Source organism: Haloferula helveola (assembly GCF_037076345.1).
Classification (GTDB): domain Bacteria; phylum Verrucomicrobiota; class Verrucomicrobiia; order Verrucomicrobiales; family Akkermansiaceae; genus Haloferula; species Haloferula helveola.
The window spans coordinates 5,526,626-5,641,968 of sequence record NZ_AP024702.1 but is presented as its reverse complement, the minus strand read 5'-3'; the positions used below and the strand labels follow the sequence as shown (position 1 = coordinate 5,641,968).

The following is a 115,343-nucleotide window of genomic DNA, read 5'->3' as shown; positions in this document are numbered from 1 at the left end:
ATGTCGAGGGCGCCGCCGCTGAGATTGACGATCTCGATGAATTCGTCGTCGGTATCAGCGGTGCCGTCACCGTTGGCATCATACATGTTGCCGTCGATGGCGTTGTAGACCTCATTGATCGCCAGCAGAAAACCGGTGTCGTCGTCGGTCACGGTGAACGTTTCGCTGTCGGGATCGTAGGTGACCGCTTCCACAGTTACGGTAACGATTTGATCGCCGTCCTGCCACTGATCGTCGACCGCATCGATGAAGAATGTGCCTTCGGTATCTCCATCAAAGATGGTGGTGTCGAAGCTCATCGCCTCGGTGGAGTCATCGATGATCACCGTCACCGTCACGTCACCATTGACGGCTGAAGGAGCCGTGACTGTGCCAGTGATAGAAGCCGAACCATCTTCAGGAATTGAACTGACATCTAGGGAAATTGCAAGGGCTCCAGAAGGAGTTGGGTTCGCCGCACCGGGGGTCGCGTCGACCGTGGAGATGCTGCTTCCTCCATCGGGCAGGCGAGAAATGGACTGGGAATCTTTCTGTCCATTCTCGTTCTCGTTATATTGCACCGACAGACCCAGCCCGGTTAACAAGGCAGCCGCGTCGCTGTCGTCCGTGTCATATGCGATCGCATCTACCAGATCGGCCGTCGTTGCGGCCGTGCCGTTCGGGAAAGATGCGGCCGTGCCCAGATAGAGCGCCACGGCATCGGCACCGTTCTGAAGGAAATTGCCGGAGAAGTTTAGAGTGGCTCCGTTTACTCCGGTGTTCCCCGCCACGAAGTATCCATTAGCGTCGGTCGATAGCCCATCAAGGTCGTAAGCCGCGTAGCTCACCGCACCGTTGCCGTTGAAGAAGACCAGAACGTAGTCATCGAGGGCGGTGTTGCCGGTGCCTCCATCGAATAGCTCGACGAACTCGGCGGCGTCGGTGCCGGGCGTGTCGGCGTCTACTTCGTTGATCACGAGTTGTGCGGAAGATGGGATCGCCGTCAGCAGAAGGGCTGCTGCGGTTCGAAGTCGGGGGACGGAGGGGGATGTTTGTCGGATCATCGTCTGGTTTTCTGATGGGGTGCTTTTCGGTCTGAGGGAGGTATGGCGGGACTGGATCCCGGGGCATTCCGGACAGCAGCTTAGCCCTCCGATCCGCGGAGACCAGCTATTCGGTCGGGCCGCGGAATGCAGGACTTGTTGCGTGTCTCGTTCGTAACAGTTGTTGGTGAAATGTTTGCTTTTCGGCTTGCGGGTTCTGTATTTTCAGAATTTACTGAAAATATGAGCAGGGAGCACGAGCAACTCAATCAGGCCCGGGAGCAGTTCGTGGGCCAGTGGGGCGCCTTGGGCACCCAATGGGGGATTCCACGTACGATGGCCCAGATTCATGCGCTGCTGATGTCGACGCCCGGCTCGATGAGCACCGACGATGTGATGGAGGCGCTCGAGATCAGCCGGGGGAATGCGCATACCAACCTCAAGGAGTTGGTGGCATGGGGGCTCATCAAGAGCGTCGTGAAGAAGGGCGAGCGCCGGGAATACTTCGAAGCGGAGAAGGATGTGTGGCAGATTTTCACGACCGTGGCTCGGGAACGGAAGCGCAGGGAGATCGAACCGGCGCTCGGAGTGCTTCACCAATGCGCCGAAGACAGCCGGGAGATGACCTCGCCGGAAGGGAAGCAGTTCCACGAGCAGATGCGCCAGCTTGAGGAGTTTGTCGGCTTCGCCTCGAAGGTGGCGGACAAGGTCGCCGGGATGAAGCACGGCTTCGCGGTCCAGCTTGCGGCCAAACTCCTCGGCTAATTCATTTGCCCATTAATTTCATTAGTTACTGAAACTACAGAACAAAAAGAACATGAATCCAACCGTCACTACCTACGCTCTCTATCTCACGCTTGCCCTGCCGCTGACGATTTGGGTGGCGCGAACGCTGCACCGCAACGGCCGCATTTTCCTGGTCGATTGCTTTCACGGGAACGAGCAGCTCGCCGACAGCGTCAATCACCTGCTGGTGGTCGGCTTCTATTTGATCAATATCGGCTTCGTCTCGCTTTACCTTAAGGTGGTCGACGAGGTTGTCGCCGTTCGCGGGATCTTTGAGGCTCTGAGCGCCAAGATGGGGGTGGTGCTGTTGGTGCTTGGTGCGATGCACTTCTTCAATCTGTTCGTGTTCACCCGATTGCGCCGTAGGGCGGAGTTGGAGAGAAGCGGTCCTCCGGCTCTGCCGCACGGTCGGAGCGGTGTGGGCCAAGCTTTCACACCCAACGCCTGATCCGATGAACGAAGAGCCGATCGATTGCCTGACGGTCTTCTACGACCCCAATTGTGGCCTTTGCCGGACGTTCCGCTCCTGGCTGGAAGAACAGCCGCTGTGGGTGGCCGTGCGTTTCGTCGGATACGACTCACCGGAAGCCCTGCGGTTAATGCCGGAGATCGGGTCACTTGGAGCCGATAAGGAATGCGTCGTGCTCGCCGGCGACGGGCATTGGTGGCAGGGGCCGGATGCCTGGCTGGTGTGTCTTTGGGCGACCAAAGCGCATCGGTTGCGGGCACACGATCTTGCATCGCCCCGGTTCCGGCCATTCCTCAGGCGCATCGTTCACGGGATATCGCAGCACCGCTTGAGTCTGTCCAAGCTGCTCGGACTGCGCTCCGAACGGCAGATCGAGGCGGAGGTGGCTGAATTCAATTGTCCGGAAGGGTCCTGTCGATTGCCAACCTTGCGGACTGCCAAGGAGGGGGTGGGGGCATGAAAGGAACCGTCGTCATTTTCGGAGCGAACGGATTCATCGGCCGCTATCTCTGTCGTCATTTCCTACAGCGGGGTCGGGAGGTAGTGGCAGTGGCCAGGCGGAAGGACGGAGTTCCCGAAGGAGCCATGTTTCTGCAGTGGGACGGGAGCTCCGAAGGTCCGTGGTCGCTGGCGCTGGAAGGTGCTGCTCTGGTCGTCAACCTCGCGGGTCGCAGCGTGGATTGCCGCTACAATGAGCCGAACCGCGCGGAGATCCTCGGGTCACGGACCGGGTCGACGCGGGCGATCGGACGCGCGATCGATGCCTGCTCGGTGCCGCCGCGGGTCTGGATGAACGCCAGCACCGCGACTTGGTACCGCCACGCCGAGGATCAGCCTCAGGACGAATGGAAGGGGGAGCCGGGCGAAGGTTTTTCGTTCGAAGTCGCCCGTGCGTGGGAGGAGTCGTTCTTCTCCGCACCGGTGCCGGCCGCCACCCGCAAGCTGGCATTGCGTTTGGGCATGGTGATGGCCAACGAGAGGGGATCGGTTTTCGACGTGCTCGGCAGGCTCACCCGAAGTGGTCTGGGAGGCACGATGGGCAAGGGATGCCAGCGGGTCAGTTGGATGCACATGGACGACGTGATTTCCGCGATCGAAACGCTCGAAGCCAATCCGCTGGCGGATGGCGTATTCAATCTGACCGCACCGTGTGCTCCCACCAATCGGGAACTGATGGCGGCCTTCCGTGAGGTACATGCGATGCCCATCGGGGTTCCGTCGCCGCGGTGGGTGCTGGAACTGGGTGCGCGTGCGCTCTCCACCGAGACCGAACTTGTGCTGAAAAGTCGCTGGGTGGAGCCGCATCGCTTGGCCGGGTTGGGTTTCCGTTGGAAATGGCCGGAGCCGGTGCCGGCACTTGCGGACCTGTTGGAGAGACCCGGTCTTGATGGGTTTTTCGACGTGCCACCGCGCCGCTCGGTCGGCGTTCGCGCTTGGACCGGCAGCCGCGGTCTCAGTACCGCGTGAAATGCGGGAAGGATTTCTTTGTCGCCGACGGTACGTAGGCTTATGCTGGCCGAGCGAAGATGAGCCGAGCCGTTTCGACCGCAAGACGACCCCGGGCAGCACAGGTGCTGTTGCTCCTGGCGTCGCTGGTCGTATTGATCGCCGGGCTTAAGGCGGCGCAGAGTTTCTTCGTGCCGGTCCTGCTGGCGTTCTTCATCGCGACCATCAGTTTTCCGATCACCAACTGGCTGAGGAATCATCGCGTGCCACGCGTGATCGCCGTGCTGCTGACCGTTCTCGTCGATTTCGCGTTCCTGACCGGCATCGTCTTTCTCGCGCTGTCGGTCGTCGGTGACCTGCAAACCAAATGGAACACCGACTACGGTCCGCTGATGATCAGCAAGCTGGAGGATGCGGTCGACTCGGTTGCCGGAGCGGAGGACAAGGTGCGGGCATGGTGGCAGTCGGGTCCGGTGGGCGAACCCGACCCGTCGGAGTTGGAGGATGCGCCCCGTGCGGTTCCGATCGAGCCTGCGCCCACGGAAGAGGAGATCAGCGAGGCGAGGGTTACCCAGGCGGCGGAGGTGCTCATCGGTCAGCTGCGGGAGCTGAAGTTCGCGCAGATCTGGAACCTCGGAACCGACGTCGTTGGTCGTGTAGTCACGTTTTTCGGGACGTCGTTGGTGGTGATTATCCTGACAATCTTCATGCTGACAGAAGCACGGATGTTCGGTCGCCGGATGGACGCGGTGTGTGAGGCCAGAGGCCCGAACATCCAGCGCATGCTCAGCGCGATCAAGGACACCCAGCGCTATCTCGGCATCAAGACCGCGGTGAGTCTCGCGACCGGTGTCCTTGCCGGCGCGTTGTGCTGGGCGGCGAATGTCGACTTCTGGCCGCTCTGGGGGATTCTTGCCTTTGCCCTGAACTATATTCCGGTTGTCGGTTCGTTCATCGCGGGAGTGCCCCCGACCTTGCTCGCACTGCTGGTGCTTGGCACTCCGGAAGCGGTGGCGGTTGGTGGCGGCTACTTCCTGATCAATACCTTCCTCGGCAATGTGATCGAGCCGATGCTCATGGGGCGTCGCTTCGGACTTTCGACACTGGTGGTGCTGGTTTCGGTGATCTTCTGGGGTTGGCTGTGGGGGCCGATCGGCATGCTCCTGGCGGTTCCGTTGACGATGATGGTCAAGGTGATCCTCGATAACAGCGAGGAGTTCCGGTGGATCGCGGTCGCGATTGGCAAGGAGTCGAATCGGCCGAAGGAAGAGCAGCGGATTCTTGCAGAATCCGGTAAAGAAGAACTGGTGGAGGAGGATCCGGGGCTGTCCAACGACACGGCCGATGCCGTCGGGCGCTCCTAGTCGGGGTTTTTCCGCTCGCGCCTGTGGCGGATCCGGACATCGTTCCGGCGCGCGATGAATCGCTTCCAGAAACTTGCCTTCGCCGCCCTTGTCTCGGTCCTGGTGCTCCTGTTTGTCGGAGCCATCGTGAGAGTGACCGGTGCCGGTCTGGGATGTCCCGACTGGCCGACCTGTTGGGGATGCCTGATCCCGCCGTGGAAGGTGGAGCAGGTGGATCTTTCGAAAATCGACTTCGAGAAGTTCCAAGCGAAGGCGGAGCGTCTGGGGCGGGATCCCTCGACCGTCACGCCCGAGCACATTCTCGAGTCCTTCAATCCCCGCCACGTCTGGACCGAGTTCATCAACCGTCTCTTCGCCTTGCCGGTCGGGCTTTTCTCGCTCGCCACCGTGATTGCCGCATTCGGCAGGCCGCCCGGTCAAAGGATCGTTTGGTGGACTGCGCTGGTGTCGCTGATCCTGGTGCTGGTCAACGCCGTGATGGGCGCCCGGGTGGTCTGGAGCGGTTTGGCTCCCGGTGTTCTGACCGTCCACATGGCGCTCGCGATGTTGCTGGTGGCGACGTTGACCTACACCTTTTGGCGCGGGAGTGAGCGTCCCCGTACCCTCCCGCTGCGCGATGGCGACCGAGGGAGGGTTCGGATCACGGTCGGCTTGCTTCTTATCCTGGTCGTCGCCGAGGGGATCATGGGCACCCAGATCCGGGAAATGACCGACGAAATGGCCAAGAACCACGTCGGCGAACCGCGGAGCGAGTGGATCCAGACTCTGGAGCAAAGCACGGTTTACCTCCTGCATCGGAGTTTTTCGTGGCTCATCGTGGGGGCGGCGATCGGGGGATATGTGGTCACCAAGCGGGCAACGGCCGGAGAGATCGGCTTCGCGGTGAAGCTGGTGCTGGGCTTGGTCCTTGCCCAGATGGTTCTCGGCGTCGTGATGTCGCAGATCCACATCTACGCCGCGGTTCAGGTCCTTCACGTCGGTTTGGCCGGGATTCTGCTGGCCGGAGTGGTTCACTGGCTGTGTTCGACCGCCAGGCCCGCGCCGGGGAATTCGTGACCCACGGGGGCATTGACGGCTGGGAAGGTCGGTGGATAATCCCGCCGCCGGCGGCCTGAACGCCGACATCGCCTACCGGGCCGCGTCCGATGATGCGGTCGACTCAATCGGCCGCGGCTGCGGCCCCAAACAGACCAACGCATCATGACCAACATCGCCATCAACGGATTCGGCCGGATCGGCCGCCTCGTCTTCCGCGCACTTGTGGAGCAGGGACACCTCGGAACCACCTTCAACGTCGTTGCGGTGGGTGACATCGTTCCAGCCGACAACCTCGCGTATCTCCTCAAGTACGACTCCACCCAGGGCAAGTTCAACGGCACCGTCGAGTCGAAGAAGTCTTCGCCCGATGTCGCCGAGGACGACGTGCTCGTCGTCAACGGCCACGAGATCAAGGTGGTGAGCGCCCGCACGCCGGAGGGTCTTCCGTGGAAGGAACTCGGTGTCGAGGTTGCGATCGAGTCCACCGGACTGTTCGTTGAGGACAAGATGGCCCAGGGTCACATCGACGCCGGCGCCAAGAAGGTGATCATTTCCGCACCCGGCAAGGGTGACGGTGTCGCGACCTTCGTGCAGGGCGTCAATGACGACCAGTATGACCCGGCGACCCACCACCTTATCTCGAACGCAAGCTGCACCACCAACTGCCTTGCTCCGCTGGTTCACGTCCTCCTCAAGGAAGGCTTCGGTATCGAAGAAGGTCTCATGACGACCGTTCACTCCTACACCGCGACCCAGAAGACCGTCGACGGTCCGTCGAAGAAGGACTGGAAGGGTGGCCGCAGTGCCGCGATCAACATCATCCCGTCGACCACCGGCGCCGCCAAGGCCGTCGCCTTGGTTTGCCCCGAAGTGAAGGGCAAGCTGACCGGCATGGCGTTCCGGGTTCCGACCCCGACCGTGTCGGCCGTCGACCTGACCGTGAAGACGACCAAGGACACCTCCCTCGCCGAAATCAACGCCGCGCTCAAGGCTGCTTCCGAAACCTACCTCAAGGGCATCCTCGACTACACCGATGAAGAAGTGGTTTCGACCGACTTCATCCATGACGCGCACTCGTCGATCTATGACGCAGGTTCGTCGATCGAACTCAACTCCCGCTTCTTCAAGCTGGTGAGCTGGTACGACAACGAATGGGGTTACTCGAACCGGGTGATCGACCTGCTCTTCGACGTGGTGAAGAAGGGGCTCTGATCCGCGCCTTCCGCAACGTTTTCGCAAAAACGCCCGTCTCCGTGAGAGGAGACGGGCGTTTCTCGTTTCGGGGGGAATCTGGGGGAAGAATCAGGCCGAGGGCTGTCGGCGTCTGCGGAGCAGGAAGAACGAACCCATCGCGGTCAGCAGTGCGACCGACGGCTCCGGAATGGTCGTCGTCGGAATTCCGGTAATGAAGGTGTCACTCTGCGATCCGATACCCCGGACGTGGACCGCCAGTTTCACTTCGCCATTGAACAGGGCCGTCTCCAGGTCGTCGTAGGTCCCGCTGTAGGTCGCCTTGAATCCGCCATACTCGAGATCTGCCTCAGGCTGGATTGCTTCGCTGTTGTGCGAGTCAAACGAGTAGCTGGTGATGAAGGTAGCCGGATCGGGAGGGTCGTTGGTATTGCTTGCCGGAGGGTCGGCCGGACTCGCGCCTGACGTGTAGACCACGTTGGCGGCCGAGAAGACCGGGTCGAACTCGACCCCGATGATATTGGTGCCCTCGGTCTGGAAGTAAACCTCACCGATGAGTCCTTCATAGGTGTCTCCTCGGCTGAGTTCGAAAAGCGCCATGCCTGAGCCCAGATCGGTGACTTCCAGGAAGATGTCATTGGAGACATCATCGGAAGCGTTGTCGGTGATCCGGTAGAAGCTCATGGTGAGAGCGGAGCACCAGCCGCACATGGCAAGCATCGATGCTGCGATGGTGACTCCGGTCAGTCGGGGCAGTCTTGCCCGGAGCGGTCCGTTAGACGGAAGAGATTTCATTGGCTCGGGGGGTGGGAGGTGGTCTTCCGAGCTGGATGCCCTAACAAATTCCGTAGGAAACCCTCTCGGCACGACCTAACAGTGCAGGAGTCGTGAAGACAGTTGAAGACAAACCCGGTCCCACGACTTGGCTGGTAATCAGGAAGAGCTGATTGTTCTTCCTCCATGGATTTCAAATGCATTTGAACACATGTGAATAACCCCAGCAGTCCCAATGGGAAATCCGTGCACCGAAGTTGCAATGTGCCACGTCAGTTTGGGAGCGGAGTCTCGCGATCTGCCTAGGAGCCTCGAAAGTTCAGTGATACCCTTACTGTCAGGAAATCTTAAGCAACGTGCAAATTGGTGGGGCGGGTGTCGCGGCTTTCGGGAAAGTTTCGCGGCGGGCTTCAATGGACGAGAGCGGCCGTCTTCGCTGCCAGCCTTCTTGACCGCATGGCAATCCGCTCGGAGCTTGACCGGTCAAATCCCGAAGCCTTTGCTTCCGCGCCCGTGGAACGAATCGACATCCCCAAGAAGGCGATCTACCGCCTCTCGATCTATCACCGCTGCCTGCAGCGGTTGGTGGAGAACGGGCAAGAGACCGTCAGTTCCTCGGCCTTGGCAAAAGCGGCGGGCGTCAAGCCTGCCCAGTTGCGGAAGGATCTGGCCTACTTCGGCCAGTTTGGAACCCGCGGCCTCGGGTATCCGGTGGAGACACTGGCGTCGATGATCCGGGATCTTCTCGGCCGGGAGCGGCTTCAGCCGGTCGTGCTCGTGGGGGGGGGAAACCTCGGATCGGCACTTCTCCGCTACCAGGGATTCCAGAAAGAAGGCTTCGAGGTGGTGGCGGCCTTCGACGCCGAGCCTGAGGCCGTTAAGGCGCGGGGAATCGGAGTTCCGGTGTTCTCGGAGAAGGAACTTGAGGAGCGCATCGAGGCGGATGGTGTCCGGCTGGCCATTCTCTGCGTCCCGGGAAGTATCGCCCAGTCCCTAGCCAATCGGCTGGTTTCGGCCGGAGTGTCCGGAATCCTCAATTTCTCGCCGGTGGTGCTGGATGTGCCCGAAGACGTGGTCGTCAACAATGTGGACCTCGCGTTGGAACTGGAGCATCTCAGCTTTTTCGTCCGCTGACGGATGCAGCCACCCCAAAATACTCCCCAAGAAATCCCGGACCCGGCCGTTTCTAGGCAAGAAGCGGCGTCACCCGCCGCCGGTCCGAACATGGTCGAAACCCGTGAGCAATTCATTGAGCGCGCCCTCGCCGAGTACGAGTCGCCCTTGATCGGCTACGCTTACACCTTCGTTCGTGATCTCGACCGGGCTCGTGACGTCGTTCAAGACACCTTCATCCGGCTCTGTAAGCAGGATGTCGAGAAGGTCCGCGACGGATTGAAGAACTGGCTTTTCACCGTCTGCCGCAACCGAGCCCTCGACATTCTGAGAAAGGAGTCGCGGATGTCGCCTCTCGATGAGGATGATCGCGGACGGGTGCCCACGGCGGCACAGGCACCGGACGAGGCATTCGACCAAGAGGAGCGCATCGCGGAGGTGATGAAGTATCTCGAACGCCTTTCCGACAACCAACAGACGGTCATCCTGATGAAATTCCGGGATGGTCTGAGCTATCAGGAGATTTGCGAGGCCACCGGGCTTTCCAGTGGCAACGTCGGTTTCCTGATCCACACGGGCCTGAAACGGCTCCGAACCCTTTTGCCCGCCGACCTGATGGACGGCATGACATGATGAAGATGACTCCAGACGATCTCCGCCTGAGCGCCTATGTGCTCGGCGAACTATCTGCTGATGAAGCGGCCATGGTCGAGCGCGCGGCGGCAGCGGATCCCGCGATCCGGTTGAGCTTGCGTGAAATCGACGGCATGGCGGGTTTTCTCGACGGCACGTTCGGAACCAAGGCGGCGAGTCTCAAGCCATCCCAGCGGGAGGCGGTAATGAGGGCGGGACGGGAGGCGGACCTGGATGGAAAAGTGGTCGAGCTGGCATCGGCACGCCGCCGGTGGCGGCCGTGGCTGACGGGAATTGGCGCCGCGGCGGCGGTCGCATTCGCTGCCGTGTTGTTAAGTCGGCTGGGAACCGAGACCGGCGGTGGCGGAGGCTTCTCCGTCTCGCGTGAGGTGGCGTTATTGCCGCTTCCGGGGCCGTCGGTCGGCGACGGTGAGGTTGGAGTGGCTGCTGGAGGTGGTGGCATGAGAACCCAAGCGACTCAACTGGAGTCCCATGCCGGGGAGTTCTTGGTCGAGGTCGCCAAGGAGATCGACCGTTCGCCTCTGCCAGATGCTTCCGAGTTGGCGGCTGGCAGCGAGCTGTCGGGTTTCAGCAACGAGCCGAACCTCCGGTTGCCGGTGGTGTTGGGAACCTCAAGCGCGACTTGGGTGAGGCGTTGGATTACGGAGAAAGAGGGTCTGCCTCCGAAGCGTGCGGTCCGGGTCGAGGAGTTGGTCAATACGGCGCGACTGCCCTCACCGATCGAACTCAATGGGTTCCGTTTCGGTGCCGAGGTGATCGAATGGCAGGGCTCCAAGTGGCTCGGTCTTCAGTGGGTCGCCGGCGAGGAGGATCTTGCCGACTTCCAAATCCGCTCAGCTTCAAAAGCCCCGAGACGGGTGATCGGTTCGTTCGCGAGCCGCGACGATGCATTGCTGCCCTCAACTCTCCCGGCCGGTCGCTCGACTCTCGTGCTTGTCGAATTCGAGAATCCGAATTCGGCGATGGGGGAGATCCGGTTTCGCAGAGGGAGTGATTCCTCGACAATGAATCTCGACGAGGTCGCGGAGCCTGCCGGTGCGGAAATGAAACATGCCGTGGCCATGGCAGCTTTCGGTCTCTGGCTTAGGGACGAGGTCGACCTCGCGGTGTTGACTGAAGCCTTGGGCGCAGCGGAGAGCGCCAATGCCGATCCGGTTCGGCAACAGACTCACCAGTTGATCCGCAAAGCGATGTTGTTGGCATCAGCGGGCGATTGACGCTTGGCGAAGGGCGCGGTTGAGTCGCGGGCGTGGACCGGATCTCGATTCCAGAATACGCGATGGCGTTGGCGCACGTCGCCTCCCTGCGCTCCGAAGACCCGTATCGGAAAGTGGGTGCGGCGGCGCTCGACTTCGATAACCGGGTGGTCGGGACGGCATACAACGGACTGGCGCCCGGGTATGACGCGCCAATCGGCTTCTGGGACGATCGCGACGGGCGTCAGAAGTTCATGCTGCACGCCGAGATCAACCTTTGCAGCCTGTTCCGAAGAGGCGAGGTCAAACTGGTGGCAAGTACTACCATGCCGTGCACCGCATGTATGCAGACGCTCTGCGCCTACGGGATACGCGAAATCTACTATCGCGATGTGTATCACGCTTCAGAGGCGCCGGAGATCGCGGCGCTTTACGGCATCCGGCTTGAGCGGATCGCCGAGCACCCGTTGTCGGGCGCCGAGGTTTGATGCCCGTCAGGGCTCCTCGATGTCTCCGCCGTAGAAGCTCTTGATGTAGCCGAACTCCATCAGGGTGTCTTTCCACGGGGCTAGAATCGCCTCCTGCCGGAAAATCCGCGCCGCTCGAGCCAGTGCTGCTTCAGCCTTGAGCTCGTCGCCGTCGTGGTAGGCCATCGCGGCCTCAGCGTAATATGGGTAGGGTGAGTCATCTAGGATGTCATACTTGTCCACCAGTTTGCGTGCCTCGTCGGGTTTGCCGAGCTTGATCATGCACAAGAGGATCTTGAACTGGGTGAGCCGTGTCATTGCAAACTGGTCGTCGGCGTCGAGCAGGAGCAGGACACGTTCGAAAGCTTTTTGGGCATCATCCCAGCGTTTCTGCACGAAGTAGACTTCACCGATGTTGAAGAGCACGCTGCCGTTCCCGGGGGTCAGTGCGTTCGCGCGCTCGAAGTGCTCCATGGCCTTGTCGAAGGCGCGGAATTCAACCTGACAGGCGCCGTAGAGGGTTTCGACCTCGGGAGAGTCGTCAAAGATGTTTTCCGCAGCATTCAGTTCATCAATGGTCTCGAAGATTCGCTTCTGCTTGAACAATTCGGAAGCCTTCGAGAGATGCTTTTTGAACTCTTCCCTTCGGTCTTGGGGAAGATTCAGATAGTCCTGCTGCCAAGGGGCGAGTTTGGCGTTCCTGTCGTCTTGGGCCGATGCGGGCATCAGACTTGAACAGGTGATGACGAGCAGGGGAGCGAGGAGGAATTTCATGAGTCTGGATCTTGTAAGCCTAGGAATGTAACGCTGGTGTCCGGTTCGGCAAGCTGGCGTTCATCTGGGATACAGCCCGTTTTTGAGGATGTAGTCCAGCACTCCGTGCGGAAGCCACTTCGCGCTGTCTCCTCCTTTAGGGAGCTCCCGACGAATGGTCGTCGCCGAGGCCGGGTGGGTGCCTTTGAGGGGAATCATCTTCCACCCGGCACGTGGCTCCGGAGCGCCGTCGCGGGAAAACACGAGAAAGGTCAGGGTCTCCGCCAGCTCTCGAGATTCCTTCCAAGTTGGCAAGGCATCCCACTGGTCCTTGCCCATCAGCCAGTGGAGCAATACGCCGGGGAACCGTTCCTTCATTTCCCGGAGGGTGAGATAGGAGTAGGACGGTGGTGGCGACCGGAGCTCAAAATCATCGACCGTGGCCCATGGCAGTCCATCGGTGGCAATGCGAAGCATCTCGAGGCGGTCTTTGCCGGATGCGGGCGGAGTAAGCTCCTGCTTGTGGGGCGAGAGCCTGCAGGGGATGAAGATCACGCGATCAAGCTCCGCCTGTTCGACCGCCAGACGGGCTATTTCGAGATGCCCGAGGTGAACCGGGTCGAAGCTGCCACCGAACAGCGCGATTTTCTTCGGCTGCTTCATCGAGATGGCTCGCTGGATCTCTCGCGGAAGGCCGCCGGCGGCATGCCGACCGTCGCGCGGAACTGACGGGTGAATGCGGTCTGGTCACCGTAACCGCACTCGAGGGCGATGTCCGCGATGCCGCGGCGGGTCCGGCTCAGCTGGTCGACCGCATGCTGGATGCGTGTCTTGCGGACGAACTGGGCGGTGCTCAGGTGGTAGACCTTCTTCATACGGCGATCCAGCTGGGTGGGACTGAACCCGGAGATCTCCGCCAGACCGGCCGTGCGGAGCTCGTCATCGAGGTGGTGCCTAACGTGGTCCACCACACGCGCGATTCCCTCAATCTCGGCCTCACCTGCCTCCGGCGACCGGAGATCCCGTGATATGGAGGCAAGTCCGATGACCTCACCGCCCGCGTCGTGGAGAGGGACCTTGGTTGCAAGATACCAGCCGACGCTGCCGTCGCGATTCGTCACCAGCTCAAGTTCATCGGTAAGCGGCTTGCCGTCGTTCAGGACCTGCAGATCCTGCTCGCGGTATGCCACGGCAAGATCGGGGGGAAAGAACTCTTCCGCCATTCTGCCGATCAGCCGCTGCGGGTTCTTCAGACCGAGGCGTTCGGCAAATGCCCGGTTGGCCGCACGATAGCGCCGCTCGCGGTCCTTGAGGCAGAACAGCACATCCGGCAGCACCGCGAACAGTCGCTCGCAGAAGCTGGGCGAGTCCACCCGCTGCAGGAATTCCATATCGACGGCCATCGTGGGCCGAAGGAAAGCAGGCCCTTGGCCGTCCCGCAACGACACAGGGAACCGGGCTGTTTCTGACCGCATCGGGCGGAGTGGGCGTCGATTTCGGTCAAGACCCCGCATGCGATACTGGGGGCTATGAGTTCCATCACGGATCGACTTGAACGCATGCGGACCAACCCGGTTGACAATGCCTCGCTGGCACGGGAGGCGGTCGAGCTTGCCAGGGAGTTGCTGGAGGAGGCGAAACGGACCCGCCGCATCGGCGAACGTCTGCAATCCAGGCAGCTCGCGGCGATGATGGATGACGCTCCGGGCAAGGCGTTCACCTTCGCGATGGCTGATCAGGTCTTCCGGCCGCCGAGTGAAGCGCGGAAGGCGAGGCGCTTCCGCGATCTGATCGAGGATTACGGAGCGCCGGTCTATCTGCCGACCCCGGCGCGTGTCGCGATGTGTGTGGGGGGAGCGGCTTCGGCGGTCGCCCCGGAAATCGTGATGCCACAGGTCGCGGAGCAGCTGAGACGCGAGAGCGCCTCGGTGATCCTCCCGGCGGAGTCGGAGCGGCTTTCCAAACACATTGCGCGACGCCGCAAGGCGGGCATGCGGCTGAACCTCAACCAGCTGGGCGAGGCCGTGCTCGGTGAGGGCGAGGCGCAGCAGCGGCTGCAGGCGAATCTCGATCGTCTCGCCGATCCGGATTGCGACTACATCTCGGTCAAGTTCTCCGCGATCTTCAGCCAGATCCACGCGGTCGGGTTTCCGGAGACCCTTCAGGAGATCAAGGAGCGTCTGCGGCTTCTCTATCGCAACGCCATGGCCTACCGCAGAACGGACGGCTCGCCGAAGTTCGTGAACCTCGATATGGAGGAATACCGCGACCTCCGGCTGACCTGTGCCGCGTTTCGGGAAGTGCTCATGGAAGACGAGTTTCTCGGGCTCGAAGCGGGAATTGTGCTGCAGGCCTACCTGCCGGACGCATGGCCGGTTCAGATCGAGTTGAACGAATGGGCAAGGCGGCGTGTCGCGGCGGGAGGTGCCGGGATCAAGATCCGCATCGTCAAGGGGGCCAACCTCGCAATGGAGACGGTCGAATCGGAGATCCATCACTGGCCGCTGGCACCCTACGGAAGCAAGGCCGAGGTGGATGCGAACTTCAAACGGATGCTGCACGAAGGCTGCAAGCCGGAGAACGTAGGGGCTGTGCGGCTCGGGGTGGCCAGCCACAACCTGTTCGACGTTGCCTATGGCCTACTCCTCCGCGCGAGGGAGGGAGTCGAGGGCAGGGTGGAGTTCGAGATGCTCGAAGGCATGGCCAACCATCAGGCGAGGGTGGTTCGCGATGTGGCCGGCGACCTGCTGCTGTATGCGCCTGTCGTGAAACGCGAGGACTTTCATAGCGCGATCGCTTACCTCGTCAGGAGGCTGGACGAGAATACGTCGCCAGAGAATTTCCTGCACGACCTGTTCGGTATGAAACCGGGGGACGGGGCGTGGGAGAGGCAGGAGCAGCGCTTTCTCAATGCGTGCCGAATGATCGACTCCACCGCCAGCGGACCTCGCCGGAGTCAGGACCGGGCGACCGAAACGGTCGCCGAGTTGCCGTTGTCGGACCCCTTCGTGAACTCGGTCGACACCGACTGGGCGCTGGAAGGCAATGTGGTGTGGATTCGGTCGAAGGTCGACGCGATGCGGGATCGAACACCCGACCGGGTTCCGCTGCAGATCGGTGGGGAGTTCATCGAGGGTGATGACGAAGCGACCGCGACCGACCCTTCGCGCCCCGGGCACACCGCATATCGCTACGGGCTTGCCGGCCACCATCAGGTCGGGCGCGCGCTCGATGCCTCGGTGGCCGCTCGCAAGGACTGGAATTCAGCCGGCGTGGAATCCCGCGCCGATATTCTTGCGCAGGTTGCGGTGCGCCTCGCCGAGGTGCGGGGCGACGCGACCGCGGCCATGGTTCTGGATGCCGGCAAGTCGGTGATGGAGGCGGACGTGGAGGTCAGCGAGGCTATCGATTTCGCCAACTACTACGCCCGTAGTCTCCGGGACGGGGGATGGCTCGATGGTTCGGGCTTCGAGCCGTTGGGAACCGTCGTGGTGACTCCGCCTTGGAACTTTCCCTTCGCGATTCCATGCGGGAGCGTGCTCGCCCCCCTCGCGGCAGGCAACACGGTGATCCTGAAGCCGGCACCGGAGACGGTGCTCTCCGCTTGGGTGATGGTGAACGCGCTTTGGGATGCGGGAGTCCCGAAAGACGTGCTCCAGTTCGTGCCGTGTCCGGACAACGAGATCGGGCGCTCGCTGGTCTCCGATGACCGGGTCGGAGCTGTCGTCCTCACCGGTGCCTATGAGACGGCCCGGATGTTCCTGTCGTGGAAGCCCGAGATGCGCCTGCTTGCCGAGACCTCGGGCAAGAATGCCCTCGTCATCACCGCGGCGGCCGATCCGGATCTTGCGGTGAAGGATCTCGTTCGCAGCGCTTTCGGCCATGCCGGGCAGAAGTGCTCGGCGGCCTCGCTGGCGATTCTCGAGGCCGAGGTTTACGACAATCCCGGTTTCCTCAGGCAACTCAAGGATGCCGCTGAGTCGCTCCGGGTGGGGCCCTCTTGGTCGTATCCGTCGATGGTCACGCCGGTCGTTCGCGAGCCGGGGGAAGCGCTGCACCGGGCTCTCACTACCCTGGACCCCGGCGAGTCATGGTTGCTGGAACCCAGGATGATCGACGGCAACCCGTGCCTTTGGTCGCCGGGGATCAAGTTGGGAGTCACTCCGGACAGCTGGTATCGGCGCACCGAGTGCTTCGGTCCGGTGCTCGGCTTGGTGAGAGCCCGAGACCTCGACCATGCGATCCGGATTCAGAACGACTCCGACTTCGGGCTCACCGGGGGCATCCATTCGCTCGACCCCTCGGAAGTGGAACGCTGGAAAGAGCTCGTCGAGGTCGGGAATGCCTACGTCAACCGTCCGATTACCGGAGCGATCGTGCAGCGTCAGCCATTCGGCGGATGGAAGCGCTCGTGTTTCGGGCCGGGCGCGAAAGCCGGAGGACCGAATTATGTCGCCCAGTTCGCGACTTGGCACGACGCCGGCGAGCTCTCGTTCCGCGCACCGGTTGGTCGGAAAGTCGGGGAGTTGCTTGAAGCCACCGGCGATGACTCCCTGGTTGCAGCCGCGGAAAGCGATGCGTTCTGGATGCGGCGGGAATTCGGAGTTGAGCACGACCCGAGCGGGCTTCGTAGCGAGGCGAATGTCTTCCGCTACCGCCCCCTCGGCCCGGTGCTGCTGCGGGCGGAGAACCCGAACGCGCTCGCCCGACTGACCCTTGCCGCAGTCGCCGCCGGTTTGAACTTCGAGTGGTCCGTTCCGTCTCAGTCGGAGGTGCCGGAGTGGGGGCACGCATTCCCGTGCTGGCGTGAGGACGAGGCGCAGCTGGCCCGCCGAATCGAACCCGGGCGATACGGAGTGATCCGGGCCGTCGGGGCGGGTGCTGGCCTGAAAGCGGCGTCAATCGAGGCTGGAATCCGCCTCGTGGACGCTGTGCCGGTGAACAACGGCCGCATCGAATTGACGCCGTTTTTCAGGGAACAGGCGGTTTCGGAGACCCGACATCGCCACGGATCGGTGTTGCCGACTCCCGATCAGCTGCCATAGTCGCCTTGCCTCGTTCCGTTGGGGCATCGGGTGATCTGGGGGGAGAGCCCGGTCGCTCCGCGGGGCGGGGTCCCTTTGTGTTCAGAGGGCTCGACCGTCGCTTAGACATCGCCGAATTGGCGCGCGGCGTTCTCCGAGCAGACATCGCGGACCAGGTTCGCGAGAGTCTCGAAGTCGTCCGGTAGCTCGCCCCGGTCGGCGTCATTGCCGATCAGGTTGCAGAGGATTCTTCGGAAGTACTCGTGCCTCGGGAACGACAGGAAGGACCTGGAGTCGGTCAGCATTCCGACAAAACGGGAGAGGAGGCCGGTCGATGACAGGGCGTTGATCTGCATCTCCATGCCCTCCTTCTGGTCGAGGAACCACCATCCTGAGCCGAACTGGATCTTCCCGGCGACGGTGCCGTCCTGGAAGGCGCCGGTCATGGCGGCAAACAGGTAGTTGTCGGTCGGGTTGATGTTGTAGAGCACGATCTTCGGAAGGGTGTTCTCCGCCGCGAGAGCACCGAGATAGTTGACGAGCCCCGGGCCTTGGCGGAAGTCGCCGATGGTGTCGAATCCGCTATCCGGTCCGAGCCGTTCGAACATGCCCGGGTTGACATTTCGGAACGGGCCGAGGTGGAGCTGTTTCGTCCATTCGCGGGCCGCGTCCAGTCGGCCGAGGAACAGGAGGAGGTAAAAGGTGAACTGTTCCCGCTCTTCGGCGGTGGCGGCCTGTCCGGTCCGAGCCTTCTCGAAAATGATCGCCGCCTCGGCGTCGTCGCACCGCAGGGCGGGGCAGTGGTCGAGGCCGTGGTCGGAGAGGCGGCAGCCCGCTTCATGGAAGGCGTCGTGACGCTTGTGGAGCGCGGTCAGGAGGTCGCCCAGCTGGGAGATGTCGGTGTCGGAAATCGCCTCAAGCTTGTCGATCCAGGCATTGAAATTCTCCGGTTGATCGACGGCGAAGGCCTTGTCGGGCCGGAACGTCGGCCGGACTTTCGTCGACAGTGCGGAATCGGCAATCGCGTGGTGGGTGTCGAGCGGGTCCACCGGATCATCGGTGGTGCCGACCATCCGGACGTCGAACTTCTCGAGGATCCCGTGGACGCAGAAACTCTCGTCGCTCAGCTTCTCGTTGGCTTCTTCCCAGATTAGGTCGGCGGTGTCCGGGCTCAGCAGCAGGTTGATGCCGAAGTAGCGCTGCAGTTCGAGGTGGGTCCAGTGGTGGATCGGGTTGCGCAGGGTCTTGGGCACCGTCGCCGCCCATGCCTGGAATTTCTCCTCGGGGGCTGCGTCTCCGGTAATGAATCGCTCGTCGATGCCGTTGGCCCGCAAGAGGCGCCACTTGTAGTGGTCACCACCCAGCCACAGTTCGGTCAGGTTCGACCACCGGTGGTTGCGCGCGATTTCATCGGGCGGGAGATGGCAGTGATAGTCGTAGATCGGCAGTCCGTCCGCCACTTCGTGGAAAAGGCGCTTGGCGGAGGGGGAGTGGAGAAGGAAGTCGCGGTCGGGGTATGCCATGACGCCGTGAGCATGGGCCAAGGGCGGAGCCGCCCGCAAGCCCGGTTGTCTGACAGCTTTTGTCTGCGCTTGTCGGCCGGTCGGAAGCGGAAGATGGTGCCGCGGTGGAAAGCACCTTGGAGCTACTTCGGCAGGTTCTGCCCGTCTACCTGCTGATCTTTGTCGGCGCGGTGCTGAGGCGGGTCGGGCTGACCAAGAGGGAGCACGACGACGGGATCCTGCATCTGGTGTTCCACGTCATGTATCCCTGCTTCATCGTCGATAAGATCCTCGGCAGTGACAGTGTCCGGAATGTTTCATCGATCGCATGGGGGATCGGTATCGGGTTCGCGTTGACGGTGACCGGCTTTCTTATCGTCTGGCTCGGCGCCGGACTGCTGCGCTACGAGAAAGGTTCCGGCAAGCGGACCTTCACCCTCACCGCCGGGGTTCAGAACTTCGGTTACACCGCGATCCCGGTCGTCGAGCAGCTGTGGGTGGGTGGCGGCGCCATCGCGATGCTGTTCGTCCACAATCTCGGAGTCGAACTGGCGATCTGGTCGGTCGGCGTGATGCTCATTTCCGGGCAGCGCGAGATTCCGTGGAAACGTCTGATCAACGGGCCGATGTGTGCGGTGGCGATCGGCTTGATTCTGGTTGCGCTTGATTGGGACGGCATGCGGACGGTTCCGGCGACAGGCCTGGAAGAGCCGGGAGTGCTACGCCGGACGATGAGTTGGCTTGGCGCCGGGGCTTTTCCGGTGGCGATCTTCGTGACGGGCGCGGTGGTGATGGACCTGATCGGCCGAGAGCGACCGTCGTGGCGGGCGACTGTGGGCGGTGTTGTGTTCCGGCTCGCCCTGCTGCCCGCGGTGATCCTGAGCGCCGCGAAGTTCCTGCCGGCCCCGATCGAGCTCAAGCAGGTGCTGATCGTCCAGGCGGCGATGCCGGCGGCGATGACTCCGATCCTTCTGGCGAAGCTCTACGGAGGACGTCCGGCGGTGGCGGTCGAGGTCGTCGTCGCCACCACGATCGTCAGCCTGATCACCTTGCCGGTGGTGCTGCTGATCGGCCGCAGCTGGCTGGGATTCGTCGATTAGGGGATCGAGTCGATCAAGGCTCCGGCGAGCCGACGGCGTCGGTCATCGGAAGTGCCTCAGCGTCCTTCAGCAGTTTGAACAGCTCGCTGTCGGTCGAAAGTACCAGAGTGGTGCCCGAATCGAGAACCTCCTCGTAGACTTCGAGGGTCCGCACGAAATTGTAGAGTTCGGCTGCCTCGGGCGTTTGATTGTAGGCCTCGGCATAGATCCGGGTCGCCTTCGCGTCGGCATCGCCCTGGATGCTCTGGACCTTGCGGTAGGCTTCCGACTTGATCTCGCGCAGGTCCCTTTCCATGCCGCCGATGATCTTGGCCGCCTCGCCTTGGCCTTCGGAACGGAAGCGTTCCGCAATCTGAAGTCGCTCCGAAATCATCCGGTCGAAAATCCGTTGCTGGACCGAGCGGTTGTAGTTGATGCGCTTGAAGCGCACGTCGAGCAGTTCGATGCCGAACTCCAGGAGCTTCGGTGCTGCCGCCCCTAGGATCTCCTTCTCCATCGTAGAGCGACCCTTGCTGATCGGCTTGAGAACCCCGACGTTTCCGCTGAGATCCGCTTCCGCAAGGGCTTCGTCGATCTCGACCTCGCGGTTCTTGGTGGTGCGGACGACTTCGATCAGTTCGTTGCGCGCGATCGTGTTGCGGGTTTCGGATCCGAGAATGTCATCGAGGCGCGACTGGGCCGATCTCTCGTCGCGGAGACGCTGAAAGTACTTGAGAGGGTCCGAAATGCGCCACCGCCCGAAGGTGTCGACCAGGATGTAGGTCTTGTCCTTGGTCGGCATCTCGGTGGGGGTGCCGTCCCACTCCAGCACCCGCTTGTCGATGCGGTTGACCTTCTGGACAAAGGGCATCTTGAAATTCAGTCCGGCGCTGGTGACCGGCTCGCCGACCGGCTTGCCGAACTGGGTGATGATGGCCTGCTCGGTTTCCGCGACGCGGTAGAGCGCGGACGGAAGCACGATCACCGCGACCGCGAGGATCAGAATGGCGAGGAAGCCCTTGAGAGCGTTTTTGGGAATCTGGCTCATCGTGGGGTGGGGGTTCGGTCGAGATTCAGAAGTGGCAGGAGTTGTTTGGCGTCCTCGTCCAGAATGATCTTGTTGCCAAGGGCAGGCACGACCTTCGCCATGGTCTCGAGATAGAGGCGCTGGCGGGTGATGGTCGGGGCTTTCGTAAACTCGGCATAGAGCGCGTTGAACCGGGCCGCGTCACCTTCGGCTTCATTGACCCGCTGGATCGCGTAGCCTTCCGCGTCACTGATGCTCCGGTCCGCCTCGCCGCGGGCCTTGGGGACCTCCCGGTTGTACTCACCGTTCGCCTTGTTGATCAGTTCCTCCCGCTGCTGCTGGGCGTTGTTGACCTCGTTGAACGAAGATTGGACGTCACGGGGTGGATCGACGTTCTTCAACTGGACCTGGTTGATGCGCAGTCCCATCTCGTAGCGGTTCACGAGTTCCTGGAGTTTCAGCAGCACTTCGGCCTCGATCGCCTGACGTCCGACTGTCAGCACTTCGTCAACGGTGCGGTCACCCACGGCTTCGCGCATGATCGACTCGGATGCGTCGCGCAGCGTTTCGTCGGGATTGCGGACATTGAACAGATACTCGGTCGGGTTCTGGATGCGATACTGGACGACCCATTCGATCAACGCCGCGTTCAGGTCGCCTGTGACCATCTGCTTTTCCGCCTGTTGTTCCGGAGCCGACTTGCGGAATTGGCTCGGGTTGCTCGCGCCCTGGGTGCCGAATCCGAACTCCTGCTTTTGCTGGCGCTCGACCGCCACCTTTTGCACCCGGTCGATGCCGAACGGCAGTTTGAAGCGGAGACCCGGATCATGCGTGGACTGGAATTTCCCGAAACGGGTCACCACTCCGACTTCCTCGGCCTCCACCGTGTAGAATGAACTCCAGACTCCGATCAGCAGCACGAGGACAAGCGGGACGAAGAGCAGCAGCTTCGGCGAAAACGGCAGCTTGGGCAGTTCCGGAAACTGGGGCATTTGGGGTTGCCGCTGCGGCGGCAGGTCGGGCGGGCCGAAGGAGTCGTTCATCAGATCGTAGGGAAACTGGCGGAGAAACGTGGGGTAGGGTTGGGGGTCCGGCCAGTAGAATCCGGGTTAGATTTTCCGATCGCGCCGGCCGGTACGGAAAAGCGGCACTCCCGATTGGAAGTGCCGCTTGAAAAGTCGGAGTGAATCGCGCTGTGGGCGGGATCAGTTGCGATAGCCGCCACGTCCGCCGCCACCGCCGCCGCGATCTTCGCGGGGCCGGGCTTCGTTGACCCGGAGGTCACGGCCGAGGAACTCGGTGCCGTCGAGAGCCTTGATGGCGTCGACCATGGCCGACTTCGATCCCATCGTGACGAAGGCGAAGCCGCGCGGGCGGCCGCTGTCACGGTCGGTCGGGAGATGGACGTCGGTCACTTCTCCGTATTGGGCGAAGAGTTCGGTGATGTCCTGGGAAGTCGCGTCCCAGGACAGATTGCCTACATACATTTTCATATCATTGGTCGGATTCCGCGAGACGCTGTCGTCTTGGCTGTTCCCGAGAACCGGGTTTCAGATCACCACCGAATATGAAAAGACGCCTGGCAATGCTCCATACCTTGAACATGCCAAAGCGCGGACCGGAGGCCGCTTTACGGGGTAATGAGGCACGCTGGCAAGAAGAACCGGAAAATACGTCAGGCCGGACGCCCCGGGATCGGTGGCGGCCATTCACTGTGCCGGGAGTGTGGTTTCGGTCTCGGTGATTCAGTGCGCGCTTGGTAAGTTCCTGTCATGCGGGCTCTGCTTTCCATGCTTTCAATGCTCTCGGTCGGCCTCCATGCGGACGATCTCTGGGTTCTGAGCGATGAGTTCGACAACGCCGCAACTCTGGCCAACTGGCAGGACCTCGGGGTGCTCGAAGGGTGGGAAACCCCGTCCTTCGAACTGGCGGACATCGATGCGACCGAGCCCGGGCGCTTCCATGTCGTTCCCGGTCCGCTGACGTGGTTCGCGAACTTTCGCGGTCTGCTGCTCTTCAAGGAAGTGACCGGCGACTTTGTCGTGACCACGCGGGTTCGCGTATTGAGCCGGCACAATCCTGGCGATCCGACCGAAGTGCCGAACCGTTCGTTTTCGCTGACCGGCATCTTCGCGCACGCGCCGCGTGCCATCAGCCAGGCGGCGCCTGATCCCTACACGGTGACGCCCGTCTGGCCGCCCGGGGATTTTGGCAGCGACTATGTGCCGAATACCGAGAACTACATTTTCCTGAGCTACGGCTCCGCGGGGAACCCGGGCACCCGGCAGTTCGAAATCAAGGCGACGCGGAACAGCGACTCGCGCCTCTACTACAACTCGACCGGAATCGACCAGAGCGAGACCGAGGCTTGGCTGCAGATGGTGCGGGTGGGCGACACGGTGGTTTGTCTTCGAAAGCATGCAGAAGCAGGACCTTGGTATGTCGAGAACCGCTATCCCAATCCCGACCATCCGTTTCCGGAATTCGGCGAGACCCTTCAGGTGGGCATCACCGCCTACACGGACTGGGAGACGGCGAATCCCTACCTGGGAACCATCCAGAGCCAGTATCACTTCAACTACGCGCCTCCCGGTACCGGCATGCCGGACCTGATTTCGCAGGCGGACTACTATCGCTTCCGTCGTCCGGATCCCTTGCTGACGGAGGCGGTGCTCCAGGGGATGAGCGTAAGCTACGACCCGGCGACGAACCTGACGGCCGATCCGCCGGTATTGCTTTCGGCCTCCGCCGCCGCGGCGCCCTATCTCGGCGATCAGGCCAACCTCGCCTACGACCCGTTCGGCGAGTGGCAGGTCGCGGAGTTCGGGCCCGATGCGGACCAGCCATTCGCCGGACCGGAGGTCGATGTGGAAGGAGACGGCCTCGCCAATCTCCTGGAGTTCATTCTCGGAGGCGATGCGGACGAGTCGTCCGTCGAGCTGCTCCCGTCGGCCCAGTGGCTTGCTGACGAGATCGTGTTCTCCTTCGTCCCGGCGATCGATCACGGCGCGCGCCTGGAGGTCGAGTTCTCCGAGACGCTCGGCCTCTGGCAAACGGTCGCGTCCCGGCCGCTGCGGGGAGGGGCCTGGGAGGTGGCGATGCCCGGAGCATCCGTCCAACTGGTGGATGACGAGGTCAGGGTCACGATTCCATCGGCATCGGCGAGCGGCTTCGTCCGGCTCGAAGGGGACCTTATGGAGCCCTGAACCGGGACCCGACAAAGGGGCGGCAATATCCTTTTCGTCCGTCGGAGGGGCTGCTAGGACGTCCCTCAACCCATGGATAAAACTGATTTGCCCTCGGAAGAGGCGAAGCGTCGATATTGGAGAGCGAACCTGAGCTGGCTGGCCGGGTTGCTCGTGGTCTGGTTCGCGGTGTCATACGGATGTGGGATTTTGTTCCGCGAGAAGCTTGATGAGGTTCCTCTTCCCGGGACGGGCTTCAAACTGGGATTCTGGTTCGCCCAGCAGGGAAGCATCTACGTCTTCCTTGTGCTGATCGGCGTCTACGTCGTGGTGATGAACCGGCTGGATCGACAGCTTCTCGGAGGAAACGCGGACTAAAGGACCGATGGACGTCAGGCTCTGGACCTACCTGCTGGTGGGGGCGACCTTCGCCCTCTATATCGGAATCGCGATCTGGTCGCGCGCGGGATCGACCAAGGATTTCTACGTCGCCGGTGGCGGAGTCCCGAGTGTTGCGAACGGCATGGCCACGGCGGCCGACTGGATGAGCGCCGCTTCGTTCATCTCGATGGCCGGGATCATCTCGTTCGCCGGTTACGACGGGTCGGTCTACCTGATGGGCTGGACCGGTGGCTACGTGTTGCTGGCGCTACTGTTGGCGCCGTACTTGAGACGTTTCGGCAAATTTACGGTACCGGACTTCATTGGAGACCGTTACTACTCGAAATTCGCGCGCTTCGTTGCCGTCGTCTGTGCGATCTTCGTTTCCTTCACCTACGTCGCCGGACAGATGCGCGGTGTCGGTGTGGTGTTTTCCCGGTTCCTCGAGGTCGAGGTGAATACGGGGGTGATCATCGGGATGGTCATCGTGCTCTTCTACGCCGTTCTCGGAGGCATGAAGGGGATCACCTACACGCAGGTGGCCCAATACTGCGTGCTGATCTTCGCCTTCATGGTTCCGGCGATCTTCCTCTCGTTCCAGATCAGTGGGAATCCCGTCCCGCAGATCGGGATGGGTGGCGAGTACCAAGGTGAGGGAGTGAGTGTGCTCGACAAGCTCGACGGCCTGAGTCGCGAGCTGGGCTTCGACGCCTACACCGATGGCAAGAAGAGCGTGCTCGACGTCTTTTGCATCACCGCCGCCCTGATGTGCGGCACCGCGGGCCTTCCGCACGTGATCGTCCGCTTCTACACCGTGAAGAAGGCCTCTGCCGCGCGGACCTCCGCGCTCTGGGCGCTTCTTTTCATCGCGATTCTCTACACCACCGCGCCCGCGGTTGCGGTCTTCGCCCGGATCAACCTGCTCAAGACCGTCAGCGAGACATCCTACTCGGAGATCCCCGACTGGTTCAGGAACTGGGAGGACTCGGGATTGATCGCATGGGTCGACAAGAACGGCGACGGCAAGATCCAGTATCTGGGTGACGGCGCCGCCCTCGGCAGCATGCCCGGTGATCCGAAGTTCAATCCGACGTTTCGCAGCGATGACTCCGGGGAGCCTATACGCGGAACATCCGGTGAGCGGCTGCTGGACAATCCACCGACATCGGCAGCGAACGAGCTCTACATCGACCGGGACATCATGGTCCTCGCGAACCCTGAGATCGGCCAGTTGCCGGACTGGGTCATCGCGCTGGTGGCCGCCGGTGGACTGGCGGCGGCCCTGTCGACCGCTGCCGGCCTGTTGCTCGTGATTTCGACTTCGGTCGCCCACGACTTGGTGAAAAAGACCTTCGTTCCCGATTTGACCGAGAAATCGGAGCTGATCCTTGCCCGCGTGGCGGCAGGCGCCGCCGTGGTGGTGGCCGGCTACTTCGGGGTGAATCCTCCGGGATTCGTCGCGCAGGTGGTGGCCTTCGCCTTCGGCTTGGCCGCTTCCTCGTTCTTCCCGGCGATCATTCTCGGGATCTTCACGAAGCGGACGAGCATGCAAGGGGTGATCGCCGGCATGCTCGCAGGCATCGGATTCACCGGGAGCTACATCATCTACTTCAAGTTCATCAATTCGTCGGCAGAGCTCTGGTGGGGGATCACCCCGGAAGGCATCGGCACGGTCGGAATGCTGCTGAACTTCGTCGTCACCATCGTCGTTTCCCGGTTCACTCCGGCACCTCCGGCAGAAATCCGTGACCTGGTCGACCGCGTGCGCCTGCCGCGCGCCGCGTTTGGCGAGGAGGATGCCGGACCGGTGGACCACTGAATCGGCCCGAGAATCCGCTGGTGCATCTGGCACGGCTCATGCCGTAGTCCCGCCGTGCCCGATGACACCCTGCCAACCGACAGCCCCGAAGACTCGCGCGCTCCGGCGCGTGTGGCCACTTTTGCCGAGCCCGACGTCGTCCTGATCGGCGGAGGGATCATGAGCGCGACGCTCGGGCTGATCCTCCACCAGCTCGATCCGACGCTGGAGATCCAGATTGTCGAGGCCCTGGCCGAGGTAGCCCGGGAGAGTTCGAATCCTTGGAACAACGCGGGCACCGGGCACGCCGCCCTGTGTGAGCTGAACTACACCAAGGAGAGGGCGGACGGATCGATCGATATCTCGAAGGCGCTGGAGATCAACGAGGCCTTCGAGCTCTCGAAACAGTTCTGGGCCTTTCTGGGGAAACGGGGGATCCTGCCCGATCCGGCTGACTTCATCACCTCCGTGCCCCACATGAGTTTCGTCCGCGGGGAGGCTGATCGTGCGTTCCTGAAGCGCCGGCATCAGACGATGTCCGCCCACCATTTCTTTTCCGAAATGGAGTATACGGAAGACCGGGAGACCATTGCCGAGTGGGCGCCGTTGCTTCTCTCGGGCCGCGGCGACGGGGAGCCGGTGGCCGCGACGTTTGCCAAGGGCGGTACGGATGTGAACTTCGGCTCGTTGACGCAGGCGCTGGTCGATCACCTGCAGTCCCGGGACAAAGTGAAGCTCGCGACCCATCACCAGGTGCGCGACATCAAGCGCTCCAAGGACGGGCGCTGGCACCTCACGGTACGGAATCTCGACCTGAAGCTGAACCGCTCGATCAAGTCGCCCTTCGTGTTCGTCGGGGCGGGCGGGGCATCCTTGCCGCTGCTGCAGAAGTCCGGCATTCCCGAGGGCAAGGGGTTCGGCGGGTTTCCGGTCAGCGGACAGTTTCTGGTCTGCAGCGACCCGGAGATCGCCGACCGGCATCAGGCGAAGGTGTATGGCAAGGCTGCCGTGGGTGCGCCCCCGATGTCGGTGCCCCACCTCGATACCCGGATGATCGACGGCCACCGCTCGTTGCTGTTCGGGCCGTTTGCCGGCTTTTCGCCCAAGTTCCTCAAGTCGGGCTCGCTCTTCGACCTTCCCGGGTCGGTGCGACTCAACAATCTCGTTCCGCTGCTGGCGGTGGGAAAAGACAACCTCGACCTGACCCGCTACCTGATCGAGCAGGTCATGCAGTCGCCGGAAGACCGGCTCGAAGCCCTGCGGGAGTTTTTCCCGGATGCTTCGCTCGACGACTGGCAGCTCTCGACTGCGGGCCAGCGGGTCCAGATCATCAAGCAGGACCCGAAAAAGGGCGGTGTTCTCCAGTTCGGGACCGAAATCGTGGCGGCCGGCGACGGCTCGCTGGCGGCCCTGCTCGGCGCGTCTCCCGGGGCCTCGACGGCGGTCGACGTGATGGTGAAAATCATCGAGAAATGCTTTGCTTCCCGGCTCGACGAGTGGCGCCCCGCCTTGCAGGAAATGCTGCCATCCTACGGGCACAGCTTGGCCGACGATCCGAACGTCTACCGGCAGGTCCGGGGCGAGGCCGACGAGGTGCTCGGGCTGGCGTAGCTCGGTCCCCGCACCGGACAAGTTCGCGGCAGCCCCGAATTTCGTTGGGCAAGCCACGGGGCCTGTGATTGCGTAGCGGTGACCCCCGATGCGCTGCTTCTATTCCACCGAACTTGAGCTCGAGCTTCCCAAGGACCATCCGTTCCCGATGGAGAAGTTCCGCGTGTCGAAGGACATGCTGCTCGATGGCGGAATCCTGAAGCCCGAGGATATTGTCGAGGTTCCGGAAGTCGCTCCGCAGCTGCTCCGGAATGTACACGACATCCATTATCTCGACCGGATCTACCGCGGGCAACTCGACCCGAAGGAAGCCCTGCGGATCGGTCTTCCGGTGACTCCCAAGCTCTACCAACGCAGCGCGATCGAGGTGGAGGCGACCCGGCAGGCGTGTTACGCCGCGCTTGAGGAAGGCGTGGCCGTTTGCCTCGCCGGCGGCACCCACCACGCGTTCCATGAGCATGGCGAGGGCTACTGCGTTTTCAATGACGTGGCGGTTGCCATCCGCGACCTGCAGGCGAAGCGTCCGGGAATCCGGGTGATGGTGGTCGATACCGATGCCCACCAGGGCAACGGCACCGCCTCGATTCTTGCCGACGACCCGCGCGTCTTCACCTATTCGATCCACGTCGGTCGCAATTACCCGACGCTTAAGGTGAAGGGTTCCATGGACGTCGAAACCGTTCGCTACGTCGAAGGTGAGATGTATCTGAAACAGCTCTTCAGCACCTTGGCGGCGGCCTTGGATACGTTTTCGCCGGATCTGGTGATCTGGATTGCCGGTGCCGACAATCACAGCAACGACCGCTTCGGGCAGATGCACCTTTCGGTGAAGGATCTCCAGCGTCGCGATGAAGTGTTGCTCGGCGCATTCCTCCGCAACCGGGTGCCGGTCACGGTGCTCTACGGCGGAGGCTACAACCGTCAGACCGAGTTCACGGCCAAACTCCACCGCAACACGGTGGCGACCGCGAAGCGCCTGGCGACGGAGTATCGGGGAAGCTGAAGATGGCGGGTGTGTTGAACGGATCGGTGGCTCTGGTCGGGGCCGGGGCGGTGGGGTTGCATTACGGCGCGCGCCTGGCGCTGAATGGGGAGGACGTACGGTTCATGCTGCGTTCGGACTACGAGGTGGTGATGAAGGAGGGGATCCGGTTGGAAAGCGTCGACGGCAATGCGACGCTTCATCCGGCGCAGGGCTTCTCGGACGCATCTGAAATCGGACCGGTCGACTGGGTGATCGTGGCTTGGAAAGCGACGGCGAACGAACGCCTCGCGGAGGTTCTCAAGCCGATGCTTCATGAGCGAACCCAGGTGCTGACGTTGCAGAACGGGCTCGGGAATTGTGAGGCTCTGGCGGAGATCATCGGCCCGGAACGGGTGCTCGGGGGGCTTTGCTTCGTTTGTCTCAACCGGCTTTCCGAAGGCTACGTGCGGCACACCGCGGGCGGTAGGGTCACGATTGGCGAATGGCGACCCGAACCGGGGATCCCGAGGGCGACGCGGTTGGCTGCGGCTTTTGAGGCGGCGGGCGTGAAATGCGAGGCGGTCGAGGATCTCGAGCGGGCGCAGTGGCGCAAGCTGGTCTGGAACATTCCTTTCAATGGCCTGGCGATCGCGGAGGGAGGGGTCACCACCGATGTCCTGCTTGCCGATCCGGAGATTGAGCGGGAGGTAGAGGCTCTCATGCGGGAGGTGATCTCGGCAGCGAATGCCAAGGGCCTCTCGATCGACGAAGGCGTTGTGGATTTCGAGATTGGGCGGACCCGGCCGATGGGGCCATATCGGCCGTCGAGCATGATTGACTACGTCGAAGGGCGTGCCGTTGAGTATGAGGCGATCTGGGGTGAGCCACTGCGACAGGCGAAGGCTGCGGGGGTGCCGGTTCCGCGTTTGGAACACCTTGCCGGCCGAATTCGCGAAAAGATCGGGTCACGTTAGCCACTACTCGTAATGCACGTGACTCCGTGCTATCTTCAACTGCCATGAAGCCTTTGGGAATGGTGCTCGGATCCGGGCTCGGATCGCTGGTCGACCGGATGGAGGTCGACTCGTCGGTTCCGTTTGCGAAAGCGGGTCTGCCGGCGTCCGGAGTGCCCGGACACCAGGGCGAGTTCGTTCTCGGCTCGTTTGCCGGGCGGGAGGTGATCGTGATGCGGGGCAGGGTGCATCTTTACGAAGGTCACGATGCGAAGGCGGTGACGGCCGGGATTCGCTGGATGGCCGAGAACGGCATCGAGGGTGTGGTGCTAACCAACGCGGCAGGGAGCCTTGCTCCCGATCTGCCGCCGGGCTCGTGGATGAGGATCGACGACCAGCTGAACCTCACCGGGACGTCGCCCTTGGAAGGCGGGCCGAACTTCGTCGACATGAGCGAGATCTACGACGCGTGCTGGCGGCAGCAGATCACGGATGTGGCGGCTGCGAGGAAGCTCGAGCTCGGGGCGGGAGTCTATGCCGGACTACGGGGACCGCAGTACGAAACCCCGGCGGAAATCCGGATGCTCCGGTCGCTCGGCGCGACCGCGGTCGGCATGAGCACGGTGCTTGAGGCGATCCAGGCAAAGGCACTCGGCTTGCGGGTGGTCGGGCTGTCGTGTCTCACGAATTTCGCCGCGGGCATGCCCCAAGCCGTGCTGGACCATGGCGACGTGGTGGAGACGGGACGCGCCGCCGCGGCAGGAATGCTCGAAGTGCTGTCGGACTGGCTCGGTGGCCAAGGCGGCTGAGCCGGACTCAGTTCCGGTCGCTGGTTTCCAGCCGGCTCTTCGGAGTGAAGGGCAGGGTGAAGGCCTCGTGGAAGTCGTAGATGTCCTCGAAGTCTTCCAGCGTGTCCGAGTCCTGCTTGCCGAACATCTGCTCATCGATCAGCAGGAAAACCATCTCGCCGACGTTGCGGGTGTCCTGAAGCCCCCACTCGCTCATCAGGGTGCCGGCCATCGGGCCGAATTCCTGGAGGGCGAGATCGCGGAAGCCGATGAGGAGTTCCTTGCCGCTGACGTGGCGGGGTTGGCCGCCATTGCCTTCGGAGGCCCGCTTGAGCGTGAAATCGAGCGAGTCCTTGAGAAACAAGTAGGCCTGGGGATCGAAACGACGGTCCCGGCGCAGGATGTTCTCGATCGCGTGCTCGAATTGCGCGGTCTGCATGCGCCGACTTTGCCGTCGATCCCGTCGCCCGTCAAAGCTTGTTGGATCGCTGATTTACGTAGGTTAGTCGTCGGAATCCTCCTCCAGCCGACTCATCGACCAGCGGATTTCCTGCTCGCGTTCCGGGAACTTCGCAAGGATCCGTTTGAGGAGTTTGCGGGCCTTTTCCGTCTCGAAGCGCCCGCTTCCGAGCACGTAGATCGCCTGCTTCTGGAGGTCGCTGATGTGGTCCATCTCGTTCTTCAGTTCGAGCTCGCCGAGCGCGACCTTGGTGACAAACTTGAAGCTGCCCTCCTTGATGGCCATGGCGTCGCGGGACGCCAGGTCGATGTCACGCTCCGAAGCCCTTCCGGTTCCGGTCTGGGTGACCAGTTGGATCTCCTGCTCGTGGAGAGCGAAGCGGATCTTGTGCTCCTCGCCATCCTTCGGCTGGAAGCCGGGCACCCGGTAGAACGTTCCGGGCGCGATCGTCGGCGAGGCCATGTAGCTGTTGCCGCACCAGCTGTAGGCGTGCGGTTGGGCCCGGACCCACGTGCCGTCGGGTCGCATGATCTCAAGCTTGAGATAGATGTCGCCGTCTTGGGCGCCCAAGGGCAGCGGATCGTCGGTCCGGTTCACGAGGTATACCGGGATGCTGCCATCCTCACCGGGATGCTCGTAGTCGGCGTGGAGCGACACCGTCTTCTCAGCCGGTTTGATGCTGGGAGGAAGCTTGTCGAGAGGCTCTCCCACCTCGGCCGCCCGGAGTTGCAGGATGGCGAAACCGAGGGAGAGGAGCAGAGGCTTCATCACGAGGATCAACGATCCACCCCCGTGCCTTCTTGGGCATCTTGCAACAATTGGAGCGCTCGCTCGACGGGTGGGGGGGTATCCGGTTCCCAGCGCACCGGACGAAGCCACTGTTCACGGCGGAACCAGGTCTCCTGCCGCTTCGCATACTGGCGCGTGGCGGCTTCGATCAGATCAGCACACGTGTTCTTGTCGGTCCGGCCGGCGAGATGGTCCCGGATCTGGGGAATCCCGATCGCTTTCCCGAGCCCAGCGGCGTCTTCGGTCAGACTCGCGACCTCTTCGACCGCGCCGCCCTCCATCATCTGACGGGTCCGGAGTTCGATCCGACGGTGCAGATCCGGACGTTCCCGCTGAATGAAGATTCCGAGCAGGGATCGGTCGATCTCAGAGGTCCTTCGCTCCCAGCCGTCCCGTAGTTCGGAGCAGGGCCTCCCCGCGAGCAGGCAGATCTCGAGAGCACGGCTGACGTAGCGACGGTTCGTCAGGTTGGTGCGGGCGGCTTCGACGGGATCGAGTTCGGTCAGACGCGAGACCAGGACGTCGAGCGGTTCGGCATCGAGTTGGCCCCTCAGCTCGGTGTCGCCGGGTGGGAGGGGTGAGGGCCCGTGGGTGAGGAACTTCAGATAAAGGCCGGACCCTCCCGTCACGATCGGCGTGCGCCCTCGCGAGAGCACGTCTTCCAAAACCGGAAGAGCGAGATCCCGGTAGCGCATCGCGTCGCAGGTCTCCGCCGGATTGAGGACCGCATAAAGGTGGTGAGGAACTTCCGCCATTTCGGCGGGGCTTGGTGCGGCGGTGATCACCGGTGCGCCCCGGTAGAGCTGGAACGCATCGCCATTGATAACCTCACCATCGATGCGGCGCGCGAGTTCGATCGCGAGACTGCTTTTCCCCGACGCGGTCGGGCCGCAGAGGAAGACGGGACGATCGATGCGCATCGCGGGTCAGGAAATGAAAAACGCCCCGCTCGGGCAAGCCGGGCGGGGCGCGGGAATTATGGAAGCTCGGGGTTACTCAGCCTTCGGCTTTTCTTCCTCAGCCGATTCCTCGGCTGCGGGCGCTTCGGGCTCGGGTGCCGGCTCCGGAGTGGTTTCGGCAGCCGGTTCCGGTGCGGCTTCGGCGACCGGCTCTGGGGTCGTCTCGGCGACCGGTTCCGGAGTTTCCTCGACGGCTGCCGGTTCCGGGGCGGGAGCCTCGTCGACGATCTGCTGAACCGTCTTCTCCTCAGCCTTCGGCTCTTCGGTCTCGACCGGGCCTTCCGACTTGGCGCCGCTCACATCGAGCTTGCGGCCCATGAAGAACTGTTCGTGGAGCACTTCGACGGCGCGCTTGGCTTCATCGACATTGAGCATGTCCACAAATCCGTAGCCTTTCGAGCGATGGGTCTTGCGGTTGTAGACGATCTCGACGCGGCGGACCGTGCCGACGCCGCGGAACAGTTCCTCGAGGTCGCTCTCGGTGGCCTCGTAGGAGAGGTTGCCAAGATACAGGCGTTTGGTTTCGACATTGTCGGTCGAGATCGGCCCGCGGGTGTCCTCGGACTTCCGTTCTCTCTTCTGCTTCGGCTTGGAGGACTTCTTCGGGCCGTCGCTCTTCGGACCGTCCTCGGTCCGTGCATTGCGCGTGTTGGATTTCGGAGTGCGCGCTGGGGGCGTCGGCTCCTTGTAGAGTCCGATCGCCTTCAGCAGCTTCTGCCACCAGGTGAGCGGCTTTGGCTTGGGAGCGCGCCGGCGTTGGCGGTTACCTCCCTGACGGTTCCGACCACCGCCCTGGCGGTTGCCTCCCTGTTGGTTTCCGCCCTGCTTGGGGGCGTTTCCTTCGCGGTTTCCGCCTTGGCGGTTACGGTTGCGGTTTCTCCCTCCGCGGGAACGGCGGCGTCGCTGGCCTTCGCCGTTGCCCCGGTTTTCGGATGTTGCGTTCGACATGTTGTTGTTGTGTTGGTCGGGCCCTGCATCTGAGGTCGGCGGCGTGAAGTCTTGCGATCGTTTCGCGCCGGCTACCGGCCGGTTCTCCGTCGGGGCCCGCCGGCTTTTTGGTGCCGGGGAAAACCATCCTCTGCGTAGCGGGACGGATGATTCTCCAAAGGGCCGGGCGGCGGTTTGCAAGGAGGCCCGGTCTGGGTGGCGGCTTCCGACCCGGTGGGCCGGACAGCCGTTCGGGCGGCAGGCTACGGCAAGCCTTGGGCATGGCAAGGCGCGATTTGGTCCCCGCGGTGATTGGGATTGAGCGGAATGGGGGCGGCGGTAGAGTGTCGCCGTGACGAGGAAAATCGCGTGGATCCGAAGGGCTGTGGCGGCAATTTTTACGTTTTCGGCGGGTTTGGCGCCGGGAAATGAGGCCCTGATGGTGGTGGAAGCCCACTCGGGGAAGGTGCTCATTGCGACGAATTCGACGGTCAAGCGCCCGGTGGCGAGTCTGACAAAGGTCGCCACGGCGGTGCTGGTCGTGGATTGGGCCGAGGCGGCCGGGGTGGATGTCGCAACCCGTGAGGTCGTGGTGCCCGCGTCCGTCGCGCAACTTCCGGGAGCGAATCCCATGAAGTTGGTGCCTGGGGAGCGGATGAGCATGCTCGACGCCCTGAGTTCGGCGGTGATGGGTTCCGACAACGCGGCCGCGCTCACGCTGGCCGACCATGTGGGGCGTGAGTTCCTCGCCCGCAAGGGGCGCAGCGGGGATCCGGTGCAGGCATTCGTGGTGGAGATGAATCATCTCGCCGAAGCGTTGGAGATGGGGAAAACCAAGTTTACCAACCCTCACGGTCTGGAACTCCCGAGTAGTGTGGGTCTTTCGACGGCGGCCGACATCGCCAAGCTCTCGATCTATGCGATGCGCCGGCCCGGCTTCACTTTCATCAGTCGCCAGAAGGTGCGAGAGGTGACTGTCAACGGTGCCGAGGGGGCGCGGACCTTCAAGGTCAACAACACCAATGAACTCGTCTCGGAGACGATCATCGGTCTGAAAACCGGCACGACGCGGGCGGCGGGTGAGTGCTTGTCCGTCGCGGTTGAACGAGCCCCGCTTATCCGCCCGAAAGCCGATGGCAGCAAGGGAGTTACGCCCCGTCGCTTGATCGTGGTGCTTCTCAATTCCCCGGATCGCTTCGGCCGTGCCAAGGCACTGATTCCCCGGGGCTGGGCGATCTACGACGAATGGGTCCGCGGAGGAGCTGTGGTGGAGAATCGCAAGCGCGAGATCCTGAGTGTCCCGGATCCAAGGTAGGCCCGGCCTCCGGTAAAGTGGCACATATGCCGCTTTTTTGACTTACGCCCGGCGGTCGTTTCAGCCTAAGCCGGATTCATGCGGATCGGAATTCTCAACAGCGGCGGCGATTGCCCGGGACTCAACGCGGTCATTCACGGAGTCGTCGGAGCGGCGGACAATCTCGGCTGGGAGTGCATCGGCTTCAAGGACGGCTTCGAAGGCCTGCTTCCTCCGGGCGACTACAAGGTGCTCAACCCGAAGGACACGATCGGGATTCTCAAACTTGGCGGGACGATCCTCGGAACGACCAACAAGGGTCACTTTGCCGCGAAGGTCGGCAAAGGTGACATCGCCGAAGTTCCGGCCGAAATCGTTGCCAAGGCCAAGCGCACGCTCGACCAGCTCGAGATCCGGGCGCTGGTGGTCGTCGGTGGCGACGGCTCGCTTACGACTGCGCTGCAGCTTTACCGCGAAGGATGGCCGGTCATCGGGGTGCCGAAGACGATCGACAACGACCTCCGCGCGACCGCGATGACTTTCGGATTCGACAGTGCCGTGAGCACGGTCGTCGATGCCCTCGACCGCCTCCACACCACGGCGGAAAGCCACAAGCGCGTGATGGTCCTCGAGGTGATGGGCCGCCACGCCGGATGGATCGCCCTCTGGGGCGGTATCGCCGGTGGTGCGAACGTGATCCTGCTTCCCGAGATTCCGTTCAACCTCGAGAAGGTGGCCGATGTCATCAAACAACGCGATGCGCTCGGCGCGCACAGCACTTTGGTGGTGGTTGCCGAAGGCGCGACCATGCCCGATGGCGAGCTGGTCACCATTGCGGAGAACGCCGGCGGGGAGGTCCGCCTCGGCGGGGTCGGCGATGTGGTTGCGCACCGGTTGGAACAACTCACCGGCAAGGACACGCGTGCGTGCACGCTCGGTCACCTCCAGCGCGGTGGCGCTCCGACGGCGCTCGACCGGATTCTCGGCACGCGTTTCGGCGTGATGGCGGTGAAACTTGCGGAAGAGGGCCGCTTCGGCCGCATGGTCAGCTACCAGGCCTACCACGTGGACTCGGTTCCGATCGAGGAAGCGGTGAACCAACTGCGGGTGGTCGAGCCGGACGGCGAAATGGTCCAGGCGGCCAAGGCGGTCGGGATCTCGCTCGGCGAGTGATTCGATTTCGCCTCCCGGCCTTGCCCGGGACCGCGATTCAGGATATCCGGACTTTCCCATGTCGATCGACCCATTGCTCGCGCTGCTCCGCAGCAAGGCCCGCCACACCCACAAGGAACTCGGCGAGATCCTCTCGCTGACCGAAGATGAGGTCCGGGCGCGCATCGCGGATTGGGAGAACGACGGCACGATCGTCGGCTACCAGGCGGTGATCGATCCCGAGCGTGCCGGCGACCAGGACGTTTCGGCTTTCATCGAGGTGAAGCTCACACCTGAGCGGGGCGGGGGATTCGACCGTCTTGCGCTTCGCATCGCCCGTTTCGAGCAGGTCTCGAGCTGCTATCTGGCTAGCGGTGGATACGACCTCATGGTCGTCGTCGAGGGAACCGACCTGCGGGAGGTCGCGCGCTTTGTTTCCGAGCGACTGAGCACGATGGATGGCGTACTTTCCACGGCTACCCATTTCCGTCTGAAGACCTACAAGGAAAACGGTTTCCTCATCGAAGGGAATGACGAGCCGGAGCGGCTTGCGGTGACGCCCTGAACCGGTTCAGTGAGCCGCCAGCCAGTCGGGTCCGGAACCGTGCTCGACGAGAATCGGGACGCTGCCCGGAAGCGGTAGGGCCGACTCCATCAGGCCGATGATTTCGGGGACGAGTGTCGATTCCTCGTCGGGATCGAGGTCGAAGATCAGTTCGTCGTGAACCTGCAGCAGCATGCGGCTGCGGTAGTCTTTTTTCCGCAGCAGCGCATCGATCCGCACCATCGCGAGTTTGATCATGTCGGCAGCCGTGCCTTGGATCGGGGTATTGATGGCGGCGCGCTCGGCATTGCCGCGGATCGTCTGATTCGATGATCGGAGATCGGGAAAGCTGCGTCTTCGACCACCGAGCGTCGAGACGTGTCCGCTTTCCCTCGCTTCCTCGATCGTCCGGTCCATGAACTCGCGGATCGCCGGATACTGCGTGAAGTAGTTGTCGATGATTTCGGCCGCCTCGCCGCGGGGAATGCCGAGTCGTTGCGAGAGTCCGAAAGCGGAGATGCCGTAGATGATCCCGAAGTTCACCATCTTGGCTCCTCGTCGCTGGTCCTTGGTCACTTCGGCTTCGCTCACACCCCACACCTTCGCCGCGGTGGCCGTGTGAATGTCCTTCTGGTGACGGAACGCGTCGATCATCGACTCGTCGCCGGCGAGCGCGGCCATGATCCGCAGTTCGATCTGGGAATAGTCGCAGCTCAGCAGCGTGAATCCATCGCGCGGGACGAACGCCCGCCGAATCTCGCGTCCGTTGGCGGAGCGGACCGGGATGTTCTGCAGGTTCGGATCGGTCGATGCGAGCCGTCCGGTCGCCGCGACGAGCTGGTGGAAATGGGTGTGCACCCGACTGGTCTCCTGCTGGACGTGTCCGGGCAGCGCGTCGATGTAGGTCGACTTCAGTTTGGTCGCCTCGCGGTATTCGAGGATCGCGTCGATGATCGGGTGCAGGCCGGCGAGTGCCGAAAGTGTCTGCTCATCGGTCTTGTACTGACCCGTGCGGGTTTTCTTCGGCTTCTCGACCAAATTCAGTTCATCGAAGAGGATCTCGCCGAGCTGCTTCGGGGAGTTGAGGTTGAAGGGACGTCCGGCCTGGTCGGAGATGGACTTGGCGAGTTCGTCGATCCGGGCCTGGAGCTTGTTGCGGATCGAGTCGAGCGCCTCGGGGTCGAGGCGGATGCCTTCCATTTCCATCCGCACCAGCACGGGGAGCAGCGGAGCTTCCATGGTCTCGAAGACCTTCTCCAGGTCGTGGTCGGCCAGCGCCTTGCTCATCTTGCCGTAGAGCTGCCACGTCACGTCCGCATCCTCCGCGGCGTATTCCGCGAGCGCTTCGAGAGGGATCGATTCGATGTCGAGGTCCTTGCCGGGTTTCTTCTTCGCCGCGTGGCTGAACAGGTCGTCCTCGCCGCCGTTCTCGGGTTCAGGCACGATGTCGGCCAGTTTGACCGGCCGGTAGCCGAGCAGGGACTCGCTGAGATAGTCCATGCTGTGCTTCAGCTCGGGGCTCACGAGAGCATGGGCCAGCATCGTGTCGAAGAAGGGCCCTTCCACCGGAAGCCCGAGATGATGAAGTACGGAAAGGTCGTACTTCAGGTTGTGGCCGACCTTCAGCGCGCTGCCCGAAAAGACTTCGCGGAGCCGCTCATCAAGCGACGGATCATAGGGAAGATACCAACCCTCGTGGTCTTTCCACGAGAAAGCGATGCCGAGCAAGCGTGCCTCGAAGCGGTCGAGCGAGGTCGTTTCGATGTCGAAGCAAAACCGCTTGCCGGAGCCGAGTTTCTCGAAGAGTTCGTCGCGGTCCTTGTCGTCGCGAACCAGACGGTAGTCGTGGGCGACGTCGCTCAAGGTCCGGAACGTTTCCTGAAGCAAAGGCACCGAAGAGTCGTCGCCGGTGCCGCCCGATGGCGCGGCGTCTCCGTAAAGCCGTTTCGACAGGGATCGGAACTCGAACTCATTGAACAGCTCGCGCACTGCGTCGTCGTTACGATTGTCGAGGGAAAGGTCGTTCCAACCCACTTCGATCGGGACATCGGTGATGATGGTTGCGAGATCCTTGGAGAGCCGGGCCTGGTCGACGTTCGCTTCGACCTTTTCCTTCTGTTTGCCCTTCAGCTCGCCCGTCCGTGAAAGCAACCCTTCGAGCGAGCCGAACTGGGTGATCAGCTTCTGCGCGGTCTTCAGGCCGATGCCGGGGATGCCGGGAATGTTGTCGACCGCGTCGCCCATCATTCCGAGCAGATCGACGATCTTGGAAGGTTCGTCGACCCCCCAAATCTCCTCGAGTTTGTCGGGGCCGATGACTTCATGTTCGGACCCCTTCTTGCCGGGGCGCCACATGAAGGTGCTGGCCGAGATCAATTGGGCAAAATCCTTGTCCGGGGTGACCATGTAGGTCTCGAATCCGTCCTCCCGTTCGGCCCGCTTGGCGATCGTGCCGATGATGTCGTCGGCCTCGTAGCCGTCCAGTTCGAGCACCGGAAGATGGAAGGCGCGGCAGAGGCGCTTCACGTTCGGAATGGCGGCAGCGAGCTCCTCGGGCATGTCCTCGCGCTGTGCCTTGTATTCGGGGAACTTCTCGTGCCGTGGCGTGGGAGCCGAGGTGTCGAAGGCCACGCCAAGGTGAGTCGGCTTCTCGTTTTCGAGGATCGTCAGCAGGGTGTTGGTGAAGCCGTAGAGCGCCGACGTGTTGATTCCCTTGGAGTTCCGGATGGGATTCCGGATCAGGGCGAAGTGGGCGCGATAGACCAACGCCATTCCGTCGAGGAGATACAGCCGGGGCATGCGCCAAAGCTGAGCGGACCGGCCGGAGGGCGTCCAGAGGCATCCGCGGATTCTTGTCAGCCGCCGCAAAACTCTGGCAAAGATGAGAGTCAACTCTTACGTATCGGGCAGCATGAAACCCGTTCTCGCCTTCATTGGAATCGCCATCGCAGGAGCCGCCGGATACTGGCTCGAGCCGTCGATCCGCCCCACGTGGATTTCGGAGGCGAAGCCTGCGGAGCAAGGCAAGGCAGATGAAGGGCTTGCTGGCGGCGGTGGCGGCGGAGACACGGCACCTCCGGTGGAACCTCCCACACCTCCCGTCCCTCCGGTAAAGCCTCCGGTTGCCGCGGCGCCGGCGTGGGTGGCGGACCTCAAGCCGGACCAACTTCCGGAGAAGGTCACGCTCAAGCAGAAGGTTGAGTTTGCGGTCGCGGGATCCCCGGACCCGATGGTGATGCCCGCTGGCGCTCCTGTCACGCCGGTGCGGATCGAGCAGGGTGAACTGGTGGTCAGCCCTTTCGGCGGACCGATCGAAGGTCGCGTCGCCGTGATGGCAACCGATTTGGTCGAGCGATTGGGCAACAAGCCTCCAGCGGCCGAGCCGACGGTGGCCGTGACGGATCCGGAAATGACCCCGGAGCCGACCCCGACGCCCGATCCTGTGCCCACTCCCGAGCCGACCCCGGAACCCACACCGGCATCAACCGGCGGAGCCAAACTCGATGCCGAGCAAATCGTCAGCCTCATGCAGGAGAGCATCAAGGGTGGCCAGATCAAGGAGTTCACCTTCGATCAGGTGCTCGGCTGGAAGGCAGGCGAGGACGAGGAGCGCGACGGCAAGACTTACCAGACCGGTCTGGTGGCCTACAAGGCGGAGACCATCTTCGGCGTGAAGAACATCCAGGCGCAGGCGCTGATCGAGGACGGCAAGATCGTCCGCTGGATCTGGCCGAAAAGCGGGATGGAGATCCGCTGAGGTCCGCCCGGTTCAGCCGACGTAGCGTTTCCGAAGGTGCCGAAGGTGCGCTTCCGGACTCGGCTCGTTGCCGGTCGCGTCGCGGATGATTTCGTCCGGATCAAGAGTGCCTCCGTGGCAGTGAACCTTCTCACGTAGCCACGCGAGCAGGGGAGCGTAGTCGGAGCGGTCGATGCCGGTGGCAATATCCGGAACCGCCCGGGCCGCTTCGAAGAGCTGAGCGGCATTGAGATTGCCGAGGGAGTAGGTCGGGAAATAGCCCAGCCCGCCCATGGCCCAATGAATGTCCTGAAGGCATCCTTCGCGGTCATTCGGCGGTGTGATGCCGAAGCCGGCTTCGAAGCGCTCGTTCCATGCGGCGGGAACATCCTTCACCTGCAGGTCGCCTTGGACCAAACGGCGCTCCAGATCGAAGCGGAGCAGGATGTGCAGGTCGTAGGTCGCTTCGTCCGCTTCGACTCGGATGAAGGACTTTTCGGAGCGCTGGACGAAGCCCATGAAGGCATCGAGGCCGAATGCTTCAAGTTGGGGGAAGTGCTTGCAGGCGACCGGAAACCAGCGATCCCAGAAGGCACGGGAGCGCCCGATGTGGTTTTCCCACAGCCGTGACTGCGACTCGTGGATTCCAAGTGAAACGGCATCGCCCGCCGGTGTGCCGTAGTCCTCGGCTCTGAGTCCCTGCTCGTAGAGACCGTGTCCGGCTTCGTGCATCACCCCGAATAATGAGGAGGTGAAATCGTCGAGATCGTAGCGGGTGGTCAGCCGCACGTCGGCCGGTCCCAAGGTGGTGCAAAAGGGATGAGTGGTCGTGTCGATCCTCCCCATGGAGAAGTCGAATCCGAGCGCCTCGGCCACTTCGCGGTTGAATCGGGCCTGCGCCTCCTCCGGGTAGGGGCCGGCAGGCAACTCGACCGGATTGGCCGCAAACCGGTCGACCGCGGCTTGGCTGATCTCGCGCAGTTCGGATCCCATTCCTTCGAAGATCGAGGCGACCTTCGCAGTCGTGGCTCCGCGTTCGTAGGTCTCAAGGAGGGCGTCGTAGGGCTCGTCCGCGTAGCCCCAGAGCTCGGCCTTCTCCCGGGCAATGCCGACCAACTCCTCAAGTAGGGGAGCGAAACGCAAAAAATCGTCATGTTTCCGGGCGTCCGACCACACCTGTTTTGCCCTGGACGAGAGGCTTGAAGCCCTTTCGACGAGCTCGGTCGGGAGTCGTTGCTTCCGCTCGAACTGGCGGCGCATCTCCGTGAGATTGCGGGAGGCGCGGGAGTCCTCCTCGTCGCAATTGGCAAGCGCCTCTTCGATTGCCGACTTCCAAGCTTCCGAGGTCACCATCTCGTGATGGCGGCCAGAAAGCCACGAAAGCTGCTTTGCCCGCCACGGGCCTCCGTCGGGAGGCAGGTTGGTCTCCTGATCCCATCCGAGCACCGATGCTGCGGAGGAAACGGTCTCGGCCTCGCTGGCAAGGGCTTTCAGGCGCTCCATTGACGTCATGCCCCTTGGATAGGGGGCGCTGGCGCCGGCTGGCAAGGTCCGTGTCCTGCCGAATCCTGACAATTTTGGCTAACATTCCCCGGGTTTGGAACGTTTACGCCAATAGGGAGATGGCTTATTGTCGCCATACCACCGGGCTGTGGGCATTCGTGCACGCCGCCGGGTGACATTCCAAAGAACCCCATCGCCATGTCACGAGTATCCTTCCAATTCCTGGACGCCCAAGAAGCCAGAGTCCGCCACCAGCGGCGGGTGAGCACGATCACGAGCGTGCTGATCTCCCTTTTGGTTCTGGCACTCATGCTTCTGATTCTCGCCTTCATCTTCCTGCCGTCGCTGATGAAGGAGGATGTGACGATCGTCTCCTACGCCGCTTCGCAAGACCAGCAGGAGGAGATCAAGCAGAAGACGATGTCCCAGGTTCAGCGGAAGCCTTCCTCACCGTCCTCATCCGCAGCCAAGGTGATCGCGGCCAATGTGGTCTCGCCGACGGCGATTCCGGTGCCGGATCTCGAGGTCACCGAGCCTTCGATCGACTTCGGGAACGGAGATGACTTCGGCGAGGGATGGGGCAATGGCAGTGGCGACGGTATGGGCGGTGGCGGTACCACTTTCTTCCGCCAGCAGGTCTCGGCCCAGCGGATCTGTTACGTCATCGACTACTCCGCGTCGATGAGCGGTCAGCGGGACAAGCTGATGCGGCAGGAACTTGAGAAGTCGGTCGCGCAACTGAGCGTCGGAATGCAGTTCCAAATGATCTTCTTCGCGGGTCCGGCATGGGTCGCCGGCAGCGAAGTGAAGCTGAACGCCAAGAAGACCGGTGTCGTGAAGTTCGACGGCGACGAGTACAAATGGAAATCGCCGGGCAACGCCCATGTTTGGGATCCGGTCGGAAAACGTCTCAAGCCCGAGTGGATCTCGGGCGGTCCGAGTTCCCGGAACAAGGCGCTCGATCACGTTCGCGACACCCCTCTCGTTTGGGGTACCAACTGGGAGAACCCGCTCGATATGGCACTGGGAATGGATCCGGCGCCTCAGATCATCTTCTTCATGACCGATGGATCCGCAGGACCGGACTCGATGAAGACAGCGAAGTCGATCGGTGCGAAGGCCAAGTCCAAGGGGATCATCATCAATACCGTGGCGATGATGGACCCGAAGGCCGAAGCAGGCATGAAGGAGATGGCGAAGCGAACCGGCGGTCAGTTCTCCATCGTCCGGCCGGGCGGCAAGGTGGACATTATCCCCCTGAAGTGATCAGGCCGGCTGCTGCTGCGACAGGCAGTGCAGGGTTCCGCCTTCCTCCACCAGATCGAGACAGTCGATTCCATGGACTTCGCGGTCCGGGAAAAGCTCGCGGAGCAGTCCCAGCGCGTGGTCGTCGTTCCGCATTTGACGGAATGTGGGAACGAGCACGCCTCCATTCACGATCAGGAAATTGACGTAGGAAGCCGGTAAGACCGGAAGCCTCCAACCCGGGATTTCACATGGGTCGGGAAGGGGGATCTCGACGATGTCGAAAGGTCTGCCGTGCGGAGTTCTGAATTCGCGTAGCCGTGCCAGATTGTCTTCGAGGACGGTTCGGTTCGGACCTTCGGGCGCCGTGCAGGCCACGAGCGTGGTGGGTTCCACAAAGCGGGCGAGATCATCGATGTGGCCGTCGGTATCGTCGCCTTCGATCCCTTGCGAGAGCCACAGGACTTCGTTCACGCCGAGGATATCCCTCAAGCGTTCCTCAATCTGTTCCCGAGACAGATGCGGATTTCGGTTGGGATTCAGAAGCACGGCTTCGGTGGTGAGTAGCTGTCCGAGGCCGTTGATCTCAATCGCGCCACCTTCGAGAATCATACCTGCCTCGAAGCGGCGCAGGTCCAATGAGCGGGCGATCTGCGCCGGAATCGAGTTGTCCTTGTCCCACGGGGCGAACTTGCCGCCCCAAGCATTGAATTCCCAATCCGTGACGGCCACTTCACCAGTGGATTCGTTTCGCACGAACAGCGGCCCGTGGTCCCGGCACCAGACGTCGTCGTGGAGGTGATCGAAAAGCTCCACCCGCTCCGGAATCGCCTTGGCCTGATTGCAGGCCACCCGGATGGCGTCGTGTTCGGCTGCCGGCGCATTGACTCTGACGGGCTCGAAACGGGTGATCGCCGCAGCATACTCAGCGAACTTCGCCACGATGAGTGCGCGTTTGTTGCCACCCCAATGGCGGGGGTCCTCGACCGGCCACGAGAGCCAGACGGCGCACTGGGGCGACCATTCGGGAGGCATCGAGAATCCGAGGGAAGCGGGCGTCATCGGCGCGACTTTCTTCACTGGGACTCGGATTGTCGAATCGGGAGCATGAAATCATGGAAATGACGGGAAACCTCTCGAATTTGCTCAGAACACGACGGATTCGGGCGTATGGCTCTGCCATGAAGCGAAGGGGATTCTTGGGTATGGTGGCTGGCAGCGGAGTCGCGAGTGCCGCTGAAGCAGGGGCTGCGGCGAACGTTGATCGCTTGGCGAGAACCGCGGCGACGATCATGGCTCCGAGGGCGGATGGCGTTGAGGTCGTGTGGGCGGTAAACGGTTCATGCCTCGGACGGATCGAGTGGACGGGGCCTGAAGGCATCAAGGGATCGGCAGCCGCCGACGCGTTCGGCATGACGCCGCAGGGGAATGAGGTCCTGCGGGTCAGAATCGACGGCTGGAAACCGGGTTCGGAGTATCGGCTCCGCGCCGTGACCGAGTCCGCAGACCGGAAACGCGCGGAGGAAAGCGAATGGAAGGACTTTCGCACGCTCGACCCTGCCGCGGATTCGACATCGTTCGTGGTCTGGAACGATACCCACGAGAACCACGAGACGCTGAAAGCCCTGCACGAGGGGAGTCCCGGCGGAGACTTCATGATCTGGAACGGCGATACCTGCAACGACTGGCACAAGGAGGAGTGGCTGGTGCCGACACTGTTGGATCCGGCAGGTCAGGACTTCACCGCAGGTCGTCCGCTGATGCTGGTCTGGGGGAACCACGATGTCCGGGGACGGTGGGCCTATCGGGTTCCCGAGTTTGTCGCCACGCCCGCGAACAAGCCCTACTATGCCTTTCGTAGTGGTCCAGTAGCCGCCGTCTGTCTGCACACCGGTGAGGACAAGCCGGATGCGCACCCGAGTTTTGGCGGGCGAGTGGCCTTCGAGAGGCTTCGGGAGGAGCAGGCCGCCTGGCTCGAGGAGGTGACCGCCAGCCCCGGGTTCAGGGAGGCTCCCTATCGGGTGGTGTTCTGCCACATTCCGCTTCGATGGACGACCGAACGTGTGATTGAGCGTTCTGCCTACGGAAACGGAAGCTACGATTACTATAGTAAATTCAGCCGCGATCTTTGGCACGATGCATTGGTGAAGTGGGGTGCCCAGGTCGTGGTGTCGGGGCACACCCACCAGGTAGCGTGGATGCCCGGGAACGATGACTTTCCCTATGCCCAGCTCACCGGTGGAGGTCCGCAGCCGGACCGGGCCACTTGGATCGAGGGGAAGGCCGACGGCAAGTCCCTCAGTCTAGTGGTCAAAGGGCTTAACGGCGAAGAACTGCAGAACGCTTCGTTCAAACCGCTTCGGTGAAGTCGATGGGCTAAGGGGCAGGAGCGACCGCTGGCTTGTGCGGACGCGCTTTCCACTGCATCAGGACGTTGGCGATCACGATTAATCCGCCGCCGGTCAGCATTTGGAGGGTGATCGTTTCATTGCCGTATTCAATGCCAGCCATGGCGGCGAGCGGAGCGGGCAGGAAGATGGCGTAGGCTGCTGCAAAGACCGGCTCGGTCGTGTAGATGAGCCCTGCTTCGGTCGCGCTCACGCGTCGCTGCCAGGTGTTCATCAGCAGGAAGGCTCCGATCGAACAAAATACGGCCAGAGCCACCACCATGGTTGCGGCAGGCCATGAGGCGCCCGCGGTAATGATGGCTCCCGGGGTGGGCGCCGTGAACCAGACGACCGGGAGAAAGATCACCGCGATGGCAAGGCACATGACGAGAGTGACCGGTCGGCCACGATTCGTCGCGAATCGTGGATGGTCGAGTGTCAGGATCTGGAAGGTGAAGGCGAATGCCGCCAGCAGAGTCGCGGTTTCACCCGGGCCCAGCTTCAGTTGGTCGGGCTTCAGTCCCGCCAGAATCGCACCTCCGGCGACTACGAGTAGGGTGGCGAGAAGGGTTCTTCCTGCCGGCGTACGCCTGAACTTCAGGCAGGCGATCAGTGGCAGGATCACGCAGTAGGCTTGCGTCAGGAAGGCCGAAGTCGATGCGTCGGTCCGGGTCAGTCCCCAAGCTTGGAGCACCATTCCGAGGCCGCCCCAGAACCCCAGTAGGATGCCTTGCCGAAGTTCGGCGGAGGAGACTTTCGGCATCCGCAGGACGAAAGGCAGGAGCAGGAGTCCCGCGACGAGGAAACGTGCGACCTGTAGCCAAGCGGCGAGAAAGGCCGAGCCGGCATCGTCCATCCGCGTCGCCTGCTCAAACTGGATGGCCTTGATGACCGGAAAGCTGAGGCCCCAGAGGGCGCACGCCAGAATGAGAAAGAAGGCGGGCACGAGCAATTGGATGGAAGCGGGCTCCGGGACGAGGGGTGGGCCGAAACTCGGCTCAGTGCCTCCAGCGTTTCGTCAGATCGCCGTAAGCATCGATCCGGCGGTCCCTGAAGAACGGCCAGATGCGGCGAAAGTCCTCCACCTGTCCGAGATCGAGGTCGTGAATCAGAATCTCCTCCTGATCGGAGGACGCCTTGGCGACGAGTTCTCCGTAAGGGTTGGCGACAAACGATTGTCCCCAGAACTCGGTTTCGCCCTCGGTCCCGACACGATTTACCGCAGCGAGGAAGCAGCCGTTGGCCACCGCGTGACCGCGTTGCACGGTTTCCCATGCAGAGTGCTGGGCGGCTCCGAGCGCTTCCTTTTCGGATGGCAGCCAACCGATCGCAGTGGGGTAGAGAAGAATCTCGGCTCCACCAAGAGCCATCAGTCTGGCCGCTTCCGGATACCATTGGTCCCAACAGATGAGCACACCGATCTTGCCGAACCGGGTTTCCCAAACCGGCCAGTCGGTGTCGCCCGGCGTGAAGTAGAACTTTTCCTCGAATCCCGGATCCTGCGGGATGTGGCTCTTGCGGTATTGGCCGAGCATACGGCCGTCGGCGTCGTGAACGACGGCGGTGTTGTGGAACAGCCCCGGACCCCGCTGCTCGAACAGAGACGAGACGATGACGACTCCGAGTTCGCCGGCGAGCTTCCCGAGCTGGTCCGTGGTCTCGCATGGGATCGGATCGGCGAGATCGAACAGGGACGGATCCTCTGTGATGCAGAAGTAGGGCGTCAGGAAGAGCTCCTGGGTCACAATGATCTGGGCTCCTTGCGCAGCGGCATCACGGATCAGTGTTTCGTGATGCGAAAAGGCTTCCCGTTTGCTCGGGAAGCCTTTCGATTGAAGCAGGGCGAGTCGCGGCATGCACCGAATTTGCACGGCGTCTTGCCTGAGGTCCAACGCGGATTCGCGGCTGAATCAGAGGTGTAGCACGGCCTCGCTGATCGCGTCCGCGAGCATGGCCAGCGATTCGGGAATCGTGTCGGAATAGACGACTTCTCCGTTCTCGCTGTGGCTGCGGATGATGGAGTGCTTGAAGTCGAGAATCACCTTCGGGCCTTCGAGGCTCATGGCCGCACCGTAGTCGCCAACGGAGATCAGCGAGCCGGGCTCGATGTCGGTCGAGCTTTTCAGGAAGTTGGGAAGTTCCGCCGGTCCGTCGATGAGGACGATCCGAACAGGGGCTTCAACTGAACCCGGAGTGCCCCGGAAGGAGTGGGAGTCACCGCCGCCCATCTGACGCAAAGTCGGGCCGGCGATGGCAAGGACAAGAATGATGGCGGCCGCCATGCCGAAAGCAGGCGTTTCGAGCATGCTCCGCAGACGGCGGAACAGCGTGAACTGGCGGGGGGCTTCGATCACGATCTTGCGGGTGGAAAATCGCTGATTCAGATCGTCGAGGAGTCCGGAGGGGACAGCGGGGGCGGGTTCGGAGGCCCTAAGGCGCAAACTGCCGGCAAGCATTTGCCGCGTTTTCTCCAAGTGGGGTGGAACTTCAATTTCCATGGCTATCTTCCCAATCGTAATGATCAGGCCTCGTTTTCAATTAATCAGAGTTTTCCGAATTTTTTCCAAAGCGGCCTGGAGCTGCTCATTGAGGACCCGACGCTTGGTCGAGGCTGAGGCCTTGGACTTGAGGCCGTGGCGGGCGCAGAAGCTGGCGTCGCCAATCAGCTCCTGAATCGTCGCGGTTTGAGCAACGTAGACCGTGTAGATGAGCTCCCATTCGGTCGGGGAGAGAGCCTCGCGGCATTCGGCGTAGATGTTCTCAAAAGTCGGGTTGTCCGGATCTGCGGACGGATCGCGAAACTGAACCGGCCGATCCTCGTCCTCGGTCAGGGCGTCGATGCTGGCCCCTTCATTGGGACGATTCTTCAGGGTACCGCGCTTCCGCTGCCAGTCGATCGCCCGGAATCCGACGATTCTCATGTGGAGGGGGATCAACTCCTCGAATACCGTCGGATCAAGGATGGGTGCCCGCTGGTCGCCCTTTCGCTCACGGGCAAGTTCCATCAGGGAGTCGTTGAAGACCTCCTCGGCATCGTGGCCGCTGATGCCCTTTCGCTGCAGGGTTCTGAGCGCTAAAGGCTTCAGAAGGCTCGGAAGGTGATTCCATTCGCGGTCCTGAAATCCCCGGGCCTCGTCGCACCTTTGGAGCCGGTCGAGGTCCAAGTTCCGGTCATAGCGACGGTCTTCGGGGTCATGGTGGAGCTGGGGGTCGGCGTCCTTGCGGCGCTTTTGTGCCACAAGTTCCCGGGTGGCCTGACCCGCCTCCTCAAGAGCACGGGCGGTAAAATCCGCCTCATTGGTGAAGCTGGACATATCCAGCGAAACATTCCGAATGGCCTGCTCGGCGATTCGGGATGCTTCTTCCTCGGTAATCAGAACACCTTCGACAGGCCGGCGGGCTCGGGACCAACAGGCCTGCCAGCAGCGTTCCAACTGCTTGGGGTGGACAGCGGGGGACATGGCTGGGACGCGGCCATGAAAATCTAAAAATTATGAGAAATCAAGTATTCAATTTAGACTAAACACTCGGACTTTCGTTCAAATTTCGGCGACGTTTTCCAGAAAGCACCAAAATTCAGCCTAATCTGGCCTGCGGTCAGGGCTTTGGGATCCCGGGGATTCCGAGCGTTTGCCAAGCATGCGTGCCGCCGCAAACAGTAGAAGCGGGAGAGCTGCGGCCAGAATCCACCAGTTGGGGCCGTCATCCGCCCGCTCGATGGCTGATCCGGTTCGAAGGGGGTGATTTTGGGTCAAAACAAACGGGGCGTAACGCAAAACCGAGAGCTCGAAGTTGTCGGAGTCAACGGGTTCCAGCATCTCGCTCTGCGCTTGCCAGAGCGACTGTCCGGGGCGGTCCGATCGACTCGCCAGTTGATAGAAGCGTTCCATGAACTCAGGCGTCGACTGGTCGGAGATGGGCCACAGGGCAACCGCGACTTCCCTCGCTCCGGCAATCGCGAAGGCCCTCTTGAGTCCGAGAATGCCTTCTCCGTTGATCGGGGTTCCGGATCCCGAGTCACACGACGAAAGGGTGACCAACCGTGTTCCATGGAGAGGTAGGGCGGCGATCTCTGTGGGAAAGAGCAGGTCGTCGCCGGGGTTCGAGCGGCGGCCGTCGGCTTGGTGTAGGGCGCCCCGGTGCAGAACCAGCCCGCTGGACTGGAAGAGTTGGGAATTCTCGTCGAAGTCGAGAGGGGCTTCGGAGTCTGCGGCGCCGTTGCCCAGGTAGAAGGCGTGGCACCCGAGGTGCAGTACGCCTGGCGGGCTTGGCAGTTTTGCGATGGCCATCTCGGTCGCCTCCGAGTCGCTGAGGAAGATGGACTCGCCGGGAGCTTCCTTTTTGAGGGCCCGCGCTTCCTGCTTGGTGCCCGGCATGGGTTCGAGACTCGCGAGGAGTTGCATCAGGAGGTCGGGCTGCTTGGAAGGGGTAGGGCGTGGGAAATCGGAAATGGTGAGGACGGCCCAAGGTGATTCGGACAGGGGTTCCAGTTTGTCACCCGGGAGAAGATCACGGCCGCTGGTGACCTGCGTCAGCTGGAGATACTTCCGGCACAGGAGTCGATTGTCCTCATCGACCAATGCCGAGAATGGAATGAAGTGGACCGCTCCATCAGGTGAGATTGCCAGGTGTTCGGTCCCGGCCGGGAGTGCCTGCTCGATCGGAGCCCAGAACCTCCGGTGCATGGATTTCAGAACGCCGGCCATCTTGAGTGGCGGGGGCGGGGGGCTTTCGCCGGCAAGGATGGCGGAGTTCCAGTTGATTCGCCTTCGGAAGGCGTCAAGCCAGCGGTGCAGGTCATCCGCTGTGCCGAGTTCGATCCACCGCGGAGACTGATGGGGTGTCAGGAGGATCGCTCCGTAGCGGGTTGTGGCATCTTCTCCGAAGTCACTGTAGCGGCAAAAGTCGACAAAAGCAGTGTCGGGCGGAAGTTGGTCGCGAATATCGGTCCAAGTCGGAGTCGTCGTTTGCTCGACGGTTGAGATCATCGCGTCAAGGAGCCTGGCTTTACTAGCGAGCAGGAGATTCGCGATCGCTTCGGGGTCTCCGATCGCACACGGCAGGGAGACGAGGTCGAATCGCTCAAGGAAGTTGAGGCGCTCCCGTTCGCTTCCGGATTCAATCAGCCGGTTCAGAATCGCGAGGCCGGTTTTTGTGGCGGCCCGGGCAAGTTCCGGGGCGTCCGGTGAACCTTCGAGCAGCGCGTTGATGGCGAGGTTCCTTTCGATCTCCGCCGCTCTCAGGTGAGTGGGCGGAAGGTATCTGTGCTGCAGTTCGGCGGCGATCTCGAGTTCGGCCCGCGCTTCTTCGAACTGGCCGGTCTTCTGGAATGCAACTCCGAGATTGTTGTGAACGCCGATCAGGCCGGGATGGTCCGTGCCGAGGCTCGCTTGCAGCATCTCCTTGGCATGGGTGAAGGAAGCGATCGCGGCTTCCGGAAAGCCGAGGGCGAGGGACAAGGCTCCGAAGTTGTTCTGATAGGGAGCGGCGAGTAATGGCCGGTCTTCCAGCAGCTCTCGCGCTTCCTTGGCGATCGCCTCGCTCTCCGCAATCGCTTCGTCGACCCGCCCGAGGCGGAACTTGGCGAGCGCTTGCTGGCTGCGCAGGGAGAACCTCAGTTCGGGGTCGGAGAATTCAAGATCAAGGGCGCTGCGGAATGTCGACACCGCCTTCGCGTGGCTGCCAAGATTGTGTTGGAGGCGGCCGAGGTGGCCGAGCAACCTGGCTCGTCCGGCGAGGTCGGATTTGGGAAGTAGCTCAAGCGCTTCTTCAAGGAGCGCTCCCCCCTCCGGATATTCGCCCTGTACCAGAAGATTGAGGGCCAGGTGGTCGAGGGTCGCGGCGAGTGAGGCCCGATTGTCGGGGTGTCTGCGCCGCTCGGCGAGCACCTCGCGAAGGACGGCTTCGGAGCGGATCACCTCACCCTCGTCCTGAAGGGCGATGGCAAGCGCTTCGCGAGCGTCGGCCAACAGCTCCGGCCCATGAATTTCCAGGAGCGCACATGCCTCTTCCAAGTGGGCCACGGCATCCGCGGGCATCCCCAGTTGGCGCTCGACGATTCCGAGCGCGTGAAGGGTGGAGCCGAGCGCCTGCCCGGTTTCGGCGTCGGGATTGGTGGCCCAGGCGTCGCGCCACTCCTCCACGAGGTCCTCCAGTTCCGCCTCCGCAGCGACCGGATCCGAGAGATCCAGAGCGGCCAACGGGCCCGCAAGCAGGAGAATCAGGATAAGGAACCGCATGTCGACAGCGCCGGAAGCTCGGGAGAACGCCGAATTCCCGAATAAGATGAAGTTTTTCAGGAATTTTGGAAATCAGTAAATTCAGGCGCGATTGGAAGGGTGATGATCGGAACAATCGCAAACTGCGAAAAGTCAATCACCAGCACTTCGGGGGGAGTGCGGGGGATCGGCGCCCGGTTCCGGACATTCCACTGCAGATCGCTCGGTTTTCCTGGGGGGAACCGCGTCGGATTCCGTGCGTATCGGGTCGGGGGGCCTGAAACGTCCGGTGGCCGCCGCCATGCCGAGTCGATCGCTGCCGGAGAGGTCGAAGCCCGTCGGGGGACGGGCCGACCCGACCGGACTCTTTCCTGTTTTCAACATCGGTTGCCGTCCACTGGAGGCTATCGTGTTCAGTGAATCGGCCGATGCCCGCAAAATTCTGGGGGGAACCAGCGGGCATCGGCCGAATTTCATCAAAGAAACTTCATATTTCTAAAAATTTCTTCCCATTTGGCTAGTTTTACTTAAATTTTAGCACTGCTGTCCCACCTCTCCCTCACCCATGAAACCCGCCGCTGTCCCACTAGGCGTGGTATCATTCGGTCTCTGTGCCGCATGGTTGCCCGCGCAAGGTCCCGTCTTGTCCACGCCCGGCACCGCCACGTGGGAAACCTTTGATACTCCGACCGGGACGAAGACCGTCTTCACGATCAGCGACGATACCGTCTTCAACTGGGACACGCTGAATCTGGATACCGGCAGCGAGCTGGTCTTCGACTTCGTCGGTGGCGAGTCGGTCACCAACTACCTCGGCGGTAGCTCGACCAATTTCATCAACGGCGACGTGACCTCCAACGGTATCGTCGGTTTCTTCTCGCCCCATTCCGACCTGATCGTGAACGGGAACATCACCGCCAAAGGGGTGACGCTTTCCTCGCTAGGTGCGGATGCGATCGATTTCATCGACGGCGGCAGCCTGAGCCTGCTCGCCGCTTCGGCCACGGCTGACGTGCGCATCGGTGGCAACATCCGTGCGACCGATGGCGATGTGCTGATCGCCGGCAATCTGGTCTCGGTGAAATCCGGCGCCACGATCGAGGCGACCAACCGCGTGATGGTGGCCGGCGGCCAGGAAGCGGTGGTGGCCGGGTCGGGTGACCGCCGCCTTTCGGTGATCGGGGATAGTGGTTTTGTGCTGCTTCTCGGCGAAACCCGCGCGAGCCGCATCGAGGTCTCGGCCGGATCGGAGATCATCAATCGCGGCGTCCTCGGCGAGGGCAACAATCGTGTCTTTCTCGAGGTTAACAGTGACACTGGGACAATTACTAATGAATCGAGCGGCCTGATTGTCAACGACGCGGTCTTCGACGGTCTGTTCGAAAATGGGGGAATCCTTTTTGGCCTCCACACCGACAACGCGCCGTCCGCGGTCAGCGATGCGACCCTCAAGATCCCGACCCTCAAGCGTCCCGACGGCAGCCGCGTCAGCGACTCACGCACCGTCAGCTACAGCGCCCCGATGAACGCCACCGGCGACGCCGCCCGCGATCGCAAAAAGCCCGCCAAGACCGTCGCCCGCCGCGATACCAGCAACTCCATCCTGAGTCGTGCCTCGTTCTTCGGTTTCCGAGGAGGTTCGGCGAAGGGGAAGAAGGATTGAACTCCACTACTGCGATCCCTTCGAGATGGCTGTAGGGGGTATCCTGAGATTGAAAAAGCGTGCGTAGGTATTGACCTTGCTCCGGCTTCTTATTGAGAACGGCACATCAAAACCTTCGGCAAGAAAGGCCTGAGCCGGCATCGGGCTAGGAGATTGTTGCTGAAAATCCGCGTTCCGCCAAGAATGCAAGGATGGCGGTTATGGCAGCATCGATTCTGTCCTCCGATGCGGCAGCGCCCTCAAGTCGCTGGAAATTGGAGGCCAGAGGGTTCGGGTTCACAATAACATGTTTCGGGGTGCCGTGCTTGAAGTCGTAGGTGAACACCATGGCCCCCTCGTCATCAGTTGCCCCGAGGCAATTCGCGAGCTCGAGGAATTCAATCTTCATGATAGTTGAATCGTAGGTGGGAGTCTGCAGCGTGCTAAAACACAATCTCGATAAGGTCGACTTTTCCGTCAGTCATCCGAGAGAGTAGTTCTTCTAGCTCTGCCGCAAACCCATCTCGAATGTGGCCGTCTACGTAAGCTTCGACGTCTCCTTCCGCGCTGCGAGCGGAAGCTCGAGATTCAGCGATCGCACGGCGAGGGTCGCCAGCCTCCAGTTCGGCTTTCGCTTTTGGTGATAGTTTCACAAGCTTACGACCAGTCTCAGCCGCGCGTTGCATTGCGGTTCGAAGCCCTTCCGGGCCACTCCAGTAGATCGTATCGTTCGCAATGCGCTGTGTGAGCTTTGCTGATTGTGCCGAAATGAGTTTCTGAATCGATCTGGTCAATAGTCTAGTTCCGACTGCTAGAAGCTTGGGCAGCAACGCGATTGCCGGAGCGGCGCCGGCAACGACGTCCGGGTAGGGGACGCCTAGGGCGGCGAGGAGGTGGGCGAAATTGGAGCGTTGCCTGACTCCAGTGACGAGTTGGACCCAGCCGGCGTACATCTCGTCAAGGCCCCATGTGAACAGCGCGGTGGCGGCTATCGGGTGCGCCGGGGAGATGGCGACGGCGGTGAACATGGCCGATGCGCCGAAAAGCATTCGGCTCAGGCCGTCGACCCGGACGGTGATCCACTCGGGCGCTCCCAGGCCGGCGAGGCTGAGGTTCACAAGGGAGAGCCCAAGGCCGGCTTGGCCAGTGATTCGGCCAAGAACGGCAGCTTGCTCCGTCAGGGTGATATTGCCCGACGGGTCGGTATTGCTCACGGGGTTTCCGTGGGCGTAGGCGTACTTGTGGAGACTTAGAGGCTCCCCGTTGCGTCCTTCGTAGGTGTCTTGGGTGTGGAGGCGTCCCGTGGCGGGATTGAGATAGCGGGCCCTCAGGAAATACATGCCAAGGTCGGCGTCCCACTGCTCGCCCGTGAAGAGGAGGGGGGAGTGTGGCGTGGAGCTTGGATCGGCGGCGACGAAGAGGCCGGATGTTCCATCCAGTCTGAGCAGGCCGATCAATTGGCCGTAAGCCTCGTAGGTATAGCTCTCCGTGATTTCTCCCGCGTCATTCGTAAGGGCGCGGACGCTGCCAAGGCCATCGTAAGTGATCCACTGCCGCTCCAGTTCGGCGGACTGCGGATTACTTGCCGGGTTGGTGTGGAAGGCGAGAACGTCCAGCCCGATGTCATAGACGGTGACGAGTTCTCCAGTGTCATTTCGCTCTTCGGCGATCTGCGAATAGCCCGTGGGATTGAGTCGGTCGATGAGGTAGCGGTGCGATCCCTCGTTGATGCCGTTGCGCTCGACCCATTTGCCGACGCGATCGCCATTGGCGTTGTAGGTGAGGTCGATAACGACCCCGTCGGCACGAGTGCGCCGGATCAGGCGATTGGTGAACGAGTAGACGTCTTCGAGTGCGGATCCGGGTGGAACTCCGTCCTCTATGGAGGCGTAGTCGTCCGCCGGCGAGGAAGTGGTGTTTCCATTGGAGTCGTAGCTGTGGTGGGTCAGCCGGTCGTTCCCATCGTAGAGGTGCGTTTGGTTGGGGAGGACCTCGGACAGCGTGCGGGAAGCGCCGAGGCCTCCCGCATTCGCAACGGTTCGCGTCTTTCGGTTGCCAACGGAGTCGTAGCTGTAGGTCACCGATCCTCCGATGATTCCAAGTTGGACGGGTTCAGCAGTTGCCGGGGTAATCGTCTCTGTCGTCAGCCGGTTGAGTCGATCGTAGAGGTGATGGACCGTTCGAGTGTCTCCATTGGATGCAGGATTGACCGTGGCGGCTCCCGTTTCATCAATCCGCGTGCGGTGGCCTGTGCGGTTCAGGGTGTAAGCGAAGCCTTGCAGGGGAGTGGCGGATCCGCCGCTCCCAAGGGGCTGTCGTTCGACTTCGACTCCAGTGAGACGGTTCAGAAGATCGTAGGCGTAGGCATGCGTGACTTGGTTGGCGTAGCCGACCCCTGCGAGATTCCCGTTGGGCGTGTAGCTGTAGGTGGCTCCGTGTTGGGCCGTCGGGTCAATGCCCTCTTGCCCGTGCCAAACGTCGGACATCCGATTGGCAGCGTCGTAGGCATACGAGAGATCGTAGCCATCGGGCGTGTCGGACTGAACAGCTGAGAGGTTGTCGGCGGCATCCCACGCGTAGAAAAGTGTGCCGTTCGTCGAAGCGTGGGATATGGTCCTTGATCGGGAGTCGTAGGACCAATGGTCCGTGTGCAGCACTGCTCCGGCGGCATTCCGAATGGTGGCGGCCGTAGGGCGCCCGAGGGTGTCATGCTCAAACTCGAATCCTGCCGGGGCGTGGGGCAGCGCCAGCGATGGATGAGATGGATCGGCGCGGGTCGCGATCAGCCGGTCGTTCAGCGGATCATATTCGTAGGCTGTTGTGTAGCCGTTGAAGTCGGTGTGGCGCACCAAGCGACCAAGTGGGTCGTATTCGAGGGATTCTCTTTGCCCAAGAGGCAGGGTGCGGCCGGTCCGCCTGCCCAAGGCATCGTAGTCGTAGTAGGTCTCCCTACCGAGAGCGTCGCGCTGGATTCTCTGAAGACCGCGAGCATCGTAATCATATTCGGTTCGTCCGCCTTCAGCGTCAGTTGCGGCGACCAGATGATTGAGGGCGCCGTATTCGTAGGTTGTGGTGTTTCCTTCCTGATCAATCGAAGCCGTCCTTCGCCCGAGAGCATCGTAGGTCGTCAGGCTGGAAGTCCCGTCTGGAAAGATCGTGCCGGTGAGCCGTCCTGACGCATCGTATTCGTAGCGGGTTGTTCGACCGAGGGCATCGGTGGAGGAAACTTGGCGGTTCGCCGCATCGTAGGTCGCCTCGAAACGATTGCCGAGCGGGTCGATCGTGGCGGTCCGACGTCCAGCGGCGTCGTATTCGAAGCGGGTGGTGTTGCCGCGCGGGTCGGTCGTGGCGATGACTCTGCCGTCGGCGTCGTAGTCGGTGGTGATCCGGGGATTGTCCTGAAGCTCTGCTGCCGAAGCGATGTCGGCGATCTCACTCAAGACGGTTGGCGGCATGGTGTCGTCCGGAAGGATGACTGTGGTCACTCGATCCAGCGGATCATAGAGCGTGTAGGTCGTGACCCCGGCGGCGTTGGTTTCGGCGGTCTTTCGTCCTTCGACATCAAAGGCTGACGTGGTGGATGATCCGTCGGGGAGGTCTGTCCGCGCCAGATGCCCACGAGAATCGTAGGTCATCACCGTCTCCCGTCCACCGGCATCGATTCGCTTCGCGATCTTGCCGATGGAGTTGTAGACGATCTCGATAGACGAGTTGTCCGGGTGGATCGTGCGGGTGGCACGGTCCGACTCGTCGAACTCGAAGCGGGTTGTGAAACTCTGCGATCCAGTGTGGATCGTCTCAGAGACCCGGTTGCCGTTGGCGTTGTAGGTGCTTTCGGCGGAACGAAGGAGATTGCCTTCAGAGTCCCTGTTCGTGGTCGACAGCCGGTTTCCACGGGCGTCGTGAGTATGGCGGGTGGTGGTGCCGAATGCGTCAACGATCCCGCCGAGATTGCCACTGGCGTCAGTTTCGAATTGAACCGTCGCCCCTCCGGCATCGGTCATGGACGTGACGTTGCCGCCCACGCCGTAGCTGAGCGAACTGCCTTGTCCCAAGCCATCGGCGAAGGTAGTGGGACGGCCCGCTTCGTCGTAGGAGAATCGTTGCGTGTTGCCGAGCGGATCGGTCTCACTGATTAGGTTGTCCGATGCATCGTAAGACCGCGTGGTCGTGTGGCCGAGCGGAGTCGTGACGGAGATTTCGTTGTCCCTCGAGTCGTAAGTGTAGTGGGTGGTCTGGCCGAGTGCGTTGGTGGTGCGAACAACGTTCCCTCGCTCGTCGTATTCGTGAACCGTCGTGTGTCCCAGACGATCGCGAATGACCTCGCGATTGTCGTCCAGATGGTGTTCGAACTCCGTCCTGTTTCCCGCTCCGTCGGTCTGAGCGATGAGCCGTCCGTCCGCATCATACTCCGATCGAATGGCATGGATGCCCCGAGGGTCGATGACGGTCGTCAGGTAGTGAGGGAAACGGGGGTTCTCGTAGAGAAAGGTGGTGGTGTTGCCGGTGCGGTCGGTAACCGACGACAGCATGCCGTCATCGTCGTAGCCGTAGCGGATGGCGTTACCTGCTGGATCGGTAATCTCGCGGATCCGTCCCAGCGGATCGCGGGTGAAGAGGATGTGCTCCCCGTTGGAATGGGAAAGTCCTCCCGGGTTGATGGTCAGGGTGTTGCCGTTCGGTTCGCTGAGCTCCAGGAGTCCTGAGCTCTCGTCGATCACGTAGGAGGTTCCATCCCGGTCGGTGTAGCGAAAACGGGTCGGATCTGCCGGTTGGAAGCTCAGGTCGATGACGGTTCCCCGGCCCGGGATGGGTCCGTTCCAGATGACGTCGCTGGCACCATCGATTTCGAGGGTGCCGACCGAGTTCCCAACCGGACGAAACTCCAATGTGCCTTCCGATATCTCGACGAACTTCTGGACATTGAGCTGGGTTGTCGAAGCCGGGTTGCTAGCGCGGAAGAACGGTTCGAAGGTTTCCGTGCGCCCGTCCGGGAAAGTGACGATGACCCGCTTCCGCGTGGTCGTGTTGACCGCGTAGATGGGAAGGATCCCCGAGATCACCTGATCCTGTTCCCACCCCTCACCGAGCAAACCTGCCTTACGAATGCGAATTGATCGGAGACCCACTCCCCAGGCGGGGCCGAAATCTCCGAGTTGTGGAGATCTACTGTCGTAGGTTCGAGTGACCGTGAGGGGGAGTCCGCTCATCGGGATCGAGAGGTCTTCGAAATCGAGGGCGAAGTGGCCGATCTTGAGATTCCCGTCGATGAGGATTGGGACAGAATACTCTGAGAACGAGCCAGCGGTGGTGGTTCCGCTGAGAATGAGTTGATAAGCGCCGTTGAGGGAGAGGCTGGGATCGAGCGTTCCGAGGAGCGCGTCGACGACAGGCGCGCTACCGGAAGCGATCATTTCTCGCGGGGCTATTGCTCCGGAGGGGACAATCGGTGCGAGCTCAAGTCGCCATGATTCGAGTCGGCTCGAATAGGCCGTCCCGCGGATCTCTACATGTCCCGTGACGGTGTCGCCGTCCGACGGGCTCTCGATCTCAAGGGTCAGAGCTTGTTCATCGAAGTCGACGATTTCGAAGGTTACAGGAGCGGAAGCCGCAGTCTGCCCATCTGCGGAGTGCGCAACCGCAGTGATCGTGTGAAAGCCGGCCGGCAACGGAGGCAGGCGCAGGATCCAGTCGTTCGATGAGCTCAGCCGGGTCGCGTTTCCAATGGAGCTTCCTTCTTTCTCAAAGTGGAGGGACGTGATCCGTCCGCCCTCGATGCTGGCACGGGCCTGAAGGTCGATCAGAGAACGGTCGGTGACCTCGGAGCCCGGGGTTGGAAATACGATCCTGGTGGAAGGTGCGCCGAGTGCGTACCACGTGACCGTGTCTCGTACAGTCCTATCGCCATCGCTCACGGCGAGTTCGAAGACGTAGGCACCACCGGCGCCCAAAATGACCGGGCTGTCGGCGGATGCAGGATCAGAGATATCGGCAAGCTCGGGCCCCGATACCTGCCGCCAGAGATAGCTCAGCTCGCCAGCAGGGAGGCCATCGTCGACAGCGGTCGCGGTCAGGCTGGCCGAGTCGTAGGGCCTGACAGTTCCTCCTGGGCCCATAGAAATAAGCGGAGCGGTATTTCCCGGTGGGAGGACGTCCACCGTGACAATCGCGTTAGCCGCGAACTCCCCGTCAGAGACTCTGAAGCCGATTCGATACAGCCCCGCAGCCGGAAACGTCACTCCCGTGCTGGCTTGATCGGCGGTGGAGAACGCTGCGGGAGCCGGACCATCGACAGTGGTCCACGAGTAAGAGAGTGGTGAGTCGGTGCGGTCGTCATCAGAGATAACCGGATTGAACGACAGCGTAGCGGCAGGGAGTTGGGCTGTTGCTGTTCGGGGCAGCGAGACCGTCGGGGGGAGATTGGGCAAACCAGGAGCGTCGCCGGGAACGGTTACGGTAACTTCATCGAGCGCGTAGAGTTCTCCGTCGGAGGCGACCAGTTGGAAGCGGTAGGTTCCGGGCGCAGTCACTGAAGCCGAGGTCGAAACCGAGAGCGGAGTGAGGAGGCTCGCTGGTGAGGGTCCGCTGATTTGGCGCCATTGGTAGGCAATCGGAGTGGTGCCGGGTTTGCCGTCGTCGGTTGCTGAGCCGTTCAGCCAGAAAGTCGCGTCGGCCTCCACAAGATCCGCTCCGGCCTCGACCTCCGGCGCTTGGTTGGGGAGGGGTGCTGGCAATACCTGGATCGCAACCTCCCGGGTGACGGTGTGAAGTCCGTCCGCGACCTCGAAGACGAGCGCATAGTCTCCGGGGTGCTGGAAATTCACACTGACTCCGAAAGTTCCAAGTGAGATGAGTCCGACGGGCGCAGGGCCGGAAAGTTGAAGCCATCGTGCGCTCAGATTTCCCGATGGTAGCCCGTCATCGGTAACGTCCGGTTGGATCTCGATTCGCGATTCCGGGAGCTGGATGGACAGGGAGTCAGGTATCGTGACCACCGGAGCTTCAATGACAGGCTCAATCACATCGACTCGAACGGTATCCGAGAGAGTAAGAGAACCATCCGAAACGGTCAGACCTAGGGTGTATCGACCCGGAGTTCCAAAGGTCGCGATCGTGTCACTGCTAGCTGCATCGCTGAAGAAGACTTCCTCAGGGCCGGAGAGCAGTTTCCATCGGTAATCGGGATTTCCAGATGGGAAGGCAGACGGGTCCAGGGTCGGTGAGAACCCGTGGGAGTCGCCGCGGTAGAGGGTCAGGTCGGATCCGGCATTGAGGCGAGAATCGGTTGCTGCAGGCGAAGGATCCTTGCCGGCCTCTACTGCGGTGAAGACCTCTGCCACCTCGGTAGGGGTGAGCGCCCGGTCGTAGAACGAGAGCTCATCAATCTTTCCGGGAAAGACTCGGGCGTCGCCGGGATATCCACCGATGTAGAACTCCGAATCGAAGTGGTGGTGGTAGCTGCCGGAAACCCCTTGGGTGAAGTTCAGGGAACCGTCGATGTATTGCCTCAGCGAGGAGGTCGTCGGATCGAAGACAAGGGCGAGGTGAAACGGGCGGTTCAACGGAATTCCTACAAGCGTCGTGGCGAGGGCTCCCGTACCGGTGTTGTTCGACAGCGTCCATGCAAGGGCCGGTGTCCATCCGGTGCTGCGATAGGCTCTGGTGAGATCGAGGCGTTGGACCCGGGCTCCGGCGGTGTTCTGGAAGGAGAGGATCGGCGACGAGTAAAGGCCGTCGCTTGCCTCGGGGATCTCCATCCAGGTCTCGATGGTATATCCTTCTTGCGAAAGGGGTGGGGCGTTGATGGGGGGAAGGAAACGAACCCACGAGACGGATCCTCCGAACTGGAAGCCGTCGGCGACCTTGACCGGGGAGTACGCTTCATTGCCGCTCCAGATTCCTGCGCGGTCCTGAACCAGATCGTTCGGGTGTTGGTTGCCCGGCATCCATGCGACGAGCCCGTCTGGCGCTGTGGCGCTATTGGGGAAGCCGAGGTGAACTTGGGTTGTATCCGCTACACTCGTGAACCCATCCGAGGCATTGAGCTGGAGCGTGTAGATGCCGGGCTGGTCAAACGAGACGGCCGGCCTGAGCGATTGGCGGTCAGAAAACACAGCCGTTCCCGGCCCTGCGACTTGAACCCATTCGACGAGCGGTTGTCCCGCGTCGTCCGTTGCGAAACCCTCCAGCCTCCCTGCGCCCGAAACATCCGAAATCGAAATTGCGGCTCCTGCGTCAACGACCGGGGGGCTGTTGTGTAAGGGAGGGCATTTTCCACCCGGCTCATCACGCAGAGCAATGACTTCGCTGGATTCGAGCACTCGCGAGTAGAACGCCAGATCGTCGATCTCGCCATCGAATCGGCGGGCGGGATCGGCGGTGACGATTGTATTGAGTCCGGTGTAAGTCGGGATCAGCCCTCCAACGACAAGCTGGTGATCGACGGGAAAGTCCGCGGCGATGGGGCTTGTCGAGATCCGCTTTCCTTCGCCGTTGATGTAAGCCCATGTCTCATGGGTCAAACGGTTGTGGGTCATGACCACGTGATGCCATGCATCCAACGGGAGCACCGTGGTGTTGAGTCTCAGATTGGAGCCGAAGTGAATCAGGCCGTTCGCGTTGAGATTCGGGTGGCCCCAAGTGAGGCTCTTGACCGGTGAACCAGTGTCGGGATTGACCAGTCCGAAGAGATAGCTTGGCGCATTACTTCGCGGCCGAATCCGGCATTCGATGCTGAAGCCCGCGTCGGAATTGAATCCGAGTTCGCCGGTTTCGTTGGCGGCCAACACATCACCGACGTCATCGAGGCTCACCGCCTGTCCAGTGACGGCTTCTGTGAAAGTGGGGCTTTCCCAATAGCCGTAGCGGGTCAGGTCAAGCGATCCGCCGGCGTCGCGAAGGTTGCCATCGAACGGCCACCACGCGGTGAGACCGGTCGGCGCGGGAAAGTCGCAGGGTTGCGCGACGCGGATCGTCACGTGATCGGTCGCGACCGCGGCGCCGTCGTCAACGCTGAGTCGCAACCGATACTCCCCGTCGCTCTCGAAAGCCATGCGAGGCGTCAACGAGTTCGGGTTGCTGATGGAGACGCCGGGTGGACCGGAAACGACCTCCCAAAGAATGCTGGGTGAGGTTCCGGCAGGGTAGCTGTCGTCCGTGTAGGAACCTCTAAGGATCGTGGTGTCCGTGGCGCGCGGAAGCCAGATGGGTGGTCCTGCGTTCACGATCGGAGGACGGTTTACTCCGAGCAAAAGGGTCCGTTGGAGCGTGGCGAACAAGGCGGTTGTATCGTCGATGGACTCCGCCGCGAGGAAGTCGGCCGGCACGCTTGCCTGGATCCGCATGTTCTCCGTGTCGATAGGGTCGATCCCGTTGGCGAATGAGACGACGATGACTCGGACGCCTGAATCACGAGCGGCGCGAGCGGCTCCGTCGGCATAGGGCCCGGCGCCGTCATTGAAGACAACGATCGCCCTGTCTGCCGGCTCGCTACGGGGATGAGAATCCAGATGGTCGAGAGCGCCTTGGATTCCGAGATCGATGTTGGATGGCTGGAAGGTGCCGAAGGTTCCCAGCTCGCCTCTTTGCTGGGTGATCTGATCTCTGGCTGCCGCGAAATCAGCAGTCAGATCGTGGAAGCCCGCATGGAACCTGCGGATCGCCACCCGGTCCGTGGCAGGATCGAGGGAGTCGATCAATCGAGCTGCCGCGAAACGTGCCTTGTAGATTGGCGTGCTCGGGTCGGTTTCCGCTTTGAGCCCCCACATCGAGGGCGAGTGATCCGTGACAATCACGAGATCCAGCGGTGCTCTTACTTGCGGTGCGCTGACCTCGATGGCGATCTGGTCCGTGGCGGTCCATTCCTCGTCGAATGCCCCTAGTTCGAACAGGTAGCTGCCGGGTCCCGGGAACGAGATGGCTGTGGCCACGCTGCGCGGGTCAGTGAATGAGGCCTTTCCGGGGCCTGACAACTGACGCCACTCGATTTGGAAGTCCGGGCTGTCGTCGGTGACTGTGGGTGACAGCGCGAGCGGCAAGGAAGAGAACTCAGTGGCGATGTCAGGTCCGCAGTCGACACGCGGCATCTCGTTCCCGCTGCCCGCGAGCAACTCGACTTCGACGGTGTCGGAGGCGGAGAGTGTGCCATCCGAAGCGGTGAGTTCGAATCGATACGGGCCAGGCTCGACGAGGCGCACGGGAGTGGCTGCCGCTGAAGAGTCTTCGATGGCGGCGACGGGGCCCGCAAGCTGTCGCCAGTTGATGGTCAGAGAGCGGGGCTCGGGTAGGCCGTCGTCGACAACTGTGCCATGCAAGAAGTCGCTGCCCGGGCTCGAAAGACGCAGCGAGACGGCGTCGAACATCGCGTCGTTCTTCTCTTGAGGGTCGGCGGTGGAAAGGTCGAGCCGGGTGGCGAGGAGTCGAACGCGCACGCGTGTGGTATCGGGCGGCACGATCGCCGATCCGCTGAGCTGCTGCCAGTGATCATGTGCTGGCAGTCGCTGGATGGGCAGCGTCTGAAGAAGGCTTCCAGTATCGTCGTTCCAGAACTCGAGAATGACCGAAGGCTCGTCCAATTCACCTGTCGGGAACCAGTCACTGTCACGGCCCGTGTAGGTGCGATCAAGGTAAGTGGTCCGCTGATAGCTCCGGACAAGGGCTTCGAAATGAATCCGCGCGGACCCTTCCTTGATATCCGATCGGCTTTCGCTGAGATCGACATCCTGCCAAAGTTCTCCATCGAGATTCGAGATCACGTGGAAGAATGCATTGCCTTCCGGTGCGTCTGGATAGGCCGGAGCTGTCGAGGATGGCAGCAGTCGTGAGACCGCGCTGCCTTGGCCCCACTGTCCATCACCTGCCTGGGTCCAGCCGGCAATCGCCCCATCGACCAACGCCGACTCGTTGCCGGGATTGAGGATCAGGTTCGGGCCGGGTGCGCCGGAAGTCACGACCCGGTCCGATCCCGCAGAGACGACCGGTCCGGTGTTCTCCGCGATCACTGTGAACTGGATCGGGTTCGAGATCCGTTCGAGACCGGAGTCGTCGACGGCTTTGATGACGAGCGAATGGGTGCCTGCCTCCAGTTCGCTGAGGGCTGCCTCGAGTGGTGATCCGCTGCCTGTCGCGACCGGACTGCCGTCGATCTCCGCGACAATGACGGCGATTTCTCCGTCGACGTCGGTTGCCGCGACACGGATCGGGATCTCGTCGCCTGAACCGAACTCGGCTCCGTCCGCGGGAGAAAGGATCGTGATCCGTGGGCGCGATGCGATCACCACAACGATTTCGGCAGGCAGAGATTCGAGTGTGCCATCGGTGGCGACGACGCTGAATCGGTCCACGCCTGACGCGCCGTCGTCCGATCGGTAAATGACTCCGTCGCCGTCGATTTCAACGGTCCCCAATTCAGGCTCGCGGAAAATCGTTAGCTCCAGTTCTTCGCCGTCCGGGTCGGCGGCATCCAGTGCGATCATCTTCGCTTCGCCGTCGGTAGCACTCACACGCTTCGCTGAAACCCTTGGCGGATCATTCACCGGAGTCACTTCGATGGAGACAGTCGCCACATCGGAATCGGTCGTGCCGTCGGAAGCCTGCCATGTGAAGATGTCCGGTCCGTGGTAATCTAGCTCCGGCGTGTAGGTGAGCTCCGGCGGGTCGCCCGATAGCGTTCCGTGGAGCGGGGGTGCCAGGATGCGGAATTGGAGGGCGTCACCATCAGGATCCGCTGCCGACAGCGCGACAGCCGCGGGTGTGTCCTCCTCCGTTCCGATGATCTGGTCGGCGGTCGACGGGGGATCGTTGATCGGGAGGACTACGAGATCGACTGCCGTCTCCAAGGATGGCAGTTGTCCATCTGAAGCTGCAAAGGTGAACCGATCGGGCCCCGAGTAGTCGGGGGCGGGGAGGTATGTCAGATTTGGCGGGGTTCCTGTGAGAGTGCCGTGGGTGGGATCCGAAGTGATGGTGAAACTCAACGCATCACCATCTACATCGATCGCGGCCAAGGGGACTTCGACCGACGTGTCCTCGGGAGTTTCGATCGTCAACGGGAGCGCGGACGGCGGGTCGTTGACCGGGGTGATCTCAATTGCCACCACGGTTGACTCCGAGGCCAATGCGCCGTCCGAAACGGTAACGGAGAACTCGACAGTTCCATGGAAATCGAGATCCGGAACGAAAACGAAGTCAGGGCCATCGGAGATGACAGGCTGTTCGGCGAAGGTGCCGAATGGGCTCCCGTCAGGGTGGACCAGTTTTCCGGGCAGTTCATCGGATAGAAGGAGATCGAAAGTAAGGGAGTCACCGTCGGGATCGGAAGCTGCCAGATCGATCGCATGGGGTTGGTCCTCGCGGCCGGATTCTGCATACGGCGCGACAGCAGGTGGCCGATTGACTGGGAGCAGGCTGATTTGAACCGTTGCTATGGGCGATTCGTAGCCGTCGGGGTCGGTGGCAATGTAGGTGAGGGAGTCCAGATAAGGAGTCGTCGTCCTGTCGCCCGTATGGGTGTAGGAGAGGGCAGGCGGTGTCCCGGAAAGCGTGCCGTGGGCAGGCGGGGTGACGACCGTGAATGTCAGCTCGTCGTCGTCGGGGTCGACGGCGGTGAGGAGGATCGGGCTCTCGGCGGTTCCTTGATTGATCTCGATGGTGATGTCCGACGCAATCGGAGGTCGATTGGTTTGCCGGACTGTTAGCCGCACGGTCGCGGACTCCGATTCGTGGACGCCATCAGAGACCTTGAACCTAAACGAATCCTCGCCTGCGAACCCCGGCTCGGGTGTGTAGGTCGTCAGTCCGTTCTGAATCTGACCTTCGCTCAATGCGCTGAGCGCCCCGTGCGAGGGTGGCTCGAGGAGAAAGAACGTGAGTGGCCGGGACTCCGGGTCGGTTGCGTTGAGGGTGATCCCGACAGGTTCATCACGGTTGGTCTCGATCTCGGAGTCGATTGCGACGGGAGGCAGGTTTGCCTCCGTGGACGCGGCGATGATTCTCGAGCTGTCGTTCAAAGTGAGCCGGCCGGTGGAGACGGTCCCTTTGAGCAAGGATCCGCCATTGAGTGTGGTGTTGCCGCTCGGCACGACCGCCGCTCCGTGGAGAGTGCTCTTCGGGCTGAGGATCAGGCTGCCGTCCGAGATCGTGACAAGGAACCACTCCGGGTGATCCGTGGAACCTAGGGTTCCGTGAAGCGTGAGGGAATGTTTGAGCCTCAGTTCGATCGGGCCCAGCACTTCGATCCTGCAGCCTTTCGAAGTGCTGAGAGCTCCGATCTGATAGAGCTGAGGTTCCGCGGATCCCGCCTCTCCCAGTTGCAGGACGCTCTCCGGAGCAAGGTCAATTCGATCGTAAACGCCGGTAGGCAGGATGAGTGGTCCGTAGCGTGCATGAAGCCCGATGCGCGACACTTCTGAGAATGAGTTTGGGACGTCTTCAGGTCGCTTGAGAACCAACGAACCCTTTCCCTCCGCCGAGGCGGGCGGAGTCGCGACAGGCGTCTCGCTGGGAACGATTCGAGTAAGCAGGGTCCCGATCGCGGAAGTGGAATTCAGCGTGACCTTGTGCTTGTCCGGCTGAGCAGTACCGGAACCGGTCCGCTGCTCCTCGATTAAGGCGTCGTCACCAACCACGACCCGGGGAGATCCCGGCATCGCGAGCGTCTCCGAGATCGAACTGTCGCCATTCAGGTGGGCGTCGTTGGGCTCCGAAAGTTCGACGGATCCCTCAATGCTTGAGTGATTCAGGTGAAGCGCTGTCGCCTGGACCTTGGGTGTTTCGCTGGCGTTGAGGATCCACGGGCACAGAGCCACGAAAAGGGTGAGGGGAAGCCTTTTCATTTGCCTGCAGGGTCTAACAGGAATGTGTTAGGCTGAGCCAAGTCCTTTCGCTGACATGGATCCCAGCCAAAGCCCTTGTTCCTTGGCCCTGAGTGCATTCCGGCTTCGGCCAAGTCCTGTCAGCCCGCCCGTGACTAGTTCAAGATCCCGAAATGAATGCGCATCCAGGCCCTTGATGAGAGCCCGGAAGGTCCCGGAACATCGCAAACCGAGGATTCAGTCGCGGGACCCTTGCAAGGCGTGGGTCCAGCGGCGTAGAAATCCCCGCCCTCCCGAGGGTTCATTCGGGGCTGTAGCTCAGCGGTTAGAGCAGGGGACTCATAATCCCTTGGTCGCGGGTTCGAATCCCGCCGGCCCTACTTGTTCCGATTAGCCGTGCGCATGGCGTGAGGGCTACAGAGGGCGGACTGGACAACTGGCAGGCCGATCATAAGGTCGCCCTGAACTGGGTCGCGGTCAGGTGGCAGCTTTTCTGGACGGAGCCGGGGAGCGTGAAAAGGCGAGGTGCCCGGCTGAGGCTGTAGACGCGGTAGAGGGAGTAATTCCGTGCGTGTCGCTCGGCGAACTGAACTTCGTTCGATGAAATGAAAAACGGTGACTCCTTCCTGAATCGGGTGGTTTTGACTTCGATGAAGAGATCACGGCCCGATTCATCAAACGACCGTATGTCGTATCCGGTGCCGTCTCCTTGTTCTTCCGACACATGTTCGATTCGATCCGCCAAATGCTCGCGATTTAGGGAAATGAGGCGCGATCTCTCGAACTCCACTACCAAACTCTCCCCGGCTAGGCCGATTGAGCGATTGCGTGTTTCGAGTTCCAGGTAGTTGCGCTTTATGGGGGCGCACGGTTGGCGGTTGCCTTCCTGAACGCCGTGGTAGATCTCGCTACGTTCCGGGCACTCCGGATCAAGCATGGCCAGTAGATCGGATACCTCCGGCTTCTCAATTTGCTCGTTTACGGCAAGCTCGACCGTCTTGAACAAATCGGGTTGAGCCCGAAGTACCTCGCTGATCACGGCATGCAGGAGGTCCTTCTGGTAGTTCCAGCGGGGCTTGTAGCCGTCCAGAGGCGGCAGCCCAAGAGTAAGGAGTGCTGCGCTGATGTTGCAGTTCTTGAACTCAAGAGCTCCGTTTGAGCGGTTGTCCAGCCGCGGCAAGAGCTCTCGCCTCACGGCGGTCTTGTTGATCGGCCGCCCTGCGAGTTCATCGTTGAGCATTCGGAAGTAGGCTTCGACCGTGAGCCTGACCTCGGAATGAGTCCAATCAGCGGGCATGACTGGTCTTGTAGGTGTTATTCAAGAAGGTGCTCGATCTCCAGGGAGTAGTTCCTCAACCGAGACTACCAGCGCTCCGTTCACCCGATCAACTCCTCGATCACGCTGCCGCCGAACTGGCTGAGTTGTTTGAAGCGGCCGCCGTGGAAGTAGGTGAGCTTGTTGTCGTCGAGGCCGAGGAGGCGGAGGAGGGTGACGTGGAGGTCGCGGACGTGGTGGACGCATTCGACGGCTTCGGCGCCGGTCTCGTCGGTGGCGCCGATGGTGTGGCCAGCCTTAACGCCGCCGCCGGCCATCCAGATGGTCATGGCCTTCGGATTGTGGTCGCGCCCGTAGGCGGTGCCGTTGCGCACGCCGTTGTCGGGAGAACGCCCGAACTCGCCGCACCAGACGACCAGTGTGCTGTCGAGCAGGCCGCGCTGCTTCAGATCCTCGATCAGGGCGGCGATCGGTCGGTCGACCTGGGTGACGAGATTGCCGTGGGCTCGCTCGATGTAATCATGGCTGTCCCAGGTGCCGGCGTAGAGTTGGACGAAGCGCACGCCCTTTTCGACCAGCTTGCGGGCGAGCAGGCACTTGCGGCCGAAGGCATCGGTCGGATCGCGTCCTACGCCGTAGGCTTCCTTCACGGCGTCGCACTCCTTTTCGATGTCGAGGATGCCGGGCACCGACATCTGCATGCGGAAGGCGAGTTCGTAGGCCTCGATGCGCGCGGCGAGTTCGTCGTGCTGCGGGTGCTCGGCGTGGTGGATGCCGTTGAGCTTGGCGAGGAGGTCGAGATTCTGCCGCTGGTGCTCGCGGGTGATGCCGTGGGGAGGCTTGAGATCGAGAATCGGTGAGCCTTTGGGACGGAGCGGAGTCCCTTGGAAGTGGGCGGGGAGGAAGCCGTTGCCCCAGTTCGGCGCGCCTCCTTGGGGAAAAGAGACATCGGGTAGGACAATGAAGCCGGGAAGGTCTTCGTTCTCGCTGCCGAGGCCGTAGGTCATCCATGAGCCGATCGCCGGATCGCCGCCGAAGCGGTTACCGGTGTTCATCTGGAACATCGCGGTCGGGTGGTTGACCGAGTCGACCTGACAGCCGCGGTAGAAGCAGAGGTCGTCGGCGACCCGCGCGAGGTGCTCCCAGTTCTCCGCCATGTCGGCGCCGCTCTGGCCGCGCTTGGCGAACTTGAATGGACTACGGACGTAGTAGCGCTTCCCGCTCTCCATCGCCGACTTTTCCTTGCCGCCGCGGCTGAACTCCTGGAGGTGGATCTTCTCAAGCTTTGGCTTGGGGTCGAAGGTGTCGATGTGGGACGGGCCGCCTTCCATCATCAGGAAGATCACGTTCTTGGCCTTGGCGGGAAGGTGCCCGGCCTTCGGCGAGAGCGGGCCGAGGTCGGGGAGCTCGGACCCCCGGGCATTCATCGAGCTGAGCGCGACGCTGCCGACGCTGGCGCCGAGCGAGTAGAGGAAGCTGCGGCGGGTGGGCGCGTGGAAAGCGCGGGCACCGGGCGTGCAGGGGAAGTAGGCTCGCGATCGCTTCATGGCGGGTCAGTAGAGGTAGATGAATTCGTTGGCGTTGAGCAGCACAAGACAGAGCTCGGCGAGGCCGCGCGTTTCGGGATCGAGATCGCTGATCTTCTTGTCGGAAACGAAGCGTTCGTGGCTCGGCAGCTGCTCGACGAAGTCGAAGCGGACGCCGGTGTTCTCTTCCACGGCCTCACGGACGACTTCGGTGGGAAGCGGAGGAAAGTCGATGTCGGCTTGCCGGTGCGTTTCGATCATCCGGTCCCAATGCTCGAGGCAGGCCTTGGTCTCGGCATTCGTGGGCTGGCGGCTGTTGACTAGCAGGAAGGCGCGCTCGACCGCGTCTTGGCGCGAGGAGGATTCGGCTTTCACCCGGGCGGCGAGAGCGGTCGCGCGGTCGTAGGAGTTACGGCTGTTGAAGAGGCTGAAGACCTGCGGGGTCACGGTGGAGGCCTCGCGGAACTCGCAGGAAAGGTCAGGCGAGGGCGCGTTGAAGACCTCCATCTTGGGGTCGAGCTGGCCACGGATGCGTAGCACATAGATTGACCTGCGGTGCCGGTCCTTCGGGTGGATGTTCGGTTGCCATGCTTCGGCAAAGCTGCCCATCACCTGACGCGGTTGCAGGGCGGCCTCGAGATTCATCTCGGGACGGGCGGGAAGGCCGCCGATACGCGGGTTAAGTTCGCCGGAGACGGCAAGCATCGAGTCGCGGAGCTCCTCGGCGGTCAGCCGTCGGGGGGTGAAGACAGCGTAGCTCATTCCATCGGGATCCTTGTCTTCGACGGCTTTCGGGTCCGGATGCACGCAGCTTCGGCGGTAGGCCTCGCTGGTGAGAATGAGGCGGTGCATCTCCTTCACCGACCAGTCCTTCTCGACGAAGGTCGCGGCGAGCCAATCGAGAAGTTCCGGGTGCGTCGGCTTGCGGCCGGTCGCTCCGAAGTTGTTCGGGTTGCCGGCAATCGCGCGGCCGAAATGGCCCTGCCAGATACGGTTGACCATCACCCGCGGTGTAAGCGGGTTCGCCGGATGGGTGACCCACTCGGCAAGCGCGGCGCGACGGCCGCCAATGGACTCGGGGATCTCGGCACTCAGACCCGGATTGAGGTGATTGACGACCCGAAGCACGGAGGGTTTCACGGGAAGTGTGGGAGAGAACGGATCGCCGCCCGCCAGAATGGCCGTGGCCTCGAGTTCGCCGTCCTTTTCTGGGTTCTTGGGAACGCGACGTGGGTTCAATACGGCTTTGAGGGACGGAGTTCGTCCGCTGTAAACGGAGAGCGCATAGGGTTGTGTCGCGTCCGTTTCCCAGCTCAGGCGTTGGTTGCTTTTCTTGATGATGCGTTCGATCCCGAAGTCACGGGGTGTGTATCCGGGCTTGGGGGGCGGGATCAGGTCGGGGTGAACCTTCTGTTGCGCCATCTGGCGGCGAACCTCATCGAGCTTGGGGTCGCGTTTTGTCTCCTTCGTCAACTGCGCGACGACCGAGTCGAAGGCCCTGGCTTCGCGACCCTTGTCGATGAGCCATTCTCGAGCTGCCTTCAACGACGTTTTGTCCTTTCCTCCACCCCCGCCGAGGGTCTGCAGTCCCTTGCGCCGCGCGCCGAGCCACCACTCGTGCTCCTCGAATCCTTCCCGGCTTTCCTCCGGAAGAAACGCCGCCTTGCGCTCGGCGAGTTGGGTCGTCGCGAAGATCGCCTGCATCGAGTAGTAGTCGCGCGTCGGGATGGGATCGAACTTGTGATCGTGGCAGCGGGCGCATTGGAGCATGTGCCCGAGGAAGGTCTGGCCGACGATGTCGGTGGCGTCGTCGAGGAACCGCTGTCGCGCGACCTTCGGAACCTCCATCGCGGTGAGCTCCCAAGGTCCCATGCGGAGGAATCCGGATGCGATGAGCAACTCGGGATTCTTCGGGTCGATCTCGTCGCCGGCGATCTGCTCACGCACGAACTGATCGTAGGGTTTGTCGTCGTTGAACGAGCGGATGACGTAGTCGCGGTAGCGCCAGGCATTGCCGCGGACGAAGTCGTTGGCGAAGCCGCTGGAGTCGGCGTAGCGGACGACGTCGAGCCAGTGCTGTGCCCACTTTTCACCGTAGTGGGGTGAATCGAGAAGTCGGTCGACGAGCGCGGTGAAGGCGTCGCTGTCGTTCCGTGTATCGTTCAGGAATGCATCGACATCCTCGGGTGAGGGCGGCAGTCCGGTGAGGCTGTAGGTCACCCGCCGGATCAGCGTGCGCCGGTCGGCGATCGGAGCAGGGGTGACACCGAGGTCGGCTTGCGCGTCCTTCAGGAAGGCATCGATTGGATGGGAATCTGTGTGATCGGGCTGCTGCTTGCGAATGGGTTGGTAGGCCCAAAGGTCCTCCGGTTTGTAGGGTCGCTCGGTCCACTCGGGTGAGAGACCTCCAACCTCCGGCAAGGTCACCATGCCGGCCTGCCGGTGGCTTTCGCTGACCGCCCTGCGGAGTTCGGCACGGCGGCCTTCGTCGGGCCACGCGGCACCGGCCGCGATCCAACGCTTCAGCGAGTCGATCTGTTCGGCCGTCAGCGCGTCGTTGTCCTTCGGCGGCATCGGCTCCCAGAAGTCATGTGTGCGCAGGCTGGCGAGGTAGATCGCGCTGGCGTCCGGCTTACCCGCGACAAGGACCGGTTCCTCGCTGTCGCCACCGGCCTGAACCGACTCGGGCGTGCGAAGATCGAGGCCTCCTTTGATCTTTTCGCCGCCATGGCAGGCGATGCATTTCTCCGAGAGCAGGGGCCAGACATCCCGTGCAAAAAGCACTTCGCCGGAATCCGGAGTCTCGGCACCCGGCAGACACGACTGCAGGGCCGCGAAGGCGGCGAGCGAGGCGATTGAGGACCGATAGCTCAAGGGAAACACCTTACCAGTAACGCGCCGATCGCGTCGAAGCTATCTTGGAGCCGGCTCATCCCTATGTGGACGTTGCCAGAGGACGATCCGCGTCAGCCGAGCTCAAGCGTAACCGGGCAGTGATCGGAGCCGGTGATGTCCGGAAGGATTGAGGCGGATTTCATGCCGTCTTTCAGGTCTTCCGACACGCCGAAGTAGTCGATTCTCCAGCCGACGTTCCTGGCGCGGGCGCCACCGCGGAAGCTCCACCAGGAGTAGGCCTCCGGCGTGTCCGGATGGAAATGCCGGAAGGTGTCGACGAAGCCACTGTCGAGCAGCTTGGTGAATCCATTGCGCTCCTCGTCCGAGAAGCCGGCGCTGAAGCGGTTGGCGGCGGGGCGGGCGAGGTCGATCTCGTTGTGGGCGACATTCAGGTCGCCGCAGAAGATCACCGGCTTGCCGAGCTTGCGCAGCTTGGCGAGGTAGAGCCGGAACGTCTCGTCCCATTCCATGCGGTACGGAAGTCGCCGTAGTTCGTTCTGCGCGTTCGGTGTGTAGACGTTCACCAGCCGGAAGTCGTCGAACTCGACCGTGAGCACGCGTCCTTCGCGGTCGTGCTCGTCGACTCCCATGCCCGCCGTGACCTCGATCGGCTTGTGGCGGGTGAAGACCGCGACGCCCGAGTAGCCCGGCTTTTCCGCCGAGTTCCAGAACGGATGGTAGCCGCCGAACTCGAGCGGCAGTTCGACCTGCTCCGGGCGTGCCTTGGTTTCCTGGAGGCAGAGGACGTCGGCGTCGCTGCTTTGGAGGAATTCACCGAGTCCCTTGCCGAGGCAGGCGCGGATGCCGTTGACGTTCCAAGAGATGAGTTTCACGGGCGCGAGCATGGGGCATGAAAAAAGCCGCGCAACCCGGGGCTGCGCGGCTTTTCGAAAAAGGCGGGAAGCTTAGCGCTTCGAGAACTGGAAGCGCTTGCGGGCGCCGGGGCGGCCGGCCTTCTTGCGTTCCTTCATCCGCGGGTCGCGGCGGAGGAAACCTTCAGGCTTGAGTTCCTTGCGGAGTTCCGGATCGAAGCCGGTCAGCGCGCGGGCGACCGCGTGGCGGATCGCACCTGCCTGCGAGTGCAGGCCACCGCCCTTGACGGTGACATTGAGGTCGAAGCGGTTGAGGAGATTCGCGGTCTGGAACGGCGCGAGCACCGCACTTTGCAGCGGCAGGGTCGGGAGGTAGTCCTCGAAGGGCCGGCCGTTGATGGTGATGGTGCCGGAGCCTTCGCTCATGCGGACGTGGGCGACCGAGGTCTTGCGACGGCCGGTGGCGGCGGTGGGCTGGGTAGCTGCTGCTGCGCTCATGTTCAAAAAAGTCGAATTGGGGATCAGGCGATTTCGTAGGCCTCGGGCGACTGTGCCTCGTGCGGATGTTCGGCACCGGCGTAGACCTTCAGCTTGCCCATCTGGGCGCGGCCGAGGCGGGTCTTGGGAACCATGCCGTGGACGGCGCGCTCGACGAGGAGGACCGGACGGCGCTTGCGGACCATACGCGGGGTCTCGACCTTCTGGCCGCCGACGTATCCGCTGAAGCTGGTGTAGATCTTCTCGCGCTCCTTGTTGCCGGAAAGGCGCACCTTGTCGGCATTGATCACGATGACGAAGTCGCCGGTGTCGATGTGCGGCGTGAAGATCGGCTTGTGCTTGCCGCGCAGAAGGCGGGCGGCCTCGACGGCAACCTGGCCGAGAATCTTGTCGGCGGCGTCGATCACATACCACTTGCGTTCGACGTCAGCGGGCTTGGCGGAAAAAGTCTTCATGATGGTTCGAGCTGGGCTTCGGCGCGATCCGGACCCCGAAAGCTGGTCCCCTGCGCGGAAGGGCGGGCAAACTAGGGAGCGCCCCCCGGGGTGTCAATCGGAAATCCGTGGAGAAATCGGGGGTTTCCGGCCAGGTTTTCCGACGGCAGGCGGGGTGCCCCGCGGGCGGGCTGCCGGGACGATCCCGGAAGCGGGTTCCCGGCGGAATCAAGGAATTTTTGCCATTGATCCTCAGGTTTCGATCCGCAACTCTCCGCCCGGCAGCATGCGCCAGTCGCGCCGGCTCGCCGATTTGATATGAGTAGCAGACGACCGAGAGGCAGAGGACGCAGACCCGGCGGACGCGGGCGCGGCCGCAGGAGGGACGATGACCGGCGGAACAAGTCAACCGATCCGAATGATGAGGAGAAGGCGGTTGAGGTCGAGGGCACCATCACATCCGTTCTGGCGGGAACCCAATTCCGGGTGGAACTGCAGAGCGGCCACGAGGTGCTCGCCCATATTTCGGGCAAGATGCGCAAACGCTTCATTCGTCTGGTCATCGGTGACCGCGTGAAGATGGAGATGTCGCCCTACGACGTCACCAAGGCGCGGATCACTTACCGCTTGGGCTGAAGCGGGCGGGGTGCTGCTCAGGCTTGGGCCTCGGTAAATGCCTCCAGCGCTTCTGCAGCGGTGGTCGCGCCGGATGCGCGGCGTTCGATGTCGATTTCGCCGAAGACTCCGGTCTGGCGGATCACGAACTGGTTCATCTTCATCAGTTCGAGCACCGCGAGGAAGGTGACGATGACTTCCGCCTTGGTGACGGCGTCCTCGAAGAGGCTGTCGAAGCGGGCTGCCTGCCCCGGGCCGAAGCGTCCGAGAAGCATCTCGATCTTGTCGGAAACCGTGTAGCGGTCGTCGACGATGTCACCGAGGTCGTGCGACTCCTCGAAGCGCTTCAGGACGTTCTGGAACGCGCGGATCAGATCAAAGATCGAGACTTCCGCAAGGGGTGGTGGCTCCGGATCGGTTTCCGGCTTCTCCGGCTTGAGCGCGAAACGGTCGGCCTGCTCGAGTTCCCGGCGGCTGAGTAGGCTGGCGGCGTCCTTGAACTTCTTGTACTCGATCAGCTGCCGGATCAATTCCCAGCGCGGATCGTCCTCGTCCTCCATTTCCTCCGGCGGCTGCTCCTGACGGGGCAGGAGGGTGCGGCTCTTCAGATACATCAGATTCGCCGCCATCACGATGAACTCGGCCGCGAGGTCGATATTCAGCATCCGGAACGTCTCGATGTACTTCAGATACTGGCTGGTGATCCGGGCGATTGAGATTTCCTGAATGTCGACCTCATCCTTCTTGATCAGGTAAAGCAGGAGATCGAGGGGGCCCTCGAAGATCTCCAGCCTGACTTTGTAGTCCTCGCCTTCCACGCCCGTTTGCTACGGAATCCCGTCCGGCTGCGCTAGGGAAATTTGGCCTCGCGTGGTCTCGAAGGCAGGGCTTTATTTCGGGGCGTCCCGCAGATCCTCAATGGAAGCCGAAAAGAGCCAAGAATTCAACCAGCGCCTGAGCCAGTGGATTGCCAGCCAGGGCTTCTGGTTCCAGCTTCGCCACTCGATGTCGAGCGGCGGCGGCTGGTCGATCACGCTGTTCCACCTGCTGCGGATGGCCTTCCGGGTACTGATCGTCGTCGCCCTTATCGGCCTGCTGTTTTTCTATTATCTGGTCAAGCGGGTGAACACGGGCGCCTTCCAGACCCAGATCCGCAGCGGGTTCGAGAAGGCGGTGGAGGCATCAGATGCCAAGCTTCTGGGGTTCCGCCGGATCCAAGGTCAGGCGATGGTCCGAAGGGTTGGCGCGACCGGCACGCCGGAGAGTTTCTTCCAATCGATGGAGGCCGGGAATCTGGTGTTCAATATGGGGATGCTCGACGGCCTGACCCAGAAGTGGGAGGCCGGTGTGATCCAGATGAACTGGCTCGATATGGAGCTGAGGGCCGGTGCGAATTCCGAAGAGGAGGCTTCCGCTGCGGCCGGTGCGTTTTTCGCAAATCATCCGGGATTCGAACTGCGTGGTCTCGATGTCAACAACGCCAGATTGAGCTGGGGCTATTTCGAAAGGGCTTATGGCGGGATCACGGGAAGCAAGCTGCTGGCGAACCGGACCGCCAACGGCTGGCGGCTGAGCTTTACCGGTGGAACGTTTTCCCAGAACTGGATCCGTCGTTTCGAGATTCAGGAATTGGTCATGTTCTGCAGCCGCGACGGGCTGGTGGTCGAAAAGGGCGTCCTCAAAGCCGGGAAGGGCACGGTGACGTTCGATGGCGTAAAGGTGAGCGGGGGTGAATTGCCCGAGCTCTCAGGAGATCTGGTTTTCGAGCATATTCCGCTTTCCGCACTTTTGCCGAATAACGCGCAGGAAGTCGTTTCCGGGACGATCTCCGGTCGCTTCGCTCTTGGCGGATCGACCAACTCGGCGGGTGGTGTGACCCTCAATGGAAAGGTGGACCTCGACGGCGAGGACATGATCTCCGTGCGAAGCGGGCTCCATCTTCTTGAGGCACTCGATGTTGTCGACGTATTCAACAGCTACAAGCGGGTCGACTTCGATCAGGGTGACTTCGAAGTCGATACGCAGTCAGGGACGATGACGATCTCTCAACTGAATCTCGAGGCACGCGGTCTGATGACGGTTCAGGGTCGGATTACCGTAAGGCGGCCGGATGCGGAGGAGCTTGAGAAGCAGTTCGGCATCACGGATGGATTGCCGGGCGTGGATAGCGGACTGGATGCGAAGCAGGAGAGCGAACTGCAGATCAGTCTGAAAAACGCCGGCGAGGCGTCGAAGGCGAGCGAGCCCGAGGAGGGTGCCGATCCCGAAACCTCGCGGTTCTTCTCCGATATGGCGGATACCCGTCGGCTTCGGCGGGAGGCGATGGACCGTGCGCGTAACCTCTATCTCTTCGATGGAGGTGTGCGCATGATGATTCCGGGAGATGCCTTCGAGCGGTCGCGGATTTTGCGCGAGCGCTTTCCAGTGGATCAGAGCACCGGGAAAATCGGTATCGACGTTCCGCTTGAGGGAACCCTCGCCAACCTGACTCTGAAACAGGCCGAGGAGATCCTGCGCTTGAGCAGTGACGAGTGAGCGGGGTGGTCCGGCCTGTCAGCCTTGGCTGGATTCCGCCGGAGCAAGGCCGAGGCTGGCGTAAATCTCGCGCGTCGCTCCGCTCTTGTTGAGCGTGTAGAAATGGATGCCGTCGACGTTCTGGTCGAGTAGCTCGACAATTTGTTGGGCGGCGTAGTGGACGCCGACCCGCTCGACAGCGGCGGGATCGCCTCCCGCCCGGTCCAGCGCGCGGAGAAGCTTTGCAGGGAAGCGGGCGCCGGCGGCGAGGTCGGCCATGCGGGCCATGCTCTTGAGACTCGTGACCGGCATGATTCCGGCGATGATCGGCACCTCGATTCCGCTGTGCCGGCAGCGGTCCCTGAAGTCGAGGAAGTCGTGGTTGTCGAAAAACAGCTGGGTGCAGATGTAGTCCGCGCCTGCGTCGACTTTTGCCTTAAGATGATCGAGCTCGATGAGCCGGTTGGGGGTCCCCGGATGTCCTTCCGGAAAGCCCGCGACACCGATGCCGAAGCCCCGTAGGTCCGGATGGCGACCGCTCTCGTTGAACCGGCGAATGAACGCGACCAGATCGGCAGCCTGCCGGAATTCCGAGTCGGACCAGTCGTAGTCAGGCCGGTCGCGTGGCGGATCGCCGCGAAGGGCGAGGATGTTCGAGACGCCCGCCTCGGCGTAGCGGGTCAGGATTTCGTCGATCTCCACTTCGCTGTGGCCGACACACGTCAAGTGGGGAACGGGAGGGATGCCAGTGGTTTCCTTGATCCGCACCACCAGATCGTGGGTTGCCTCCCGGGTCGTGCCGCCGGCGCCGTAGGTCACCGAGACGAAGGATGGCTGGTAGACCTCCAGATCGACAATCGTCTGGTAGAGTTCGTCCCAGGCCGCGTCGCTACGGGGCGGGAAGAACTCGAAGGAAAATGAGGGTCGCCTTTCGGCAAGAATGTCCTGAATGTGCATGGGCGGTGCGGGTCTGAGAATCCATGGCGGGTCCCGTTTCGGCCAACAAAAAAGCCCGACAGCGGGCGCAACCATTGGCGGCTCGGACGGTTTCCCTCTTGCGGTGCCTGAAGCCGCACCAACCATCACGTCCATGAGAACCGTTTGCTTTGGAGTTTGCGCGCTGATCCTCGGTCTACCTGCTTTCGCGGAGGGCCCGGATGGAGATCGGCCAGACAAGCGCGAGCGCCGGCCGGGAGGCCCCGGAGGATTCGGTGAGTTCATCCGGAATGCCGACAAGGACGGAGATGGTGCCGTGTCCCGCAGCGAGTTCGGGCAGCTGGAGAGGATTTCAAGTCTGCCGGAGGAGAAGCAGGACCAACTCTTCCAGCGTCTCGACAAAAACGGCGACGGGCAGATTCAGAAGAACGAGGTAGGCGGTCCGCCAAACGATCGCGGGAAGCGCCCCGGCATCGACTTTCCGAAGCTGGACACCGACGGCAACAAGTCGGTCTCGTTTGAGGAGTTTCTCAAGAGTCCTTTCGTCCAGCGCCTGCCTGAAGAGCGTCGGCGCGCCTTTTTCGACCGCCTTGACCAAAACGGCGACGGTGTCCTTTCGCCGGCAGATCATACCCGTGGCAAGGGGCGGTCGCCGGATGGTCGAGGGCCTAGGCCTGGTGAGCGGGGCGACCGCGGAGACGGAGGTCGTGGCCTTTCCGCTCTTGATGCTGACGGCGACGGCGCCGTGAGCTTCGAAGAGTTCCGCAAGTCCCCATGGCTGAAGAATCTGGGTGAGGATGCGCAGGAAGACCGCTTCGAAGCGCTGGACAAAGACGGCAATCAGAAGCTTGAGGGCGACGAACTCAAGCCGAAGCCGCCGCAGGAGCGCGGCGAACGCGATGGTGCGCCAAAGCGACGCCCGGCCCCGGATGGTGGCGGAGAAGCCTGATCCGGCGCTGCCTTCCGATTACTTGTAGGACCGGACGGAAGGTTTGACCGTCTCCCAGTCGAGTTCCTCTTTGTGGAGCGTCGGTGCTTCGCCGACCCCTTTGAACTCCCAGGCGGAGACGTGGCAGAACTGGTCGTCGTGGCGCTTCGCCTCACCGGGTGAAAGGTAGCCGGACTTCACCTCCTCGTCGGACTCGCTGTACTGGTGCTCCTCGCGGAAGTGGCCGCCGCAGGACTCTTCGCGCTCGCGGGCGTCAAGGCACATGACTTCGGCAAATTCGAGGAAGTCGGCGACACGACCGGCTTTCTCCAATTCCATGTTGAGGCCGCCTTCGGCGCCGGTGACCCGGACGTTCTCCCAGAATTCCTCGCGGATCGACGGGATTTTCGCCAGCGCCTCGTCGAGTCCCTGGCGATTGCGCGCCATGCCACACTTGTCCCACATCAGCAGGCCGAGCTCGCGGTGGAAGGAGTCAACCGAGCGCTTGCCGTTGATCCCGACCAGCGTCTTGGTGCGCGCCGTGGTTTCCTCGACCGCCTTCTTGAACTCCGGGTGGTCGGTGGTGACCGCGCCGGGAGTCTGCGTCGCGAGATACACCGCGATGGTCGATGGGATCACGAAGTAGCCGTCGGCCAAACCCTGCATGAGTGCGGAAGCACCGAGACGGTTGGCTCCGTGATCGGAGAAGTTCGCCTCTCCGAGTACGTGTAGTCCGGGGAGATTCGACATCAGGTTGTAGTCCACCCAGAGGCCACCCATCGTGTAGTGAACGGCAGGATAGATCTGCATCGGTGTCTGGTAGGGATTCTCGCCGGCGATCTTCTCATACATCTGGAAGAGGTTGCCGTAGCGGGCGCGGATCGTGTCCTCGCCGAGGCGCTCGATCGCATCGCGGAAGTCGAGGTAGACGCCGAGACCGGTCGAGGCCACACCGCGGCCCTCGTCGCAGACCTCCTTGGCCGAGCGTGAGGAGATGTCGCGTGGGGAAAGGTTGCCGAAGGACGGGTACTTGCGCTCGAGGTAGTAGTCGCGCTCCGAGTCCGGGACGTCCGACGGACGGATCTCGCGCTTGCGGAGTTTCTCGGAGGTCTCCTTCGACTTGGGCACCCAGATGCGGCCGTCATTTCGCAGCGACTCGGACATCAGCGTGAGCTTCGACTGGTAGTCGCCGCTGACCGGGATGCAGGTCGGGTGGATCTGCGTGTAGCACGGGTTCGCGAAAAACGCGCCCTTTTTGGCCGCGCGCCACGCGCCGGTGACATTGCAGCCCATCGCATTGGTCGAGAGGAAGAAGACGTTGCCGTAGCCGCCGGTGGCGAGCACGACGGTGTCGCCCGCGTGGGTCGAGATTTCTCCGGTAACCAGATCGCGGACAACAATGCCCTTGGCGTGGCCATCGACGGTCACCAGTTCGAGCATTTCGGTTCGCGGGAACATTTCCACGCCACCTTTGGCGATCTCCTTGTTGAGCGCTTGGTAGCAGCCGATCAGCAGCTGTTGCCCGGTCTGGCCCGCGGCGTAGAACGTCCGCTTCACCTGGGCTCCACCAAACGAGCGGTTGTCGAGCAGTCCACCGTATTCGCGGGCGAAGGGAACGCCTTGGGCGACGCATTGGTCGATGATGTTTCCCGAGACCTCGGCGAGGCGGTAGACGTTCGCCTCGCGCGAGCGGAAGTCACCTCCCTTGATGGTGTCGTAGAACAATCGGTAAACCGAGTCGCCATCGTTCTGGTAGTTCTTCGCGGCATTGATCCCGCCCTGGGCGGCGATCGAGTGGGCGCGGCGGGCGCTGTCCTGGTAGCAGAAGCACTTCACCTTGTAGCCGAGCTCCGAGAGGGTCGCGGCGGCAGCGCCTCCGGCCAGACCCGAGCCCACGACGATCACCGTGAACTTCCGCTTGTTGGCCGGGTTGATCAGCTTCGAGTCCTGCTTGTGCTTCGACCACTTCTGATCGATCGGGCCGGACGGTGCTTTGCTGTCGAGAATCGTGGACATGGGAGTTTAGCGGCCGAATTGGAAAACGAGGATGGCGATCGGGATGGAAACGAATCCGATCCAGATCAGGGCGGCGTAGCCGATGCTCAGCACGTTGAGAGCAGGGGCGGTCTTCTTGGAGCGAAGCCCGAGGGTCTGAAGCATCGCCTGCACCCCGTGGCTGAGGTGGGAACAAAGGAGGCTCATCGCGATCACGTAGAAGATCACCACCAGCGGGTTGCTGAAACCGGTGATGACCATCTGCCACGCGTCGAAGCGTTCCTCGCCGGTGGCGAGGAGGTAGTCGGGATCGACGAACGCCTCCGCCGGATAGCTGACCCTCACCGTGAAGTGGAGGAGGTGGAAAATCACGAACGCCAGAATCGTGAAGCCGCTCCAGATCATAATCAGCGACGATTTCGATGCCTGGATGGTTCCGGGGCACTCGTAGCTCTGGCGGGCCGCCTTATTCTGCCGGGTCAGCGAAACGGTGGCCGCGACGTGGACCGTCAGGCAGGTGAGCAGCACGATCCGGGCGATCCAGACGCCGGCTCCGTGCAGCATGTGGTGCAGGAAATCCGCGTAGTCATTGAAGGCTTCCCGTCCGACGTAGACCAGCAGGTTGCCGGCGAGGTGCCCGGCGAGAAAGAGGACGAGAACGAGGCCGGTGAGCGCGACCAGAAACTTGCGGCCGATCGTGGATTGCCAGACTCGCGTGACGATCGGGAAGCTGAATGCGGGTGAGTTCATGGGCGGGAGCGACGGGACACGGTGGCGCGTCTGCAGGAAGGTCTAGGAACGCCCCCCGAAACGCGCAAGCGGAGAGTCCCCACTTGACCGGAAATGCGAGGAAAAGGGGCGGGAATGCGGACTAGAACGGCTTCGCGAGACCGAGGAAGGCCGCGATGGCGCCAAGCACGAGGCAAATGCCCAGCAGCGCGCCGCCAGGAAGAGCCTTGCGACGGGCGATCGCGGGGGCCGCCCCGAGGACGAGCCAGATCACGATCTTGGCATGCCACCAGCCGCCGGTGCCGACCAATTTCTGGGAAAACAGCAGGTGGAGACCGAACAGCAGCAGGACGAGAAGGGAGACGCCGTGGAGGATCGCGGCCGCTTTGCGGTGGGTGTCGGATCCGGCGAGGCAGACCGCGCCGATGGCGGCAAAGACGCCGAAGGCGGCGAAAACGTGGAGAGCTTGGCTGATGAAAACGAACATGCGCGCAGAGTGGATCGGTTGAGGCGTCAGGCAAGGCAAACCAACCGCGGAGGCACCGTGGAATGATCGGAGTGGCTCGCCCGAAATTTCTGCAAAAATGGTATTGCACCGGTCCGGGGTGCCTCCTAGCGTCCGCGCACGCCGCAAGGCGGACTACCTTGGAGCGGTAGTTCAGTTGGTTAGAACGCTGCCCTGTCACGGCAGAGGTCGCGGGTTCGAGTCCCGTCCGCTCCGCCACTTTATCAGGCACCATCCTTTCGGGTGGTGCCTTTTTCGTTGGTGGTTGCGAGCCGTTTTGCGGCGGATCTCGAAGGGTTTTCGGTCTCAACGGGGCAGCCGGACTCCGGGGTGCATTTCTGCGTGCCTGCAGGAGAAAGCGACGTTTGCGTGGTCTGAGGCTGTGAGATTCCCTGTTGGCTTGGGCGAACCCAAACGCCACACTTGAGGAGAGTGGGAATTCTCCAGTTCCGTCCAACATGAAAAGAACCCTCGGTCCGGTCGCCGGCATCTCCTTGCTGCTGGGTGGCATCACCTGCGCGTCTCCTCGCCCGAACATCATCCTGGCCATGGCCGATGACATGGGTTGGGGCGATCCCTACTACAACAGCACCACGGTCACTTACGCCAACGGAACACCGCACCCCGACCAAGGCTGGATCAGCACTCCGACCTTGGACGCGATGGCCGCCAACGGCCTGCGTTTCGACCGCTTCTACTCGGCCTCGGCCGTATGTTCGCCGACACGGGCAAGTTGTCTGACCGGCCGCAGTCCGATCCGTGTCGGGGTGCCCAATGCCAACTCCGGCCGTCTCGGCTTCGACGAAACGCCGCTTTCGGAAGTGCTCTCGGCGGCGGGATACCGGTGCGGGCACTTCGGAAAGTGGCACCTTGGCTCGCTGACCACCCTCCGCAGCGATTCGAACCGGGGTGGCAACGCTGCCGTTTACTCCGGCCCTTGGCACCACGGCTACGACTTCTGCTTCGTCACCGAGTCGAAAGTCCCGACATACCATCCCTACCGGATCGCCAACAACAGCGCGAGTTTGCCCACCAGCTTCACCGACTCCAATTTCTACGGAACCCGCTATTGGCGGATGCCCACGACTTGGAACGAAAGCTCGGGAGAGGGGAAGGCCGTACCCGTTGGCGAAATCAACAACGCCGTGGACGGCGATGATTCGAAGCTTCTCGTCGATCAGGTGATCCCCTTCGTGCAGGATTCAGTCTCGGAGGGAGAACCCTTCTTCGTGGTCCTCTGGTTTCACACGCCCCACAAGCCCATGGTCGATCCCCAGGGTTCGAGCGGGATCGATTCGAGCGATGCCTTGCGCGATTCTATCGAAGACATGGACACCGCGCTTGGGCGTCTGCGCGATGAGCTCACGACCCTCGGGGTCCGCGACAACACGATGTTCTGGGTCACCAGTGACAACGGTCCCGAGGACAATGACGATTCGTTCAACGAGACGAGCACCGTCCGCTCGATCCGGTCGGGGCGCCGCCTCGAGCGTAAGCGGAGCCTCTTCGAAGGTGGAGTGCGGGTGCCTGGAATCCTCGAGTGGCCTGCCGCGATCAGCTCAGGGAGGGCAACGGGCTTCCCTGCGGTAACCAGTGACTACTACCCGACCATCCTCGACTATCTGGAGCTGAGCGTCCCGAATCAGAAACCCCTCGACGGAGTGTCCCTGCGCCCTCTCATCGAGAGCGGCTCGCAGACCCGCACGAAGCCGATCGGTTTCGAATACGCCGGCGCCAGATCGTGGGTGAACGAGCAATACAAGCTCATCGACAACGGAGGAGGTTGGGAACTCTACGACCTGATCAATATCGCCCCGGGAGAAGAGATCGAGCAAACCGCGACCGCCACAGCCACCAACATCGGTTCAAAGTCCCAGGCCGTTCAGGACATCTACAACACGATGCTTGCGGAGTACGCCGAGTGGACCGCGGACGCGAGCGCTGACACGCCCTACGTTCATAGCTCCCAGCCGACCGCTGCTCTGAGCACTCCCTCGGGGAGCGTCCCCGGGCCTTTCGCCGTAACCGCGACCTTCAGCGAGCCGGTGAGCCAGTTGAACGCAAACGAGTTTGTCGTGACGGGTGGCTCCGCCTCAGGACTCTCCGGTGGCGGAACCACGTGGTCGGTCACGGTTTCACCCGCGATCAATGGTGTCGTGACCATCGACCTGCCCGAAGGCTGTGCAATCGATGCGGACGGAAACCCGAATGCCGCGGCGGACCAACTCAGCGTCACGGTTTCCAATCCCGATGCACCCGACGTTGCCCTGTCCACTCCGGACGATCCGGTTGTGGGAAGTTTCACGGTGACGGCGACCTTCACCGAGGATGTCGTCGGACTCGATGAGGCCGACTTTGGGGTGACCAACGGCACCGCAACGAATCTCTCGGGAGGGCCAGCGGTCTATACGGTAACCATCGTTCCGGAGTATCCCGGAACCATCGCGCTTCAATTGCCAAGCGACGCGGCGCAGACCGTTGGAGGTTTCGGGAGCAACCCCTCCAACAGTCTTAGCGTCACCTATGATCCGCCGGTTGATCCTCCGGTGAGCTACGGTCTCGTCGAATTCCAGACGGTCGATGTCAATGGTGACTTCCCGGCCGACGGTTCGAATAACATCGACAAGTTTGATGTCGCCGGAAGCAGCAGCGGCACGGTGGCCCCTTTCGACACCACCACGTATGTCCGGGCAAGCGCTTCCGGAACGACCGCAAACTTCCCGCGTCGCGCCCAGCTGCTGCTCCAGTTCGACCTCGCCGCTCTGGCTGCCAATTCGACCATTGCCGACGCCCAACTCGAGTTCAGCGCTTACTCGCTCAACGATCTCACCAACTCGGGTAACGATCCGGATCTCTTCGTCTCACAGGTCGCGGATGATTGGTCACCCGCCGGAGGAGGAGCGCTCGATCCGGACTACAATCCCGCAGTCGTCGGCTCGCCCGTGAACGCAGGAAAGGTCACCAGCGGAACCGGAACCGACCTCTACACCGGTGGGGGATTCGTGCCCGGAACCTACCGCAACAGCACTCCCTACTCGATCGATGTGACCGACATCGTTCGGAGCTGGCAAGGCGGCGCAGCGAATCATGGATTCCATCTGGAACTGGGCAACACGATCTCTCATGACCAAGGGTTGGGCATCGACCCCGCGACGCTTGCGCTGAAGGTGACCGTCGTCAGCAAGGCGACCGTCCTTCTCTCGACGCCTGCCTCACCCGTATCCGGACCCTACACGGTGGATGTGACGTTCAGCGAATCGGTTGCCGGCTTGGAGGTATCGGATTTCTCGATCACCAACGGGGCTGCTTCTGGCCTGACCGGTGCGAGTGGCAACTATTCGATTCTCGTCACGCCAGAAGCCGATGGAGAGGTGACGGTCGTCTTGCCCGTCGATTCGGTCACAACCCTCGCGGATGGCATCGGAAACGCGGAGTCCAACACGCTGATCACGGACTATGTCGATCCGGTGGCCAACGCTTTGCTCAACTTCAGGAATGGCGACCTGAACCTGCCAGTCGGAGTCGTCGGAGGCACTGGTGATGGCGCTGCAGCGTTCTCGTTCGATCCGCTAAGCAACGAGGTGCTCTACAACGGAACCGGGACCGGCCGCGGTAGCAATGAATGGATTGAGGCCGGATCGACCCGGGGTTTCACCTACAGCCCGGACGGCGGAGCGGGTGGGTCGGGGGACGGGGCGTTCATCGAGGACACGGCGCTCTCTTTCAATCAGAAGCCTCGGGCGGTCTTCTATTTTGTCGATGATGACAAGCAGTCGACCGGCCTTCTCGAGTTCGGCATCGATGTCTTCTTCGAGGACAACAGTCCTGCGAATCCACTTCAGTTCCTGATCGAACTCTATGGATGGGATGACGGGCAAGCAGGGCCTGCACTGAGCTGGGGAGGGCCGAATGCCAACGATCCCACCTACAACGTGACCGCCCTTGGCGATGCAGTCACGATTCTGAGTAACCCGGTCCTTGCCTCCTCCATCGCTGCGGGAACCTGGCAGACGGTTTCGCTGGGCTCTGCCGATGTCGGGTCCGGCTACGACAACTACGCCTGGAGAATCGGGGTGCTCGGTGCCACGGATGGCGATACGTTTGGCTTCGACAATCTCACGGTGTCGACGGGGGCGGCACCGGAGGCCATCAGAGTCACGTCGATCACCCGGGCCCAAAACGGCGATGTCACGATCGCGTTTGTTGCGGAATCGGGCAACGTCGATGTCTACCGGTCGCCGGATCTCATGAACTGGGGTGTCCCGATCGCCACCAACGTTCCTTCGGGTGACTTCTCTGACACTACGGCTTCCGCGTTGGTCAGGGCGTTCTATGTACTCGTTCCGGCCGGGGCTGCGTTTCCCTGAGACTCCGTCAGGGTGACGGCATTCTGGGAGGGACCGAGCGACAAGCCCACACGTATCGTGGGAAGCGCGCAAGGGGTGCGCTACGGCCCGCTCTGGCAACAAACTTTCAATTCCTCGGATAAGATTCGAGCAGGCGCAAAAGAGGGATTTGTTGGCGCTATTTGAAGCTTGAATCGAATTGACCGTTGGCTGGCGATCCGGTGAGCGTGAGAGCCATGTGCACGGGTTCCAATGGTCGGCCGTCGTGGCTCCGATAGGATCTCCGGTGCGCATCCCCAACAACTCAACACACCGTAATTCGCATGAAAAGACACGTAGGCAAACTTGCCCAGCTTGCGCCAACGGCGCTGCTCGCCACCGGGATCGGGAATGCAGCAACATGGCAGGGCGATGCCTTGCCGGATCCCGCCCACATCGACTGGTTCAATGCCGACAACTGGGGCGGCGCGCTCCCGGCCATCGGTGAAGATGTGACCTTCGACATCTTTCCGATCGAGAAGGTTGTGGACATCGGAGCGGGCAATCCCGACGTGGGTCTGTTCCAGCTTATCGGGAGCAACAGCAACGTCGTGTTCGATGGCACCGGAACGATCACCGCGACCGACCTGAATCTCGGAACGGGTGGTGGAAACAACCAGCCGACGGGCACGGTCTTCAATGCCAATCTGGTTATCGCCAACGACATCCTGGTTCAGCGCAAGAGCTTCGGACATGTCTTCAACGGCACAGTCACCGCCGGGGCACTCGATTTCGGTCAGGCCACAGTCAACTTCAACAACACGGTAACGATCACGGCGGTCGATGGCCTGCAGGCGTTTTACAAGAACATCGCGGTCGCGGGTGGTCCCACCTACAACTTCTTCGATGTGCTGAACTCCGCAGGGGGCTCGATATTCTCGAGCGACGCCGGCTTTCCTACCCGGGTAAACCTCTGGGCGGACGACACTCTGAGCGGTCTGACGGATGTGCTCGAAGTCAACGAAAGCGGCCAGCTGATGTTCCAGGTGACACCGGCATCCCCGGCGGACTTCGGCACGGGCAGCGTCGCGGTGAACGCCTTCGGGCTCTTGCTGGGTGACCCCGGTGACGCCACGTGGGGGCCTGCCGGCGACATCGCGGTGAACGATGACGCCATCCTCGCGCTGGACGCTCTGGCCACGGAGCCGACCGTCGGTGAAGTGGGATCAGGTGTTGCTTGGAAAGGAGTGGTGGCCACCGGAACCGTCTCCGCAGGTGCCAGCGGTTCAAGTATCTACAAGGGCATGGCTGTCGGTGGGTTCCTGCCGAATCTCTCGGGCTCGGTTCTCGAAGCGCCAGCGGGGACGGGCGACGTGGAGATCGTGGTTCTGTCGGGGATCGGTACCAACGCCCAGAACGTCGATATCGTATCCCAAGACGGCACCGGGGTGGCCAATCTCTACTGCAGGGGCAGGTTTCAATCGAATGGCGGACGCCTGAACCCGAACGACCTGGCGAATGCGGTCTCCTCCTACAACTTCGTCGGCAGCTCAGGAATCCCGGCCAACCAGATGGTGGATCTCTACAACAACTTCACGGTCGAGGCGCCCGAGACCTACAACTTCTCCGGCGACGGTTGGGTGGAGGTGGACCCGAGCAACATGAAGGGTGAGCTGACTTTCTCGGGCTCCACGATGCTGGTCGGATCCACCGAGCAGTTCCAAAACAAGGCGACCGCGGGATACGAGAATACGAAGCTGAATTTCGGCGAAGGTGCGGCACTTGAGATGGCGAGCAACGAGATCGACCTGCTCGAGTTGCTGGATGCCGACCAGATCGTGACGACCGGCACGCCGATTCTTGCCCTGAGCAGCAACAACGGCTCGATCTATGAATTCACCACGGCGACGACTCCGAGGGCTATCGAGTTCATGAAGAGCGCGACGATCACCATGACGGAGAACAATCGGAACACGGCCAGTCTGATGGGCGAAGGGCTGTATATCGGTGATGGCAAGTATCTCTTGTCCAACCACACCAAAGGCAATTTCACCCTGGCTGCCGACGGTGGCAGCCCGGATGCGAAGCTCAACGGATCCAGTGGTGGCGGAACCACCATGGGTATCGGGAATACCGGCGGCGGCACCCTGATCATCCAGATTCCCATCGATGGCAACGGCTCGACCATCGCCGTGAACAACACGGCGGTGATGGAGTCCGCGCTGACGGTCGGCAACACCCTCAACGTCCGGCGGACGACCGCGCCGAGCACCCGAGTGGAGTTCAGCGGTCCGGTCGAGGACACACCGGCGATCGAGGTGAGGAACGGGACGCTTGGACTGGAAGATGGATTGGTTCTCCCGGCCACGGTTGATATCGCGGTGGTGGCGGGTGCGACGCTCGATGTGAATCTTACGACGCCTGCGACCATCGATGCACTTGGAGGCAACGGAAGTGTGCAAGGCGCAGACAGTTTGGCTTTTTCCACGATTGCTCCCGGTGCCAGCGTTGGAGCGATCAATATGGGCAACTTCACCATGCCGAACGGTGCGGCATATGATTGCGAAATCAGCGCCAGTGGTGCGGTCCCGGGTGTCGACAACGACGTGATCAACGGTGGGACGGTCGGGTTCGACACGGCCTGGACGCTGAATCTGGTCAACAGCGGGCTCAGCCCGGGCGATCTCGATGGCAGTGAGATCTTCACCATCATCGACGCGGGCAGCATCTCGGGATTCGTGGTACCAACCATCACCGGCACGGGCTTCGATACCAGTGGGGCCGTGGTCTCACAGAATGGCGGCAACATCGAAGTGACCGGCCTTCTGGTCGATGCGGGAGGTGCCAGCGATTACGAAACATGGGCAGGCGGGCCGTTCTCGGGCGTGCTCGGTGACGACACGCCCGAAGTCGACTTCGATGGCGGCGGTCTGGAGACCGGGATCGAATACGTCGTGGGCGGGGATCCTACCGATCCCGGCGATGACGTCTCCCTCGCGCCGACTTTCGACAACACGACCGACCCGGATTTCTTCATCTACACTTACCGCCGGACCGATCTCGCGCTGGGAGATCCTGACACCACGATTGTCGTGGAGTACGGGTCGAGCCTGACGGGTTGGACCGACGCCGTGCACGATGGGACCGACATCATCGTGAGCGAGACCGACGAGGGTGGAGGCGCCGGTGTCGATCTGGTGGAAGTGAAGATTCGTCGCACCTTGGCAACGGACGACCGGTTGTTCGCCCGGTTGTCGGTGACCATTGCTCCATAAATTACGGCGCCTGGCAGCGCGCAATGGAATTAGCGACTCCGGCAGGGCCTGGCCTTGCCGGAGTCGTCCCGTTTTGGAGGGCGGTGTCGAAGGGTGCTCTTATTGCGAAATCCGCAAAATCAGGGGGCGTTGGCGCAAGTTGGTGATCTGGCGCGAGATGCCGGGCCGTAGTTTCCGGTGATGAATCCAAAGATGAAAAGGTGGTCCTTCCTTCTCGTGGTACTGCTGTTTCCGGTCGGATCGGTATCCGGGGCAGAAGAAGGTGCGGAGTTTCGGTTCTCCAAGATCATCGGCGACCACATGGTGCTGCAGCAGGGCAAGCCGGTAAGGATTCGAGGGTGGGCAAAGCCGGGTGCTGAAGTCGAGGTGACGATCACGCGCGACGGTGAGGTCGGTGCCGCGGCGATCGGCGAAGCGACGGAGGAGGGGAGCCGGGACGAAGCTCGGATCAGGAAAGACGACGGCTCCTACTCGATGACGATTCGATACGAGGAGCGCAATGCTCCGGAGATGGCGTCACAGACGGTCGTCGCCAAGGCTGCGGAAGATGGTTCCTGGGTTGCATTGTTCGAGCCGGTGAAAGGAAGCTTCCAGCGGTCCTGGATCATTGCCCGGAGCGATGGGCGAACCGTGGCGGTCCGGGATGTGCTGTTTGGCGAGGTGTGGCTCTGCGCCGGACAGAGCAACATGGAGTGGAAGGACTTTAACCGGAAGCGGCGTGAGGTCTCCTCGGCAAACTTTCCCGGAGTGCGCTACGTCGCGTGGAACGACTCGTCCTACAAGCCGCTCGACGACATCAGGCCGCGGGTGAGTTGGCGGGAGTGCACGCCGGAGAATGCGGAGAACTTCTCGGCGGTGCCGTACCTGTATGGCGTGTTCCTGCACCGCTATTTGAAAGTCCCCGTGGGGATCATCAATGTGGCACGTGGTGGCACTACGGGCGATACGTGGTGCCTGCGCGACGAGCTCGACGGCATTGATCACGTGACCGTCACGGAGACGCTCCGAGCCTACGACGCGGAGACCGCGATGTGGGACGATCCCGAAGGCAGGAAGAAGGTGATGGATGAATGGGAGCGGGCGAAGGATGCGGCTAGGGCGGCTCACGAGGAGCGGGTCGCCGAAGCGAAGGCGGCAGGAAAGCCGGAGCCCAGGTTGCGTTTGCCAAAGGAGCCTCAGGATCCGCGAAACGGCTGGAGTCCGCCGGCGGGTCTGTTCAACGCGACCGTGATGCCGATCCGTTGGCTCGGTCTGGCCGGAGTGTTGTACTACCAGGGAGAGAACAACGTCTTCATGCGCTGGACACGCTACGAGCATACGTTTCCGAAGGTCCCGCTCTCATTCCGCAAGGCGTTCGGCGACGACGATCTTCCATTCGGTTGCATCAGCCAGCCGGGATGGGGGAGGTTCGGCACCGATCCGGAAGTCGAAGCTGTCACGGGTGGCTATGCGATCATCCGTGATATCCAGCGGCGTGCTCTGAAGAACGATTCGAACGCCGGGATGATCGCGACGTATCCTACGGGGAACTCGTACATCCACCCGGGTGAGAAGTTTCCGGTCGCGGAGTATGCGTCGCTCTGGGCTCTCGCCCGGGTTTACGGGGAGCCGGTGATCCATCGGGCCAACGAGTTCAAGGAGATGGAGGTTTCCGAGGGCAAGGCGCATCTGTATTTCGATGCCGATCCGGTCGTCTATGAGCGATGGAAACACATCGAGAACAACGCGTCGTGGCAAGTACTGCCCCAGCCGTATCAGGGGAACGCTCCGATCGAAGGTTTCATCATCGCGGGCGAGGACCGGCGCTGGTATCCGGCGGAGGCGAAGGAAAAGCGGGTCGATGGGACGTGGACGATCGAGGTCTCGAGCGATCTCGTTCCGGAGCCCGTCGCGGTTCGCTACGGTTGGGCCAGTTGGCCGACCGGCAACCTCGTCGGTAGAGACAATCTCCCACTCGCGACCTTCCGCACCGACGACTGGCCGATCATCGAGGGCGTGTCCTACTCGGCGGAAGCCCGCAAGGCTGCGGATGACCGGATCAAGGCGTTGCAGGAACGGGGAGAGCGGCTCGCGCTCGACCGCAAGATCCGCCAGATGGAGATCGATTTGCCGGAGCTGGAGCGCGAACTTCACCAAGGGGACGCCGACGCCCAGTTGCGAAGCAAACTGGAGCGGATCGGTAGGATCCTCGAAGGGCTCGGCGAAGATCCATGGCTTTCGAACGCCTTGGAAAAGGGGAGGCCTGAACTGGTGAAGAATCTGGAGATTCTCGCTCAGGAGGTCGAAGCGTTGCGAGCTGGTCTTGAAGACGGTGAACCGAAGGCTTCCTCCGCCGATTGAGAGCCTGCCAGCCCGGGCCCTGCCTCAATTCGCGTATCGAGGTGGCGCAAATTCCAGAGTGATCTGCGCAACATGGAGTTGTCCGCGTGCGGCCATGTTGGCACCTTCATCGGCGATCGCCCGAAGCTCTCGATCGACTTCGGGCGACCTGTTCATCCCGGTAACATGACACGAGCCAATTTCGAGTTCCTCCGCCCGCTGAAACCCAGCCCCCGGTGTTCGTGGGGCAGACGACTCGGGTTTCTTTTCCTCGCAAGCCTGGGTGGGTTGGCTGCGCCGGTCGCGGCGACCGAGCCAGTGAAAATCTATCTGATGGCCGGCCAGTCCAACATGGAGGGTTGGGGCACATGGTTCGAGTCGGACGATGTCACGCAGAATCCGAATCTGGTGGATCCGACGGACCCGTTCCCGCTCACACAAACCGACGTCGATGGCTACAGCCCGCCGCTCAGCCAGGTGTGGGTTTCGCATCCGGCTGGCGAAAGAGCAACAGGCCCGCTGGTTCCCGGATTTGGTGCGTCGAGTGGCAACAGCGGGACGATCGGAATCGAATTGAGCATGGGTCACCAGCTGGCCGGTGCGAATACCAACCCGTTCTTCTTCCATAAGAGCGACAAGGGAGGCACGACGCTTGGCGGCGACTGGCGCCCGCCGAGTGCGGTTGCGGCACGCGGTGGTCAAGTGGGTCCGCTGTATCTCAACGCGATCAAGCAGTGGCACAAATTGCTGTCCGATCTCGAGCGAACCTACGGTGACTACGAGGGCCAGGGTTTCGAGGTCGCGGGTTTCATCTGGTTGCAAGGGTGGAACGACTATGGGAACGCGGCATTCCTTGCGGAGTACCACGACAATGTGGTCGATCTCGCCCACGATGTCCGGACCGATATGGGTATTCCGGATCTTCCGGTGATCATCTCCGATTGCCCCAGCTATCCGGGTGTCACAGCGCACGAAGAGATGGTGCTCGCAAAGCAGCAGGCGGTGGCTGATCTGAATGCGGAACTTCCCGGGAGTGCTGCTTACGTGAGTTCAGCCGGGGTGGGCGACAGCGGGGAAGGTGGTGCTTACCATTGGAACTTCACCGCATCCAACTACATCGAAATGGGCAAACGCAACGCGACCGCGGCCCAGTCGCTGATGCGGGCGGCTCCGGTTGATCACGACGGCAGTACCGCCATTGCCGCCGCATGGGCGGTCTACCGCGACACCTACAGTCAGGTGGTGCGTTACGAAATGGAGGAACTTGGCGGCACGGTCGTCGACAACACCGCCGGAAGCGGATCGGTCGCGGATGCCGAAATCACGGATTCGGCGGCCCGTGTCCTGACGCCGCTCGGACCGGGAAGCACGAAGTCGATCAATGCCAACACCGGCATCATCCGTGCCACCCACGACCTCGGCAATCTGGGCAATACGCACACCATCGGGGCGTGGATCCAGCTCGACGCGAGCCTTCCCGATGCGGCCGGCCGCTACGCCATCCTGTCCGGTGAGGACAGTCCGAGCACCGGGACGAACTCCGGGTTCGACTTCGGCGTCCAGCGGTTGCAGATCGGCGGGGTTTGGGAGAACACGCTCTATGTCGAGACTCCCAAGTTCAACGGCAATGCGACCAATGACTCGCTGAGCCGCAGCGATCTGCTGTTGCAGGAAGGGCAGCCGTATTTCGTCGCCTACGTCCGCAATCACGACGTGACTCCGGCGGGCGATGCCGAGTCGGCCGACAACACGATGTTCTATCTGTATGACCCGGTCAGCGAGACCGTGTTCGCCAATGATGGCGGATCGGGCAGCCGGCAGGCAGTGCTTTCACTCATCAACACCCGGGTGGGCATCGGCTTCACCGCTGACAATCTGAGCGAGGATCCCGCGACCGGATTCCACGGCTTGATCGACGATGCCCAAGTCTGGGACGTGGCGCTTTCGGCCGATGAGATCCTGACGCTCGCCCAAACCGGTCAGCTGAGCTCGGGAGCGAGCGGACCGCTCGGAACGCCCTCGGTGACCGCGACCTTCGATGACGGGGCCTCGGTCGAGTGTGAGCTGATCGAAGCACCTGCCGACGTAACTCTGGTGTGGGCGCACAGTGACCAAGGTGAAAGCAGCTTGGGAGCTTGGACCGGAGCGTCCGGGGGTGGCTCGCATGTATTCGGGGCAACGGGTGCTGCCGGTGTGTTGTCGCACACGATCATGGGGCTCGCCGGGGATACGGGCTTCGTCTGCCGTTTCCTCGCGACCACCACCGAGGGTGATGTCTGGTCGAGCCCTGTCGGTTTTCCGACGGGTCTCGGTTCAAGTCCGGCCCCGACCGGGCTGACGGTGGTAAGTGCCACCGCGTTCGCGGTCGAGTTGTCGTGGGTCGGCAGCTATAGCACCGAGTCCAATTTCGTTCTCCGGCGTGCCAGTGATGCCGGCTTCACCAGCGATGTCGTGGATCTCTTCCCGCCTGCAGATGCGACAGGCTACGTGGACAGTACGGTGGTGGACGGTGCCACCTACTTCTACAAGGTCGCGCCCCAGAATGGTGCTGGCATCGGGGTCTTCTCTGGATCGGTCAGTGCGGTGACACCGGTCACGACGATCGTGACAAGCGTGGTTGAAGGCGGGTTGTGGTTCGACACGACGACCTGGGACACCAACTCGCTGCCGGGGGCGGGCGACACGGCCGTGCTCAATCACAAGGTGCGGATCGACCTGAATGAAGGGGTGAACGGCGATGAAGTCACGGAAGCGGACGTGGTGATCAATGCCGGAGGCGACCTGAGCGCGGATCGCAGCCGGGCGACGGTTGCCGATCTCACGCTAAACGGTGGCACGGTCTCGGCGGCGCAGCGGACGCACCAGCTCGTGGCGGACAACATCACCATCAACGATGTCCCCGGGAACCTATGGGTCCAGAACAAGACCCAATCAAGCAAGCCGGCCAACATGACCGCGAACACCATGAGTGGTTCCGGTGACCTTCGTGTCGAGAGCGCGAACCGGGACGGGGGCGATCAGTACTTTGCCATCCATATCCCGGACATGACCGGCTACACCGGGACGATTGTCTTTGATCACAAGGCGGGGCAGATCAACACCACCATCGCGACCCAGCTCAATACGCTGCGCTTTTCCAACAGCATCCCGAAGGCTGACGCCTCCTTCGATGTCGTTCTCACCAAGACCGATCACACGGGGGGCACTTACTACCATGGCATCAGCATGACCGACGGGAGCGTCGAACTCTGGTTAACCGGTTTGACGATCGGCGGGTTCGAGGTACCCGCGAGGGAGACGGCCTACACGTATGCCGAACTGGCGGCCATGGACGGTGGGGCGGTCGCGAACTATCTAAAGACCGACGGCAGCGACGGATTGATCGGAGTGTCGGGTGCGGCTCCTGCGGGTCCCTATGATGCGTGGGCGACCAGCGGAGTGGTGACCGGAGTGACCTTCGATGGCGATGCCAATGGCGACGGGATTGAAGACGGGATCGCGTTTCTGTTGGGCGCGGCAACGCCGGACGACAAGGCAACCAGCCTGCTGCCGACTTCCGGAGAAGACGGTTCTGGCGGGTTGGAGCTGAGATTCACCATGCTCAAGCCGGGCAACAGTGCGCCAGCCGTGCTCAGTCTTGTCCACAGTGGCGACCTCGGGATCACCGATCCTTGGTCCGGGCCGGTCGTGATCCCGGCATCGACCGGTACATCGGACGGCGTGAGTTTTACCGTCACCGAGAATGCCGGTGATCCGACCAAGAACGACGTGATTGCCACCATCCCATCGGCTGGCAACTCCGTTGCCGGGAAGCTGTTCGGGAGGCTCGTCGGAGAGCCATAGACTGAATTCCTGATCCATCACGTAGAACTTCACCTTATGCGATTCGTTCCCAGCTCCGTTTTTGTCTCTCTGCTTGTGCTTCTCGCGGCTCGCCCCGCAGCCGGACAGGGCACGCTCAAGGTCTTCCTGCTCGGCGGGCAATCGAACATGGAAGGCCAGGCCTACACCTACGACAACACCAGCACGGCCAGCTTCAACATCCCCACTCTGGAGTTCTTGCTAAGCGGCACCACCGCAGCGACGACTTATCTGGGTGCCATGCCGCACACCTTCAAGGCGAGCATCGACCCTAGTTGGACGAGTCCCCGCGCGGACGCCTGGTGCGTTCACTACGACTCGAGCAACGGCAGCGTGAAGACCGTGGCGCCGACCACCGACCCGGCCGACAACTTCACAGGCTTCGGGCCGCTTGGGCCCGGTTTCGGCGTCAATGTGAACCTTGGATCGATGTTCGGTGCGGAACTCGGAATGGGAATCCGGGTCGGAGACGCGACCACGGATCCGGTGGTTCTATTCAAGTCCGACAAGGGCGGCACGACGCTCGCCGAAGACTGGAGGCCGCCATCCGCGGTTGCCGCCCGTGGCGGCGTGGTGGGTCCGAACTACACGACGACCGTCAATCTGTTCGACGCGTTCCTCGATGATCTCGATGCCGATCTGCTGGACGACGGTGTGCTGAACAACTCGATCAACCCGGGTGAGGATCCCCGATTCGGCAACGCGACCGCTTACGAGATCTGCGGTTTTGTCTGGATCCAGGGTTTCAATGAGAAGGTCGAGAACAGTGGAGCCTTCATCCCGGAGTATGAGGACAATCTCGTGGATCTGATCCACGACATCCGCTCGTCCGACGGGCGAATTCCGGCCGATTTGCCTTTCATCATCCTTGAGTCCTCCGATCAGGATGCCGGACTGAATACGGCCCGTGTCAACGCGGTCGCGACGGTCAATGCGGAGATTCCGGGTTCCGCCGTGTTCCACGAAACGGAGAACATGATCAACGGAAACCCCGGTTCGGTCGATTGGGGCGACAATGAGTCGGGAAACCCCTTCACGACGGACTACGGATTCCACTTCCACGCGCGTGCGGAGAACTTTCTGGAGATGGGCTGGCTGGCTGGAGGGGCGGTCCTCGACAACAACTATCTCGACGCAACGGACTTCTGGGTCGAGCGGCCGACCGTCGATTTCGTGGCGTTTGACGAGGCCGACGTTTCTTGCTCGATCAACGAGTTCGCGGACACCGTAACAGTTTACTACGGCACCACGGATGCGGGACCGACGTCGGTCGGTTGGGATGACTCCGTTTCACTCGGGGCGCAGTCCGCGGGTGTCATCGTGACCACGCTCTTCGACTTGCTGGAGGACACCACCTACCACTTCCGGATCCATGCGACGGATTTCTGGTCCGCCCCGAACTCGTTCACCACGCCTCTGGAGTTCCCGGTGCCCGCCCTCGGTGACCCGATGACGGCTGGGGTGACGAGCGATGGCGCTTCGGTCGAGTGCGAGCTCTTGTTGGCCGACGCTGACGTCACTCTTGTTTGGGCCGAGACCGATCAGGGGGTTGCGAGCATCGGCGGCTGGACCAGTGCTCCGGGTGGGGGTTCCCAATCATTCCCGGGATCGCTGAAGGATGATGTGATCGCGCATACCATTACCGGGCTGAGTCCGAACACCGGATACAGTTTCCGTTTCTTTGCGACCAACTCGACCGGCGACGACTGGTCGGAAGCGGGATCGTTCACCACCATGCGGGATGTGCCTGAGCTCACGGCCTACTACGACTTCGAGGGTGCCGGCGGCGACCGTTTTGATGATCCTGCGGGTGATTTCGCGGACGATCTTTCGGGAGGTCAGGCCAGTGCCGTTTTTTCCAGCGACACTCCGGGTGCGTTTGCCGGAACCCAGTCGATCTCGTTCGATGGGAGCTATACTCTTTCCACAGCCAGCTACACCACGGACCTCGGCCCCGACCCGATGGCCTACACCATCATGTTCTGGATCAAGGCGGCGGACATCGACCAGGAGAACAACAACACGCGCCTGATGTCGACGAACACGGGTTCCAGTGGCAATCCTTACTGGCAGGTGGAGGGATTTGGCAACAGCGGGACGAATGGGGACAAGCTCGACCTCCGGATCCAGAACAAGCCCGCGGGTTTCGGGAACTGGTTCACCCCCGATGCGACCAATGCTCTTGCGCGGCAAGATCAGGGAGAGTCAGCGGTCTGGCGCCATGTGGCGATTGTCAATTCCAACGCCGGCAGTCCCGGCGACGGTGGCGCCTATGCCCAGACTTTCGTCGACGGCAGTTCCGTAGGCCTCGCGAACATGGACTCCCAGTGGGATGGCTTCACCATCGGCAACACGGCGGGGCGGTTGACCATCGGCGGTCCGGCGACAGGCAATGGCACCCGTGACTTCACCGGTCAGTTGGACGATGTGGCGCTCTTCGCCGGAATCGTCAGCGATTCGGATATCGCCGCCATCGCTGGGGGCACACTGAGTCCGGGAGACTTCATCGGAGGTGGATCGCCCTTCGATATGTGGGCGACAAGCGGAGTCACGAGCGGCGTGACCTTCGAAGGTGATGCCAATGGCGACGGGATTGAGGATGGTGTTGCCTTCCTGCTTGGTGCTGCCACTCCGGCTGACGATGCGACCGCGCTGCTTCCGGTGCCGAGCGAGGACGGCAGTGGCGGCCTGCAGATCAGTTTCACCATGCTCAAGGCAGTGAACAGCGCCCCGGCGGTTCTTAGTGTCGAACACAGCGGTGATCTTGGAGTTGGTGATCCATGGGCCAGCGTGGCCGTGCCAGCCGCGAGCGGGGTTGTCGGAGATATCGCGTTCACGGTCACCGAGAATGCCGGCGACTCTACCAAGAATGATGTGGTGGCAACCATCCCGTCGGCAGGAAATGCGATCGGCGGCCGGCTCTTCGGTCGCCTGATGGGACAGGACTAGGAGTCCGGTCACGTTACCCTCGAAACCGATTTTTACCCCAATATGAAACACATCCCCAAACTCACCGCGATTGTCGCGTTTTCAGCCCTGACAATTCCGCTGTCTGCCGTGGAGAAGGTCTTCAAGGTCTTCATCCTTGCGGGTCAGTCGAACATGGAAGGCAAGGGCCTCCCTACGCACCTGGACACCTATAAGGACGATCCCCAAATCAAGCCCTGGTATGGCATCGTTAAGGACGGCGACGGCTGGGCGAAACGGGATGACGTTTTCATCACCTACCCGAGCAAGAGTGGCGGTGCGAAGCATGGTCCGCTCACCGTCGACTACGGGACGAAAGGCGAGAACTCGATCGGCCCGGAGTTTGGATTCGGTCATGCGGTGGGCGAGGCCTATGACGAGCCGGTGCTGATCATCAAGACCGCGTGGGGCGGCAAGAGTGTCCATCAGCCCTTCCGTCCGCCGAGCGCGCTGCCGAGCGACGAGGAGATTCGGCAGATGATCGCCGAGATGCAGGAGAAGCACGACGCGACCGTCGAGGCGAACAAGAAGAAGGAGAAAGAGGGCAAGAAGACACGGGCCCCGAAACCGGTGCCAACCTTCGAGGAGCTCAAAGGCTCCTTCGGCGAGTACTATCGGAAGATGGTCGAGCACGTGAAGGAAGAGTTGGGGGATTACGAAAACAAGTTCCCCGAACTCAAGGGCTACAAGCCCGAGTTGGCCGGCTTCGTCTGGCACCAGGGCTTCAACGACATGGTCGGAGCCTACTACAAGGAGAACGGCTTCGATGATTACACCAAGTGGATGGGGATGCTGATTGAGGACCTGCGCAAGGATCTCGACGCTCCCGAGCTACCGGTGGTCATCGGGGAGCTGAGCACGGGCGGCGTCGAAGGTCGCGGTGCATTTCAGGAGGCTCAGGAGAATGTCGCGAAGCTTCCTGAGTTCAAGGGAACCGTCGTGTTCGTCCCGACTGCGGAGTTTCAGGACAAGGTTGCCCTGAAGTATTTCCAGGAAGGGCTTTGGAAGAAAGGCGAGGAAGGCATGGCCAAGTGGCAGACGGTTGGAAACGACCGGCCTTACCATTATCTCGGCTCGGGCAAGACCTACTTCCTCAAGGGGGTGGCCTTTGGTGAGGCGATGGTCCCGCTCACCAAGAAGTGATCCGGATCTCTGTTGGGACTGGTGGGTAATGCGACGGGGTTTGAACCCGGTCGCAGTCCGCTCAGGATTTTAGCTTCTTCCGATACTCCGATGGTGTGACGCCGTGGAGGCGGTGGAAGTTGCGGCGCATCTGCTCGGTGTCGAGGAAGCCGCATGAGTCGGCCAGCATCGCGAGCGGCTCGTCCGAGTCGATCAGCAGTCGCTCAAGACGGCGGACCCGAAGCCGGCAGAGTTCGGCGGCGATCGAGCGGTTCAGGACTTCGGTGAAGCGACGCTCGAGCGAGCGGCGCGACGCCGGGACGTGGTTGACGACATCCGCCACATTGATCGGCTTGTGGCAGTTCTCCGAGATGTAGCGGAGGGCGGTGGAGACCAGCGGGTCGTCGACGGCGAAGGAATCGGTGCTCTGTCGGGCGATAAGCTGGATGGTATTCTCGAGAAGCAGAGGCTCCGAGGGGGGCTTCGCGCCATCCATCAGCTCGGCGAGGATCTCAACACTCCGCACCCCGACATGGAAGAACCCGTGTTCCATACTGGTGATTGTGGGAGATGGCTGGAGGCATAGTGGAAGCTCGTTGCCGCATCCGATGACCGCGACGTCCTCCGGAACGCGGAGGCCTTTCCGTCGACAGGCTTCGATGATGTAGCGGGCCTGGAGGTCATTGTAGGCGAAGACACCGAAGGGAACCTCGAGGCGGTCGATCCACTGGTGCAACTCCGCCTGATACTGCTCCCACCGGGTTTGGGTCCGGTTGTAGTTGTGGTCGATGAGCAGACGCGAGATCGAGCAGCCGTTTTCTTTGGCGGCCGACCGCATGCCCGCGTATTCGAACCGGCAGTCCCGCAGTCTCCTTGCTCCGAGATACGCAAGGTTCCGAAGACCCCGGGCGACGAGGTGCCTCGCGGCGCGGCGTGCGGTCGCCTCGAGTTCGACGCTGACCGTGGGCACGTCGGAGTAGGCCGGGGAGTTCATCCACACGTTGACCAAGGGGATGCCCGCGCTCTTCGCTTCGACCGCCAACTCACTGGTGGCACGGGCGATGATGCCGTCGAAGGGCAGGCCTTTTCGGTTCTCAAACGGTTCGTGCTCGGTGGGTATTCCTTCGGCAAGCGGGATGAGGATCGGATCCCAGCCGAAGCGCTCACATTGCTCGAGAATGCCGTGGTAGACATCGATCTGTCGTTTGTAAGGCCAGTCGAGGTCGAGGATGATTGCGACCCGGCACTTGGTGGCCGAGCGCTTCGCACGCGAGCGTTTGGGGGGCATCGGCGGCAGTCTAACACCACCGTAAAGCGCGTCAATCTCTGGCGCGGAATACGATATCAGCTGAATCGATGGGGTACCGGAAAGGGCCCTTCCGTGGCCTGAATTTCGAAAAGCACCCCGTTTCGGGTCGTGTTCGGACCTGCTCAATGCAGAGCCACGCCTTCGTCGGTTCGCGGTGGCGCAAATTGAGGAGGGATTGGCGCAATGAACCGGTAATAGGATCTCGTTCCTGACGCGTATCCGAACTATTCAAGACATCCGATCGACGATCACCCCATCATGAAACATCCGCAACGTCTGCTCATTGCATTTGCCTGGTTCGCCGCGCATTCGGCCGGTTCCGCCAACACCCTTCCGGCCGGAGAGGACACCAAGGAGTTCATGGTTGGCGTAACCGGGATCTTCGCCGCGATTCTTGAAGGGGACCTTCAGGTGACGCAAGTGACGGCGGGTACCCCGTCGGAGGGTAAGCTGGAAAAGGGTGACCTGCTGCTTTCGGTCGATGGTCAGACACTGGATGTGCAGGACCCCCGCCATCCGCTCGGGTTCGCGATCAATGCGGCCGAGGGGCGGGACGGCAAGATGGAGTTCGCGGTTCGCCGCGACGGCCGGGAGCGGAAGGTTTCGATCCAACTCGAGCCGATCGGGAGTTATAGTTCGACCTATCCGGTCGACTGCGCCAAGTCACAGCGAATTGTCGACGAGACGGCTGCCTTCATTCTCGATCAGGGTGGTCCTGCGGATGGGGGGATTACCGGGAACCTCGAGGCCTTGTTCCTGCTTTCGACGGGCGAGGAGAAGTATCTTCCGGCGGTAGAAGAGTATGTTGTCGAGTTGGCCGGGAAGCCGGTTGGGGGCAGCACATGGGGCATCGGATACAGCGGAATCCTTCTCGGTGAGTATTACCTGGCGACCGGTGACAAGCGGGTCCTTCCCGGGCTCGAAGCGCGGTGCAAGCGACTACAGGAAGGCCAGTACTATGGCGGCTGGGGGCATGGCGTGACCAAGTGTGGCCCGGGTTATGTGACCGGTGGTCTGCTCAATGCCGCGGGGGATCAGGCGCTCACCACGCTGATCCTGGCGCGCGAGTGCGGCGTGACGGTCGACGAGACGATGTACAACGACGCCCTTCGGTTCTTCTTCCGGTTCGCGGGTCGTGGCGGTGTGCCTTATGGGGATCACCATCCCGAACTGTGGTGGTCGTCCAATGGCAAGAACGGTGGTTTGGCGTCGGCACTCACCTTGCTTCCCGATGAGAAATTCCAGGCTGGTGCCCAACTTCTCGCACTGGCGGAGGCCGACACCTATTTCGACTCCGAGACGGGGCACGGTTCGACCTTCGGCAACATCACGTGGCGCAACATCGTCGACGCGTTGGTGCCGGCCGAGCACAAGACCTCCTACTGGCGCCAGAAGGGGAAGCTGATGTGGTATTTCGAGCTGTCCCGGATGCCGGGCGGCGGATTCCGGACTCCTTGGTATCCCGGTTACGGGCCGATCGGGAAGGCTCCGACGTATCAGACCGGCCTGATCGGCATGGCCTACACGTCCTACCGACGGAATCTCCGGATCTGCGGCAAGCCACGCACGGAGTTCAGCGTTCCGCACAAGCCGACGGAGGTTGAGAAGTCGCTCCCGTCGGATGATTTCCTTCGCACCGATTTTATCGACGGAGTCGAGATCAAGGAGGAGCCGCACGAGATCGCCGCGGTCTTCAAAACGCTTTACGACGAGGATGGCAAAGAGCTTGGGAGAGGTGGACGCGCGGAGCGCAATGACAAGCGCAAGAAGCAGATGCCGGTCGAATGGTATGCCCGGATGATGCATCACTACTCGCCGACCGTGCGCGAGTGGGCATCGCATGCGCTCGGCTTTCAAGGTGAGGAGGCGATTCCCGTCATCAAGAAGGCGTTGGCGCACGAGGACGGGCGGATGCGTTGCGCCGGACTCGACGCCATCAGCTGTGCCATCGGGTGGGGCATTGGAAAAACCGAGTCGAAGATCACTCCCGAGATGATCGAGAAGCACTTCCTGCCCGAGATTCTCAAACCCCTCAAGGATCCGAAGGCGGCGATGTGGGAGAAGCGCCAGGCGCTGATGGCCCTGAGTTGCTGTGATGCCGATACGATTGCCGACCAGGTGGATGTGGTGCTGCCTTATTTCAACGAGTCCGAGTGGTGGCTGCGGGCGGCGGCGTTCACCGTGTTTCATCCGCTCATCAAGGAGACCAAGGAGTTCCGGAAAGTGCTTCCCGCGATGCTGGCGAGCTACGATGCCGACGACAACCTGCCGAGCCGGCGGTGGGGTGCGACGGATCTGTTCAAGAAGGCGATCGCCTCGAATCCCGAGCTTTCCGACGAGATCGTGCAGGGCATGGCCGAGTCGGTGAACCGGATCAAGGTGCGCGATGGATTCAAGCAGCCGATCGACCTCAACAACATTTTCGAGACCCTGCGCTACGTCGACATGAAGAAGAGCCCCGAGCATGCGGTGCCGCTGCTTCCGGCGATCGAGCGAATCTACCCGGAGCTCGAGGAGCTTCCCGCGAGCTGGGCGATCAGCGGTGCCAAGTGGGGAAATATCGGGCTTGCGAAGGCGGCAGACCTGCTGGGCGAGGAAGGCCGTCCCTTTGTCGCCAGTATGAAACGCATGCGCGCGGACCTCGAGGCCCGTCCGAAGAACGGCAAGCAGGGGAAGACCCTGCAGGCGGCTCTGGACCGGCTGAACGAGGCAGTGACCTCGTATGAGGACAAGTTTGGCGAGGTTCCGGTCGAGTGACTTCCGGTCAAGCCCGCCGGAGGTTCCGACTTTGACGGAAAGATCCGTTGGCAATTTCGGACGGCTTTCGCATGGATGCTGCTGATGAGCGGCTCGATGGAGGATGAAAACGTGCGTCCGGTGATTTACCAGGTGCTGCCGCGCCTGTTCGGCAACACCAACGAGACCCGGAAACCGAACGGGACCCTTGAGGAGAACGGTTGCGGCAAGTTCTCCGACTTCAATGATCGTGCGCTGGAAGAGATCAAGGCGATGGGTTTCACCCACATCTGGCTGACCGGGGTGATCGAGCAGGCCAGCGGAACTTCGTATCCCGGACGTCCTGCGGACCCCGAGGACATTCTGAAGGGTCGTGCCGGGAGCCCGTATGCGATCCGCGACTACTTCGATGTGTGTCCGGACTACGCCGATGATCCCGACGCCCGGATCGCGGAGTTCCGCGCCCTTGTGAAACGTTGCCGCAAGCACGGACTGAAGGTGCTCATCGACTTCGTGCCGAATCACGTCGCGAGGAGCTACGCGTCCGACGTGCGGCCCGACCTGAGTTTCGGCGAGGGTGACGACCCGGCTGTGTTCTTCTCGAAGGAGAACAACTTCTACTACGTCCAGCCAGGGATGGCGGAGGGAGAACCACCGCTGAGACTTCCGACCGGCGGCAAGCCGGGGTGCACGGGATTGTTCGAGCCCGAAAGCGACTTTGTCAGGGTCACCGGCAACAACTCGGTGACCTTCGCTCCGGGAGAGTATGACTGGTATGAGACGGTGAAGCTGAACTACGGTCACGACTTCACCGGTCCACGCGACACGTCCCATCTGCCGGGGCCGGATGCTTCGGTCGAAGACGTGCCGGACACCTGGCGGAAGATGGACGAGATCTTCGCCTACTGGCAGGCGATGGGTGTGGCCGGCTTCCGGGTCGACATGGCGCACATGGTGCCGATGGAGTTCTGGGAGTGGATGATCACCCGTGCCCGGGCCCGGGAAGGCGGCCTGTATCTGTTCGGTGAGGCCTACGACAACGACCCCGCGAAGCTGGTCGATGGCAACGTGCTCGACGCGTTGCTGAATGCCGGCTTCGACGCGGTTTACGATGACCCGGTCTATGACATCTGCATGGGGCTCTATGACGACTTCGCCGGTGGCTTCAAATGGGCCAACGATCTGGATCATGAGACTGTCACCGGAGACCGGTTCCATCGGTCCCTGCGCTATGCCGAGAATCACGACGAGGTGCGGCTGGCGTGCCGGCATGAGTGGGGCGGTCTCGGGATGGCGGTCGGGCGTCCGGTGACAGCCGTTCTGTTCGGAATGGGGCGCGGGCCGCTGATGATCTATTCGGGACAGGAGGTCGGGGAGCCTGCGGATGGTGCCGAGGGATTCGGCGGGAATGACGGCCGTTCCTCGATTTTCGATTACTGGGGAATGCCGGAGTTCCAGAAGTGGGTGAACCGAGGGAAGTACGACGGAGGTCGTTTGTCAGCGGACCAGATCAAGTTGCGCGAGTGGTATGGAAAGCTGATCCACGCCGTCAGCGTGCCGGCCTTCACCCGTGGCGATTTCTACGGACTCAATCATGCCAACAAGGAAAACGCGGAGTTCGGCCGGATCGATGGAGAGACGGTCAGCGGACACTGGCTCTACGCCTTCCTGAGGCGCGACTCAGAGGGAGGCGACGCCTACATGGTCATCGCCAACTTCCACGCAAGCCGCCCGTTCGACGGTGCCTCCGTAAGAATCCCGGAGCATGCGCTCGAATGGTTGGGCCGGAGCAAGGGAACGATCCGGTTCACCGAGTGTCTCGCCGAGCCATGGGCGGGAAAGGCGTCGGCAAAGGCGCTCCCGATGCGCGGTTTGCAGCTTCCGGATTTGCCTCCCCTGAGCGCCCGGATTCTCAAGTTGGAGTGAGCCGGGTGCTTACTCCAAAACAAACAGCAACGCGCGGTGGTCGCTCGCGTCCTTCCACTCCGGGTCGTCGATGATGCGGCATTCGTCCCACAGGACGCCATCGGTCATGGGCATGCTGAAGAAAACGTAATCGAAGCGGGAGTAGACGTCCTGGTATTCCCAGAAATGCGTCCAAGTTTCGGCGCGGCTGTCGCGCATGAAGGCCATGCCCAGCTTGGTCGGTCCCTTCGACGGGCCGCGGATGGTGCGGATCGCGGAAGCCTGCCGGGTGTCGTTCATGTCGCCATAGACGATCAGCCGGGCGGAGGGATCCGCGGTAAGGATCGATGTCGCTTGATCGCGGAGCAGGTGCGCCTCGGCACGTCGCATCATCTCCTGGTCCGCTTCCGGGATCTCGCGCTTGGACTTCAGGTGTGCGCCGAGGAAGCGTATGGGACCGATCGGGCTGTCAACGGTCGCATCAAGGATGCCTCGCCCCATGCCCATCGTCTTTCCCTCAAGCTCGTATTCGAGGCTCTCGTGGAGTTGCGTGGACGCGAAGGGGAAGCGCGAAAGCATCGCGAGGCGGCGGGTGTCATCGGCACCGCCGGTGTGGTGCGCATGGGGCAGGTCGACGCCGGCCTCCTTGAGGAGTTGCTGGAGTTCGGCGAGGTCTTCCTTGGTGCCGATCTCGCAGATACCGACCACATCCGGCTGGTGTCGTGCGAGAATCGTCACGATCGCCTCTTTCTCGGAGTCGGGCTTCGGCTTCGAGTTGACCCGCTTGCCATCGACATAGCGGTCCATCGTGAGCCAGTTCTCGATGTTGTAGGCGATGAAGCGGAGGGATCCGGGGCTGTCCGGTTCCTGGATGATACTGACTTCCGGCTTTCCAATGACGACCGGTGCCGGCTCGGCTGAGGTTTCCGGGGGAGCCGCATCGGCGGTGACGACCGGGCCGGACCACTCGCCTGCAGCCTTGCTTTCCTTCTCGCAAGACGTCGCCGAGAGCGCCAAGAGAAACGCCCCGAGGAATCCCGGGGCGTTTGAGAAAATCGGTGAAAGTCGCATCAGCGTCAGACCTCGCGAGGCTCCTTGCCGGCGACTTCCTTGACCTTGGCTTCCTCCGCTTCGGAGACGGCCTCGGACTCGGCACTTTTGATTTCCCGTTCGAATTCCTCACGGGCTTTCTTGAATTCTCCCATGCTCTTGCCGAGGCCACGGGCGAGTTCGGGAATCTTCTTGGCGCCGAAGAGAAGCAGGACCACGACGAAAATGATGATCCATTCGGGGCCTTGCGGCAGTCCAAAGGCGAGCGGTGCGTTCATGGGTGGAAATTACGGGCGACCGGCCCGCTTAGCAACGGGAATAACGGAGGGGCGGGCGGGGGACTTTCAGCCACGGGGCAAAGATGCCGGTTTGAAAATCCACGGCCCGCCGTTAAGCCAAGGCCGTGCGGCTGCCGGTATTTGAGATTGAGGACGATTTGAAGGCGGCTGCAGGCCCGGGCGGGCGGGTCCTGCTGAAGGCCCCGACGGGATCCGGAAAGTCGACCGCAGTGCCGGGAATGCTCCTTGAGGCGGGCATTGAAGGCAGAGTGCTGGTGATCGAGCCACGTCGGATGGCGGCCCGGATGCTGGCCGGGTGGGTGGCCCGACAGCGGGGCGGAGGCGTCGGGGGAGAGGTCGGATACGCGGTGCGATTCGACGCCCGGTACGGGCGCGATACGCGGGTGATTTATCTGACTGACGGCGTTTTCCAGCGATGGCTTCAGGATGACCCGGAGCTGAAAGGGGTCTCGGCGGTTGTTTTCGACGAATTCCACGAAAGGAGAGTGGCCGTCGACGTCGCGCTCGGTCGCTGTCTGGATCTACAGGAAACGCTTCGTCCCGACCTCCGTGTGATCGTGATGTCGGCGACCTTGGAGACCCGCGGGTTGTCCGAGTTTCTCGAACCCGTGACGATCCTCGAAGCCGGTGGGCGGACGTATCCGGTGGATATCCGTTACAAGGCGAGCCCTGCAGCTTCGGGGCGGCGAGGCGGTCCTGCTCGTGAGACACCGGTCTGGGAGCGGGTTGCGGCCGCGTGCCGGGACGCGATCACCGACCCTGAGTGTGGCGACGTGCTCTGTTTCCTGCCCGGAGCGCATGAAATCCGTCGGACGCTTTCACAGATTGAGAATTCGACGTGGAGCGGAGGCTGGTCGGTCCTGCCGCTCTACAGCGGATTGCCGCCAGCGGCACAGGAGGCGGCGGTCGCGCCGGGAAAGGGAAGGAAGATCATCGTCTCGACCAACGTCGCCGAGACTTCGCTGACGATCGAGGGTGTGCGGACCGTCATTGATGCCGGTTTGGCACGAATCGCCAGCTTCGATCCTCGACGTGGAATCGGCACCTTGATGATTGAGAAGATCTCGCGTGCGGCAGCGGACCAGCGGGCCGGCCGAGCCGGACGAACCGCTCCCGGGCGTTGCATCCGACTCTGGAGCGAAGCCGAGCATGCGCGTCGAGCTGCGTTTGAAACACCCGAGGTGCACCGGGTCGATCTGGCCGAGGTGTCATTGCTGCTGAAGTCGGCGGGGGTGGAAGACGTGGGTGGTTTCCGGTGGCTCGAGGCGCCCCAAGCCGAGGGGCTCGCACGGGCGGACGCGCTGCTGCACGACCTGGGCGCGGTGGATGAAAACGGTGCTCTGACCGAGGAAGGTCGCGCCATGGCCGGCTTGCCTCTCGAGCCTCGGTTCGCGCGCCTGATGCTTGCCGGTGTCGAGGAAGGCTGCGTGGCCGAAATGGCATTCGTCAGTGCGGCGGTCCAGGGCGAGAGTATCTGGGCAGGACGTGGGGACGGCATGCGGGACTTCGTGGCCGATGATGACTTCACCGACTTTCAGGCCGAGTGGCGCGGGTTCGAATCCGCGGTGGCGATGGGCTTCGATCCGAAGCGCGTTTCCCAGATCGGTGTTCACGGTCGTGCGGCAAGGGAGCTGTCGAGAGGTTTCGAGCGTCTCGAGAAGCTCGCCTTGCGACGAGGCTGGCCATTCGAAGCGGTCGACTTCGAAGGCAGAAAGGACGCTGTCGGGCGGGCGATGCTTGCCGGCTTCAGTGATCAGCTCGGCGTCCGGGCAGGAAGCGCGACGCTTGCGTGCCGGCTGGTTGGAAAACGGAAGGCCAAACTTGATGATCGCAGCGCGGCACGGAATGCATCCGCTTTTGTCGCGACGGAGATCACCGAGGTCGAGGGGCGGGACGTGACGGTGCACTTGCGCCGGGGGACGGCCGTCGAGCTCGAATGGCTTCGGGATCTTTTTCCCGATGATCTTCACGACACCGATGGCGCCGCTTGGGACGAGGTGCGCCGATGTGTCGTGGCAAGGAAGGAGCTACGCTTCCGGGATCTCGTGCTGGCGTCCAAGGACAGCGATCATGAAGTCAATCTGGATGCGGCGGCCGAGTTGCTCGCGGCCCGGGTTCTTTCCGGAGAGCTGGTGCTTAAAAAGTGGGACGCTTCGGTGGACCAATGGTGTGCCCGTCTGGCGAGTCTCAGCAAATGGATGCCCGAATTGGAGTTGCCGGGCTGGGGTGATGAGGACCGGCAGGCCGCCGTGGCCCAGATCTGCCACGGTGCGGTGCGCTACAAGGAGATCAAGGAAGCGCCGGTCTGGCCGGTGCTGAAGGACTGGCTGAGCGCTCCGCAGCGGGCGGCTCTGGATGCCTTTGCGCCGGAGCGGATCAAGCTGGCAAATGGCCGGGACGCGAAGATTACCTACGCGTCCGACGGCGAACCGAGCATCGGACTGATGGTGCGGGATCTGTTCGGAGTTTGGGAGACGCCGACGGTCGCCAACGGCCACGTCCCGCTGGTGGTTCAGGTGCAGGCACCGAACCGTCGGCCGTGGCAGGTGACAAAGGACCTGAAGAGCTTCTGGGCGAGTGGCTACACGCAGATGCGCAAGGATCTGGCCGGCCGGTATCCGAAGCATCCGTGGCCCGAGGATCCCAAGGCGGGATCGTAGCGGATTCGTCGGCCGACACTTGCCGGGGTCGCCATGATCGGCTGGGATGGCCGCGGTGATTGTCCGCACGCTCATCCTCGTCTCGGCACTGATCCTCATCGCGGCGGCGGTGGGGCGCTGGTGGTTCTGGGGCCGGACCCAGGCACGCGGGCGGCGGACGGAGTGCGCGCTGACGGTTGCCGAACTCTATGAGCGTCTCGGCGTGAAGAAGCGTAAGCCGTCCGACTTGCGCGATGCGGCCGCACTGGGCGCCGCCTTGCGGGACGGGGGGCTGATCTTGCTGGAGAAGGACGGCCTGAAGGCTGCGAAGAAGCGGCGCGTTGGCTGGTGGAACCTGCGCATTCTGCCGGTGTTGGTCGTCCTGATCCTCGTCTTTGCCTTCCTGAAGCCGCGATTCGCTCCCGCTTGGGTGGCTGCGGTGGGTGCGGCGCTGGTGGCCCTTCACGTGGTGATGCGGGTGAACGGGATCGGGGTGGAACTGAAGGCCGTCCAGCGGGCGTGGAAGGAGATCGAGGGCAGGAATGTTTTCCGCCGCATGGACGAGGCGGAGGAGGTGCAGCGCTGCGCCCGGGCCAGCGTGTGGGACACGATCCTGCCGTGGTAGGGGAGATGGGTACTGCGCGCATAGGACCGCGCGAGCCCACTCGCGATTCGTCTTTGCGGAAGTGGGCCCCCGCGGTCCGGTCAAAGCGAACGCTTCGCCTTCGGCGTCCCGAGGTAGTCCTTCACTTCGTCCAGCGTGAACGTGTTCAGCACGTCCTTGCGCCGCAGCCATCCCTTGCGGGCGATGCCGATTCCGAAGCGCAGGAACTGGAACTGCTCGGGTCGGTGGGCGTCCGGGTTGATCGAGCATAGCACGCCCTTGTCGCGGGCTTTTCGCCACCAGCGCCAGTCCATATCGAGCCGCCGCGGATTGCAGTTCAGCTCGATGATCGTCCGGGTTTCGGCAGCGCAATCGATGATCTTCTCGTGGTTCACGGCGTACTCGTCGCGACGCAACAGGAGACGGCCGGTCAGGTGGCCGAGCATCGTCACGTGCTCGTTTTCCATCGCTTGGATGATTCGTTTCGTCATCGTCTTCTCGTCGAGCGTGAACGAGGCGTGAACCGATGCGACGCAGTAATCGAGGGAAGCCAGGGTGTCGTCGGAGAAATCCAGCGACCCATCCTTGAGGATATCGACTTCGGTGCCACTGAAGATCCAGAGTTCGTCGCCGCGCTGGCGGTTCCATTCGGCGATCTCCTCGGTCTGTTTGGCCAGCCGTTCCTCGTCGAGTCCGTTGGCCTGGAACGACGCCTTCGAGTGGTCGGCGATACCGAGATACCGCAGTCCGAGGTCGATCGCGGCTTCCGCCATTTCCTCGAGAGTCGCCACTCCGTCCGAAGCGGTGGTGTGGTTGTGGAAAGTTCCGCGGAGGTTCTCGAGCTCGATCAGGCGTGGAAGGGAGCCATCTTCCGAGGCCTCGATTTCGCCGTGGTTCTCACGGAGCTCGGGCTCGATGTAGTCGAGTCCGAGTGTGCGGTAGATGTCGCGCTCGTCGTGGACTGTTGGAATCGGCTCATGGGGAGTCGTTTTTCCTGCGGCGGTGAATCCGTATTCGTTGAGCGACAGGCCTTGCTTCAGGGCGCGCGACCGGATGGCAACGTTGTGTTCCTTGGAGCCGGTGAAGTACTGGAGCGCGAACGGATACTGCTCGTTGGAGACCGCGCGCAGGTCGCACTGGAGGCCATTCTCAAGGCGGATCGAGCACTTGGTGTCTCCGTGCACGATCACATCCGTGACGATGTCGAGTTCGGAGAACCAGGCGGTGAGGTCCGCGGGCTTGGATGTCGCCGCGATGAAGTCGAGGTCGCCGATGGTCTCCTTCGAGCGCCGCAGGGATCCTGCCCACTGCGCCCGTAGTACATCGGGATGGGACCGGATCCTTTCGAGAATCGTTTCGGCGGCAGCGGTGGCCGTATGAAGAAGGAAGCGGTCGGCGAACTTCTCGCGTCGTTCGATCGCCTCGAGGATCTTCTGCTCGGTCTTTTTGCCGAATCCGGAAAGTCCCGCCACTTTGTTGCTCTCGCAGGCGGCCTTCAGATCGGGGATCGAGGCGATGCCGAGTTCCTTGTGCAGCGCGGCGATCTTCTTCGGTCCCAGACCTTCGATATCGAACAGGTCGAAGAAGGTGTCGGGGTATTTGCCACGGAGCTTTTGGTGGAACTCGAGCGAGCCGGTCGTGGCGAGTTCGTGGAGCTTGTCCTGAAGTGCCTCGCCGATTCCCTTGATGCCTTTGAGGTCGTTGTCCTTGGCTCGGGCGACGATGTCTCCGTCGAAGGAAGAAACGATCTCCGCACCCTGGCGGTAGGCCCGGATCTTGAACGGGTTCTCGCCCTGGATCTCGAGCAGCAGTGCGATTTCCTCAAGGACGGAGGAGAGGGTTTCTCGGGTGACTTCAGACATGGAATGCGGGCGCGGAGGGCTCCGGTCAATCGAGGATCAGGTCGGCGACGACCAAGCGGTGATCGGAGTGGCGGGTGGTGACCGCCTTGCAGCGGACGGGTGTGAAGTGGCGCGTCACGTGGATCTGGTCGAGCCGGAGGATCGGAATGCGACGCTGGAAAGTGTCGCCCCAGCCGGTTCCGGCTTCGAGGAAGGCGTCATCGAAGTCGCGCTCGAGCCGGTGCTGGATGGGGTCGGTTGCCGGCGCATTGAAGTCTCCGGCGAGAATCACCGGTTGGGCGCCGGGAAAGTCGGTCGTGTCCTCGAGGATCTTCAGGGCGACGGCGACCTCGAGGTGGCGTTGGCGCCGGTTCTCGCGGTGGGTGCGCCAGCACTCCGGCTTCCACAGGCGGAGGTCCGTGGCGGCGGAGGAAAGGTGCAGGTTGACGACCTCGATGCTCCGCTTGTCGGGCATTTCGATGGTCACGTTGTGATTGAAGAACAAGAACCGCGGGTCGGGATTGCGGACCTCGCGGGTGATTTTCCAGCGGGTTGCCACGCCATTCAGGGAAAAGCTGCGGTAGTCGCCGTGACCGCCGTAGAGACGGTCGGCGATCGCTTTCACCCGATAGCCGGAGGCCTCCTGGAGCACGACGATGTCGGGATCCCACGCGGCGATGTCGTCGGCCGGGTCACCGAACCGGTAGGTCGCGACGTTGAGCGTCACCACCCGGATCGGTTTCACTCCGGCGACCGGAGCCGCCTCTCCGGGCTGCGGTGCGGGCGTCCCGATATTCGCGATGACCCGTGCCTCGTCGGCACCGAGAAGAATCGTCAGCGTCCACACCGCCGTCACGACCAGCGACAGCGGGGCGCGGAGGAAGTAGAAGGCGGTGGCCGAAAGGAAGATGCCCAGGCCGCCCCACACCCAGATGGGCATGACCGTGTAGGCCGCCAGCAGGTCCGGCTGGCGGGCGTAGGCGAGGACCGAGAAGAAGTGGAGTGCCAGCGAGGCGCCCACCAGCAACCAGCCGGTGCGCCGGATCAGCGGAGTGGTCGTTCGCATGAAATGAAGGCCCGGCCCGGCCGCTGGGTCACATGCCGGGCATACCCGGAAGACCGAGGCCTCCGGTCAGTTTCTTCATTTCGGCGGCGGTGGCTTCCTTGCCCTTGGCAACAGCTTCCTGCACGCCCTTCAGGACGAGTTCCTCGAGAAACTCGACGTCCTCCGGGTCAACCACGGCGGGATCGATCTTCACCGATTTCACGTCGCCGCTTCCGTTGGCCACCACGGTGACCTTGCCTCCGCCGACCGAGGCTTCGAAGTCCATGGCGGCGAGTTCTTCCTGTTTTGCGAGCATGCCGGCCTGCATCTGCTGGGCCTGCTTCATCATCTTTGCGATGTTCATGGGATCAAGGGGTTAGCGGATTTGGGCCTCGAACATTTCGAGAGCCTTCTGAATGAGGGGGTCTTGGTAGAAGTCGTCTTCTTCCGGTTTCTGTTCCTTGGCCGGCTCCGGCTCGGGTGCCGGAGCGGCGGCTTTCGGTTGCGGGGCAGCGATGGGTTCGACCGGGACGTCCGGCGCCGATTCGATCAGCGCGTCGAGGCCGTCGATCCCGTTGACGTCCGGCTTGGACGGCTTGGCGGCGGGTTTCGGGGTCGCGGCCGGTTCGGGCTGCGCCGCAGGGGCGGGTGCAGGCGCCGCCGGCTCGGGAGCCGGAGTCGATACCGCCGCGCTTTCGGGCAAATGGTCGGCCGCACCGGCGAGCACCTTGATCACGTCGCTGATGCGGACTTCGCCAAGGCTCTGGATCGCCTTGATCATGCCGAGTTCGAGGTGGAGGCGCTTGTTGGTCGACCAGCGCATCCGGCCTTCGGTCTCGGCGAAGACATCGATCACGGCAAGCAATCGGTCGGCGTGGTAGCTGCCGGCCGCTTCCACGAGTCCTGCCCACGTTTCGGCGGGGATTCCCTCGGGATTGGCGCCCGCATCGAGTCCGGCGATCAGCAAGGCCCGAAGGCCGCCGATCAGCTCACCGAGGAGTTGCGACAACTCGCGGCCGGCGTCTGCCTCGCGCTGGACGATGGCCAGCGCCTCGGCGGTGTTGCGACCGAGAAGCGCGTGAGCGAGGGCGGCGACCGTTTCACGGGAGGTGAAGCCGAAGACATCGAGCA

General features: G+C 62.2%; 81 protein-coding genes and 2 tRNA genes (2 of these 83 running past the window's edge). 42 read left to right on the top strand and 41 right to left on the bottom strand.

Features of this window, described 5'->3' with window-relative positions; genetic code table 11:
- Positions 1–956 carry the start of a lamin tail domain-containing protein gene (locus HAHE_RS21555; RefSeq protein ID WP_338687414.1) on the bottom strand. It extends 1,732 nt beyond the left edge of the window, so 956 of the gene's 2,688 nt are visible here — the first part of the coding sequence; its start codon is at positions 954–956; the stop codon falls past the left edge of the window.
- A gap of 309 nt (positions 957–1,265) precedes the next feature.
- Between HAHE_RS21555 and HAHE_RS21550 the strand changes: the two genes are divergently transcribed.
- The 7 genes from HAHE_RS21550 to gap all read left to right on the top strand — a co-directional run bounded on the left by HAHE_RS21550 (position 1,266) and on the right by gap (position 7,337).
- Complete coding sequence (locus HAHE_RS21550) at positions 1,266–1,787, top strand: transcriptional regulator (protein WP_338687413.1); 522 nt, start codon at positions 1,266–1,268, stop codon at positions 1,785–1,787.
- A 52-nt stretch (positions 1,788–1,839) separates the two neighbouring features.
- Entirely contained in the window at positions 1,840–2,256 is a 417-nt protein-coding gene (locus HAHE_RS21545; protein ID WP_338687412.1) for a hypothetical protein, read from the top strand.
- A gap of 4 nt (positions 2,257–2,260) precedes the next feature.
- On the top strand, positions 2,261–2,737 hold the full coding sequence (locus HAHE_RS21540; protein WP_338687411.1) for a DUF393 domain-containing protein: 477 nt from the start codon (positions 2,261–2,263) through the stop codon (positions 2,735–2,737).
- On the top strand, positions 2,734–3,744 hold the full coding sequence (locus HAHE_RS21535; RefSeq protein ID WP_338687409.1) for a TIGR01777 family oxidoreductase: 1,011 nt from the start codon (positions 2,734–2,736) through the stop codon (positions 3,742–3,744). Before HAHE_RS21540 ends, HAHE_RS21535 begins: the two co-directional genes overlap by 4 nt.
- Before the next feature lie 59 nt (positions 3,745–3,803).
- Positions 3,804–5,087, top strand: coding sequence for an AI-2E family transporter (locus HAHE_RS21530; RefSeq protein ID WP_338687408.1), 1,284 nt, complete (start codon positions 3,804–3,806; stop codon positions 5,085–5,087).
- A 54-nt stretch (positions 5,088–5,141) separates the two neighbouring features.
- On the top strand, positions 5,142–6,143 hold the full coding sequence (locus tag HAHE_RS21525) for a COX15/CtaA family protein (protein WP_338687407.1): 1,002 nt from the start codon (positions 5,142–5,144) through the stop codon (positions 6,141–6,143).
- Between the two features lie 144 nt (positions 6,144–6,287).
- Positions 6,288–7,337 (top strand): type I glyceraldehyde-3-phosphate dehydrogenase, encoded by a 1,050-nt coding sequence (gap, locus tag HAHE_RS21520; protein WP_338687405.1) that lies wholly within the window; start codon positions 6,288–6,290, stop codon positions 7,335–7,337.
- Between the two features lie 90 nt (positions 7,338–7,427).
- Here gap and HAHE_RS21515 read toward each other — a convergent pair whose 3' ends face one another.
- Positions 7,428–8,111, bottom strand: a complete 684-nt coding sequence (locus tag HAHE_RS21515; protein ID WP_338687404.1) for a PEP-CTERM sorting domain-containing protein — start codon at positions 8,109–8,111, stop codon at positions 7,428–7,430.
- Positions 8,112–8,603: 492 nt separating this feature from the next.
- Between HAHE_RS21515 and HAHE_RS21510 the strand changes: the two genes are divergently transcribed.
- The 4 genes from HAHE_RS21510 (at position 8,604) to HAHE_RS21495 (ending at position 11,541) form a co-directional block, all read left to right on the top strand.
- On the top strand, positions 8,604–9,224 hold the full coding sequence (locus HAHE_RS21510) for a redox-sensing transcriptional repressor Rex (protein WP_338687403.1): 621 nt from the start codon (positions 8,604–8,606) through the stop codon (positions 9,222–9,224).
- Positions 9,225–9,314: 90 nt separating this feature from the next.
- On the top strand, positions 9,315–9,836 hold the full coding sequence (locus tag HAHE_RS21505) for a sigma-70 family RNA polymerase sigma factor (RefSeq protein ID WP_338687401.1): 522 nt from the start codon (positions 9,315–9,317) through the stop codon (positions 9,834–9,836).
- Entirely contained in the window at positions 9,836–11,074 is a 1,239-nt protein-coding gene (locus tag HAHE_RS21500; RefSeq protein ID WP_338687400.1) for a hypothetical protein, read from the top strand. Before HAHE_RS21505 ends, HAHE_RS21500 begins: the two co-directional genes overlap by 1 nt.
- Before the next feature lie 62 nt (positions 11,075–11,136).
- A complete protein-coding gene (locus HAHE_RS21495) occupies positions 11,137–11,541 on the top strand; it encodes a deoxycytidylate deaminase (protein WP_338687399.1) in 405 nt (134 codons plus the stop codon).
- Between the two features lie 6 nt (positions 11,542–11,547).
- On the opposite strand, the gene HAHE_RS21490 is transcribed toward HAHE_RS21495, so the two are convergent.
- From HAHE_RS21490 to HAHE_RS21480, 3 genes are read right to left on the bottom strand one after another with little or no spacing between them, the layout of a single operon-like run.
- On the bottom strand, positions 11,548–12,294 hold the full coding sequence (locus HAHE_RS21490) for a tetratricopeptide repeat protein (RefSeq protein WP_338687397.1): 747 nt from the start codon (positions 12,292–12,294) through the stop codon (positions 11,548–11,550).
- A gap of 60 nt (positions 12,295–12,354) precedes the next feature.
- Positions 12,355–12,936 (bottom strand): nicotinate (nicotinamide) nucleotide adenylyltransferase, encoded by a 582-nt coding sequence (gene nadD, locus HAHE_RS21485; protein WP_338687396.1) that lies wholly within the window; start codon positions 12,934–12,936, stop codon positions 12,355–12,357.
- Entirely contained in the window at positions 12,933–13,676 is a 744-nt protein-coding gene (locus tag HAHE_RS21480) for an AraC family transcriptional regulator (protein WP_338687395.1), read from the bottom strand. The genes nadD and HAHE_RS21480 overlap by 4 nt, the downstream gene beginning before the upstream one ends.
- Before the next feature lie 126 nt (positions 13,677–13,802).
- Here HAHE_RS21480 and HAHE_RS21475 point away from each other — a divergent pair, with 126 nt between their 5' ends.
- On the top strand, positions 13,803–17,318 hold the full coding sequence (locus HAHE_RS21475) for a bifunctional proline dehydrogenase/L-glutamate gamma-semialdehyde dehydrogenase (RefSeq protein WP_338687393.1): 3,516 nt from the start codon (positions 13,803–13,805) through the stop codon (positions 17,316–17,318).
- Between the two features lie 101 nt (positions 17,319–17,419).
- Here HAHE_RS21475 and uxaC read toward each other — a convergent pair whose 3' ends face one another.
- A complete protein-coding gene (gene uxaC / locus HAHE_RS21470; RefSeq protein WP_338687392.1) occupies positions 17,420–18,820 on the bottom strand; it encodes a glucuronate isomerase in 1,401 nt (466 codons plus the stop codon).
- Between the two features lie 104 nt (positions 18,821–18,924).
- Here uxaC and HAHE_RS21465 point away from each other — a divergent pair, with 104 nt between their 5' ends.
- Entirely contained in the window at positions 18,925–19,899 is a 975-nt protein-coding gene (locus tag HAHE_RS21465; RefSeq protein ID WP_338687391.1) for an AEC family transporter, read from the top strand.
- A gap of 13 nt (positions 19,900–19,912) precedes the next feature.
- Here HAHE_RS21465 and hflC read toward each other — a convergent pair whose 3' ends face one another.
- From hflC to HAHE_RS21450, 3 genes are all read right to left on the bottom strand, one after another.
- Entirely contained in the window at positions 19,913–20,926 is a 1,014-nt protein-coding gene (gene hflC, locus HAHE_RS21460; protein ID WP_338687389.1) for a protease modulator HflC, read from the bottom strand.
- Positions 20,923–21,948: an FtsH protease activity modulator HflK gene (gene hflK / locus HAHE_RS21455; protein WP_338687388.1), complete on the bottom strand. Its 1,026-nt coding sequence runs from the start codon at positions 21,946–21,948 to the stop codon at positions 20,923–20,925. Before hflK ends, hflC begins: the two co-directional genes overlap by 4 nt.
- A gap of 162 nt (positions 21,949–22,110) precedes the next feature.
- Positions 22,111–22,398 (bottom strand): RNA-binding protein, encoded by a 288-nt coding sequence (locus tag HAHE_RS21450; RefSeq protein WP_338687387.1) that lies wholly within the window; start codon positions 22,396–22,398, stop codon positions 22,111–22,113.
- Positions 22,399–22,677: 279 nt separating this feature from the next.
- Here HAHE_RS21450 and HAHE_RS21445 point away from each other — a divergent pair, with 279 nt between their 5' ends.
- The 7 genes from HAHE_RS21445 to HAHE_RS21415 all read left to right on the top strand — a co-directional run bounded on the left by HAHE_RS21445 (position 22,678) and on the right by HAHE_RS21415 (position 30,606).
- Positions 22,678–24,111 (top strand): hypothetical protein, encoded by a 1,434-nt coding sequence (locus HAHE_RS21445; protein WP_338687386.1) that lies wholly within the window; start codon positions 22,678–22,680, stop codon positions 24,109–24,111.
- A gap of 72 nt (positions 24,112–24,183) precedes the next feature.
- Positions 24,184–24,468, top strand: a complete 285-nt coding sequence (locus tag HAHE_RS21440) for a DUF4212 domain-containing protein (protein ID WP_338687384.1) — start codon at positions 24,184–24,186, stop codon at positions 24,466–24,468.
- Positions 24,469–24,475: 7 nt separating this feature from the next.
- Positions 24,476–26,290, top strand: a complete 1,815-nt coding sequence (locus tag HAHE_RS21435) for a sodium:solute symporter family protein (protein WP_338687382.1) — start codon at positions 24,476–24,478, stop codon at positions 26,288–26,290.
- 111 nt (positions 26,291–26,401) lie between these two features.
- Complete coding sequence (mqo, locus tag HAHE_RS21430; protein WP_425511005.1) at positions 26,402–27,880, top strand: malate dehydrogenase (quinone); 1,479 nt, start codon at positions 26,402–26,404, stop codon at positions 27,878–27,880.
- Between the two features lie 88 nt (positions 27,881–27,968).
- Positions 27,969–28,883: a histone deacetylase gene (locus tag HAHE_RS21425; protein WP_338687379.1), complete on the top strand. Its 915-nt coding sequence runs from the start codon at positions 27,969–27,971 to the stop codon at positions 28,881–28,883.
- 2 nt (positions 28,884–28,885) lie between these two features.
- Entirely contained in the window at positions 28,886–29,818 is a 933-nt protein-coding gene (locus tag HAHE_RS21420) for a 2-dehydropantoate 2-reductase (protein WP_338687377.1), read from the top strand.
- A 44-nt stretch (positions 29,819–29,862) separates the two neighbouring features.
- The gene (locus HAHE_RS21415) at positions 29,863–30,606 is read left to right on the top strand and encodes a purine-nucleoside phosphorylase (RefSeq protein ID WP_338687375.1); all 744 of its coding nucleotides are present in this window, start codon (positions 29,863–29,865) and stop codon (positions 30,604–30,606) included.
- 7 nt (positions 30,607–30,613) lie between these two features.
- On the opposite strand, the gene HAHE_RS21410 is transcribed toward HAHE_RS21415, so the two are convergent.
- From HAHE_RS21410 to HAHE_RS21395, 4 genes are all read right to left on the bottom strand, one after another.
- Complete coding sequence (locus HAHE_RS21410; RefSeq protein ID WP_338687373.1) at positions 30,614–31,024, bottom strand: Minf_1886 family protein; 411 nt, start codon at positions 31,022–31,024, stop codon at positions 30,614–30,616.
- Positions 31,025–31,087: 63 nt separating this feature from the next.
- Positions 31,088–31,813 (bottom strand): hypothetical protein, encoded by a 726-nt coding sequence (locus tag HAHE_RS21405; protein WP_338687371.1) that lies wholly within the window; start codon positions 31,811–31,813, stop codon positions 31,088–31,090.
- 8 nt (positions 31,814–31,821) lie between these two features.
- Entirely contained in the window at positions 31,822–32,754 is a 933-nt protein-coding gene (gene miaA, locus HAHE_RS21400) for a tRNA (adenosine(37)-N6)-dimethylallyltransferase MiaA (protein ID WP_338687370.1), read from the bottom strand.
- 72 nt (positions 32,755–32,826) lie between these two features.
- Positions 32,827–33,741 (bottom strand): RNA-binding protein, encoded by a 915-nt coding sequence (locus HAHE_RS21395; RefSeq protein ID WP_338687368.1) that lies wholly within the window; start codon positions 33,739–33,741, stop codon positions 32,827–32,829.
- A 364-nt stretch (positions 33,742–34,105) separates the two neighbouring features.
- On the opposite strand from HAHE_RS21395, the gene HAHE_RS21390 reads away from it, so the two are divergent.
- The 3 genes from HAHE_RS21390 (at position 34,106) to HAHE_RS21380 (ending at position 36,731) form a co-directional block, all read left to right on the top strand.
- The gene (locus HAHE_RS21390; protein ID WP_338687366.1) at positions 34,106–35,035 is read left to right on the top strand and encodes a D-alanyl-D-alanine carboxypeptidase family protein; all 930 of its coding nucleotides are present in this window, start codon (positions 34,106–34,108) and stop codon (positions 35,033–35,035) included.
- Positions 35,036–35,113: 78 nt separating this feature from the next.
- Positions 35,114–36,187 carry an ATP-dependent 6-phosphofructokinase gene (locus HAHE_RS21385; RefSeq protein ID WP_338687364.1) on the top strand — a complete coding sequence of 358 codons (1,074 nt, stop codon included), beginning with the start codon at positions 35,114–35,116 and terminating at the stop codon, positions 36,185–36,187.
- 58 nt (positions 36,188–36,245) lie between these two features.
- Entirely contained in the window at positions 36,246–36,731 is a 486-nt protein-coding gene (locus HAHE_RS21380; RefSeq protein ID WP_338687363.1) for an Lrp/AsnC family transcriptional regulator, read from the top strand.
- A gap of 6 nt (positions 36,732–36,737) precedes the next feature.
- Here HAHE_RS21380 and polA read toward each other — a convergent pair whose 3' ends face one another.
- Complete coding sequence (gene polA, locus HAHE_RS21375; RefSeq protein WP_338687362.1) at positions 36,738–39,509, bottom strand: DNA polymerase I; 2,772 nt, start codon at positions 39,507–39,509, stop codon at positions 36,738–36,740.
- A gap of 112 nt (positions 39,510–39,621) precedes the next feature.
- Here polA and HAHE_RS21370 point away from each other — a divergent pair, with 112 nt between their 5' ends.
- A complete protein-coding gene (locus HAHE_RS21370) occupies positions 39,622–40,467 on the top strand; it encodes a hypothetical protein (RefSeq protein ID WP_338687361.1) in 846 nt (281 codons plus the stop codon).
- 12 nt (positions 40,468–40,479) lie between these two features.
- On the opposite strand, the gene HAHE_RS21365 is transcribed toward HAHE_RS21370, so the two are convergent.
- Complete coding sequence (locus HAHE_RS21365) at positions 40,480–41,958, bottom strand: carboxypeptidase M32 (RefSeq protein WP_338687360.1); 1,479 nt, start codon at positions 41,956–41,958, stop codon at positions 40,480–40,482.
- Positions 41,959–42,147: 189 nt separating this feature from the next.
- On the opposite strand from HAHE_RS21365, the gene HAHE_RS21360 reads away from it, so the two are divergent.
- Positions 42,148–43,215, top strand: a complete 1,068-nt coding sequence (locus tag HAHE_RS21360; protein WP_338687359.1) for a vWA domain-containing protein — start codon at positions 42,148–42,150, stop codon at positions 43,213–43,215.
- Here the strand turns inward: HAHE_RS21360 and HAHE_RS21355 are convergent, their stop codons facing one another.
- Entirely contained in the window at positions 43,216–44,256 is a 1,041-nt protein-coding gene (locus HAHE_RS21355) for an agmatine deiminase family protein (protein ID WP_338687358.1), read from the bottom strand.
- 119 nt (positions 44,257–44,375) lie between these two features.
- Between HAHE_RS21355 and HAHE_RS21350 the strand changes: the two genes are divergently transcribed.
- Positions 44,376–45,560 (top strand): metallophosphoesterase, encoded by a 1,185-nt coding sequence (locus HAHE_RS21350; protein ID WP_338687357.1) that lies wholly within the window; start codon positions 44,376–44,378, stop codon positions 45,558–45,560.
- A 10-nt stretch (positions 45,561–45,570) separates the two neighbouring features.
- On the opposite strand, the gene HAHE_RS21345 is transcribed toward HAHE_RS21350, so the two are convergent.
- The 5 genes from HAHE_RS21345 to HAHE_RS21325 form a co-directional block, all read right to left on the bottom strand.
- Positions 45,571–46,527 (bottom strand): DMT family transporter, encoded by a 957-nt coding sequence (locus HAHE_RS21345; protein WP_338687356.1) that lies wholly within the window; start codon positions 46,525–46,527, stop codon positions 45,571–45,573.
- Positions 46,528–46,579: 52 nt separating this feature from the next.
- Positions 46,580–47,437 carry a carbon-nitrogen hydrolase gene (locus HAHE_RS21340; RefSeq protein ID WP_338687355.1) on the bottom strand — a complete coding sequence of 286 codons (858 nt, stop codon included), beginning with the start codon at positions 47,435–47,437 and terminating at the stop codon, positions 46,580–46,582.
- Positions 47,438–47,491: 54 nt separating this feature from the next.
- Positions 47,492–47,935, bottom strand: coding sequence for a hypothetical protein (locus HAHE_RS21335; protein ID WP_338687354.1), 444 nt, complete (start codon positions 47,933–47,935; stop codon positions 47,492–47,494).
- A 180-nt stretch (positions 47,936–48,115) separates the two neighbouring features.
- Positions 48,116–49,042, bottom strand: coding sequence for a hypothetical protein (locus HAHE_RS21330; protein WP_338687353.1), 927 nt, complete (start codon positions 49,040–49,042; stop codon positions 48,116–48,118).
- Between the two features lie 120 nt (positions 49,043–49,162).
- Positions 49,163–51,820 carry a CHAT domain-containing tetratricopeptide repeat protein gene (locus HAHE_RS21325; protein ID WP_338687352.1) on the bottom strand — a complete coding sequence of 886 codons (2,658 nt, stop codon included), beginning with the start codon at positions 51,818–51,820 and terminating at the stop codon, positions 49,163–49,165.
- A gap of 544 nt (positions 51,821–52,364) precedes the next feature.
- Here HAHE_RS21325 and HAHE_RS21320 point away from each other — a divergent pair.
- Positions 52,365–53,462 (top strand): hypothetical protein, encoded by a 1,098-nt coding sequence (locus tag HAHE_RS21320; protein WP_338687351.1) that lies wholly within the window; start codon positions 52,365–52,367, stop codon positions 53,460–53,462.
- Positions 53,463–53,607: 145 nt separating this feature from the next.
- Here HAHE_RS21320 and HAHE_RS21315 read toward each other — a convergent pair whose 3' ends face one another.
- Both HAHE_RS21315 and HAHE_RS21310 read right to left on the bottom strand, forming a co-directional pair.
- On the bottom strand, positions 53,608–53,850 hold the full coding sequence (locus HAHE_RS21315; RefSeq protein ID WP_338687350.1) for a hypothetical protein: 243 nt from the start codon (positions 53,848–53,850) through the stop codon (positions 53,608–53,610).
- Between the two features lie 34 nt (positions 53,851–53,884).
- Positions 53,885–67,273: a PKD domain-containing protein gene (locus HAHE_RS21310; RefSeq protein ID WP_338687349.1), complete on the bottom strand. Its 13,389-nt coding sequence runs from the start codon at positions 67,271–67,273 to the stop codon at positions 53,885–53,887.
- A gap of 286 nt (positions 67,274–67,559) precedes the next feature.
- Here HAHE_RS21310 and HAHE_RS21305 point away from each other — a divergent pair.
- Positions 67,560–67,632, top strand: a tRNA-Ile gene (locus HAHE_RS21305).
- A 68-nt stretch (positions 67,633–67,700) separates the two neighbouring features.
- Here the strand turns inward: HAHE_RS21305 and HAHE_RS21300 are convergent.
- The 6 genes from HAHE_RS21300 to rplM form a co-directional block, all read right to left on the bottom strand.
- Complete coding sequence (locus HAHE_RS21300) at positions 67,701–68,492, bottom strand: DUF3883 domain-containing protein (protein ID WP_338687348.1); 792 nt, start codon at positions 68,490–68,492, stop codon at positions 67,701–67,703.
- 137 nt (positions 68,493–68,629) lie between these two features.
- Positions 68,630–70,075, bottom strand: a complete 1,446-nt coding sequence (locus HAHE_RS21295) for a DUF1501 domain-containing protein (RefSeq protein ID WP_338687347.1) — start codon at positions 70,073–70,075, stop codon at positions 68,630–68,632.
- 6 nt (positions 70,076–70,081) lie between these two features.
- Entirely contained in the window at positions 70,082–72,937 is a 2,856-nt protein-coding gene (locus tag HAHE_RS21290; protein ID WP_343218192.1) for a PSD1 and planctomycete cytochrome C domain-containing protein, read from the bottom strand.
- A gap of 83 nt (positions 72,938–73,020) precedes the next feature.
- Complete coding sequence (locus HAHE_RS21285; protein ID WP_338687345.1) at positions 73,021–73,782, bottom strand: exodeoxyribonuclease III; 762 nt, start codon at positions 73,780–73,782, stop codon at positions 73,021–73,023.
- 72 nt (positions 73,783–73,854) lie between these two features.
- The gene (gene rpsI / locus HAHE_RS21280) at positions 73,855–74,259 is read right to left on the bottom strand and encodes a 30S ribosomal protein S9 (RefSeq protein ID WP_338687344.1); all 405 of its coding nucleotides are present in this window, start codon (positions 74,257–74,259) and stop codon (positions 73,855–73,857) included.
- 23 nt (positions 74,260–74,282) lie between these two features.
- Positions 74,283–74,714, bottom strand: a complete 432-nt coding sequence (gene rplM / locus HAHE_RS21275) for a 50S ribosomal protein L13 (RefSeq protein ID WP_338687343.1) — start codon at positions 74,712–74,714, stop codon at positions 74,283–74,285.
- A 297-nt stretch (positions 74,715–75,011) separates the two neighbouring features.
- Between rplM and infA the strand changes: the two genes are divergently transcribed.
- Entirely contained in the window at positions 75,012–75,329 is a 318-nt protein-coding gene (gene infA / locus HAHE_RS21270; RefSeq protein ID WP_343218191.1) for a translation initiation factor IF-1, read from the top strand.
- Positions 75,330–75,346: 17 nt separating this feature from the next.
- On the opposite strand, the gene HAHE_RS21265 is transcribed toward infA, so the two are convergent.
- Positions 75,347–76,126 carry a segregation and condensation protein A gene (locus tag HAHE_RS21265; RefSeq protein ID WP_338687342.1) on the bottom strand — a complete coding sequence of 260 codons (780 nt, stop codon included), beginning with the start codon at positions 76,124–76,126 and terminating at the stop codon, positions 75,347–75,349.
- A 100-nt stretch (positions 76,127–76,226) separates the two neighbouring features.
- Between HAHE_RS21265 and HAHE_RS21260 the strand changes: the two genes are divergently transcribed.
- Positions 76,227–77,843 carry a hypothetical protein gene (locus HAHE_RS21260; protein WP_338687341.1) on the top strand — a complete coding sequence of 539 codons (1,617 nt, stop codon included), beginning with the start codon at positions 76,227–76,229 and terminating at the stop codon, positions 77,841–77,843.
- An 18-nt stretch (positions 77,844–77,861) separates the two neighbouring features.
- Here HAHE_RS21260 and metF read toward each other — a convergent pair whose 3' ends face one another.
- Positions 77,862–78,779, bottom strand: a complete 918-nt coding sequence (gene metF, locus HAHE_RS21255) for a methylenetetrahydrofolate reductase [NAD(P)H] (protein ID WP_338687340.1) — start codon at positions 78,777–78,779, stop codon at positions 77,862–77,864.
- Positions 78,780–78,912: 133 nt separating this feature from the next.
- On the opposite strand from metF, the gene HAHE_RS21250 reads away from it, so the two are divergent.
- Entirely contained in the window at positions 78,913–79,707 is a 795-nt protein-coding gene (locus HAHE_RS21250) for an EF-hand domain-containing protein (RefSeq protein ID WP_338687339.1), read from the top strand.
- An 18-nt stretch (positions 79,708–79,725) separates the two neighbouring features.
- Here the strand turns inward: HAHE_RS21250 and HAHE_RS21245 are convergent, their stop codons facing one another.
- The 3 genes from HAHE_RS21245 to HAHE_RS21235 form a co-directional block, all read right to left on the bottom strand.
- On the bottom strand, positions 79,726–81,702 hold the full coding sequence (locus tag HAHE_RS21245; RefSeq protein ID WP_338687338.1) for a fumarate reductase/succinate dehydrogenase flavoprotein subunit: 1,977 nt from the start codon (positions 81,700–81,702) through the stop codon (positions 79,726–79,728).
- A gap of 6 nt (positions 81,703–81,708) precedes the next feature.
- A complete protein-coding gene (locus HAHE_RS21240; RefSeq protein WP_338687336.1) occupies positions 81,709–82,431 on the bottom strand; it encodes a succinate dehydrogenase cytochrome b subunit in 723 nt (240 codons plus the stop codon).
- Positions 82,432–82,552: 121 nt separating this feature from the next.
- Positions 82,553–82,897 carry a hypothetical protein gene (locus HAHE_RS21235; RefSeq protein WP_338687334.1) on the bottom strand — a complete coding sequence of 115 codons (345 nt, stop codon included), beginning with the start codon at positions 82,895–82,897 and terminating at the stop codon, positions 82,553–82,555.
- 160 nt (positions 82,898–83,057) lie between these two features.
- Here HAHE_RS21235 and HAHE_RS21230 point away from each other — a divergent pair.
- The 7 genes from HAHE_RS21230 to HAHE_RS21200 all read left to right on the top strand — a co-directional run bounded on the left by HAHE_RS21230 (position 83,058) and on the right by HAHE_RS21200 (position 100,805).
- A tRNA-Asp gene (locus HAHE_RS21230) sits at positions 83,058–83,134 on the top strand.
- Positions 83,135–83,373: 239 nt separating this feature from the next.
- A complete protein-coding gene (locus tag HAHE_RS21225; protein ID WP_338687333.1) occupies positions 83,374–87,282 on the top strand; it encodes a sulfatase-like hydrolase/transferase in 3,909 nt (1,302 codons plus the stop codon).
- Positions 87,283–87,584: 302 nt separating this feature from the next.
- Positions 87,585–90,515, top strand: a complete 2,931-nt coding sequence (locus HAHE_RS21220) for a hypothetical protein (protein WP_338687332.1) — start codon at positions 87,585–87,587, stop codon at positions 90,513–90,515.
- A gap of 192 nt (positions 90,516–90,707) precedes the next feature.
- Positions 90,708–92,855, top strand: a complete 2,148-nt coding sequence (locus HAHE_RS21215; RefSeq protein WP_338687331.1) for a hypothetical protein — start codon at positions 90,708–90,710, stop codon at positions 92,853–92,855.
- Positions 92,856–92,927: 72 nt separating this feature from the next.
- A complete protein-coding gene (locus HAHE_RS21210; protein ID WP_338687330.1) occupies positions 92,928–96,677 on the top strand; it encodes a sialate O-acetylesterase in 3,750 nt (1,249 codons plus the stop codon).
- A 36-nt stretch (positions 96,678–96,713) separates the two neighbouring features.
- Positions 96,714–99,644, top strand: coding sequence for a LamG-like jellyroll fold domain-containing protein (locus tag HAHE_RS21205; RefSeq protein ID WP_338687329.1), 2,931 nt, complete (start codon positions 96,714–96,716; stop codon positions 99,642–99,644).
- Positions 99,645–99,686: 42 nt separating this feature from the next.
- Complete coding sequence (locus HAHE_RS21200) at positions 99,687–100,805, top strand: sialate O-acetylesterase (protein WP_338687327.1); 1,119 nt, start codon at positions 99,687–99,689, stop codon at positions 100,803–100,805.
- A gap of 61 nt (positions 100,806–100,866) precedes the next feature.
- On the opposite strand, the gene HAHE_RS21195 is transcribed toward HAHE_RS21200, so the two are convergent.
- Positions 100,867–102,072, bottom strand: a complete 1,206-nt coding sequence (locus HAHE_RS21195) for a substrate-binding domain-containing protein (protein ID WP_338687326.1) — start codon at positions 102,070–102,072, stop codon at positions 100,867–100,869.
- A gap of 279 nt (positions 102,073–102,351) precedes the next feature.
- On the opposite strand from HAHE_RS21195, the gene HAHE_RS21190 reads away from it, so the two are divergent.
- Positions 102,352–104,850 (top strand): DUF6288 domain-containing protein, encoded by a 2,499-nt coding sequence (locus tag HAHE_RS21190; RefSeq protein WP_338687325.1) that lies wholly within the window; start codon positions 102,352–102,354, stop codon positions 104,848–104,850.
- Between the two features lie 75 nt (positions 104,851–104,925).
- Positions 104,926–106,755: an alpha-amylase family glycosyl hydrolase gene (locus HAHE_RS21185; protein WP_338687323.1), complete on the top strand. Its 1,830-nt coding sequence runs from the start codon at positions 104,926–104,928 to the stop codon at positions 106,753–106,755.
- Between the two features lie 9 nt (positions 106,756–106,764).
- Here the strand turns inward: HAHE_RS21185 and HAHE_RS21180 are convergent, their stop codons facing one another.
- Together HAHE_RS21180 and HAHE_RS21175 are read right to left on the bottom strand one after the other, a co-directional pair.
- Entirely contained in the window at positions 106,765–107,805 is a 1,041-nt protein-coding gene (locus HAHE_RS21180; RefSeq protein ID WP_338687321.1) for an endonuclease/exonuclease/phosphatase family protein, read from the bottom strand.
- Between the two features lie 5 nt (positions 107,806–107,810).
- Positions 107,811–108,062, bottom strand: coding sequence for a twin-arginine translocase TatA/TatE family subunit (locus HAHE_RS21175; protein WP_338687319.1), 252 nt, complete (start codon positions 108,060–108,062; stop codon positions 107,811–107,813).
- 125 nt (positions 108,063–108,187) lie between these two features.
- Between HAHE_RS21175 and hrpB the strand changes: the two genes are divergently transcribed.
- The gene (hrpB, locus tag HAHE_RS21170) at positions 108,188–110,743 is read left to right on the top strand and encodes an ATP-dependent helicase HrpB (RefSeq protein ID WP_338687318.1); all 2,556 of its coding nucleotides are present in this window, start codon (positions 108,188–108,190) and stop codon (positions 110,741–110,743) included.
- Between the two features lie 46 nt (positions 110,744–110,789).
- Entirely contained in the window at positions 110,790–111,347 is a 558-nt protein-coding gene (locus tag HAHE_RS21165; RefSeq protein ID WP_338687317.1) for a hypothetical protein, read from the top strand.
- Between the two features lie 80 nt (positions 111,348–111,427).
- On the opposite strand, the gene polX is transcribed toward HAHE_RS21165, so the two are convergent.
- The 4 genes in view from polX to dnaX are tightly spaced (at most 28 nt apart) and all read right to left on the bottom strand, a layout consistent with a single transcriptional unit that may run on beyond the window.
- A complete protein-coding gene (gene polX, locus HAHE_RS21160) occupies positions 111,428–113,188 on the bottom strand; it encodes a DNA polymerase/3'-5' exonuclease PolX (protein WP_338687316.1) in 1,761 nt (586 codons plus the stop codon).
- Between the two features lie 25 nt (positions 113,189–113,213).
- Positions 113,214–114,233, bottom strand: a complete 1,020-nt coding sequence (locus HAHE_RS21155; RefSeq protein ID WP_338687315.1) for an endonuclease/exonuclease/phosphatase family protein — start codon at positions 114,231–114,233, stop codon at positions 113,214–113,216.
- Between the two features lie 28 nt (positions 114,234–114,261).
- Complete coding sequence (locus HAHE_RS21150) at positions 114,262–114,576, bottom strand: YbaB/EbfC family nucleoid-associated protein (RefSeq protein WP_338687314.1); 315 nt, start codon at positions 114,574–114,576, stop codon at positions 114,262–114,264.
- A gap of 12 nt (positions 114,577–114,588) precedes the next feature.
- Positions 114,589–115,343: the 3' portion of a DNA polymerase III subunit gamma/tau gene (gene dnaX, locus HAHE_RS21145; RefSeq protein ID WP_338687313.1), read on the bottom strand. The gene runs 709 nt beyond the window's last position; only the last 755 of its 1,464 coding nucleotides appear in the window; the start codon falls outside the window, past its right edge; its stop codon occupies positions 114,589–114,591.

What these genes read in the sequence shown, in the direction of transcription:
- HAHE_RS21205 (WP_338687329.1), top strand. Translation starts at nt 96,714, where the DNA reads ATGCGATTCGTTCCCAGCTCCGTTTTTGTCTCTCTGCTTGTGCTTCTC.
- HAHE_RS21490 (WP_338687397.1), bottom strand. Translation starts at nt 12,294, where the DNA reads ATGAAATTCCTCCTCGCTCCCCTGCTCGTCATCACCTGTTCAAGTCTG.
- nadD (WP_338687396.1), bottom strand. Translation starts at nt 12,936, where the DNA reads ATGAAGCAGCCGAAGAAAATCGCGCTGTTCGGTGGCAGCTTCGACCCG.
- gap (WP_338687405.1), top strand. Translation starts at nt 6,288, where the DNA reads ATGACCAACATCGCCATCAACGGATTCGGCCGGATCGGCCGCCTCGTC.
- miaA (WP_338687370.1), bottom strand. Translation starts at nt 32,754, where the DNA reads ATGCGCATCGATCGTCCCGTCTTCCTCTGCGGCCCGACCGCGTCGGGG.
- uxaC (WP_338687392.1), bottom strand. Translation starts at nt 18,820, where the DNA reads ATGGCATACCCCGACCGCGACTTCCTTCTCCACTCCCCCTCCGCCAAG.
- HAHE_RS21435 (WP_338687382.1), top strand. Translation starts at nt 24,476, where the DNA reads ATGGACGTCAGGCTCTGGACCTACCTGCTGGTGGGGGCGACCTTCGCC.
- HAHE_RS21155 (WP_338687315.1), bottom strand. Translation starts at nt 114,233, where the DNA reads ATGCGAACGACCACTCCGCTGATCCGGCGCACCGGCTGGTTGCTGGTG.
- HAHE_RS21515 (WP_338687404.1), bottom strand. Translation starts at nt 8,111, where the DNA reads ATGAAATCTCTTCCGTCTAACGGACCGCTCCGGGCAAGACTGCCCCGA.
- HAHE_RS21370 (WP_338687361.1), top strand. Translation starts at nt 39,622, where the DNA reads ATGAAACCCGTTCTCGCCTTCATTGGAATCGCCATCGCAGGAGCCGCC.
- HAHE_RS21340 (WP_338687355.1), bottom strand. Translation starts at nt 47,437, where the DNA reads ATGCCGCGACTCGCCCTGCTTCAATCGAAAGGCTTCCCGAGCAAACGG.
- HAHE_RS21480 (WP_338687395.1), bottom strand. Translation starts at nt 13,676, where the DNA reads ATGGCCGTCGATATGGAATTCCTGCAGCGGGTGGACTCGCCCAGCTTC.
- HAHE_RS21350 (WP_338687357.1), top strand. Translation starts at nt 44,376, where the DNA reads ATGAAGCGAAGGGGATTCTTGGGTATGGTGGCTGGCAGCGGAGTCGCG.
- HAHE_RS21235 (WP_338687334.1), bottom strand. Translation starts at nt 82,897, where the DNA reads ATGTTCGTTTTCATCAGCCAAGCTCTCCACGTTTTCGCCGCCTTCGGC.
- HAHE_RS21220 (WP_338687332.1), top strand. Translation starts at nt 87,585, where the DNA reads ATGAAAAGACACGTAGGCAAACTTGCCCAGCTTGCGCCAACGGCGCTG.
- HAHE_RS21240 (WP_338687336.1), bottom strand. Translation starts at nt 82,431, where the DNA reads ATGAACTCACCCGCATTCAGCTTCCCGATCGTCACGCGAGTCTGGCAA.
- HAHE_RS21320 (WP_338687351.1), top strand. Translation starts at nt 52,365, where the DNA reads ATGAAACCCGCCGCTGTCCCACTAGGCGTGGTATCATTCGGTCTCTGT.
- HAHE_RS21175 (WP_338687319.1), bottom strand. Translation starts at nt 108,062, where the DNA reads ATGAACGCACCGCTCGCCTTTGGACTGCCGCAAGGCCCCGAATGGATC.
- HAHE_RS21215 (WP_338687331.1), top strand. Translation starts at nt 90,708, where the DNA reads ATGAAAAGGTGGTCCTTCCTTCTCGTGGTACTGCTGTTTCCGGTCGGA.
- HAHE_RS21210 (WP_338687330.1), top strand. Translation starts at nt 92,928, where the DNA reads ATGGAGTTGTCCGCGTGCGGCCATGTTGGCACCTTCATCGGCGATCGC.
- HAHE_RS21445 (WP_338687386.1), top strand. Translation starts at nt 22,678, where the DNA reads ATGCGGGCTCTGCTTTCCATGCTTTCAATGCTCTCGGTCGGCCTCCAT.
- rpsI (WP_338687344.1), bottom strand. Translation starts at nt 74,259, where the DNA reads ATGAGCGCAGCAGCAGCTACCCAGCCCACCGCCGCCACCGGCCGTCGC.
- rplM (WP_338687343.1), bottom strand. Translation starts at nt 74,714, where the DNA reads ATGAAGACTTTTTCCGCCAAGCCCGCTGACGTCGAACGCAAGTGGTAT.
- HAHE_RS21190 (WP_338687325.1), top strand. Translation starts at nt 102,352, where the DNA reads ATGAAACATCCGCAACGTCTGCTCATTGCATTTGCCTGGTTCGCCGCG.
- HAHE_RS21525 (WP_338687407.1), top strand. Translation starts at nt 5,142, where the DNA reads ATGAATCGCTTCCAGAAACTTGCCTTCGCCGCCCTTGTCTCGGTCCTG.
- HAHE_RS21450 (WP_338687387.1), bottom strand. Translation starts at nt 22,398, where the DNA reads ATGAAAATGTATGTAGGCAATCTGTCCTGGGACGCGACTTCCCAGGAC.
- HAHE_RS21395 (WP_338687368.1), bottom strand. Translation starts at nt 33,741, where the DNA reads ATGTCGAACGCAACATCCGAAAACCGGGGCAACGGCGAAGGCCAGCGA.
- HAHE_RS21540 (WP_338687411.1), top strand. Translation starts at nt 2,261, where the DNA reads ATGAACGAAGAGCCGATCGATTGCCTGACGGTCTTCTACGACCCCAAT.
- infA (WP_343218191.1), top strand. Translation starts at nt 75,012, where the DNA reads ATGAGTAGCAGACGACCGAGAGGCAGAGGACGCAGACCCGGCGGACGC.
- HAHE_RS21180 (WP_338687321.1), bottom strand. Translation starts at nt 107,805, where the DNA reads ATGCGACTTTCACCGATTTTCTCAAACGCCCCGGGATTCCTCGGGGCG.
- HAHE_RS21425 (WP_338687379.1), top strand. Translation starts at nt 27,969, where the DNA reads ATGCGCTGCTTCTATTCCACCGAACTTGAGCTCGAGCTTCCCAAGGAC.
- HAHE_RS21385 (WP_338687364.1), top strand. Translation starts at nt 35,114, where the DNA reads ATGCGGATCGGAATTCTCAACAGCGGCGGCGATTGCCCGGGACTCAAC.
- HAHE_RS21440 (WP_338687384.1), top strand. Translation starts at nt 24,184, where the DNA reads ATGGATAAAACTGATTTGCCCTCGGAAGAGGCGAAGCGTCGATATTGG.
- metF (WP_338687340.1), bottom strand. Translation starts at nt 78,779, where the DNA reads ATGCACATTCAGGACATTCTTGCCGAAAGGCGACCCTCATTTTCCTTC.
- HAHE_RS21225 (WP_338687333.1), top strand. Translation starts at nt 83,374, where the DNA reads ATGAAAAGAACCCTCGGTCCGGTCGCCGGCATCTCCTTGCTGCTGGGT.
- HAHE_RS21475 (WP_338687393.1), top strand. Translation starts at nt 13,803, where the DNA reads ATGAGTTCCATCACGGATCGACTTGAACGCATGCGGACCAACCCGGTT.
- HAHE_RS21505 (WP_338687401.1), top strand. Translation starts at nt 9,315, where the DNA reads ATGGTCGAAACCCGTGAGCAATTCATTGAGCGCGCCCTCGCCGAGTAC.
- HAHE_RS21295 (WP_338687347.1), bottom strand. Translation starts at nt 70,075, where the DNA reads ATGAAGCGATCGCGAGCCTACTTCCCCTGCACGCCCGGTGCCCGCGCT.
- HAHE_RS21405 (WP_338687371.1), bottom strand. Translation starts at nt 31,813, where the DNA reads ATGAAGCCTCTGCTCCTCTCCCTCGGTTTCGCCATCCTGCAACTCCGG.
- HAHE_RS21545 (WP_338687412.1), top strand. Translation starts at nt 1,840, where the DNA reads ATGAATCCAACCGTCACTACCTACGCTCTCTATCTCACGCTTGCCCTG.
- HAHE_RS21300 (WP_338687348.1), bottom strand. Translation starts at nt 68,492, where the DNA reads ATGCTCAACGATGAACTCGCAGGGCGGCCGATCAACAAGACCGCCGTG.
- HAHE_RS21360 (WP_338687359.1), top strand. Translation starts at nt 42,148, where the DNA reads ATGTCACGAGTATCCTTCCAATTCCTGGACGCCCAAGAAGCCAGAGTC.
- HAHE_RS21195 (WP_338687326.1), bottom strand. Translation starts at nt 102,072, where the DNA reads ATGCCCCCCAAACGCTCGCGTGCGAAGCGCTCGGCCACCAAGTGCCGG.
- HAHE_RS21330 (WP_338687353.1), bottom strand. Translation starts at nt 49,042, where the DNA reads ATGTCCCCCGCTGTCCACCCCAAGCAGTTGGAACGCTGCTGGCAGGCC.
- HAHE_RS21365 (WP_338687360.1), bottom strand. Translation starts at nt 41,958, where the DNA reads ATGACGTCAATGGAGCGCCTGAAAGCCCTTGCCAGCGAGGCCGAGACC.
- polX (WP_338687316.1), bottom strand. Translation starts at nt 113,188, where the DNA reads ATGTCTGAAGTCACCCGAGAAACCCTCTCCTCCGTCCTTGAGGAAATC.
- HAHE_RS21185 (WP_338687323.1), top strand. Translation starts at nt 104,926, where the DNA reads ATGCTGCTGATGAGCGGCTCGATGGAGGATGAAAACGTGCGTCCGGTG.
- HAHE_RS21165 (WP_338687317.1), top strand. Translation starts at nt 110,790, where the DNA reads ATGGCCGCGGTGATTGTCCGCACGCTCATCCTCGTCTCGGCACTGATC.
- HAHE_RS21415 (WP_338687375.1), top strand. Translation starts at nt 29,863, where the DNA reads ATGAAGCCTTTGGGAATGGTGCTCGGATCCGGGCTCGGATCGCTGGTC.
- HAHE_RS21380 (WP_338687363.1), top strand. Translation starts at nt 36,246, where the DNA reads ATGTCGATCGACCCATTGCTCGCGCTGCTCCGCAGCAAGGCCCGCCAC.
- HAHE_RS21245 (WP_338687338.1), bottom strand. Translation starts at nt 81,702, where the DNA reads ATGTCCACGATTCTCGACAGCAAAGCACCGTCCGGCCCGATCGATCAG.
- HAHE_RS21200 (WP_338687327.1), top strand. Translation starts at nt 99,687, where the DNA reads ATGAAACACATCCCCAAACTCACCGCGATTGTCGCGTTTTCAGCCCTG.
- HAHE_RS21530 (WP_338687408.1), top strand. Translation starts at nt 3,804, where the DNA reads ATGAGCCGAGCCGTTTCGACCGCAAGACGACCCCGGGCAGCACAGGTG.
- HAHE_RS21310 (WP_338687349.1), bottom strand. Translation starts at nt 67,273, where the DNA reads ATGAAAAGGCTTCCCCTCACCCTTTTCGTGGCTCTGTGCCCGTGGATC.
- HAHE_RS21325 (WP_338687352.1), bottom strand. Translation starts at nt 51,820, where the DNA reads ATGCGGTTCCTTATCCTGATTCTCCTGCTTGCGGGCCCGTTGGCCGCT.
- HAHE_RS21315 (WP_338687350.1), bottom strand. Translation starts at nt 53,850, where the DNA reads ATGAAGATTGAATTCCTCGAGCTCGCGAATTGCCTCGGGGCAACTGAT.
- hflK (WP_338687388.1), bottom strand. Translation starts at nt 21,948, where the DNA reads ATGAACGACTCCTTCGGCCCGCCCGACCTGCCGCCGCAGCGGCAACCC.
- HAHE_RS21410 (WP_338687373.1), bottom strand. Translation starts at nt 31,024, where the DNA reads ATGCAGACCGCGCAATTCGAGCACGCGATCGAGAACATCCTGCGCCGG.
- polA (WP_338687362.1), bottom strand. Translation starts at nt 39,509, where the DNA reads ATGCCCCGGCTGTATCTCCTCGACGGAATGGCGTTGGTCTATCGCGCC.
- HAHE_RS21535 (WP_338687409.1), top strand. Translation starts at nt 2,734, where the DNA reads ATGAAAGGAACCGTCGTCATTTTCGGAGCGAACGGATTCATCGGCCGC.
- HAHE_RS21500 (WP_338687400.1), top strand. Translation starts at nt 9,836, where the DNA reads ATGAAGATGACTCCAGACGATCTCCGCCTGAGCGCCTATGTGCTCGGC.
- HAHE_RS21420 (WP_338687377.1), top strand. Translation starts at nt 28,886, where the DNA reads ATGGCGGGTGTGTTGAACGGATCGGTGGCTCTGGTCGGGGCCGGGGCG.
- hflC (WP_338687389.1), bottom strand. Translation starts at nt 20,926, where the DNA reads ATGAGCCAGATTCCCAAAAACGCTCTCAAGGGCTTCCTCGCCATTCTG.
- HAHE_RS21260 (WP_338687341.1), top strand. Translation starts at nt 76,227, where the DNA reads ATGGAAGCCGAAAAGAGCCAAGAATTCAACCAGCGCCTGAGCCAGTGG.
- HAHE_RS21250 (WP_338687339.1), top strand. Translation starts at nt 78,913, where the DNA reads ATGAGAACCGTTTGCTTTGGAGTTTGCGCGCTGATCCTCGGTCTACCT.
- HAHE_RS21150 (WP_338687314.1), bottom strand. Translation starts at nt 114,576, where the DNA reads ATGAACATCGCAAAGATGATGAAGCAGGCCCAGCAGATGCAGGCCGGC.
- HAHE_RS21355 (WP_338687358.1), bottom strand. Translation starts at nt 44,256, where the DNA reads ATGACGCCCGCTTCCCTCGGATTCTCGATGCCTCCCGAATGGTCGCCC.
- HAHE_RS21495 (WP_338687399.1), top strand. Translation starts at nt 11,137, where the DNA reads ATGGCGTTGGCGCACGTCGCCTCCCTGCGCTCCGAAGACCCGTATCGG.
- HAHE_RS21550 (WP_338687413.1), top strand. Translation starts at nt 1,266, where the DNA reads ATGAGCAGGGAGCACGAGCAACTCAATCAGGCCCGGGAGCAGTTCGTG.